Genomic DNA, 99407 nt, shown 5'->3' on the forward strand with positions numbered 1-99407 from the left:
AAACATCAAGTTTTTGCTGTGCTTCACCCTGTACGTTAATATCACCAGCAGCTCCAGTAATATCAACCAATCCAGCTTTTCTAATTTCGTGATTAACTACTTTAGCAGCTAAACGAATAGAGTTTATTAAACGAGATAATTCACCAGAAGAATATTTAAAATCCTTTTGTTTACTGATGATAAACTCACCAAGAGTCATGTGCTTATTGTCCATGTTAAATGTTTGTGTTGCGCGTACAAAGATGCCAACTTTTTTACGTTCTTACAATTATTTAGTATTTTAAAATTTTCAACAAAAAAAAATGATATGTTTTAATTTTTTATTTGTTTTAACAGAATATTTTAAGAGAAGTATCTTTACCCAAAAATTAAGAAATGAGTTTTATTATTAGAGCAGGAGAACAAAAAGACGCACAAGCTATTTTAGATTTAATTGTTGAGTTAGCTGTTTTTGAAAAGGAACCAAATGCGGTTGAGGTTACGGTTGAAGACATCATTAAAGATGGTTTTTTAGATACACCAAAGTTTAAAACCTTTGTAGCAGAAGAGGATAATAAGATTATAGGGATGGCATTGTTTTATGAACGCTATTCTACATGGAAAGGAAAGGCAATTCACCTAGAAGATTTGATGGTAACACAATCTAAAAGAGGAATTGGAGCAGGAAAAGCATTGTATACATCGGTACTTAACTACGCCTATGAAAATGGGTGTAAAAGAGTAGCTTGGGAGGTGTTAGATTGGAATACAGGAGCTATTGATTTTTATAAAAGTACAGGAGCAACTGTATACGACGGGTGGAGAGTATGCCATATGAACGAACAAAACTTACAACAATTTTGTAATGAGAATATTTAAGTTTGGAGGAGCATCAGTAAAAGATGCAAGTGGAGTAAAAAATGTTGCACAGGTATTGCAGCATGAAGGAACAGAAAATACACTAGTAGTAATTTCTGCCATGGGAAAAATGACCAATGCTTTTGAACGTGTTGTGGATGGTTATTTTTATAAAAAAGAAGATTTTAATGAGGCTTTACGTTTTGTAGAGAACTTCCATCAACAGATGATAGACGACCTGTTTTCTCCAAAACATGAGGTATATAATAAGGTGAATCATTTATTTGGTGAGTTGAGTGGATTCATGGCTCGAAATACATCCAAAGATTACAATTATGTATACGATCAAATGGTAGGTTTTGGCGAGTTATTATCCACTACCATTGTAAGCGCTTATTTGTCTGAAATAGGAGTGAAAAATCAATGGTTAGATGTAAGAGAATTCATTAAAACCGATGGTAATTATCGCGATGCAAAGATTAATTGGGAGCAAACAGAACGACAAATTCAAGAAAAAGTAGATGTTTCTCAATTAAATATTACTCAAGGATTTTTAGGAGGTTTTGGAGAAGAAACCACTACTCTAGGAAGAGAAGGATCCGACTATACAGCAGGGATTTTTGCGTATTGTTTAAATGCTGATAGTGTTACGATATGGAAAGATGTACAGGGAGTACTAAATGCTGACCCTAGAGTATTTTCTGAAACAGCTTTACTGCAAGAGATTTCGTATACCGAAGCTATAGAAATGGCATTTTATGGAGCCTCTGTAATTCACCCAAAAACAATTCAGCCATTAGAGCAAAAGAATATTCCATTATATGTACGTTCATTTGAAGATGTAACGAAGTCTGGAACATGTGTTGGGAGAGGAAAGAAAATAACACCTGAAGTTCCATGTTTCATTGTAAAGAAAAACCAGATTTTAGTAGCTATTTCGGCTAAAGATTTTTCTTTTATGGTTGAAGATAATATTAGTGATGTATTTAAAAAGCTACACGATTATAAACTTAAAGTAAATTTAATACAAAACTCAGCCATTAGTTTTTCGGTTTGTGTAGAAGATAAGTATAATAATTTTGAAGACTTTTACAACGATTTAAAAGGAGCATATAAGATTAGAGCATACAAGAATGCTACGTTATTTACTATCCGTCATTTTAATGATGAAGCCATAGAAACTATCAGAAAACGAGGTAAATCAATCATTCGTCAAATTAATACTGAAACAGCACAATTAGTGATTCAAGAAAACACGAAAAGCTAGCAAAAAATGAATTATATTTGCAGTTATGTCAATTGATAACTGTGTATGGGATTAGTAACACCTAAAGAAGTTGCAAAAGCAATAGGGGCTGATAAGTTTGGAGTTTTCGGAACGTTTTCAGGTTGGTTGCTGATGAAAGTTTTGAGAATTTCTACTGCCAATGAAATTTATAATAAGCACAAGCATAAAAAGGATTTACCTTTTTTAAATGGTTTGCTTGATGAGTTTCAGATTGAGTTTGAAATTCCTGAAGAAGATTTAAAACGTATTCCTAAAGAAGGTCCGTTTATTACTATTTCTAATCATCCATTAGGAGGAATAGATGGTATTTTATTATTAAAACTCTTATTAGAGCACAGAACCGATTATAAAATAATCGCTAATTTCTTATTACATAGAATAGAGCCTTTAAAGCCCTATGTAATGCCTGTAAATCCTTTTGAAAATCATAAGGACGCAAAATCGAGTGTTGTAGGTATTAAAAGTGCATTATCGCATTTACGAGAAGGAAATCCTTTAGGGCTTTTTCCTGCAGGAGAAGTTTCAACCTATAGAGATGGTAAATTAGTGGTAGATAAAGAATGGGAGCAAGGAGCTGTACGCTTGATTAAAAAAGCGAAGGTACCAGTAATTCCTATTTATTTCCATGCAAAAAATAGTCAGCTATTTTATACGTTATCTAAAATTAGTGATACGCTTAGAACAGCAAAACTTCCATCTGAATTATTATCTCAAAAACATAGAGTTATTAAGGTGAGAATTGGTAAACCAATTTCAGTAAAAGACCAAGATGCTTATGCTGAAATTCCAGAGTTTTATCAGTTTTTACGAAGAAAAACATATATGTTGGCAAATCCGTATGAGAAAGCTGCTCAAAAAATATTGTCAACACAAAACCTTAAAATTCCGAAAAAAGTCAAAAACATTACCTCACAAAAATCTCCAGATTTATTTGTAAAGGAGGTAAATGCTTTGAGAGAAAAGGGAAGTAGATTGTTGGAAAGTAAGAATTATGAAGTGTTTTTTGCTACCGCAAAGGAAATTCCAAATATTCTACATGAGGTTGGACGTTTACGTGAAATTACCTTTAGAGAGGTTGGAGAAGGAACCAATAAACCAATTGATTTAGATAGGTTTGATAAATATTATCACCATTTATTTTTGTGGGATAATGACCAAAAGAAGTTGGTTGGAGCTTATAGAATGGGCTTAGGAAAAGATATTTTTAAAAAACACGGAATAAATGGTTTTTATATTCAAACCTTGTTTAGAATAGAACCAGAATTATATCCTATGATGGAGAAAACCATCGAAATGGGACGCGCTTTTATTATTAAAGAATATCAACAAAAACCAATGCCTCTTTTCTTACTATGGAAAGGAATTGTACATGTTACGTTACGTTACCCTGAGCATAAATATTTAATGGGGGGAGTAAGTATAAGTAATCAGTTTTCAGAATTCTCAAAATCATTGATGATTGAGTTTATGAAGTCGCATTACTATGATCCATATGTGGCACAGTATATTCATCCTAAGAAAGAATTTAAGGTAAAGTTAAAAGATGCCGATAAAGATTTTGTTTTTGATGCTACTGAAGCAGATATGCAAAAGTTTGATAAGATTATCGATGAATTAGAACCAGGAGAATTACGTATTCCAGTACTGATTAAGAAATACGTAAAACAGAATGCACGATTAGTAGCATTTAACGTAGATCCGAAGTTTAATAATGCAATAGACGGATTAATGTACATCAAAGTAGCAGATATACCAGAAAGTACCGTAAAACCAGTTATGGAAGAATTTCAGGCAGAGTTAGAAAGACGTGCTGCTGAAAATTTAAATAAATAACCGAAGAAAATAAAGGTTTAATAAAAAAGCATCGTACTAAGTACGATGCTTTTTTTTATGTAGTTATGAAAAATGTTTAGGTTATTTAAATAACCTAAATAAATCATTTCCGTTAGCAAATAATAATAAAGCTATTAATAAGATAAATCCTGTAATTTGCGCATATTCTAAGAATTTATCACCAGGTTTTTTACCTGTTATCATTTCCCATAGAGTAAACATTACGTGACCACCATCTAAGGCTGGAATTGGTAATAAATTCATAAATCCTAACATGATAGATAAAAAAGCAGTAATGTTCCAAAATGTTTGCCAGCTAAATTCTGAAGGGAAAATACTTCCAATAGAGATGAATCCACCTAAACCTTTATAAGCACCTGTACTAGGGTTAAAAATCTTTTTCATTTGCTTAATATAGTTGGTTAAGGTTGTCCAAGCTTTATTAGCACCTGCAGGAATAGCTTCTCCAAAAGAATAGCTTTTTTCTGCTAAACTATAGTATCCTAATTTTTCTAAATCTGAATAAGGTAGTTGTGTTTTGTATAAATCTAACTTTCCTTCTTCCGTTACTTTAGCGATTAAATTTTTGGAAGTCCCTTTTCTATTAACAATGATGTTTATTGATTGCCCTTTGTTTTGGTTTAATGCAGTTTCTACCTGATCAATATATTTAGTAGGTTGTCCATTTATGTGAGTGAAAATATCATTTTTTTCAAAACCTGCATTAGCATTTTGTGAATCAGCAGGAACTTGTCCAATAACAAATGGAAGCCTAGGGCTTATAAAAGGACCAACATCTTTACCTCTATCTACTAATTTTGAGATGAAATCGGTAGGAATTACTTTTTCAGTTACTGCTCCGTTTCTTTCTATGGTATAATTATGTCCATTAATAAAACCTAAAGGAAGCTCTCCAAATTTTTCAATTTTTTCACCATCAATTGTTAAAATTTTATCACCAGTTTCTAATCCCAAATCTTTTCCTAATTGATCTTGCACCCAAACACCATCCTTTAAACTTTCATTTGGTAGATATTTTTCTCCATATGCCCACATTAAACCAATGTAAATTAAAATACCTAACACAAAGTTTACAAAAACTCCACCAAGCATAATTATTAAACGTTGCCATGCTGGTTTTGAACGGAACTCCCATGGTTGAGCAGGTTGTTTCATTTGTTCGGTATCCATGCTTTCATCAATCATACCTGCAATTTTTACATAACCTCCTAAAGGAATCCAACCAATACCATATACAGTTTCTCCTATTTTTTTCTTAAACAATGAGAATTTGTAGTCAAAGAATAAATAGAATTTTTCTACGCGAGTTTTAAATAATTTTGCTGGAATAAAGTGCCCTAATTCGTGTAACACAATTAAGAGCGACAAGCTTAAAATAAATTGAGATGCTTTTATTAATATTTCCATAAAAGGTGTTTGTCTAAAATTTTAAATCTGACAAATGTACGTTTTTCAGTACAGTTCTAAAAGTTTGTATTGTAGTTGAACTTTGGATTTAACAAACTTTTTAGGATAGTACTGTACAAAGCTTGTTTTTAGTCGTATTTTTGTAGAAAATTTTAGTACTGTGGATATTAAATTCTTTAAAAAATCAAAAAGCACCTTAATTTTTCTTCTAGTTTTTTGTGCTATTGGAGTTCCTGTTTATTACCATTTAGTAAAGGTTGATAAAAAATTACCTATTTACAATCCGGCAGATATCAATCCTAAATTGGTAGATGCTTCAGTAAGAAATAAAACAAAAAATCATCATGTAGGTGTATTCACACTGATTAATCAAAATGGTGATACAATTACCAATGCTGATTATAAAGATAAAATATATATAGCCGATTTCTTTTTTACACGTTGTCAAACCATTTGTGTTGCCATGGCATATAATATGAGTGAATTACAAGATTATTATAAAAATGATAATGAAGTAATGTTTTTATCGCATTCGGTAACTCCTGTGATGGATAGTGTTTCTGTATTAAAAAAATATGCTATAGAAAAAGGTGTTATTGATGGGAAGTGGAATGTGACCACAGGTGATAAAAAGCATATTTACGATTTAGCACGTAAAAGTTATTTTGCAGTTTTAGACGAGGGAGATGGAGGTGAAAATGATTTTATCCATACTGAAAACTTTGTGTTGATTGACAAAGAGGGTCGTATTAGAGGTTCGTATGATGGAACCAAGGAAGAAAACATGCAAAAAATTATTGATGATATTAAATTGTTAAAGGCAGAATACGCAAAGTAATTATTTGCGTTTCTTTCCTTCTTCATCAAAATTCTTATTAATCTCTTGTTCAGTTTTAATAACTGCTACAGCTAATGATAATAGCATAATAGCCATAGGTTGCCAAGTAAGTTCTTTAGCTATAGAAGCCAAGATTAAAGCAGCAGCTAATGAAACAGCTGAATATTTTAAGAACTCTTTGGTGAAAAAAGTGTTGGCAAATTGCCATATAGCATCATTCTTCATTGTTTTATTAGTGCGATATCCATAAATACTATTGATTTTCTTTGGGGAGAAAAAGCGAAAAATAAGACTGAATAAAAAAAGCAATCCGTTTACTGAAAGTACGTAATAAAAAGGGTTCATGGTTTAATTTTTAATGGATTCAATTATACCTTTTAATAAGGTGTTTACATCTGCATTTTTGGTAAGTCCAGTACGAACAATTACCAAATCTTCATCTGGCAAAATAAATACATTTTGACCTTTATATCCATTAAAAGAAAACATATTTTTAGGTACATCAGGGTGTTTACCACCTTTGTTTAACCAAATTTGGGCACCGTACCTGCCATTTGAAGTTGGAGTAGGGGTTGTAGCATAGCTTACCCAATCTTTATCAAACAAATGCTCTCCGTTCCATTCACCATTATGTAGGTATAGTAATCCGAGTTTAGCCCAATCTCTTGCAGTTGCCCAAGCGTATGAAGAACCTACAAAGTGATTACTCATATCGGTTTCGACAATCATTGAGTTCATGCCAATTTTGTCAATTAAAGCGCTATACCAAAAATCGAGATATTCTTGTTGGGTGTTAAATTGCTTACGTAAAAGACCAGACAATAAATTGGTGGTTCCTGAAGAATAATTCCAAGTTTCATTTGGTTTCCCTATTAAAGGTTTGTTTACTTGAGCTTTGGTCATATCTTTTTCTAAAAATAGCATTTTGGTAACGTCGGAAATCGTGTTGTAATCCTCATTCCATTCCAATCCTGAATTCATCTGTAATAAATTGTGAATCGTAATGTTTTTACGATCATCATTTTCCCATTCAGGGAATAAATGGTTTTGTTGAACATCAATTTTACCTTGGCATTTTAAAATGCCAAATAAAGTACCCGTAATACTTTTGGTCATAGACCATCCCAATTGTTCTGATTCTTTGCTAAAACCAGTATCGTATTTTTCAGCAATAATATGGTCTTTATAAACAACTAAAATTGATCGAGTTTGATTTCTATCATTAAAAATAGTATCAATAGTTTCGTTGAGTTTTGTGTAATCTATATTTGAAAAAACACTGTCTTTCTGGTCTGCATTCCCATAAGGGAAAGGAGTAGTGTTGTCAGGGTTTGATCGTTTTGGAGTAAGCTGAGGTTTGGTGGTATCGAAATCGTTTGTGATTAAAACAGCTCCTAGTCCTTTTCTATATACAGCTTTTCTTTTTAACAATCCGAAAACTGAACCTGTAGCCGATTTTTCTTCTATGTTAATTTCATCAGAAGTGATATTAATAGGTGAAAAGTTGTTGTCGTTAGCATCTGTGAATTCTAGAGTTCTTCCTGCAAGAAATACAGAAGAAGCGGTATTTTTAGCAGAATACCCAGCCAGTATATTTAGCTTAGGATAGTTGTAAAAAATAGCAATGCCTAAAGCAATTAAAAAAAGGAAAAGTATTCTTTTAAAATTTTTCATATTAGACTGTTTTTAGCAAATGTAAGAATTTAATTATTTGATGTTTGTATTTGAAATGCAAGCCCTACCTTTGCGGTAAATTTGACTTTTATATGTTTACTGTAGATAAAATTCGAGCTGATTTTCCAATTTTAAATAGAGAAATACATGGGAAAAAATTAGTGTATTTAGATAATGGAGCAACTTCACAAACTCCGCAAGTGGTTATCGACGCTATTGTTGATTATTATACGAACTATAATGCCAACATTCATAGAGGTGTGCACACCTTAAGTCAGGAGGCTACAGATAAATATGAAGAAGCACGAATTAAAATTCAGAAGCATTTTAATGCAAAGCATTCTTATGAAATCATTTTAACTTCTGGAACTACGCACGGAATAAACATTGTGGCATCTGGATTTGCATCAATTTTACAAGAAGGTGATGAAATAATTGTTTCAGCCTTAGAACATCACTCTAACATTGTGCCTTGGCAAATGTTGTGTGAAAAAACAGGAGCAATTCTAAAGGTAATCCCGATGAATGAAGATGGTTCCTTGCAAATGGATGTGTATCGTGAATTGCTTAATTCTAAAACAAAGCTAGTTTTTTGTAATCATGTTTCAAATGCTTTAGGAACGATAAATCCTGTGAAAGAAATTATTGATGCAGCACACAAGGTTGGTGCTTATGTGTTGATTGATGGAGCACAAGCGGTACCACATATAAAACCTGATGTACAAGCGTTAGATGTTGATTTTTATGTAGCTTCTGCACATAAAATGTGTGGACCAACGGGAGTTGGTATGTTGTATGGTAAAGAAGAATTATTGCAATTATTGCCACCATATCAAGGTGGAGGAGAAATGATTGAGACGGTTACTTTTGAAAAAACAACCTATGCTGGTTTACCTCATAAGTTTGAAGCTGGAACACCAAATATTTGTGGTGGTATTGCTTTTGGTGTTGCTGTAGATTATATGAACTCGGTTGGCTTTGACAATATTCAACAACAAGAGAATGAATTGTTAGCTTATGCTACAGCGGAGTTAGAAAAAATAGAGGGATTAAAAATTTACGGAACTAGTAATAAAACCTCGGTAATATCTTTTAATTTAGAAGGAATTCATCCATATGATGTTGGGGCTATTTTAGATAAATTAGGAGTAGCAGTTCGTACAGGACATCATTGCGCACAACCTATTATGAATTTTTACTGTATTCCAGGAACAGTAAGAGCTTCATTTACTTTTTATAATACCAAAGAAGAAGTAGATGTGTTAGTAAGCGCAGTAAAAAAAGCCCAAATGATGTTAAGTTAAAATACAAAAAAATAGTTATAAAAAAAGCCTCCAATTGGAGGCTTTTTTAGTTTAATATGGTATTTTTTTTTAATCTCTCGACATAAATATCTGTAATACATACCAAAATAATAACATTAAAGAAGCAAACAAGCCTAATGCTGCTGGAATGTAATCGTCTGTAGAAAATTTATGAACTAAGTTTGAGGTTTGATATAAAATTGATCCTGCAGCCAATACACACATTCCAACTGAGAACCACAATCCTAAGTTAAAACCAAATAAAGCTCCAGCTATAATCAATCCGATAGCGATAAAAAATCCAACAGATAAACCAGCTCTGATAAAAGAAAAATCTTTTTTAGTGATAAATACTACGGATGAAATTCCAGCAAATAACCCCAAAGTAACAATCCCTGCTTGTTTAATGATTTCAAAATTATTAGTATAAACAATTGCAATATAAATCAACGGAATAAAGATGAAGGCTTCAGCAAAAATATATGCTGAATATGCTAAGTATTGTAAGTTTTTATCTGAAGTTTTTAATGCAGTACTTTCAGCATAATTAGTAATTAGCATAAAACCACCTAAAAGTAATAACCATCTATATCCTTGAGTCATAGACAAAGCAAATTCTACTATTGTAGCACTTTGTAGAAATAAATATTCAAACAATATGAATAAAAATACACCACCAGCTACATGTGTATATGTTTTTTTGTAAAAAGCAATTCTATCAGCTTCTGAGACTTGTGATACAAGAACTTTTGGGTTAAATGAATTTTCCATAATTAATTTTTAAAGTTTTGATAAAGATATATTTTTTTACAGATTTTAGGGTTGTTTTATTTGTGTGAAAAAAATGCAAAAAAAAAGAGGTTAAAATGCAGGCTTTTTATTTGTTGTTGTTAAAAATTGACGTTTTTTTAATCTATTTGTTAAAATTTAATGTTAAGAAAAAGAGGTTAAATCCTTGTTCGTAAGTGATGAATACTGAGAAATTAACTTTTTTTTAACTTTTTTTTGACATTGAAAAAAAGTTATATATTGCAAATCGTTAAAAAACCCTTCATATTGTTATTAAAACAGCAATAATTTGGCAACTTAATTAGTAAGCTAAAATAGATGTCAAAAGTTTTTTAGCAAAGTTCGTTGCCTAAGGCAATTTTTAATTAACTAATTTTTTTTAATTTTTCACAACATGAAAAGAATTTTTTTAACACTAGCTGTAGCAGCTTCTGTTTTAGTAGGATGTCAAGAAAACGCTAAAGACGAAGCATTACCAACTCAAGAAGCAATTGACATGAGCGATTTCTATGTGCAAACTGAAGAAGTTTCTCATAAAGGTGGTTCTGAGCAATGTCACTCAATGAGAGTTTTAAACCGTCAACTTAAAGAAAACCCAGGGTTGTACAAAAAAATGTATGATATTGAGTATGCAACAAGAAAAATATCTGCAGAAAAAGGGAAACCAGGAGGTGGATCAGGAAGTGGAGATGTAGATGTATTACCAATCGAAGACGGATTAGGAACTATTAACATTCCTGTGTATGTACACGTTGTTTTACCTAACTCAAACAGTGTATCAAATACACAAATTCAAGCGCAAATGAACGTGTTAAACGATGATTTTAGCACTAAAAATACAAATCAATTACCTTCAGGAGCTACTGATTTCATTAATGATGTAACTAGTACAGGAATTCAATTTACTTTAGCTGGTACTTTCAGACATGATGATTCTACATCTTCATGGGGAACTAACGATGCTGTAAAAGCTGCTTATCCTCCAATTACTCCAGAAACTCACTTAAACATTTGGGTGTGTGAAATAGGAGGAGGTATCTTAGGATATGCTCAATTCCCAGGAGGTAACTCTTCTACTGATGGTGTAGTATTATTAGCTGGAAGCTTACCAGGAGGGTCTTCTGCTCCATATAACATGGGTAGAACTGCAACTCACGAAGTTGGTCACTACTTAAACTTACGTCACATTTGGGGTGATGGAAGATGTCGTCAAGATGATTTCGTAGCTGATACTCCATCTTCTGATGCTGCAAACTACGGATGTCCATCATATCCAAGCGCTAGCTGTCAAACTCCTGACATGACTATGAACTATATGGATTATACTGATGATGCTTGTATGTACATGTTTACAGATGGTCAACGTAACAGAATGAGAGCTATTTTCGCATCAGGAGGAGCAAGATCTTCAATGATTAACTAGAAAACCAAGGTCTTTTTTAAAAGACGTTCTCAATAATTATTATAATTATTTTAAAAGCCAAGAGGTATTTATCTCTTGGCTTTTTCTTTTGTTTTAGGTGTAAATAACTAGTATACATTATGTTACTTTTATTTTAACTTTAAAATTGGTATCTTGTAGACACAAATAACTAACCTTAAAAAATTTATAATTATGAAAAAACTTTTTTTAGCACTAATAGTGATATTAGGAACTTTTATTGGTTGTCAAGAAAATTCAAAAAACGAAGCATTACCAACTCAAGAAGCAATCGATATGAGTGATTTTTATGTAAAGACAGAAGTGCAAGAAGCTAAAGGTGTTACTGAGCTGTGTCATTCAATGAGAGTTTTAAACCGCCAACTTCAAGAAACCCCAGGATTGTACAAGAAAATGTATGATGTTGAATATGCTACTAGAAAATTTTTGAATAGTAAAAAACCAAATGGAACACCAGGAGGTGGAAATGGAGGAAATAATGGAGGTGGTGATGCTGATGTGGATGTACAACCTATTGAAGATGGATTAAATATTTCAATACCTGTTTACTTTCATGTAGTATTACCAGATGCAAGTCAAGTAAGTAATTCGGATATCCAATCTCAAATCAATGTAATTAATAGCGATTTTACAAGTCCGAATACGAATCAACTTCCATCAGGAGCAACTAACTTTATTAACGATGCTACTAACACAGAAATTACCTTTACACTAGCGGGTACTTTTAGACACAATGATTCCAAATCTTCATGGGGAACTAACGATGCTATAAAAGCAGCTTACCCACCAATTACTCCAGAAACTCACTTAAACATTTGGGTGTGTAATATTGGTGGAGGTATTTTAGGATATGCTCAGTTTCCAGGAGGAAACTCTGCAACAGATGGAGTAGTTATATTATATTCTAGTTTACCAGGAGGTTCAGCAGCTCCATATAACTTAGGTAGAACCTTAACTCATGAGATAGGACACTATTTAAATTTACGTCACATTTGGGGTGATGGAAGATGTCGTCAAGACGATTTCGTGGAAGATACTCCATCTTCTGATGCTGCAAATTATGGATGTCCATCATATCCAGATGTTAGTTGTAAATCTGCTGATATGACAATGAATTATATGGACTATACTGATGATGCTTGTATGTATATGTTTACAGACGGTCAACGTAATAGAATGAGAGCCATTTTTGCCCCAGGAGGAGTTAGATCTTCAATGATTAATTAGAAAGAAAAAGTCTTTTTTTAAAGACGTTCCCGATAATTATTAGAATTATTATAAAACCGAGAGATACACATCTCTCGGTTTTTTTTACTTTTATGGAGAATAAATAATTTTTACTTTGAAAAACATCAAGTTTCCAACACCACACACTACTTTATTAATCATAGCAGGATTTGTAGCTATTTTAACTTGGATAATCCCTGCGGGGAAGTTTGATACTTTGCAGTATGAGAAGGGAACCAATACCTTTTCTTATACGCATTTAGAAGAGATAAAATCAATGCCAGCGAATCAAGAAACGTTGGAAATTTTAGGGGTTAAAATACCGTTGGAAAAATTTACCAATGGAGATATAGCGAAGCCTATTAGTGTACCGGAAACTTACACTCAATTAGATTCTAAACCTCAAGGATTTTTAGATTTTTTCAAATCTCCTATAAAAGGAATTATTCAATCATCAGATATTATCTTATTAGTATTAATTTTAGGAGGTATCATAGGAATAATGAATTATACAGGTGCTTTTGATGCAGGAATTGCATGGTTAGCAAAAGCTTTGAAAGGAAAAGAATATTGGTTGATTTTTGTAGTAACTACTTTAGTTGCTGTTGGAGGAACAACCTTTGGGTTAGCTGAAGAAACCATTGCTTTTTATCCAATTTTAATTCCCATATTCTTAGCAGCAAAGTATGATGCTATAGTGGCATTGGCGAGTATATATATAGGGTCATCTATAGGAACTATGTGTTCAACGGTAAATCCGTTTAGTGTAATTATAGCTTCGGATGCAGCAGGAATTAATTGGACAACAGGTTTTACAGGAAGATTACTTATGCTTATTGCAGGAATTATTATTTGTGTAATCTATATCTTACGTTATGCAAATAAAGTTCAAAAAGATCCTTCTAAATCTATTATTTATGATCAAAAGAAAATGATCGAAAACTTGTTTGGAAATGCTATTTCAAGTACTCATACATTAACAGGAAGGTTACGTGTTATATTGACCATTTTTGCACTGTGTTTCGTAATTATGATCTATGGTGTTTCTCGTTTAGGATGGTGGTTTGAAGAAATGACAGTAGTGTTTTTAATAGGTGCTATTTTAATAGGGTTTTTGGCAAGAATGAAAGAAGAAGACTTTGTGTATACTTTTGTTAAAGGAGCAAGTGATTTATTAGGAGTTGCCTTTATTATTGGAATAGCAAGAGGTGTTTCTGTATTAATGGATCAGGGATTAATTAGTGATACTATTTTACAACATGCAAGTGAATTTACTACAGGCATGTCTAAAGGAATTTTTACGAACGTACTGTTGTTTATTTACTCAGGGTTGTCTTTTTTTATTCCAAGTTCTTCAGGTATGGCTGTGTTAACAATGCCAATTATGTCTCCGTTAGCAGATACTGTTGGAGTAGGTAGGGAAGTGATTGTTAATGCATATCAATATGGAATGGGATTATTTGCTTTTATCAACCCTACAGGCTTAATTTTAGCATCCTTAGCAATTGTAAAAGTTGGATATGATAAGTGGTTGAGGTTTGTTATTCCGTTAGTAATTATTTTGACTGTTTTTACGATGATTGCATTAACGATACAAATATACTTTTAGAAAATGTATAGAGTATATTCCCTTATTTTTTTAGCTGTTTTATTTGGGTGTACTCCTACAAAAAAATCAACAAATATGAATACAAAAATTGTTATTGCCCATCGTGGAGCATCAGGATATTTACCTGAACATACAATGGAAGCCAAAGCCATGGCGTATGCAATGAATCCTGATTATATAGAACAAGATCTTGTGTTGAGTAAAGATGATGTTCCCATTGTTATTCATGATATTGAGTTGGATGATGTTACCGATGTTGCTGAAAAATTTCCTGAAAGAAAACGAGAAGACGGTCGTTTTTATGTAATTGATTTTACATTTGCAGAATTACAACAATTGAATGTAACTGAGCGCTTCAACCCAAAAACAGGAGCACAAGTATATCCAAACCGATTTCCGAAAGGAAAAGGAAGTTTTAAGTTACATTCTTTTCAACAAGAAATAGAATTGATTCAAGGTCTAAATCAATCAATGGGGAGAAACATTGGAATTTATCCTGAAATTAAAAATCCAGAGTTTCATCATCAACATGGAAAAGATATTGCTAAAATTACCTTGAAAATTCTTTCAGAGTATGGCTATAAAACCTCAAAAGACAACTGTATATTTCAGTGTTTTGATGCTAAAGAATTGGAGCGAGTTCGAAAAGAACTTAAATCTAATTTATTTTTAGTACAGTTAATTGAATTTCCTGAAGAAGTAGAGCAATTGCCCTATTATGCAACGTATGCTGATGGTTTAGGACCTTGGTATAAGCAGATTTTAAACAAAAAAACAGGAGACAAGTGGCAGCTTACAACCTTAGTTGAAGATGCTCATAAACTAGGATTGCAAGTGCATCCCTATACATTTAGAGCAGATCAACTAGACGAGTTTTCTTCTTTTGAAGAAATGATGCAAGTCTTGTTTTTTGAAGCGAATATTGACGGTGGCTTTACCGATTTTCCTGATAAAATGGTAACGTTTTTATCTAAGAAGTAACCTCGATTAATTTTCTTCTGTAGGCAGTAAGTAATTTCGATTTAGAAACAAATCCGTAGTACTCGTTTTTATGAACCACAGGTAAATTCCAAGCCCCACTGTCTTGAAATTTTTTCATAATATCAGTCATTTTATCTTTGCCAAGTACTATTATTTCTGGCGGATTGTGCATAACATCGGTTACTTTAATACTGTCATACAAAGTAGTGTCAAACATAATAGGTCTAATATCATCCAATAATATAATTCCTAAAAGGTGTTTGTTTTTTTTATCAACTACAGGGAAAATGTTTCTGCTCGATTTTACAACAGCTTTATGTACGATTTCTCTCAAGGTCATTTCAGGATAGAGCTTTACAAAGTTGTTTTCAATAACCTTATCAATGTCCATTAAGGTAAGTACAGCATGGTCTTTATCGTGAGTAATCAGTTCTCCTTTTCTACCTAATTCCATAGCATAAACAGAATGAGGATGAAAGTATTTAACAATACCAAAAGAGATGGCTGAAGTAAGCATTAAAGGAATAAATAATTCATACCCTCCTGTAATTTCGGCAATTAAGAAAATAGCTGTAAGAGGAGCATGTAAAACACCTGCCATTAAACCTGCCATACCTACTAATGTAAAATTACTTTCAGATATGGAAGTTTGAAATACGCCTGAGTAGTTTATGATTTTAGCAACACAATTTCCCATGATGCTTCCCATAAAAAGTGTTGGGGCAAAAATACCTCCTACACCTCCTGCACCAAATGTTAACGAACTGGCAATTACCTTAAAAAATACCAATCCTGCTAGGAGAGCTATTACAGTTAATTCGTTAGATACGTTTAGAGATAAAAAATTATTCTCAAGTGCTTTTTCAGGGTTTCCTGCTATTAGATTGTTAATTACTCCAAACCCTTCTCCATACAAAGGAGGAATAAAATAAATTAAGATACCAATAGCGATTCCTCCAAATATGATTTTTTTAATAGGGGAGTTTATGCTGTCAAAAAAACGTTGTATACGTTCATATACTTCAGTAAAATATACAGATGTAATAGCAGCGACTAAACCTAAAAATAAGTAAAAAGGAACATCGGCAACAGTAAACACATCTTCAATTCTAAAAGGTAATAAAACATCATTCCCAAAGAAAAAATATGAGGTCATAATTGCTGACAATGACGCTAGTAAAAGAGGTAGCATTGAGGCAATGGTTAAGTCTAAACTAAAGACTTCAATAGCAAAAACAATAGCAGCAATGGGAGCCTTGAAGATAGATGATAAAGCACCAGCAGAAGCACACCCAATCATTAAATTACGAGTGGTTTGGTTCATATGGAACATTCGTGCAATATTTGAACTTATTGCAGCGCCAGTAGCAACGGTAGGTCCTTCTAATCCTACAGATCCTCCAAAACCTATGGTAATTGGAGCCGTTAAAATTGAACCAACCATTTGGTATTGCTTCATAATTGCCTTTCTTTTAGATATGGCAAATAATGTTGAGGGAATACCATGGCTTACAGGTCCTCTAATTATATATTTTATAACTAAGTATACCAGTGAAAATCCAATAATAGGAAAAACAAAGTAAAATACCTCGTGATAATAGTGTACTAATTTTCCTTCAAGTGATTCTTGAATAAAATGTGTAAAGTTTTTTAAAATTAAAGCACCTAAGCCAGAGGTAAATCCAACTAGAACACTTAGTATGTATATAAATCTTCTATTAGAAATATGTTTATATCTCCAGATAAGAAATTTCTTTAAAACTTTATTTGATGATGGCATAACAACAGTTTGTAGCTAATTTTTTATACTCGTTGTTTTTACTTACAAAAGTATTTTAAATATAAATCTTAGCCATAAGATATTTATCAAAACTTAAATAATTAATCGAACTCCACCTAAGTCTTCTACTTTATAAGGAAATTTATCACTTGGCGATCCTATAAACATAAAATTAATAGGTATGTTCCACTCTTCTGAAAGCTTTTTAATTAATTGTGGACTAAATTTTCCTTCAATAATTTGAAAATCGATTTTAATTTCTGGATACTCTCTGTCTAAAAAACTAATTTCATCAGGTAAGTTTATAGGGACGGTTCCGTCTTTATCAAGCGCTAATACAATTTTTATTTTTCGAGTGTGTTCATTTTTAATAATATATAGCATTACTTTGTTAAGTGTAGCAATATTGTCTCCTTTGGTAAAAAACACAAATTCTTGATCGTTTATCCTGTTTACAGTTTGTGTAATTTGTTTATCCATATTCAAAACCAACCTTCTTACAGGGTTGAATATGGCATAAATTACTCGAAGTACAAGTTTTAGTAAAACAGTACGATTTAGCATAATGATAATAAAAATAATGGTTGGAATAAAGTAGTCTAGAAATACTACAATATTACTTGGTAAATTATCTTTAGGATCCATCAATATATTACCTGCTAAAGCACTCAATACGGCAACAATAGCTAAAAAAACTGATAGCCAAGTTGCTTTTTCAGGTCTTGGAAGCTTATTTCGCCTAATTTTTAAAAGGATATTTCCTATAGCAAATAATGCCATTACTGATAAAAACGAAATCGTATATACACCTGCTAATAAACCAACATTTCCATTGGTTATTAATAGTACAGAAACCGCTAGTATAAAGAATAAAATAATGATTCTGTAAGAACTTCCTTTCTTGTTCTTTTTCAAAAAGAACTGTGGCATTATTCTATCTAGCGTCATACGTTCCAATAGACCAGTAACTCCAACAAAACTCGTTAAAACAGCTCCGCTTAATACTAGGAAGGCGTCTATTGCGATAATAGCAGCGACCCATTCTCCTCCAACAAAATCACCCATTTGAACTAATAAGGTGTTTTGGTAATCTGCACTTTGTAAAACAGGAATTGCAAATAGAGCTAAGGCAAAAACAGCCATTAAAGGGTTAATAATGCTTACAATTATCCACATATTTCTTAGTGTTTTAGGAAACACACCTCTTTGCTGTTCTTCAACAAAATTAGCCGAACTTTCAAATCCAGACACTCCTAGCATAGAGGCAGCAAAACCAAAGAAAATAGCATATAGAATTCCATTTTCAGACTGATGATGCCAGTTTGTAAAAAGAATATCTATACCACTTTGTGATAAATAGAAAATAATAAAAAAGGTTAATACTATCAATGACAATAAATGGAAAATAAAAATACCAACCGCTACTTTAGCCGATTCGGTAATACCACCTATAGTTAACAATGCGAAAAATAATAGAAGTCCTATCGTTGCCATAATAATAGGCATTGAAGGAATTAAATGGTGCAAATAATGAATGGCTTCATTGGCAGAAATTACAGCGGTTGCCATATAAGAGAGTATGGTAAGTGTTGCTGCAAAGGAGGCCATTAGTTTACTGGTGGTATTTAACAGGGCATTATAAGCACCTCCATTTAGCGGCATTGCGCCAACTACTTCTCCATATATTTTTCTGAATAAAAACAGTACTACTGATACTATTAAAAGAGTTATCCATGCGTACTGACCTGCAAAGGCAATAGCTAAAGCGGATACATATAATACTGAAGAACTAATATCATTACCACAAATGGCGGTTGATTCTAGTTCATTAAGCTTTTTAGAAACGGGATGTTTCATGATTTAATACTGATTAGTTTTTGTGTAGTTTAACCTTTTTCAAGAAGTGTAACGATTTGTACATTAAAGGTAATAAAAAACCCTGCATAATTTGCAGGGTTTGTATTTTAAGCTTTAACATCTAATTTGATGCTTAATTCTTGTAATTGTTCATCGTCTATAGTTGCAGGTGCATCGATCATTACATCTCGACCTGAATTGTTTTTAGGGAAGGCAATAAAATCACGAATGGTTTCTTGTCCACCTAAAATAGCTACCAAGCGATCTAACCCGAAAGCTAATCCTCCGTGAGGTGGGGCTCCGTATTCGAAAGCATCCATTAAGAATCCAAACTGAGCTTTTGCTTCTTCTTCAGTAAATCCTAGGTGTTTAAACATGATTGCTTGAGTTTCTTTATCGTGAATTCTGATAGAACCTCCACCAATTTCATTTCCGTTTAATACTAAATCGTATGCATTTGCTTTTACATCACCTGGATTGGTATCTAACAATTCTAATTGCCCTGGTTTAGGAGAGGTAAATGGATGATGCATTGCGTGGTAGTGCCCTGTTTCTTCATCTAGTTCTAATAAAGGGAAGTCAATTACCCATAAAGGAGCAAATTCGTTTGGTTTACGTAAACCTAAACGCTCTGCCATTTCCATACGTAAAGCACTTAATTGCGCACGAACTTTGTTTGTTTTTCCTGAAAGAATACAGATTAAATCTCCTGCTTTAGCACCAGTAGCTTCTGCCCATTTTGCTAAATCGTCTTGGTCGTAGAATTTATCTACCGATGATTTAAAGCTCCCATCTTCGTTACATTTTACATACACCATTCCTAAAGCTCCTACTTGCGGACGCCTTACCCAATCGATTAATTTATCAATTTCTTTACGAGTGTATGAGTTTCCTCCTGGTACAGCTATACCAACTACTAACTCGGCATCGTTAAAAACTTTGAAGTCTTTGTGTTGTGCTACTTCGTTTAACTCGCCAAATTCCATTCCGAAACGAATATCTGGTTTGTCATTACCGTACTTACGCATCGCTTCATCAAAAGTAATACGTGGGAATTTCTCTACTTCTACTCCGTTGATTTCTTTCAATAAATGACGTGTCATTCCTTCAAAAATCTCTAAAATATCTTCTTGCTCAACAAACGCCATTTCACAGTCTATCTGTGTAAACTCTGGTTGACGGTCGGCACGTAAATCTTCATCTCTAAAACACTTTACAATCTGGAAGTATTTATCCATACCTCCTACCATTAACAACTGTTTAAAGGTTTGTGGTGATTGTGGTAAGGCATAAAATTGACCAGCATTCATACGAGAAGGTACTAAGAAATCACGCGCTCCTTCTGGAGTAGATTTGATTAAATACGGAGTTTCAACATCAATAAATCCTTTGTCAGATAAATATTTGCGAACTTCCATCGATACTTTATGACGGAAAATTAAACTGTTTTTTACCGGATTACGACGGATGTCTAAATAGCGATATTTCATACGAATATCTTCACCACCGTCAGTTTCATCTTCAATAGTAAAAGGTGGTAATTTGGCCTCGTTTAAAATTTCTAAGTTCGATACTAAAACTTCTACATCACCTGTTGGAATGTTTACGTTTTTAGATTGACGTTCAATTACGGTACCTGTAACTTGTACTACAAACTCACGCCCTAAAGTTTTTGCTTTCTCCATTAAGTCTTTAGAAGTACGCTCTTCGTCAAAAATTAACTGTGTAATTCCGTAACGATCACGTAAATCTACCCAAATCATAAAACCTTTATCACGTGATTTTTGTACCCATCCAGAAAGGGTTACTTCAGTATTGATGTGCGATGCTCTTAACTCGCCACAAGTATGCGTTCTGTACATTTCTTGAAATTTTAGCTGCGCAAAATTACGGATAATTGTTAGGATGTGAAAAATTACTATACGGAACTATTGATATTTTTATTTGTAGTAAAAAATAATATCTTCGAGAAAAAAATAGATGCAATTAAATATAAGAAACCTTGAGGAGATAGATATCCCTAAAGAGCTATTAACTCCAGAGTATGTAATTCTTGATGGAGGAAAAGAGAAAACTTTTTTAAAAAGAATATCAGACAATACAAATTTGTTTTCTGGCGAAATTGAAATAAATCGATTGAATTTTTTTATTGGAGCAAATAATTCAGGAAAAAGTAGATTTATGAGAGGCTTTTTAAAACTAAGAACTTATGATTGCCACATATCTGATAAAGCTTCTTATATTGATTTAATAGAAGAAATTAATAGCTTAAAACTAGAGTTTTCTAGGAATTATGAGAATAATGGGAATTTAAGTAAAAATGCTTTTGAAGAAGAAATAAAAGAAGTTGTAAAAAAAGACTATAAAATTATAGAGAATTTTAGTCAAAGTAATAGTAATGATATAGGAGAGAGGATAAAGCTTTTAGAGAAAAAAAATGAATATGTGAAAGATAACATACTTAAAGAGAATGTTGAAAAGAGTATAGAAAAAATAAAAAGACTTCATAAAGAGTTAAATTTTTCTTTGAAGAATAATTTTAAAGTAAAAACTTACATCCCAGTTTTAAGAGCTTTAATAGGATCACAACATATTAAAACAGATTCATTTGATTATATAGTTTCTAAATATTATTTTGATGGACAAGAAAACAAGAATATTTACACAGGGTTAACTTTTTTTGATAAGTATAAAGAGACCCAAAATTCAAGAAATCATAGAGATTTAAGAAAATTTGAAGATTTTTTAAGCGATACTTTTTTTGAGGGGGAAAGAATTGAGATTATTCCTGATGTAAGTACAGGTTTAATACATATTGATTTTGATAGACAAAATTACAGAGGAATGAATGAAATAGGTGAAGGGATACAATCATTGATTTTATTACTTTTTCCAATTTTTACAGCTGTAAAAAAACAAAGCTTTTATATAGAAGAGCCAGAAACAAATTTGCATCCCGCCTTTCAAAGAATATTTATAGAGACACTTTTAACTAACAAATTTATTTTAGATAAAAACTTAACTTTCTTCTTTACCACACATTCAAATCATTTTTTAGATCTCACTTTGCGAAGTGATGAGGTTTCTTTTTTTCAATTTGAAAAAATCGAAAAAAATAAGCACTTTATAAAAGTTAATGTTAAACCAAGTAGACAAATGTTAGATGTTTTAGGTGTAAATAATACTTCCGTTTTTTTAGCAAATACATCTCTTTGGGTAGAAGGCCCTACTGATAGGAAATATTTGTCAAAGTTTTTAAAAGTTTACTGTGATTATAATGATGAAAAATCCCATTTAAAAGAAGATATTGATTTTGCCTTTTTTGAATATGGAGGTAATTTAATAACTCATTACCTTTTTAATGAGGAAGAAAAATTTGATGATGAAGAGGTTAAGGAAAAGATAAACTCTTTTGCTTTGTCAAATAAGATATACCTTATAGCAGATAGTGATAACGCGAAAGAGGGGGGAGAAAAATTTAGGAGAAGAAAAATATTGGAAGAACTATCTAGTGAGAAAGGGAATTTTAAATATCAAAATACTATTGTTAAGGAAATAGAAAATTTACTTCCCGTAAAAATTCTTCATGATTTTATACCTGAGCTATTGACGGATGAAATAAGTATAAAGAAGGCTAAGAAAATTAATTTTAAAAGAAGTGATTACAAAGGATTAGGGTTAGGAGAGTTTTATAAAACACAATTTTTAAATGCAGGAATTCCAGAAGAGAATATTAAGAAGTTTAAATCAGAATCAGGTACTTTAAGAAACGAGTATAAAAACAAATTAGCAAGTTTTGTAGTGGGGTCAAATTATAAATATTCCGATTTGATTAAAGACAATGAAGAGCTTGATAATTTAGTTGGAACTCTATTTGATTTTATTAAAAGCTAGGTTACTAAAAATTATTAGTTGTTAATTTCTGAAAATATGTTTTTAAAATTTCAATAAAGTTTACAGTTTTTGTAACATATTAAAAAAGTTGTTGTCATTAAGAAAGCAAAATTGACAAGTACAAGAAGACATAAAAAGTGTACGTTTAAAGCCATAAATTTCTTTATGCTAAAAAGCATTAAATGTTGTTAGTGAGTTAACTTGCTTTTTATATCTTAAAATAAATACCCCAAAGTCACCTTAAAGATTAAAGGAACTCTTTATAAAATAATTAGAGCTTTATTAGTTGTTATTTTTTTTGTAAATTATAGGGTAATTTGATGATTATGAAGAATTCGGCTATGCTTTTGGTATTGTTTACCACTGTGTTTTTATTTGTGCTAACTGCTTTGGCCTTTACTAATATAGGTTTTAGGTGGATGTTTATACTTACAGTTATCGGTCAGTTACTAGTAGTGTTAATGGTTTACAAAGTACTACGAGATAAATATACCACCGATAAAACTTTTGAAGATTTTTATGAAGATTACCCAATAGGGAGAGAGTAAAACGATATTCAAAGAAGTAGCAACTGCCTCTTAAAATTCATTCATTTTTAGTTCCTGAAAACATCTAGTGGTTTTTCTAAGTTTCAATAGAATTTACAGTTTTTTGTAACATACTAAATTAGTTATCGTCATTTAAAAGTAAAATTGACCAACACCGAAAAATATAAAAAGTGTACATTTAAACACGTAAAAAACAGTTATGGATAAAAAAAACTATTTGCTATTACCTATCCTGTTATTATTTCTAAGTTGTAAAAATGAAAAAGCAGCTCCTGTTTTAAACTCTTCTAACTATTTTGATATTTTAAATGAAGAGTTTACAGGTGATTTAGCTTATGAAACAACTTCTTTTGTAGAAAAATATTGGCGTGTAGTTGGTAATACAGGCTTTAATAAAAGTGTATACAAAATTGCAGAAGAATTAGAAAAAGCAGGTTTTGTCAAAGAAGATAGTGCTACGGGTAGTGATATTTTAACCTATAGAATAGAAAAAAGACCCTTAAAAAATCCTACTTGGGAATCTGTGAATGCTTCCGTAAAAATAGTTGGAGAAGATATTCCTCTTTTACAGCATAGTACGAATAGAAATATGATTGCTTTAAATTCTTATAGTACACCTAAAGAAGGTGTGACAGCTGAAGTAGTATATGTTAAAGACTTAAAAAAACTGAAAGACATAGATATTAAAGGGAAAATTGTTTTTGCTGAAACAGATCCTCACAGAATATTTAATCAAGCTATTGTAAAAAGCGGTGCTTTAGGGCTTATTACGTATAGCAATCCTAACTATTTACAGCCTCAAAAAAATAATACGTCTATTCAATTTAGATCTATCCCATTAAATGAAGAGGTAAAATCCTGGGCAATTGCCATGTCTTATAAGGCTAAAGAAGAATTAAAAGTAACATTGTTAAAAGGAAAAGTATCTTTAGATGTCAATATTGAAACTAATATCTACCCATCAGAGGAATTGACAATTGTTGCCGATATTAAAGGAAATAAGTATCCTAAAGAGCGTCTGGTTTTTAGCGCTCATATACAAGAACCTGGAGCAAACGACAATGCTACAGGTGTTGGAGTTGCTTTAGAAATGGCTACACTTACTGCTGAGCTTATCAAAAACAACATATTTGTACCTAATAGAACTTTAACCTTTTTATGGGGAGATGAAATTATTTCAACAAACAGATATGTAAAAGAAGATAGCATAAGAGCAAAGGATATTAAATGGGGAATTTCTTTAGATATGGTTGGAGAAGATACCCAAAAAACGGGCGGGACTTTTTTAATTGAAAAAATGCCTGATCCTAGTGCTATTTGGACAAGAGGTAATGATAAACACACAGAATGGGGAGGGCAAAAAATGAAGTTGGAAGAAATGACTCCGCACTATTTGAATGATTTTTTAATTGATAAATTTAAAGAACAAGGAAAAAGAACAAACTGGGTGGTTAATACAAATCCGTTTGAAGGAGGAAGTGACCACGTACCTTTTTTGAAAAGAAACATTCCAAGTGTTTTATTCTGGCATTTTACCGATCAGTTTTATCACACCGATAATGATCGAATCGATAAAGTTTCAAAAGCAACTCTTAAAAACGTAGGAGTAGCCTCATTGGCTTCAGCTTATACTTTATTAAATGGAAATGATGCTACTGCGAAATCAATATTAGAAAATATAGAAAAGGCTGGTATATCGAGATTAAAAGAAGAAGAAAAACAGAGTGAAATTGCATTACAAAAAGGAGACTCCATATCAACTCAAATATCTATTATTTCAGCTTGGAAAGACTGGTATATAGACTCTTCTAAAACGACTTTTGATATGGTAAAAGATTCAACAAGTCATCAAGAATATGTAAAAGAAACATCTAAAAAAATAGACTCTTTATCTTCTAAGATAATTAACAAGCTATCTAAGATTCAAATGAATTAGTTTTTAATTTATGAAAATACTTTGTGGCTTCTTTTTTTACTTTGGGAGCTAAAATCAGCGTTGACAAAACAGTCGGAATTGCCATTAAAGCATAGGCACTATCAATTAGATTAATAACAAAGTCTAATTTGATGATTGAGGCAATTACAATGGTAAGGATGTAGATATAGTTGTAGTTCTTTCCTATTTTGGTATTAGTTAAAAAACTCAAACAACTAAATCCGTAAAAAGAGTAGGTAAATAGGGTTGAAAAAGCAAATATCAATACACAAATGGTTAAAATCACACTTCCTGAATTGTAAGGAAGCACCGCATCGAAAGCAGCCAATGTCATTGAAATTCCATTGCCCTGAAAATCTTTCCATACTCCTGAAGCTAAAATTGCTAAAGCAGTTAGAGAACATACTAATAGGGTATCAATAGCAGGACCTAACATAGCAACTAATCCTTCTCGAATAGGTTCTTTAGTTTTTGCTGTTCCGTGCATCATAGGAGCGGTACCCAAACCAGCTTCATTAGAAAAGGCAGCTCGTTTTACTCCTGTAATTATCAAAACACCTAAGGTACCTCCTAAAACTGATTTTCCTGAAAAAGCATCTTCAAAAATTAAAGAAAAGATACCAGGGACATTTTCTATTCTTAAAATTAAAATAGTACCTACTGTAACTAAATAAACTACGACCATTAATGGTACTAATTTACCTGCAACGCTACCAATTCGTTTGATTCCTCCAAAAATAACTAGGGCTACAATAATTGCAATGGTAATTCCTAATAGCAGTTTAGCTACAAAATCATTCTCTTTTTGTACCTGAAAAACATCTATTAAAGTTTGAGTTAGTTGGTTTGCTTGAAAAGCGGGGAGTGTTCCTATTAATCCAGCTGAAGCAAAAAACACAGCTAAAGGTTTCCATTGTTTTCCTAAACCTTCTGTAATTACATACATTGGACCTCCTTTTACATTTCCGTTCTCATCTTTTCCACGATACATTACTGATAAACTACAGGTGAAAAACTTGGTAGCCATTCCTACAAAAGCACTTACCCACATCCAAAAAATAGCCCCAGGACCACCCGTTGCGATAGCTATTGCAACTCCACTAATATTTCCCATTCCTACCGTAGCAGCTATGGCAGATGATAAGGCTTCGTAATGTGATAAATCTCCAGGAGAGTCTGCTTTGTCGTATTTTCCTCTTAAAATAGCCACAGCATGACCAATGTATCTGAACGGAACTAACCCTGAATAGATAAACAAGTATAATCCGCCACCAATAAGTAATATTAATAAAGGAATTCCCCATACCCAAGAAGAAAACTGCGCAACTAAGTCTTGAATGCTTAAAAACATGAAATAGGATTTTTAACGAAAATACTAAAAGTGTGCATAAAAAAAGAACGATAGCTGTGAATTAACAACTATCGCTCTTTTGTGAATTTTATGTGGTTCGTCTTTTATTTACAAACAATTCCTCTTTTTCCTAAGAACTCAATATCTCTTAAAAAACCTTCTTGAATAGTTTCTGCTTGAAAAATAAAAGTTTTATCATACAAAGTATTTCCTTCAAAAAAGGTTACTTGAAAACGATTATCTAAAGCAAACAATTTAGGTTGCATCAATTCAAATTTCTGATAGCTATTAGCAGGAAGTTTATCTATTTTTCTTCGAAAAACAGAAGTTGTTTTGGAGTCAGAAAAGCCCTGTGAAACAATCACTACCATTTCTAAATCGACATCTTTTCTATTTAGAATGTACACATTCCAATCTTCTTTATTGTCAAATTCATTGGTTTCTAAAACCACTGCAATTTCTACGCCAGTTACTTTAGGAATTTCAATATCTTTTCTCATTGAAAACTTTTTAAAATGGAAAGACGAAAGTTTAACGCTTTCGTCTTTTATTTTTTGAATTTATCTTTAAAATTAAATTACCGATTTAAATTGTTCTAAGAAACGTTTGTCATTTTCGTAGAACATACGGATATCTGGAATTTGGTATAACAACATAGCTATACGTTCAATCCCCATTCCGAAGGCATATCCACTATATTTTGTTGGGTCAATATTACAGTTCTTTAAAACGTTAGGATCTACCATTCCACATCCCATAATTTCTAACCAACCCGTTCCTTTGGTTATTCTGTAATCAGTTTCTGTTTCCAGTCCCCAGTAAATATCAACTTCGGCACTAGGCTCAGTAAATGGGAAGTACGATGGACGTAAGCGTATTTTAGATTTTCCGAACATTTCCTTAGTAAAGTATAATAAGGTTTGTTTTAAATCGGCAAAAGAAACATCAGTATCAATGTATAATCCTTCTACTTGGTGAAAAATACAGTGTGCACGTGCTGAAATATCTTCGTTTCTAAACACACGTCCAGGAGAAATTGTACGAATCGGAGGTTCGTTGTTTTCCATATAACGTACTTGTACCGATGAGGTATGTGTTCTTAGTAAGGTATCAGGATTTTTCTCAATAAAGAAAGTATCTTGCATATCACGTGCTGGGTGATATTCTGGTAAGTTTAAAGCAGTAAAGTTGTGCCAATCATCTTCAATTTCTGGTCCTTCAGATACTGTAAAACCAATTCGGTTAAAAACCTCTATGATTTGATTTTTTACTAAAGAAATTGGATGACGAGAGCCTAAGTTGATAGGTTCAGATGGACGAGTTAAATCGCCATAAACACCTTTATCTTCAGTAGCGCTTTCTAAAGCATCGTTTAACTCAGTAACTTTTTTTTCGGCAGATTTCTTCAAATTGTTTAATGCTTGCCCAAAATCCTTACGAAGCTCAGCATCAACATTTTTAAATTCAGCAAACAAATCTTTTAACAAACCTTTGCTTCCTAAATATTTTATTCTGAAAGCTTCTACTTCCTCTTTAGAGGTTGCTTTAAAAGCTTGCACATCTCCAATTAGTTCTTTTACCTTATCTAACATAATCTTTCCAAAAGTTAAGCCGCAAATTTACGTTTTTTTGCGGAAAAAAAAGAGCTTTTAAAAGTGTTTGCCTAAACCGTGTTAAAATACACAAAATAAAGAGCTAAATAGAAATTAACGAATTGTAAAATAATTATATTTGCATGGTAAAATTGTTTAAAATTTATAATAACAGAACAACTAAGTTTTATGGAATCTAAAATAAATGCATTTATGGATTACGTGAAAGGACGTAATGCATATGAACCAGAGTTTTTGCAAGCTGTACATGAAGTAGCAGAAACAGTAATTCCGTTTATAGAAAACAATCCAAAATATCAAGGAAAAAAATTACTTGAGCGTATGGTTGAACCTGAGCGTACTATTATGTTTAGAGTGCCTTGGGTTGATGACAACGGAGAAACTCAAGTTAACAGAGGGTATAGAGTAGAGTTTAACTCTGCTATTGGTCCTTACAAAGGAGGTTTACGTTTTCACCCATCAGTGAACTTATCTATTTTAAAGTTCTTAGGGTTTGAGCAAGTATTTAAAAACTCTTTAACAACTTTACCAATGGGTGGAGGTAAAGGAGGTTCTGACTTTGATCCTAAAGGAAAATCTGACCGTGAAGTTATGGCTTTTTGTCAATCATTTATGACTGAATTAGCACGTCATATTGGTCCTGATACTGATGTTCCTGCTGGAGACATAGGTGTTGGAGGTCGTGAAATTGGTTATATGTTTGGTCAGTACAAACGTTTGCGTAATGAATTTACTGGAGTATTAACTGGTAAGGGTGCTACTTGGGGAGGTTCATTAATCCGTCCAGAAGCTACTGGTTATGGAGATGTATACTTTGCTGAGAACATGTTAAAAACTAAAGGTGATTCTTTCAAAGGGAAAACTGTAGTTGTTTCAGGTTCTGGTAACGTAGCGCAATATGCTGCTGAGAAAGCAACAGAATTAGGAGGTAAAGTAGTTACGTTATCTGATTCTTCAGGATACATTTATGACGAAGCAGGTATAGATGCTGAAAAATTAGCATTTGTAATGGAGTTAAAGAATGTTAAGCGTGGAAGAATTAGCGAGTATGTTGAAAAGTATCCATCAGCTAAATTCTTTGCAGGTGAAAGACCATGGAGCGTTAAATGTGATGTAGCTTTACCATGTGCAACTCAAAACGAGTTAAACGGTGAGGAAGCTAAAGTATTAGTTGAAAATGGATGTGTTTGTGTTGCTGAAGGAGCAAACATGCCGTCTACTCCAGAGGCTATTGAAGTATTTCAAAAAGCTAAGATTTTATTCTCTCCAGGAAAAGCGTCTAACGCAGGTGGTGTTGCTACTTCTGGTTTAGAAATGTCTCAAAACTCTTTACGTTTATCTTGGACACGTGAAGAAGTAGATGCTAAATTACATTCAATTATGAACAATATTCACGAAGCTTGTGTAAAATATGGTACACAAGAAGATGGATATGTTGATTATGTTAAAGGAGCAAATATTGCAGGTTTCGTAAAAGTTGCTGATGCAATGCTAGACCAAGGTGTAGTATAGTAATCAAACTATATAATATAATAAAAACCTCATAGAAGCTCTCTATGAGGTTTTTTTGTTGGGGAATTAATACTGAGTTTAATTTTGCTTTTTAATAGTTAAAGGCATTTTATAGATACTATTATTTAGTTCTAAATTTTTGTCAATAGTTTTATGGTTTAGTTTACTTTTGATGTAATTATGTATTTTTAAAGTATCACAATCGATATCTAAGATTATAATCTCACCGTTTTTAGTTATTAAAAGTTCTACAGTGGTTTTTACATCTTTGTCAAGAACAAAATTTGGTTTACCTAGAAGTTGTACAATTTTTGTTCTAATTTGTTCTTTTTCTGGATTATCATTTGTAGAAAATACAGAAGTGCTCATTAAAGTAACGAATGCTAATACAAATAACTTTTTCATTTTTTAGGGTTTAAGGTTTATAAAGATTTATTGATAAATTTTATATTGTAAAAGTATTGTAAAAGAGTGTGTTAAGTGTGTTTTTGTTGGTTAATAAAGTATTGTGTTTAAGTAAATTGAGTTTTGATTTTATACGTGTTTTACTTCAGGTTAACATTGAAGAATTTATTTCTTTTTATTGCTTTTTTTTGAAAAGTTTTTAAGAATTAAACTTGATTTTGTAGAACTTATAAATTTATCTCTTTAAATAGTGCCCAATTTGTTAATTCAGAAGGTTAGTTTTATGTTATCGACTTCTTATGTTTTAGAAAATACTTTTCATAGATTATTTTAAAAATGTAGTATAAAAAATCCTGAGAACTTCTCAGGATTTATAGTATTGAAAATAATCGATTTTATTCAACTGTAACCGACTTTGCTAAGTTTCTTGGTTGATCTACATTTTTACCTAACATAACAGCTATGTGGTATGATAATAACTGGAATGGTATAGTAGTTAATAAAGGAGTAAATGCTTCTTCAGTATCAGGAATTTCAATCACATGATCAGCAATTTCTTTTACTATTTCATCACCTTCTGTAACAACTGCGACAATTTTACCACTTCTTGATTTTATTTCTTGGATATTACTAACTACCTTTTCGTAATGTCCTCTACTTGTTGCGATTACAAAAACAGGCATATTTTCATCAATCAAAGCAATAGGTCCGTGCTTCATCTCAGCTGCAGGATATCCTTCTGCATGTATATATGAAATCTCTTTTAATTTTAAAGCTCCTTCTAATGCTACAGGAAAGTTAAATCCTCTACCTAGATATAGACAGTTTTTAGCATCTTTATATACGGCAGCTATTTCTTTAACTTGCTCATTAATTTGCAATAATTTCTCAATTTGTGCAGGAATTTGCTGCATTGTTTGTAAATAAGTATTTACTGCAGATGTTGATAAAGTTCCTTTAGCCTGAGCAAGTTTTAAGGCAATTAAAGAAAGTATTGTAATTTGAGTAGTAAAAGCTTTAGTAGATGCTACTCCAATTTCAGGTCCAGCATGTGTATAAGCTCCAGCATGCGTTTCCCTTGCAATTGAAGATCCTACAACATTACAAATACCAAACACAAAGGCTCCTTTTGATTTAGCTAATTTAATAGCCGCTAATGTATCTGCGGTTTCTCCTGATTGAGAAATGGCTATAACAACATCTTTAGGAGTAATTATTGGGTTACGATATCTAAACTCCGAAGCATATTCAACTTCAACAGGGATACGTGCCATATCTTCAAAAAGATATTCACCAACCAATCCTGCATGCCAAGAGGTACCACAAGCGACAATAATAATTCTATCTGCATTTAAAAACTTAGAGATATTATCATCAACACCGGCCATTCTAATTACGCCTTCATTTGCTAGCATTCTACCTCTATAGGTGTCTATAATTGCTTTAGGCTGTTCGTATATTTCTTTCAGCATAAAGTGATCGTATCCACCTTTTTCTATCTGTTCTAGATTTAGTTGTAGTTTTTGAATATTGGCATCAATTTCTTTATCGTTTTCAATCTTACGAACTTTAATACCTTTATCTTTCTTAATAATGGCAAGTTCACCATCTTCAAGATAAATTGCATCTTTTGTGTATTCTATAAAAGGAGAAGCATCAGAAGCCACAAAAAACTCTTCATTATTTTTTCCGATTCCAATAGCTATAGGGCTCCCTAATCTAGCTACTACTATTTCATCGGGTTTGGTTTTGTCAAAAACGGCAATAGCGTAAGCTCCAATTACATTTGTTAATGCTAACTGAACAGCTTTGCCTAATTTACAACCTTCGGTCTTTTTTATTTCTTCAATAAGATTTACTAAAACCTCTGTGTCGGTATCACTTATAAATTGATAACCACGAGAGATTAGTTCCTTCTTAATAGTGTCATAATTCTCAATAATTCCATTGTGAACAATCACTAAATCTCCCGATTGAGAAAAATGAGGGTGTGAATTGACATCGTTAGGAACACCATGAGTAGCCCATCGAGTATGGCCAATTCCTATTTTACCTTTTTTTCGCTCTTCTTCCTTGTTAATTATTACTTCTAAGTCAGAAACTTTTCCTTTGGTTTTTGATAAATGCATAGTCTCTCCATCATACATCATGATACCAGCGCTATCATAGCCTCTATATTCTAAACGTTTTAAACCATTAATTACGATTGGATAAGCATCTCTATGTCCAATATATCCTGTTATTCCACACATAACTTTCTTACTTCTCTTTTGAATATGATATTTTTAAAACTGCTCTTTTAGCTCCATTAGCTGATTCATCCCCATCTAACAAGATAACTGATCTAGGGTTCCAATTGTATGTTTTAATACTAGTTTTTAACGTGTTGTTAATTACCGGATTATCTGTAGGATTATACACTTTTAGAACCAATGGGTCAGTAGTAAAGTCTTCTTCTCCATTTAATAGTTTAGAAATATAATCAGTAATTCTAAAGGTGTATTTTTCAGGAGCATCATCATCGGTTTTTTGTAATAGGCCTCCATATGTTGAAGGGTTGTTATATGCATCTGAAAGTTGAGTTGGAGAAGTTCCTCCAGTTCCATTATCTTTATTTTGGTATAAAAATAGTTGTTGAGGAAGAAGGTTAGCCTCCGTGCTTATGGTTTGATTAACATAAAAAGTTAATAAAGCATCATTAATTAACCAATTGTTACTTCTTAGCTCTTGGAGTTTAGTGTTATCTATAATTGTAACTTCTGCCAAGCTACCAGCAGTACCTTGAATAACAAAATTATTTGCAGGAGCTGGTGAACTAGCCGGAGTCATTTTATAATGGCTATTCTTTATTCCTGATAATGGAAAAGAATATTTTTTGTTTATAGTATCAGTTACTGTTGTACCGTTCATTATAGATTTTGTGTAATAAAAATCTAAAGAAGGAGCAGGTGATGAGGCAAGGTTAAAAGGAACTAAAACACCATCGTTACCAGTGGATTCAATAATTAAACCTCTAAAATAATTGTTAAATTCATCTTTTGAAGAAAACTCAGTACTTTCAAACTTATCCCAAAATAGACTTTTCATTTTGTTAACATCTAATGGGATCGCTAAAAAAGGAATAGCTATTGTATCGTTACTGACAATTTTAGTTACTCTAATAGTATCTTTATATGTGTTAGAAGGATTTATTCTATCAACCCTATCATAATCATAATAAGTATGAGTTGTTTTTGGGGTAAAAGTAAAATTTGATACCTCATTTAAGTCTTGAATATCTTCATAATCAGAGTCAGAGAAAAAAGTATTCTTTTTAGATGGATCACTGGGGTTTAATATATTAAGGTAGGTATTATTTTGTTTTACAACAACAGAGGTTCCAACACTAGTATTTCCTAAAATCGAGTCTAACTTAAAACTTGTGACCCCATCTGTAGTTCCAGTAGAAGTTGCAGGATATGGAAGTTTTAAGATAACCTTTTCTAAGGTTAGAATAGTATCAATCCCTGCTGTATTTTTTAATTCAGAAACGTACCCAACCTGCGAGATAATTGAAGCTTCAATTTTTTTCGCATTCGGATTGTTATATACTCCTAACCAATATTCGCTAATGCTAGCATTGATATTATCGGCTTGAACATTTTCAATATTTATAGGGTTTATTTCAACATCTAATAAGATTTCTCCTGTTTCAAATTTTGTATTATTAACTACATTTGTACCAATATCACTAAAGTCTTTTTCACATGATATAATAGCTGCAAAACATAACAGACTAATACCTAGTACACCAATTTTTCTAATCATTCTTTTGTATTATTCGCTTAATTCTAAAACGTTTTCTTTGTAAAATTCTAAGTATGCTTCAGTTAAAGTTTCTTCTGACTGAAAATCTAAGACTTTAGTATTGCTTTCTTCAATAAAATCTTCTATTTCTTTTGGTAAAACTTCACTACCTTTTATAACAGCATCTGAATTTTCAATAGCGCTCTTTAAAATGTTAGTATGACTTGGCGTTTCGATTGTTGCAGCTTTTGATTCTTCAATTTTATCAAAACGAACTTTATTTGCCATCTCTTTATTTAAATCTTCAATGTCACTATTGTAAAGCGAAGTTACAATCTTACTTTCAGCAAACAATGGTTCTTCTTTATAAAATTCTCTTAAATATAGAGGTAGCATTGAGGCCATCCACCCATGAACATGGATAATGTCTGGAGCCCAATTTAGTTTTTTAACTGTTTCAACTACACCCTTAGCGAAGAAAATCATACGCTCATCATTGTCGTCAAATAGTTTGTCATCTTCGTCAGAGTATACAGCTTTACGCTTAAAATACTCATCATTATCAATAAAGTACACTTGCATTCTTTCTTTAGGAATAGAAGCAACTTTAATTATTAAAGGCATGTCCATGTCGTTAATAATTAAGTTCATACCTGATAAACGAATTACTTCATGTAATTGATGCCTTCGCTCATTAATCACACCGAAACGAGGCATGAAAATACGAGTTTGAATTCCTTTAGAATGTGCATTTTTAGCAACATTAAATGCAGTAGACGATAATTCTGTTTCGGGTAAATATGGTATTACCTCAGACGAAACATATAAAATTCTCTTATCCTTCATTAAATCGGTCTCTTTTATTGAAGGTGCAAAAATACGAAATATAATGCAAAAATCGTGTTAAATTGCTAATTTTGCATGCATTTCAATAAATAAACAATGAAAATTTTTACGCAAAAATCCGAATTAAAAGCGTTTTTATCTCCTTTAAAAAAAGAAAAAAAATCTGTCGGATTTGTCCCTACTATGGGAGCTCTACATCAAGGGCATTTATCACTAATAAAAAAAGCAAAAAAGAAAAATGATGTTGTGGTAGTTAGTGTTTTTGTAAACCCTACCCAGTTTGATAATAAAGAAGATTTAGATAAATACCCTAAAACTTATGAGAGTGATGTGGTTTTGTTAGAGTCGGTTGATTGCGATGTGTTGTTTTTTCCTTCGGTAGAAGAAATTTATGCAGAAAATATAGTTTCAGAAAAGTTTGATTTTGATGGATTAGAGCATCAAATGGAAGGAAAGTTTAGAGATGGACATTTTGATGGAGTAGGTACCATTGTAAAAACCTTGTTTGAAATTGTAGAGCCCAATATTGCTTACTTTGGGAAAAAAGACTTTCAACAGCTGCAAATCATCAAAAAGTTAGTTGAAAAGTATAAGCTACCAGTAAAAATAAAGGGAAGACCTATTTTTAGAGAAGAAGATGGATTAGCAATGAGTTCTCGAAATGTACGATTAACCAAAGAACATAGGGAAGTGGCACCATTCATTTATAAAATCTTAAAAAAGGTAAAAAAGAAATTCGGAATAAAAAATGCTGAAGAATTAACAGAATGGGTGGAAAAACAGTTTAAAAAACATCCTTTATTAGAGCTTGAATATTTTACTATTGCAGATGAGCAAACGCTACAAACAGCAACAAACATTGAATCCAACAAAAAATTCCGTGCTTTTATAGCTGTTTTTGCAGGAAACATTCGTTTGATTGATAATATAGGTTTGAAAAGCAAATAAATTACAGTTTTCTAAAGTTTGTAAGATGTTAAAATCATCTAAAAACAAGATGCTAATCATTAAAAAACAACTATTTTTGCAGCATGTTAGTACAAGTAGTAAAATCTAAAATACACCGTGTTAAAGTAACTAATGCGGATTTAAACTATATAGGAAGTATCACCATTGATGAAGATTTAATGGATGCTGCTGGAATTATTGAAGGAGAACGTGTACAGATTGTGAATAACAATAATGGAGAGCGTTTAGAAACGTATGCAATTCCAGGACCAAGAAAAAGTGGTGAAATAACTTTAAATGGAGCGGCAGCTCGTAGAGTTCAAAAAGGAGATGTACTTATTTTAATTGTATATGCTTTTATGGAATTAGAAGAAGCTAAGAAATTTAAGCCACAATTAGTGTTTCCTAACGAAGAAAACAACTTGCTAGAATAGTTTGAGTACACCAGTAAAGAAAATTGCAAAAATACTATTACCTCTCATTTTGGGAGGTTTTTTAGTTTGGTATTCATTGTCAAAAATATCAATCGAAACCTTATTTCAATACTTTAAAAATGCTAACTATGAATGGATAGCATTAGGGCTATTTTTTGGTGTTTTAAGTCATTTATCACGTGCTTATCGTTGGAAGTTTTTGCTAGAGCCTATGGGGTATAAACCTGATTTTGGTAATAGCACTATGGCGGTTTTGGTAGCTTATTTGGTAAATTATGCAGTACCAAGAGCAGGAGAGGTATCGCGTGCAGCCGTAATGACGAACTATGAAAGCATTCCGTTTGAAAAAGGTTTTGGAACTATCGTTGCAGAAAGAATGGCTGATTTAATAATGATGCTGACAATTATAGCAATTACCTTATTTGTTCAATTTGATTTTATTTTTGAATTATTAACCAAAAATTTTGACCCTATTAAAATTGGAATTCTGTTAGGAGGGTTAGTTTTGGTGTTTGTAGTTTTTACAAGATTTGTAAAAACAGCAAAATCAGGAATCGGATTAAAAATCAAGAATTTTGTAGTTGGATTAATAGAAGGAGTGACCAGTATTTTCAAAATGAAACAGAAATGGGCATTCATATTTCATACAGTATTTATTTGGGTAATGTATGTGTTAATGTTTTGGGCAACGATTCCAGCAATTGAAGGATTACATGTTCCGTTAGGAGGAATCTTAATCGGTTTTATCGCTGGTGGATTTGCTATTGCAGCTACTAATGGTGGAATAGGGTTGTATCCTGTAGCTGTTGCTGGAGCCTTAGCATTATTCGGAATTGCAGAAGAACCAGCAACCGCCTTTGGTTGGATTATGTGGACAGCTCAAACTCTTATGATTATTGTCTTCGGAGGATTAGCGTTTTTGCTATTACCAATCTATAATAAAAACAAATAGTTTTCTTTTCTTTGTAGGTAAATCTTACAAATCTAATGGCAAAAACCAAAACTACTTTTTTCTGTCAAAACTGTGGTGCACAACATGCACAATGGGTAGGGCAGTGTGGCTCGTGTAAAGAATGGAACACTATTGTTGAAGAAGTGATTCAAAAAGAAGAAAAAAGAAGTTGGAAATCGCCTTCAAACATCCAAAAAAGAGTAGCAAAACCTTTACGAGTTGAAGATATTCAATTGAATCCAGAAGAGCGTTTTGGCACTAAAAATCAAGAATTAGACACAGTTTTAGGTGGAGGATTGGTGAAAGGAGCGGTGGTGTTGTTAGGTGGAGAACCAGGAATTGGGAAGTCTACTTTACTGTTGCAAATCGCTTTACAAATTCCACAAAAAGTGTTGTACGTGTCTGGTGAAGAAAGTCAGTCGCAGATAAAAATGCGTGCTGAACGTGTAGAAGGAAAAAATCCTAACTGTTTAATCCTTACAGAAACCAATACACAACAGATTTTTAAAAATATTGAAGATGTCCAGCCTGATGTTTTGGTAATAGATTCTATCCAAACCTTGCATACGGATACCATTGAAGCATCACCAGGTAGTATTTCACAAATACGTGAAACTTCAGCAGAACTTATCAAATTTGCGAAAGAAACGGCAACTCCTGTATTATTGATTGGCCATATTAATAAAGAAGGGCATATTGCAGGACCTAAAATTTTAGAACACATGGTAGATGTGGTATTACAGTTTGAAGGAGACCGAAATCATACCTACCGAATTTTACGCTCGCAAAAAAACCGTTTTGGATCTACAGCAGAATTAGGAATCTATGAAATGTTATCTGATGGGTTGAGAGAAGTATCGAATCCTTCAGAAATTTTAATCTCTAAAAAAGATGCTGATTTAAGCGGAACTGCAATTGCTTCAACATTAGAAGGAATTCGTCCGTTAATGATAGAAATTCAAGCGTTGGTTTCAACAGCGGTTTATGGAACTCCACAACGAACAACCACAGGGTACAATCTGAAACGCTTACATATGATTTTGGCAGTGTTAGAAAAGCGTGCAGGATTCAAATTAGGAGCTAAAGATGTGTTTTTAAACATCACAGGGGGAATTCAAGTAGATGATCCTGCGATAGATTTAGCAGTCGTAGCGGCGATTTTATCATCAAACCAAGATTTAGCTATCAATCCAGATGTGTGTTTTGCTGCAGAGGTTGGTTTAGCAGGTGAAATTCGTCCTGTATCTAAAATAGATCAACGTATTATTGAAGCAGAAAAATTAGGCTATAAAACTTTTGTAACTTCAAAATACAATAAAATTACTAGTAAAAATCATTCTATAAAATTGATTTTAGTGAGTAAGATTGAAGAAGCTTTTGCTACACTATTTGCTTAGATTTATTGTTGATTAGTTTTTGGTTCCTTTTTCTTTCCAAAAAGTCTATTGAAAAAACCTTTAATTCCTTTTTCCTTGTAAGGAGGACAATCGATTGAGGAAGAAATTTCTTCTGGAATGTCAAAAGGGGTTAAATATTTGTTCTTTAATTCAGAATTATTTTCTATTTCCTTAAGTATGTTAGCTACAATAGGTAATGCTAAAGAAGACCCCGAGCCATTTCCACTATTAAAGTGTATTTCATTTTTAGAAGTCCCAACCCAAGTGCCAAGAACAATGTTAGGGGTATAAGCCATAAACCAAGCATTGGTATAGTCTTGTGCGGTGCCTGTTTTACTTGCTAACGGACTTTTAATTTTATAAGTGCTTCTTATTTTAGCACCTGTACCTTGTTCAACAGCTTGTTGTAAAATAGATGTTAGGGTTTGTGTGCTTTCTTCCGTAAATACTCTTTCTGCTTTTTGTTCTTTATTTTCATAAAGAATATTTCCTTCTTTATCGGTAATTTTATGAATCATGTACAAATCATTCATTTCACCATTATTAGCAAAAGCACCATAAGCTCTTGTGGTTTCAAAAAGAGATAAATCAAGTGTTCCTAATGCAATAGATGGAGCATCATCAGTAATTTTAGGAAATTGTAATTTTTCGCAAGTGTTAGTTAGCCACTCTTTCTCTAGCTTAAAATAGAGATTTACACTAGGAATGTTCATAGATTTAATTAATGCATACCACAAAGCAACTTTACTATCTGGAGTAGTGTTATGGTCAGCATTTTGAGGTTTCCAATTATCAAACTCAGGATATATTTTTTCTTCGTTATCAAAATAGTCACAAGGTGAAAATCCATTTTCTAAAGCAGTAGTATATAAAAACGGTTTGAAAGCGGAAGCTATTTGACGATGTGATAAAACCATATCAAATGGGAGCGTTGTGAAATTATTTCCACCAACCCAACTTATTACAGCACCGTTTTTCGGATTTGTAACCAAAACAGAAGCATTCAACATTTTAGCATAATACCAAAGACTATCAATCTTGTTTCCAGTAATGGTTTTAGTACTATCCCAATCAAATAACTTCAAAGTTCTATCTTGTTTGTCTTTAGCTGTAAACTGTTGTTTTTTTAACCACCTATTTTTTAAACTATTTGAAGCTAGTTCTTTGTCTAACTGTTTTTGTTTGATAACGAGTTGTTCTTTTGCAGCTTTTTCGGCAATTTTCTGGATAGTATGATTTAGCGTTGTGTAGATTTTTAAACCATCTGTTTCTAAGTTATACGTACTGTTTATAGAATCATTAATCGTTTTTATGAGTTCAGTAGCTTTTTTCTTTACCTGATGTGTAAAATACCCCGCGGTTACATTTAAGTCGAGATTGTTATAGTTAAGTGCAATGGGTAGTTTTTGTAAACTATCGGTAGTTTGTTTGTTTAAATACGCTTCGTTGTTCATTAATTGAAGAACCGTATTGCGGCGTTTTTTAGCATTCTCTGGATTTAACCTCGGATTGTAATATGTATTAGCCTTTAACATACCCACAAGCACAGCAGCTTCTTCAATTTTTAATTCATTGACAGATTTATTAAAAAATCGATTGGCAGCAGATTCTACTCCAAAATTATTTTCACCGAAAGGAACCGAATTCAAATACAGCAATAAGATTTCATCTTTTGTGTATAAATTTTCCATTCGACTCGCTATGATAAGTTCCTTGATTTTGTTTATGGGCATACTTAAAAAACCATGATACTGTCTACCATAGAGGTTTTTAATTAATTGTTGCGTAATGGTACTTCCCCCACCGCCAGATGCATCTCTTAGTAAAATACTCCTAAAAAAAACGCGAGCATAACTTTGACCATCGTAACCATTATGAGAATAGAATCGCTTGTCCTCTGTAGCAATGAGTGCTTCTTTTAAATGATTGGGTATCTGTTCTAATTTGACATTTGTTCGGTTTTCTGCAAATACTTTTCCGATAATAACATCGTCTGATGAATAGATTAAAGAAGCTTCTTCGTTAATGATAGATGTTAATTCTTCTTTGTTAGGTAATTTACCAAACACTTCAAAATACACTAAAGAAAATAACAGTATTACAGAAAGAACCCCAAAAAGAATTAATCCTGTTGTGTATTTCAACAAAAGCCGTAAACTTTTTTTCTCTTTAAGTTGAAGCTGTATTTTGTTAATTATTTTCATCATACTATGAAAACGGATTCTGATTGGTGAAATTGTGAAAGTACCTGTAGTGCTATAATTTATCAATTAATCCTTTAAAGAGTGTAATCATTTTCGGTTCAGTTTTACCAGCAATTTCAATAATTTCACTAATATCTACAGGGTGTAAATTTTTAGGGTCACATTCGTCGGTTAATACCGAAACTGCAGCACAGGGAATGTTGAGTTGTTTGGCTACAATGACTTCAGGAACGGTACTCATTCCTACAGCATCAACTTCTAATATTTGCAACATTCGGTATTCAGCTCTAGTTTCTAATTGAGGTCCTACAACACTAGCATAAACACCTTCTTTTAAATCGATATTGTTTGTTTGGGCAATTTCTTTCAATTTAGCATTCAATTTTTTAGAATACGGTTCTAGCATGTCGGCGAAAATATTTCCGAATTGGTTAGCTCCTTTAAATGCTAAAGGAGAACTTCCTTGTAAGTTTAGATGGTCATCAATTAGCATGATATCTCCTTTTTTATAAGAAAGATTGATGGCACCAGCGGCATTTGAAACCAATAAAGTGTTAATTCCTAAAGCGTGCATGGTTCTAATTCCGTAGGTTACTTCCCATAAGTTGTAGCCTTCGTACATATGAAAACGACCAGACATTACCAGTACTTTTTTTCCAGATAAGATTCCGTAAATCAATTTTCCTGAATGAAATTCTACTGTAGCTTGAGGGAAATGTGGAATTTCTGCATATGCTACTTCTTGTTCAATAGCAATTTCATTAACTAATTTGCCTAATCCTGTTCCTAAAACAATTCCAATTTCTGGATTTGTAATGCCTTTATTTTGAAGAAATTCTTTAGTTTCTTGCAATTGTTGTTTTTTCATTGATGTATTGAAGTAATCTTGTTTAAAGATCGATTACAAATGTACATTAACTTTCTTAAAATTGTAGAAGGCTTGTTTTGCTAAGGTTTATAGAGTAATGAAAGGAGATAAAAACAAAAAAGCCTTAACAAATTTGTTAAGGCTTTAGTACAGAAGGCGGGACTTGAACCCGCACGAGCATTACGGCTCATTGGATTTTAAGTCCAACGTGTCTACCAATTCCACCACTTCTGCGTTTATATTGTTAAATGACTACTTTTAAAAATAAGCCTCACTAATAAAAGTGAGGCTTAGTACTGAAGGCGGGACTTGAACCCGCACGAGCATTACGGCTCATTGGATTTTAAGTCCAACGTGTCTACCAATTCCACCACTTCAGCATACTCTCTTTAAAAAAGGCTTGAGCGAAAGACGGGATTTGAACCCGCGACCCTCACCTTGGCAAGGTGATGCTCTACCCCTGAGCTACTTTCGCGTAGTCATTTATTATTTTAATGAACGTGCATTGCTGTGAATGCGGGTGCAAATATAACACCATTTTTTTAATTACAAAGCAGTTTTTTATTTTTTTCATTTTTTTTCAAATTTTAATTCCAGTAAAAATTTATGGTGGTTCAATAAGAATAAAATATCTTTGCAAAAATTTTTTAAAAATAGAAGTGAATTCCGTTTCATCTGTACATAAAAAGACCTCGATTAAGACAGTTATTAAAGACTTTAAACAATTAACGAAAGTAGGATTATCTGTTAGTGTGGTTTTTACTTCTATAACAGGATACTTATTAGGAGCCGATACTATTAATTATACTACAGTTTTATTATTAGCTTTAGGAGGGTATTTAATGGTAGGTGCTTCAAATGCATTTAATCAGGTAATTGAAAAAGATATAGACGCGGTGATGCAACGAACAAAAAATCGCCCGTTACCTTCAGGAAGGATGTCAAATACGACAGCTTTAATAATTGCAACACTATTTACTATTGGAGGAATTGCTATTTTATATGCAATTGATCCTAAGTGTGCATTGTTTGGGGCAATTTCTATCTTTTTATATACGAGCGCTTATACACCGTTAAAAGCAGTAACACCCTTGGCTGTTTTTGTAGGAGCCATTCCTGGTGCTATTCCTTTTATGTTAGGTTGGGTAGCAGCAACAGGCAAGTTTGGTATTGAAGCTGGATTTTTATTTATGATTCAGTTTTTTTGGCAGTTTCCACACTTTTGGGCAATAGGTTGGTTACAGTTTGAAGAATATAATAAAGCAGGGTTGCATATGTTACCCATGGATAAAAAAGACAAAGGGGCAGTGGTGCAAATTATTTTTTATACCTGCATTATGATTTTGATGTCAATAGCGCCTGTATTAAAAGTAACTGGTAATTTTTATATACATCCATTAACAGCGGTTATTATATTACTATTAGGAGTATTGATGTTGTATTACGGAATACTATTATACAAAACAGAAAAGAACACAGATGCGCGTAAACTAATGTTAGCAAGTGTTTTTTATATTACAATTGTACCCATAATATATGTGGTTGATAAATTTTTACATTAATGAGTGAACAAAATATACAAGAGGAGTTAAAAGTAGCCAAACGTAAATCGGCAAAACCAATGTTATGGATTGCCATGATTAGTATGGTTATGTTTTTTGCAGGACTTACAAGTGCTTATGTAGTAAGTATGAATCGTGAAGATTGGATTACGTTCGATTTACCTCAAGCGTTCTATGTGAGCACAGTGTTAATTGTTTTAAGTAGCGTTGCACTGTTTTTTTCACAAAAATTATTAAAGAAAGATAATTTACAAGGCTCATTTATCCTATTGTTGCTTACCTTAGTACTAGGGTTGGGCTTTGTGTTGTATCAATATATAGGGTTTAATGAGTTGAAAGATGCAGGGTTGTATTTTACAGGACCAGAGAGTACTGTGTCTACATCTTTTATAATAGGAATAACTTTTATGCACGTTTTACACCTTTTAGCAGGAGTAATTGTGTTATTGGTTGTTATTTATAATCATTTTAAAAAGAAATATTCATCAGCCGATATGCTTGGGTTTGAACTGGGTGCAATCTTCTGGCATTTCGTAGATGTATTGTGGATTTATCTATTTTTCTTTTTCTATTTTATTAGATGATGAAAAATGCGTAATTTTGGCGCACTGATTTAACAAAAATTAACAAAAAGAGATTTATGGGAGCAAATATTGCTGTAAATTCTGACAAAAAAGAAGCCTGGGGCGGAGGTGGCGCTAAGCCATTTGGAGCTAGTTATGGTAAAATGATGATGTGGTTTTTCATCTTATCAGATGCATTAACTTTTTCTGGCTTTTTAGCGGCGTATGGTTTAACACGTTTTAAATTTATTGACTCTTGGCCAATTGCCGATGAGGTATTTACACACTTTCCAGGGTTACACGGTGTACACGCACCAATGTATTATGTAGCATTAATGACATTTATTTTAATTGTATCATCAGTAACTATGGTGTTAGCGGTAGATGCAGGTCATAAAATGCAACAAAAAAAGGTTGCTTGGTATATGTTTGCAACTATTATTTTCGGTATTATTTTCGTTGGATCACAAGCATGGGAGTGGAAAAATTTTATTGGAGGTTCTTATGGAGCTGTAAAAACTACTGATAATCATATCTTACAATTTGTTAAAGATGGTCATCAAATAGCTTTAGCAGATTTTGTGCATAATGAAAGAAAAGACGGTAGAGTTGAGCACCAAAGAGAAAATGGATTATGGTTCGAAAAAGAAGGAACTATTTCTCAATACTCAGTAGCACAAGTTCAAGAAGCATTTAAAAACGATCCTTCTTTATTAATCAGAACAGAGCAATTAAGTCCTGATACTAAGAAAAAAACAATCTTATCAAGAGAAGAAAGTTTAGCTCAATTAGCAAAAGCTAAAATGGTAGTTGAAGGGGCAAACTTACATGTAAACGAATATGGGAACCCAATTTTTGCAGATTTCTTCTTCTTTATTACTGGTTTCCACGGTTTCCACGTATTTTCAGGAATCGTAATCAATATTATCATTTTCTTTAATGTTGTGTTAGGTACGTACGAGCGTAGAGGACACTACGAAATGGTAGAAAAAGTAGGTTTATATTGGCACTTTGTAGATTTAGTTTGGGTATTTGTATTTACCTTCTTCTACTTAGTATAATCAAAAAACAATAGTAAAAATGGGTCACGCACACGAATCAAATACAAAAAGAATTTGGATTGTTTTAGCAATCTTAACAATAGTAACAACGGTAGAGGTTGCTTTAGGTATTATAAGACCAGGAGTATTAGTTTTTAATGACTTTTTAGGAACTCATATATTAAACTGGATATTTATTATCTTAACCTTAGTTAAAGCATATTATATAGCTTGGTCTTTTATGCACTTAGAAGGCGAGAAAACTTGGTTTAGACGCTCAGTTGTTTGGACAGCAGTATTCTTAATTTGCTATTTAGTAACCTTAGTGTTAATAGAAGGTGGTTACTTATACGATACACTATCACCATTAGTAAAATGGTAGTAATATTAAAATAAAGAAAAGAGGTGGTGTTAAACCACCTCTTTTTGTATTCAACTTATAATAAAATGAGTATACCAAAAAAATATATTGTATTGTTCGCACTATTTATAGTGCCATTGTTGTTTTATATATTTTTGTCATTAGGAATTAATAATTTTGCAAAATTACCAGTACTCACCAAAAATGTAATTAACGTTTCTTCAATTAGTAACGAGCATCAATTTGATAATAGAATAACAATTGTTACTTTTTTAGGAACTAAAGTAGGAGAAGTTAAAGGAGAGTTGTTTAATCTTAATGAAAAAATATACAAGCCTTTTTATGGATTTAAAGATTTTCAACTTATTGTAATTGCTCCAAATGAAGTAGAAGCGGATGTACAAAAGCTTCAAAAAGAAATAGGAGCTTATACTAATATGGTGAAATGGAGTTTTGTTTTTGCTGATGAGCAAGAAATAACCATGTTATATAATAGCTTCAATACAAACCAGTCATTAGATACTAATTTGCACTCATCAAAAGCCTTCATAATTGACAAAGATGTTAACTTAAGAGGACGAACAGATGACGAAGATAGTGCAGATGGTAAATTATTTGGATACGATATGCAATCTGTAGCAAATCTTAACAATAAAATGAAAGATGATGTAAAAGTTGTATTAGCAGAGTATCGTTTGGCATTAAAAAAGAATAACGCTGATAGAGAAATTTAGAATAGTTGAATTATGAAAAAACAAAATTATTCATACGTAGGTATTTCATTTATAGTATTACTTTTTGGTATTTATGCTATTCCTAAAATTATAGCACATTTTCAAACTGCTAATTTGCATAAGTTTAATAAAGTTCCTGTCTTTGAGTTTGTAGATCAAAATGGAAAAACCATAACTAATAAAGATTATGAAGACAAAGTGTATGTGGTTGAATTCTTTTTTGCTACTTGCCCTACAATTTGCCCATTAATGAATAAGCAGATGGTAGAGATTCAAAATGAATTTATGGGGAATCCAAATTTTGGAATAGCTTCGTTCTCTATTACCCCAGATATTGATACTCCAACTCAGCTAAAAGAATATGCTAAAGATAATGGAATTAATCATAAAAACTGGCATTTATTGACAGGTAAGTCTGAAGATGTGGTATATGATTTATCAAATAACGGATTCAAATTATATGTTGGTAAAGGAGAGGTAAGTCATGGAGGATTTGAGCATTCAGGGTTATTTGCCTTGGTAGATAAAGATGGATACATCCGTTCTCGTTATGACGAACATGGCAATCCAATTATGTATTACCGTGCATTAGATGAACATAATTTCGGGAATCAAATTCAAGAATTAAAAGAAGATATTAAGTTATTATTGAAAGAATAATCAATGAGTACAGACGAGAAAAAATATAAAAAGTTTATTACGATTGTATCTATTGTTATACCTATAGCAGTAGCTGCTTTATTTGGAATAAGAATCCCTAATGTAGAACCATTGTCTTTTTTACCTCCAATATATGCAAGTATAAATGGATTAACAGCGGTTTTATTAGTAGCTTCGGTTATATCAATTAAAAATGGTAAAAGAAAATTACACGAACAGCTAAATACAACAGCAATTGTATGTTCAGCATTGTTTTTGGTAATGTATGTTGCATATCATATGACATCTGATTCTACTAAGTTTGGAGGAGAAGGAATAATTAAATATGTGTATTTATTTATTTTAATAACGCATATTTTATTGTCTATTGTAATTATCCCATTTGTGTTAATTACATTTATGAGAGCAAGGTTAGGAAATTTTCCTGAGCATAAAAAAATAGCTAAAATTACATTTCCTTTATGGTTATATGTAGCGGTGACAGGAGTAGTTGTGTATTTAATGATATCGCCTTATTATGCGTAAAAAGTTTTTATTATATCTGTTATTTATCGGTTTTTCATCAAAAGCTTCAGCACAATGTGCTATGTGTAAGGCTGTAGTTGAAGGAGGTAATGAAACTATCGCTGAAGGGGTGAACAATGGAATTACTTATTTAATGGTGTTTCCTTATATTTTAGTAGGAGTACTATTCTATTTTATCTATCGCCACAAAAAGAAAGCAAATAGTTAAAATCTACAAATAGAAATATTTTTTTGTAACATATAGTATTTTTATTCGTCATATAAGCGCAGTTACAAATAATTAGCTGTTTTATACAGTGTTTGTTAAACTGTTAATGGTTTTTCTAATTAACAGAAAAGCAATATATTTCGTTTTTGAAATATCAATTAGCTAATAATTTTAAACAAAAAAATATTCATCTTTTGAAGACAAAAATTGCATTATTTACGGCTATACTTACTTCTGTAGCTGTTTTTTCTCAAAAACAATGGACCCTTAAAGAGTGTGTAGATTACGCTATAAAAAATAATATTACAGTTAAACAAAATCGTTTAAATGTACAACTAGCAGAAAAAGATGCTGAAATTGCCAAAGGGAACTTTTTACCAGACTTAAGTGCTTCAGGTAACAGTTCTTTAAACTTTGGTTCTTCGATAGGGCAAAATGGAACAAGGGTTTCTGCAGACAACTTTAGATTAAGTGGTAGTTTAAGATCGTCTACTACATTATTTAATGGTTTTAGAAATTTAAATACTTATAAACAAGCCAAATTAGGAATTAAAGGAAGCGAATTAGATTTAGAGGTAATTGAGAATGACATAACACTTAATGTTGTTAATACCTACCTAAATGTTTTGTTTGCTAAAGAAAATTTAAATGTAGCAGAAGTACAAGCAGAAATTAGTAAAAAACAAATAGAAAGAGCCAAGGCTCAGTTTGAAGGCGGAGCAATACCTAAAGGAGATTTATTGAATGTTCAATCTACAGCAGCTACTGATGCACAAAACGTAATAACACAACAAAATAATTTAGATTTATCTCTATTAAGTTTATCTCAATTATTACAAGTTTCATCTGAAAACTTTGATGTAGCTAAGATTGAGGTTGATACGCCATCAGTATCATTATTATATAACAGTTCAGATGTTGTTTTCAATAAAGCGATGACTACTAGAGCAGAAATAGCAAAGGCAGAGGTAAGTGTTGAAAATGCCGATTTTGGTATAAAGATAGCGAAAGGAGCCTATTTACCTACATTGTCTTTTGATGCTAGTGCAGGAAGTTCATACCAACATTTTTTTAACGATGCTTTTTCAAACACATATCTTTTCAAACAGATAAAAGATAATATGGGATACGGTTTAGGTTTATCTCTTAACATTCCTATATTTAATCGTTTTCAAACAAAAAATAGAGTAGCCAAATCGATGATTAATAAAGAGCAATCTGAATTGGCATTGGAAAATGAAAAATTAAAATTACAGCAAACTATCGAGCAAGCTTTTTTAGATGCTAAAGCAGCAGCTAAAGCTTTTGAAGCAGCTCAAATATCTTTAGAAGCACAACAAGAAGCCTTCAAAAATGCACAAGTAAGCTATGATTATGGGTCTATGACTCAGTTTGATTTTGACCAAGTACGCAATCGTTTGGTGAATGCAGAAGGAGCCATGATTAGAGCAAAGTACGATTATGTATTTAAAACAAAAGTATTGAAATTTTACTACGGAGAATCAGTAGTAGATTAATCAAAAAGAAATATTTATTGTTGGAAGAACCTCGTTAGACTTTTTGCTAATGGGGTTTTTCTTTATGAGAATAGAGAAATGGTTAAACACTTTTATAAAACTTTATATAAAATGTATCTTTGCCAAAAATAAATTTCAGTTTGGCAACAATCTTAAATATAGAAACAGCAACAAAAAACTGCTCGGTTAGTTTAGCTAAAGATGGAAAAACTTTAGCGATACAAGAATTGAATGACGGTAATTATTCTCATGCAGAAAAGTTACATCCATTTATTCAAAAAGTACTTGAAGAAGCAAATGTTTCAAATAATCAGATTGATGCAGTTGCTGTAAGTAAAGGTCCAGGGTCTTATACTGGTTTGCGTATAGGTGTTTCAGCAGCCAAAGGGTTGTGCTTTTCTTTTGATAAGCCATTAATTTCAATTGAAACTTTACAATCATTAGCGCATCAACTTACTGCTGAGGAAGGTGTAATTGTACCGATGTTAGATGCTCGCCGTATGGAAGTGTATTCGGCTGTGTATGACACAAACTATAAACAAGTAAGAGAAATTAAAGCTGAAATTATTGATGAAAATTCATTTCAAGAATATTTACAAAAAGGGAAAGTGTATTTTTTAGGGGATGGAGCTGAGAAATGTAAAGAAATAATTACGCATGAGAATGCAGTGTTTTTAGATGCTAAATATCCATCGGCAAAAGAAATGTCACAATTAAGTTTTGATAAATACAAAAAAAACGACATCGAAGATGTCGCTTATTTTGAACCTTTTTACTTAAAAGATTTTGTGGTAACGCCTGAAAAAAAACGTTAACCTTGTTTTTGTATTTCCACAGAATGAGGATAAGGGATTTCAATTCCAGCTTTGTCTAAAGCTAATTTTATATTTTCTGTAGTTTTAAAATAAACGTCCCAGTAATCTGTAGTGTTAGCCCAAGGTCTAACAGCAAAGTTTACTGAACTATCAGCCAATTCAGATACGTTAACTGTAGGGGCTGGTTCTTTTAATACTTTTGGATTTGAAGTTAAAACTTCCATTAATACTTCTTTTGTTTGTTTAATGTCTGCATCATAAGAAACGCCAAAAGTTAAGTCTACACGTAACTTTCCTTCTGCAGTATAATTGATGATGTTTCCATTAGATAAAGCTCCGTTAGGTATAATGGCTAATTTGTTTCCTGGAGTATTTACATGGGTAGTAAAAATTTGTATTTCTTTTACAACCCCAGTTACTCCTTGGGCTTCTATAAGATCTCCAATTTTAAAAGGTTTAAAAACCATAATTAAAGCCCCACCAGCAAAGTTTGATAATGAACCTTGAAGGGCCAAACCAACGGCTAATCCAGCAGCACCAATTATGGCGGCAAAAGAGGTGGTAGCAACACCAAGCTTTGAAATAACTGTAACAAATAGTAAAGCTTTTAAAGACCAGCTAAACAAGTCTCCTAAAAATTTTTGCAGCGTAACATCTAATCCCTGTTTTTGCATTACCTTTTTTGAAGCTCTAACGATAAAACGAATAGCCAATAAACCAACAATTAAAATGGCTAATGCGGTTAAAACTTTTGGAGCATAATCGATGGTGAGTTCTTTTAATTTTTCAATGTACTGTTCCATAATTGGTATGGTAGTTTAAGTTATTAATAAATGATTTATAGCAGTAGTTTGTTTGTTGTTAAAGCATCATGCTAATGAATGCTACTATAGCTGGTATAGACTGGATGACAAAAATACGAGGTTTTTTTGTGGAATAAGCACCGTAAAGTCCAGCTACAAAAACACAACTAATAAAAAAGATGGCTACATCAGTTTTTTGAGATACTATTGCCCAAATTAAACCTGCGACAATAAAACCGTTGTATAAACCTTGGTTTGCGGCAAGAACTTTAGTTTCTTCGGCAAACTCTTTTGATTTTAATCCAAAAGTCTTGATACCTTTAGGTTTTACCCATAAAAACATTTCTAAAACAACTATATAAATATGGATTAATGCTATTAAGCCTAAAAAAAAGTAATGTGTATTATTCATAGAATTATTTGTTAGTTTACAAAAATATACGGTTTTGATAATTATCAAAACCGTAAGAAGTAATTAGTTAGTTAACTTCAAAAGTTACTTTTAGATTTACTCTAAACTCTGTAATCTCATCATCGTTTACCACAACACTTTGTGATTGCACAAATGCAGATTTGATTCCTTTTATAGATTTTGAAGCTTGTTTAATTGCTTTTCTCGTAGCATCTTCCCAATTTTTCTCAGAATTTGCTAAGATTTCAATAACTTTCATTACAGCCATAATGTATTTTTTAAGGTTAATGTTATGTAAATTTAGATCAATGTTATGTAAACATAAACTATTTAAAAGTAGTTTTTTCTTTATAATCAGTTATTTATGTGTTTTAATGTTAATTTAATGTTATCTAAATGTTTCAAATATGTAAAATTTTATTATATTTGTAGAGTCAGGTATTAACTTTAAAAAATTTTAGATATGAAGAAATTAATAATAGCTGCTTGTATTTTGTCAGTATCATTATTACAAGCTCAAGAAGTAGAGCCAAAGTTTGAAAAAGCTGGAGACTTAGTGAAAGCGACTTACTTTTACAAAGACGGAAAAATTAAAGAGCAAGGTTTCTTCAAGAATAAAAAATTAGAAGGCACCTGGACTTCTTTTGATGAAAAAGGAAATAAAACTGCCATAGGTCATTATGAAGCTGGAAAGAAAGTAGGGAAATGGTTTATGTGGAAAGAAGACGGTTTAAAAGAAATCGACTTTAAAGATAATGCTATAGCAAGTGTACAAACTTGGAAAGAAGAAACTAAAATGGCTATTAAGTAAGTTAGTATTTGAACTAAGATATATAATGAAACCGAGTAAATTTTTACTCGGTTTTTTATTTTCTTCCAAAATCAGCGGGAATTTCTCCCCAAGCCTTAGTTTCCCATTTTAAAAGAGGGTTTTTATAAGAGTTTTGTTGTAGCCAGTTTTCTGCACGTTTAATTAAGTCTAGAATTTCTTTATTAGAACTGTCAAAAACAATATTCGTTCTGCATTGTTTTTGTTTAACCCATCCCATAGCTATTTTTGAGTCAGAATAAATAGGGTATAAGTCCATTTTTTTGCTTTTCAATAAGGCAATACCATGAACTAAAGCTAAAAACTCACCTATGTTATTGGTTCCATTTTTAAAAGGTCCCATTTTAAAAATTTCTTTTTTGCTATGAGTTAAAACACCTCTGTATTCCATCAATCCTGGATTTCCTGAACAAGCAGCATCAACCGAAATGCTTTCTAAAATAGGAGTTCCATATTTAGCCTTTTCTGTAGCTGATAAGGTAGGTTTTTTGGTGTCTTTACCTTTGTATTCGTTATAACTTTTGCTAAAAGCAATTTCAGCCTCTTTTTTATCAGCAAAAGCTTTGTATTGAGCTCCAGTAAAACCGTCAATTTGTTTTTTACATGCATCCCAAGATGAAAAAACACCTGTTTTTTTACCTTTCCAAACGACGTAGTATTTTTTCTTTTTACTCATTTTGTAAAATAACCTCTTCAATTACCTTCGGAAAGTGCTCATATTCTAATTTATGAACTTTCTGAGCAATGGTTTCAGGAGTGTCTTCAGAAGAAATTGAAGTTTTTGCTTGAAAAATAATAGCCCCTTCATCGTAATTCTCATTCACATAGTGAATAGTGATTCCTGTTTCAGGCTCTTTATTTTCTTTTACAGCCTTGTGTACATGCATCCCATACATCCCTTTTCCTCCATATTTTGGTAATAGTGCAGGGTGGATATTGATAATTTTATTAGGGAAAGCTTCTATGATTTTTGCCGGAACTCGCCATAAAAACCCCGCTAAAACGACAAAATCTGCTTCTACCTGTAAAAAATTAAGTACTGTATCGTCTTTTGTAAAGCTTTCTTTGTCGAATAAAGAAGCATCTACACCTAATTTTTCACAACGATCAAAAACTTTAGCTTTTTCATTGTTAGACAGCACATGAGTAACAATTGCAGTTTGAGTTGATTGAAAGTATTTAATAATGTTTTCTGCGTTACTGCCTGACCCAGAGGCTAAAATCACGATGCGTTTCATGTTAAATTTCAGTAGTTATGTTACTACAAAAAAAAGAATAATTATTAACAATGATGGTATTTGTAGTAAAATATTCAGGTATTTTTTTTAATTTAGACATCACATTTTTGAGCAAAAGTTAGAATTAATAACTAAGATTTGTATTTTTGCCACGATTTTAAATTTTAAAACAAACAAATTATGTCAGACATTGCATCAAGAGTAAAAGCAATTATCGTAGACAAATTAGGAGTAGACGATAACGAAGTAACTAACGAAGCAAGCTTCACAAACGATTTAGGAGCAGATTCTTTAGATACGGTTGAGTTAATCATGGAATTCGAAAAAGAATTTGATATTCAAATTCCAGATGATCAAGCAGAAAACATTGGTACTGTAGGTCAAGCGATTAGCTATATTGAAGACGCAAAAAAATAAGATTATATGCAATTAAAACGAGTTGTAGTAACTGGACTTGGCGCATTAACGCCAATAGGAAACAATAAAGAAGAGTATTGGAATAGCTTAGTTAACGGAGTTAGCGGAGCAGCACCTATAACGTATTTTGATGCTGCCAAGTTCAAGACTCGTTTCGCATGTGAACTTAAAAACTTCGACGCGACTGAATTCATTAATAGAAAAGAAGCGCGTAAAATGGATAGATTTACTCAATATGCAATGGTTGCTTCTGATGAGGCTATAGCTGATGCAAAGTTAAATTTAGACGAAGTTAACAAGTTAAGAGTAGGTGTTATTTGGGGAGCCGGTATTGGAGGTTTAGAAACATTTCAAGACGAAGTACTGAACTATGCTAAAGGTGATGGTACTCCAAAATTTAACCCATTCTTTATTCCAAAGATGATTGCAGATATTGCACCAGGAAACATTTCTATTAAGAATGGATTCATGGGACCTAACTATACTACGGTATCTGCTTGTGCATCATCTGCAAATGCAATGATTGACGCATTAAATTATATCAGACTAGGTCATTGTGATGTAGTTGTAACTGGAGGTAGTGAAGCCGCTGTTACAATTGCTGGTATGGGAGGTTTTAATGCAATGCATGCTTTGTCTACTAGAAACGAGAGCCCAGAAACAGCTTCAAGACCTTTTGATGCTGAACGTGATGGTTTCGTTTTAGGGGAAGGAGCAGGAGCTATTGTATTAGAAGAATACGAACATGCCAAAGCTCGAGGAGCAAAAATTTATGCTGAAGTTATTGGTGGAGGGTTGTCTTCTGATGCCTACCACATGACAGCACCTCATCCTGATGGAATAGGTGTAATTGCAGTAATGAAGAACTGTCTTGAAAATGCTGGAATAAAACCAGAAGACGTAGACCATATCAACACTCACGGTACTTCAACCCCCCTAGGAGATGTTGCAGAATTAAAAGCGATCTCTGAAGTTTTTGGAGATCATGCTAAAAACATTAATATCAATTCAACAAAGTCCATGACAGGACATTTGTTAGGTGCTGCTGGTGCTATTGAAGCGATTGCTTCTTTATTAGCCATGGAGCATGGTATTGTTCCCCCAACGATTAATCACACCAATGTTGATGAAAACATCAATCCAGAGTTAAATTTAACATTAAATAAAGCTCAAAAAAGAGAGATTAAGGTTGCGATGAGTAATACATTTGGTTTTGGTGGTCATAATGCTTGTGTAGCCTTTAGAAAACTAGATTAATTTTTTATGAATTTTTTTCGTAGAATCGTCAAACCCCAAAATATAGAAGACGAAGCTTTCTACTACGAATTAAAAGAATTACTTAATTTTAAACCAATTAAGTTATCTTATTATGAAAAAGCATTTACGCATAGATCTTTAAAGCTGACCGATAGTAAAGGGAATCCTGTTAACTATGAGCGACTAGAGTTTTTGGGTGATGCTATTTTAGGTACAGTAATTGCATCGTATTTGTTTAAAAAAGTACCCGATGGAGACGAAGGGTATTTAACTCAAATGCGTTCAAAGATCGTAAGTAGAGAACATTTGAATAGCTTAGGGAAAGATCTTGATTTAGTTCGATTCATAAAAAGCAACATTTCAAAAGAGCATGTTAGTAGTAACATCCATGGTAATATATTTGAAGCCTTAATTGGTGCTATTTATCTAGACAGAGGATATAACTATTGCCACCAGTTTATCTACGAACAAGTAATAATGCCGTATGTTGATATTGAAAGACTAGAAGGAAAAATATCTAGTTATAAAGGTTTTGTTATAGAATGGTGCCAAAAAAAGAAGAAGAAGTATAAATTTGAATCGTATGAAGATTCAGGAAATCAAAGCAAAAAATACTTCAGTGTACGTGTTAGTATAGATGGTAATATTATAGCAAAAGGAAGATCTACTTCAAAAAAGAAAGCAGAGGAAATTGCAGCCAAAAGAGTGTACTATGCTATGCAAAATCAAATGTCAGATTCTTAACACTTAGACTTAAACGTTTTCACAAATTTTACATGCTATTTTAGATACATTCATTAATTTAGCAAAAAGCAAATTATTGTTTTTATGCCAGTTTATGAGTTGAATATTGATGAGTTTTCTAACGATGATTATACATTGATAGGTATTCATACCATTCTGAATGAATACAAGTTAGCATATTTATTAAATCAATATTTGCAGGTTAAGTTCAATAGAACGAATTACGATTTAGATTTTGTTCAAAGAAATAACAAATCTTCATTTGCCGTGTATGAGTATAGAAATATGAAACTATGTCAAAAGTGGTTTTTAATTTCTAATGTATATAAATCAATTCGTAAAGAAGTATCTATAAGTCTTTTTGAGCAAAGTGATTCTATAAGTCACTTGATACCAGAGAAAAAAAAGGTTGATTTTTTTTTGAAACTAGAAGGCGGATTTGATTATGAATCAATTGTAAAAACTATTGAAAAAATCAATCAAATCCCACAAATTATAACCTCATATCAAATAGAGGTAAACACATTAAAGTCGAAAGACTTCTTAATTTTTTAAATTATATGCCACACAACAAGAAAACAAAAATTGTAGCAACATTAGGACCAGCAACTAGTACAAAAGAAATTTTAGCTGATATGGCAGCTGCTGGAGTAAATGTTTTTAGAATTAACTTTTCACATGCAGATTACGATGTAGTAAGAGAACGTATTCAACAAATACGAGAAATTAATGAAGAAAGAGGGTATAATGTAGCCATTTTAGCAGATTTGCAAGGCCCAAAGCTTAGAGTAGGGGTAATGGAAGAAGGAGTTGAGTTAAAGGCAGGAGACACCTTTATTTTTACTACTGAGAAATGTGAAGGAACGCAAGAAAAGGCTTTTATGACTTATCAGCAGTTTCCTAAAGATGTGAAAGTAGGAGAGAAGATTTTGGTTGATGATGGAAAGCTGATGTTTGAAGTAATTGCTACAGATAAAGATACAGAAGTTGTTACCAAAGTAGTAGTTGGAGGTGTTTTAAAATCAAAAAAAGGAGTTAATTTACCTAATACCAAGATTTCGCTACCAGCGTTAACTGAAAAAGACAAAAAAGATGTTGTTTTCGCTTTAGAGCAAGAAGTTGATTGGATAGCACTTTCGTTTGTTAGAACACCTGAAGATTTACGTATTTTACGAGATTTGATTAAACAAAAATCTCGCTATAGAGTTCCTGTGATAGCAAAAATTGAAAAACCAGAAGCTGTTGAAAATATAGATGCGCTAATTCCTTATTGTGATGGATTAATGGTAGCACGTGGTGATTTAGGAGTTGAAGTACCAATGCAAGATGTACCTTTAATCCAAAAAAGTCTAGTGTTAAGAGCTAAACAAGCTAGAATTCCTGTGATTATTGCAACACAGATGATGGAAACGATGATAGAAAATCCAGTACCAACAAGAGCAGAGGTAAATGACGTAGCCAATTCTATTATGGATGGAGCTGATGCTGTAATGCTTTCAGGAGAAACTTCGGTAGGGAAACACCCAGTAAGAGTAATACAAAAAATGACCGAAATTATTGGAAGTGTTGAGTTTTCAGATTTGATTAAAGTTCCTCAAGAACCACCTCATATCAGAACGAATAGATTTATCACAAAATCGGTATGTCATCACGCAGCCCAAATGGCTGACGATATTAATGCTGCAGCGATATCAACACTAACAAACAGTGGATACACAGCGTTTCAAATTTCAGCTTGGAGACCTAAATCTCATGTGTTAGCATTCTCTTCAGAAAAAAGAATTTTAGGAAAATTGAATTTATTATGGGGAGTTAGAGCTTATTTCTATAATAGAGAATTAAGTACTGATGACACTATTGAAGATATTAATGAAATTGCTAAGGAGAAAGGATTTGTAAAATCAGGAGATTTTATGATTAACTTATCTTCAATGCCTGTTGAAGCAAAAGGAATGGTAAATACCTTACGTGTTTCTCATATCGATTAAAATAAAATATATTGAAGTAAAAAGCTCAACGTTAACGTTGAGCTTTTTTGTTTTATAATTGAAGTTTTCTAGTGCAAATAATAGCATCATTAATAACAAATGGCATTGGCATCATTACTTCACTTCTAGGTTTTATAGTAAACTTAGGGTTTGATAATAAATCATTTGATATTTCATTTAAAATGATGTCTGGTTTTATGTTTTTATCAATAGTAAAAGAAAGAGTCAAGGCTTTGTCTGTATTAGCCATTTGATACACTAATAGCGTTCCTTTTTCGGTGCTAAAAGCATTACCAGAATCGTACAAAACCCCGTTAATTGTAAAATCATCCAATTTTATTTTAGTGTTAGCAACTAACTCATACCTGTCAATCTTTCTAGTAGGTGTAATGGTAAGTGATACATGTCTGTGGCTATCAATTATAGTATCTTGATTAATTGTTATGTTTGAGATGTTTATGTTTTTATTTTCTGCTTTTGTATAGTAATTAAAGGGAGTGTTGTATTTGCTATTTCCTGCAATTAAACCTGTGCCTCCTTGAGGAGAGTCTTCATTAAAAAACTGTTTGGTATAACCATCTAAAGTTTTATTATGACTAGCCCAATAAGAAGTGTTTGTATCTGAATTTTGAATAAAAACTAAACTGTTAGGTTTTCTTTTATCTATCGAAAAACCGCTGTTAAAAGTTGCGATGATGAAGAAAACTAGAGAGACTAATCCAGCTAAAGTTTGCCAACCATTTTTTTGTTTTTCTTGGTAAAAAATAGGTAGTGCAAAGCCAAAAAGTAATACTAAAAGAATAGCAGAGATAAATAATGTTTTCAACCCCAATGCTACAGGAAATAACTCCACCATAGGAGCAATGATATATATTGTTGGAATTGATATAATAGCAAATAAAGTAGCTTTAGATTCCTTTCTAATATTCATAAAAAGTTGAATAGCTAAAATAAATAATGCTATATATACTGGAATAATTAAAAAGCCTGCACCAGGTAAATTTATATATATAATATAGTTTAAAAGTAATCCAAAAGTGATAGGAGCTATTAATAAATCGGTTGTTTTAGCCTCTTTTAAGTTGTTGTAAATTTTAAAAATAAGCCAGAGGTTTAAAAATACGAAGGCAACAATATACTGATAACCATTATAGGTAAATCCATGTAACATGTCAGTATATTGAGGGTGTATAATTAATAACAATCGCCATAAACTATACGATATTCCTATACAAATTACTAATGAAATGATGTATGGAATAAATCCTTTAAGCAGTCCAATAATTGTTAACTTTTTTCGATAAATTCCTACAAGAATTAAAGTTATAAATAGTAAAAAAGCAATAATTAACATTGGTAAAACCCAAGAAAAAGGATAGTTTAAAAGCTTCATGAAGGGGAAATTCACGTAAATATAATCTACATTACTATTCAAGTTAGTAAGGTCTGCGTTTGCGAAATAATTTAAAGTAGTTGTTAAATAATCTGCTTGATGTAATAGGGTTTCCCTATTCAATCTTTCATATGAATCTTGTTCGGTATGATAATCAAAATGATCATCAATAAATGCAAAATTAAATCCATTGATGTTCCCTTTTTCTCTAAAAACCGTTAAATCAGTATCATTAGGGAGCTTTTTGTATACTCCATACATTAATGAGTTAGCAGCAGGATAATTAGGATTTGCATTTAAAAATTCAGTTAACAGCTTTTTGTTTTTACCGTTGGTTTCCATCAACATGTAGCTTGAGCCTCCGCTACCACGAGCTTCAAAATTTAAAACTAACCCAACGTCTTTAGCCCAAGGATGATTTTCTGCAAATGCTTGTGCACCCAACAGCCCTAATTCTTCAGCATCTGAAAAAAGGATTATAATGTCATTTTTTGGAATTTTATTAGCAGCTAAGTAAGCTCTGATACCTTCTAGAATAGTTACCACTCCAGAACCTGCGTCACTTGCACCTAACGAAGAGTGTGGATTGGAATCGTAATGTGTTAAAAGCAGTAAAGCTTTACTATTTTCAGTTCCTTTAATTCTAGCTAGGATATTTTCTGTCGTGGTAGCAGCTCTCCATTTTTTATTAATAGCAGTTTGATATTGAATTTCTGGTTCTATCCCTAATTTTTTTAATTCTTCTACAAGGTAGTTTTGAACTTCTGTATGCTCAGTAGAACCTGTATAATGTGGCTTTTGAGAAATGTTTTTTAGATGATATAGTGCATTATCTATAGAAAAATCTGTGGTTTTAATCTTCGTTTTAGGAGATGATACACTAGGTGTTATGTCTTTAAAGCTCCAATAAACTGTTAAAATGATAACAATTACTGCGAGGTAATTTCTTGATGTCTTCATAGTTTAATTTTATCCCATATAAAAATAGGTAATTTTATTCTTTAATTTATAAAATGTATAATCGATTAAAATTCAGTATATTTAATAGCAAATTTTATTATTATGGCTATTAAAAGTTTTCAAGGGAAGAGGTCAAATACACCTCAAGAAGAGAAGGTGCCAATTTTGGTGTCAGATTATATGACCAAGAAGTTAATTACATTTAAAGAAGAGCAACCGATTGAAGAAGTTATAAACATATTGATTAATAATAAAATATCAGGAGGCCCAGTTGTGAATGATAAAAATGAATTGGTAGGTATTATTTCTGAAGGAGATTGTATAAAACAGATTTCAGAAAGTAGATATTATAATTTGCCAATGGAAAATAGTACTGTAGGTAGAGCTATGGTTAAAGAAGTAGAAACGATTGATGGAAATATGAACATCTTAGATGCAGCTAATAAGTTTTTACAATCTCGTAGAAGACGTTTTCCTATTGTAGAAAACGGGAAATTAGTTGGTCAAATTAGCCAAAAAGATGTATTAATTGCAGCAATGAAGCTAAAAGGGAATACATGGAATAGTTAATCTTGTTTAACTAATAAAAACATTTCATTTTCCAACTCTAAATATCCTTGATCATATACGTAAAAATAGGAGTTCCCTGTTTTTGTGGTGTAGAGAGATGTGATGAATTTAAAGTCGAAACCTCTATCAAATAGTTTTCGACGTGTTACTTTAGTTTTACCAGAAATGTTTAACTCGGAAAGAATTTTATAGTTTTTTCGTAAACGATTATTAGTATTTCGTATAAGGTTTTTACTTTCTTTATTAACTTTATTATTAAAGGCGTTTCGGCAGTAATCGGAACAGAATTTTTTATCAATTCTTCCGATTACCTTTTCACCACACTCCAAACAATTTTTATTTTCCATAAGCTGATTTTTTAAGTTTGTACCAGTTAACATCTACTCCTTTATAACCAAATTCATTTACAAATTGTAAGCCTATCTTTTGTAGAACTTTGTTAGAACCAATATTCTCTACATCAGCGGCACCATAAATAATATCATAATTCATTTCTTTAAAGCCGAAGTCTAAACAAGCAAAAGCTGATTCAGAAGCGTATCCTTTACCCCAAAAACGCGGAATTAAACGATAACCAATATCTAAAAAATCAGTAAATCCATTTAATTCTTCTTCTTCTCCTGTATTGAGTTTCAATCCTGACCATCCTATGAATTCTCCTGATTCTTTTTCAAAAGCAGCAAATCTTCCTATACCTCTTTCTTTATACTGTTCTTCAAAAAATGTTATGATATTTTCTGCTTGTTTATAGGTAGTAATTGGATTGTTTCCTAAATATTTGTGAACTTCAGCGTTTGAGTCTAACTCAAATATTCCCTCAGTTTCACTTTCTCTGAACTCTCTTAAAATTAAGCGCTCGGTTTCTAAATAAAATTTCATATCGTTAGTTTATCTTAAGTTTCATCATAATGTCAGTTTGTTCATCGTTTCCTAACCTAAAAACATGTTTGTCGAATGCAACGAATCCGTTTTTCCGGTAAAATTGTATTGCTTTGTGATTATTTTCCCAAACACCTAACCATATAAAATCTACATGTTTTTCTTTGGCAATTTTTGTTGCTTTTTCAAAGAGTACTTGTCCAACTTTCATTCCTTGAAATTCTTTCAGTACGTAAATCCGCTCTATTTCCAGAGCATTTTCATTTTGTATTTCTGTTTGAGCTTTTCCTATATTAATTTTTAAATAACCACATACCTGATTGTCGATTTCAGCAAAATAAAAATGGGAATTTAAATCATTCAATTCAGCTCTTAATCTTTTTGTTGAAAAAGAGTTTTCTAAATAATTAGTAATATTTTCAGTACTGTTTTCAGAAGAAAAAGTTTCAGAAAATGTTTGTATACTAATGTTTTGTAAGCTTTCAAGGTCGTTTATAGTAAGTTTTCTAATCTTCATTTTACAGAAATATGCAATGATTTTAAAGATAGTAAAAAATATTTAAACGATTACATTCAATTACAAACGAAAACAAATGTTTACTAACCGTTTTTAATTTGCATGTTGTTTCATCTTTGCAGTGTCAATTCGTTTGAATGACAAGGTCTTAACTGTTTAATATTAAAAAACACTATTATGAACGCATTAAAAAACAGAGTACAGTTAATTGGAAATTTAGGAAATAACCCAGAAATTATTACCCTTGAAAGTGGAAAGAAGCTAGCAAAATTTGCTATAGCAACTAATGAAACGTATAAAAATAATCAAGGAGAAAAGGTTACAGATACGCAATGGCATAACGTGGTTGCATGGAATAAAACAGCAGAAATTATTGAGAAGTACTTAGAAAAAGGTAAAGAAGTAATGATTGAAGGTAAATTGACTTCTCGTTCTTTTGAAGATAAAGAAGGGAATAAACGTTATGTAACTGAAGTAGTTTGTAATGAACTATTGATGTTAGGAAATAAATAAGTGGGTAAGTTACTGAAAAAGAGTTAAAAAAAGAATCTGATTTTTTTCAGATTCTTTTTTTAAAAGTTTAAATAGTTTTAAAAAAACACTTACTTTTGCCGCCCATTTCCATTCCCCGGAACCATATTTAATTCATAGAATACTCTATGTCTATTAATTATATAGTTGTTTATATGAGAAAGTATCTTTTAGTGGTTTTTTTGTTATCTTTTTTTAATTTTTATGCTCAGCAGGAAGTATGTGAATCTCCTGATGAATCTGTGTTGGATGTTAATAGTATAACAAAATGTACTATTGAGCCTGTAAAAAACTCAAAGAAAAAAGCTGACATGCAGATTAAAGTTAAAATTTCAGCAAGTAAAAGGTATCTAAAAAAAAGAATTGTTAAGAAGCAAAAGGTCCAAGCTATAAGCTCAGTTAGTACTTTAAATGTTAGTGATTTTTCAGCTTCAGAAGAAGTAAAAATAGAAAAAACAAAAGAGGTTAAAGAGATAGATTATAAAGATAATTTAACAAGAATTACTGAAAAATTATCAAAAGAAGAGTTATCGAAAGCACAAAAGCTTTATTACGTGGAGAAAGTACCCTCTTTTGATAAGTGTAAAAACGCAAAGAAAAAAGAAAGACTTGACTGTTTCAACTTAGAAATGGTTAAGCATATTAATAAACATTTCCGCTATCCAGGAGAAGCAGTGAGAAATCATATTGAAGGAGAAGTATGGATTCGATTTATAATCGATAGAGATGGTTATGTAACAAATATTAAAACCCTTGGTCCTGATGGAGGAGAAATCCTTAATGAAGAAGCAAGAAGGGTAGTATCTAAGCTACCACGCTTTGAACCAGGTAAAAATAAAGGGAAGCGTGTACCTGTAAAGTACGGTTTTCCAATAAACTTTTCATTAGAAGAATAAAAATCAATTAAATTTAAAATGTTAAAAAAACAATTAGTAATGATTGTTTTTACCTTAGCTGCTATAACAAGTTATGCGCAGGTAAAAATATCAGGTTCTGTATACGATGAATATTTAGAGCCATTTTACAATGCAAAAATTACAAGTGGTAAAAAATTTGCAGTTTCGGATGAAGAAGGGAACTTTACAATCGTTTTATCAAGTAATAAATTACCTCAAACGTTAATAGTTTCTGCTTTTGGTTTTAAGACAGAAGAAGTATCGGTTATATCTTTTGAAAAAAAGGTAAACGTAGTTTTAAAAGAAAACCTTTTATTAGATCAAGTAATTATTTCTGCCTCAAGGGTTCCAGAAAGAATTATTGAATCACCAGTAACGGTAGAAAGATTAGGTCTTGCTGATATAAGAAAGAACACATCTAATTCTTTTTATGATGGATTAACAAATTTAAAAGGAATTAACTCTAGAGAAGGTAGCTATGGATTCAAATCAATAAACACAAGAGGTTTTGCTGATTTTGCTAACACACGTTTTGTTCAAATGATTGACGGAATGGATACAGCAGCTCAAGCATTGAGTTATAGCACAGGGAATTTTTCGGGAGTTTCTGAATTAGATATCCAAAGTGTTGAAATTTTACCAGGAGCATCTTCAGCGTTATATGGAGCCAATGCCTATAATGGTATTATGCTTATGAATACTAAAAACCCTTTTGATCACACAGGAATAACTACTATGTTTAAAAGTGGTTATATGAGTCAAGAAGCAGGAGGAAATAATCCTTTTTATGATGTTGCCGTAAGAATGGGATACAAGTTTAATGATGTTTTTGCTGCTAAAGTTAACTTTTCATACTATGAAGCTGAAGAATGGCATGCTAATGATCTAAGAAATAAAGAGATTGATACCAATGAGTTGATAGATGGAACAATAAGTTCAACTGTTAATTATAATGGAGTGAACACCTACGGAGATGAGAGTTTTCGTGACTTAAACTTTTATGATAGTGATAATATTGCTTGGGGTACTCTTTTAAGAAGAACTGGATATACAGAAGCAGAACTAGTTAGAAATAATTTTAAATCGAAAAACGCTAGATTTTCAGGGTCTTTATATTTCAGACCTTTTAAAGACGAATCGTTAGAAATTCAACTTACTTCAAGATTATCATTACGTGATAATCTTTTTCAAGGAACAAGTAGATTAGCTCAGCGTGATTATTATATTGGACAACATAAATTAGAAGTAAAAGGGAACGATTTTTATGTAAGAGGATATTACACAGGAAATAATTCTGGTAACTCTTATGATTTAACAAGAACAGGAAGCACTTTAAACGAAGCTGTTAAATCAATGGGAGTTTATACAGATGAATTTTATGATCAAAGATATGTACAAGGGAAATCATTAGAAGAAGCAAGAGCATATGCTGATAGAGATAGGTTAGTACCAGGTACTAATGAGTTTAATAGAGAGTTTAATAGAATAACAGGTACATTAATATCTGATGGAGGAAGTAGACTTTATGAAAAAAGCTCTTACACTCATTTAGATGGTAATTATAACTTTAAAAGATTATTAAATGAATGGGCAGATGTACAAGTAGGAGCTTCTTATCGTGAGTATAATCCAAAATCTAAAGGAACACTTTTTAATGATAAAAAAGAGGAAGTTAGTATAGAAGAATTTGGTGTATACACACAAATCCAAAAGAAATTTTTTGAAGAAAGATTAAAATTAACAGGGTCTATTCGTTATGATAAGTCTGATAATTTTGAAGGAAATTACTCTCCAAGATTAGCCGTAAATTATGCTTTAGGGGAAGAGAAAAATCATGTTTTAAGAGCATCGTATCAAACAGGTTTCCGTAACCCAAGTATACAAGAACAATATATGTTTTTTGATTCTCAAGTAAAAACTAATGTAGGAGCAATTGGAGATAACTTAAGACGTATTTCTTATCCAGATAGTTACTTTATAAGATGGGATAATCAACAAAATAATTATGTTTATGACACTAGAACAGTTACAGGAGATGAGATTCTTAATAATTCATTATTAACTAGAAGTGTTTATTATGACCAAGCAACATATAATGGAGATACTTATATAGAATCTCAATATGATGAGCTAGTACCTGAAGTAGTAAAAACAATAGAGTTAGGGTACAGAAGTATGTTTCGTTTAAACAACGAAACAAATGTAGATGTAGATATAAATGCTTTTTACAGTACACATGATAACTTTGTATTTTTCCAAGATGTTACTGTACCTAATGCAGGAAAAGTGTATCCTTATGGAAATAGAAAAGCTACAGAAGCTGAGTTAGAAGAACCACAAAATAAGAATGGGTTTATTAGAGATGGTGTAGTTATACTAGACGAGGAAGCAAACCAAGCATTTAGCGCAGGATTAGTAAGAGACTTTACAATAACAACTAATAGTAACTCACAAGTAGAATCATATGGTTTTGGTTTTGGAATGCATACAAAGCTATTTAGTGATTTTGATTTTGGTCTAAACTATAACTTTATAGACTTTAAATATGAAGATAAAGATTATGGTTTATTTGAACCTAATTTTAATACACCAAAACATACAGTAAAGGCACAGTTTGGTAACGAAAACCTTTTTAATAATTTTGGTTTTGGAGTAAATGCAAGATGGCAAGATGAGTATAGATGGGTGTCGACGTTTGTTAAAGGAAATGTTGCTGAAAGAACAGTAATAGATGCACAATTAAACTATAGAATTCCGTCAATTAAATCTAGAATTAAAGTTGGAGGAACAAATTTATTTGGAAAAGAATATTACGTAGCTCCTGGATCAGGAAAAATAGGTCAGTTATATTATATCTCTTGGACAATCAATAACTAAGAAATTATAGATTATAAAAAAACAAGCTGATTACATAATCAGCTTGTTTTTTTATGTTAAAAATTTAATTTTAACAAGAAGTTTGGGGTTGAACCTAACGAATAACGAGAATACCTATTAGCACTATTATTTTCTACTCTATAATAATTATTAATACTATTTTTAGTATTGAATAAGTTCCATACTGAAACACCAATATTTACACTCATATCATCAGTTAGTTGTTTTTTGTACAGGGCAGAAGCATCTGCTCTTAAATAATTATTAAGTCTACTATTATTAGCACTTTCATAATTAATTTCATTATCAATAATTTCATTACCCGAAACAGGTTGAGAAGTTGGTTTTCCAGAAGTATAATTTAGTCCAAGCGAAATATTGAATAATTTGCTAGAATAAGTACTACCGACCGTAATAGCATGAGTAATATCAAAATTACTAGGAAATTGATATTCAACTAAATAGTCAAAAAAATATGTGTTTTGAATAAATGAATAACTTAACCAAGTATTTAGGTTTTTGAAGTTCTTTCTCAATAAAAAATCAATACCAAAAGCATCATAACTTCCTTTGTTTTTACTAAACTCATATTTGGTGGTAAAACTTTGACTTTGTGTGGTAATACCATCAATAGTTTTGTAGTATCCTGTAGCATCTATAAGCCATTGCTTCTTTTTATAAGTGAATCCTATTGAAGCCTGTTTACTTTTTAATACAGGAATGCTATCGTTGTCAGATAACTGCCATCTACGTTTTTCAATTCCTAAAAAATCATTCTGAAAATTGATAACTTGAGAGACATTTTGGTGCTTAAACTCCCCAAGAACTTCTATAGAAAGAACGTCATTAACTTTTTTATGAATACTTAATCGAGGTTCTACAAGGATTTTGTTAAACTTCTCAATATAATTAATCCGTAACCCTGGTTTTATAGTAATGTTACTATTAGAGTTTTGATATTGAGTTTGTCCAAAAACGGCATGCTCTCTAATAACATTAGAGTACAATCTTACAAACCTAGGATTATCAACATCGTTTCGATTGGTTATTTGTGTTTCAACAAAATGATAACCACCATTGTATTTCCAGCTATTTTTAGTGTAGTTACCTTTCAGTTTTACACCTGTTTCAGAAACGATGTTTTCTTGTAAAAAACGTTGATTATCTAGAATGTTTGCGTTAATAGCTTGTAAATTATAATCTGTCTCGTAAACCTGTAAGGTTGTGCTAAATTTTGGATTCCATTTTCGATGATAATTAATACCGCCAGCAATGCTTTGTTGCGACAAACTACTTTGTTTGGTCTCTGTTGAGTTATTTACAACTGCAGTTTCATCAAATGTTAAGTTGTTATCAATTAAAATAAAGTTTACTCGAATAGCATCTTTGTTGGTAGGAGTATATAACCATCGTAACGAGGTGTCGTAAAAATTAAACTCTTGATTAGAATTCGTAACGTTTTTATCGTTGTTTTCTATTTCGGTACTTTGGGTAACGCGCTTAAAGTAATTGTGATAAGTTGGAGTTTTAATCCAATCGTCAATAGATCTACGAGCGGCCACTTGAAGTGAAGACTTTTTTCCTAAAGGAGTATCAGCAAAAATGTTAGCATTGATAAAGTTCAGACTCAAACTTCCTGTGAAATCTGTTTGTAAAGTAGCTGCTGTTTTCATGTGAATAGTTCCCGAAACTCCATTAGAGTAAGAAGCATCAGTACCGTTGTTAATTACATATGCAGTTTGAGTGATTTTTGGATTGAAGCTAGAGATTAACCCGAAAAAATGTCCAGTTTGATACATTTTTATACCGTCCCATAAAATAAGGTTTTGATCGTGTGAGCCTCCTCTAATAGTGATGTTTGAAACTGTTTCATCTACACTTTGAATACCTGGTAAAGCTTGCACAGTTTGCAACACATCAGATTCAATTAATCCTGGAAGTAGGGTAAATTTTGAAAAATCGATAATAGTGTTACCATTAATAGTTTTATCAATACCTTTTACCAAATATCCATTGACAGTAATGTTAGAAATTAACTCTTGATGTTCACTTAAAAAAAGGTTTTTACAGTCTGTAGAAGACAACTCACTTGCTAATTTATCAATTGTATGATAACCTATAAACCGAATGTTTACTTTTTCAGAATTACTTCTAGTTTTAAGTTCAAAAAAGCCATGGTTGTCAGTAACGGTATAGTTATTATCTGTCTTAATAGTTGCTCCAACCAAAGGAGTTTTTGTTGTAGAATCTTTTAAGTATCCACAAATTATTACAGGAGATGAAATTCCAACTATTTGTGAATCTAAACGAGTAAATATAAAACTTGTTTGTGCTTCTAGTTTTTTAAGTTTATTACTTAAGCTAAGCTTATTAGAAATAGGAAATACATAGATGTTCTTAATTAAACTACTACTGTAGTTAAATTGGATGCTGTGTGTATTTGCAATTTGTTCTAATACCGTTTTAAGAGGCGCTTTTTTAGGTCCAGTTTGTGCTTGTATGCCAAAACAAAAAGACCAGATGAGTATTAAAAAAAAGAAGGATTTATTGTTGTTCATCCCAAATAATTACACGTTGCTTATTCTTAATTTCGTACGATAAATTAAATGGAAGAGTGATTGATTTTAAGGCTTTTTCAAGGTTATTGTTTGTAAAAGCACCTGTAAATTTTAGATCACTATTTTGTATGCTAAGTTGTGCCTTAATGCTGTATTGTTGCTCAAGTTCAGCAACAACTTGAGAAAGCAAGACATTTTCAAAAACACTCATGTTTTTCAACCATTTTGGTTGTGATAAAATTGTACTGGTCTTTTGTTCTATTCCTTTAATAATACTCAACTCTTTTCCAACAGGTAGTTTTGTAATTTTATTTTTATAGTTTACTTGTACCAATCCTTCATAACATGAAACTTTAAAAATACTGTCTCTGTCTAGTACATTAAACTCAGTACCTAAAACACTTATAATTCCGTTTTTAGTTATAACATCAAAACGCATTCCTTTTTCAACATCAAAAAAAGCTTCGCCTTTTAATTGCAAACTTCGTTGCTTTTTCCAGGTATTACTATTGTATTCAAGGTGAGAAAATTCATTTAGTTCTACTATCGAATTATCGGGAAGTGTAATGGTTTTACTCTCGGCATATTGAGTATTAAAAACATTTACTTGTTTAGTATTGAAAAAATAAAATATACCTAAACCAATAATAAATACTGCGGCAATTTTAGAAACGACTAATAGCCAATTTGTTTGGGGTGCTTTTTTAGAGGATAAACGATTGTTTAAGCTTTCAAAAGAAGGTATAGAAATATGCTTGTCAGCTTTAAATCGCTGACCTTCTTGAATAATTTCTTCAAGAAAACTAGCATCTTCTAAAGTATTAAAAGCTGCTTGTTCTTCGTTGGTTAATTCGTTACGTAACCATTTTTGTATTAAATCATCCTTCTTCATGAGTGATTGCCTATATTAATAAAACACTTTACTTAGTGAAAATCCCGATTTTTTATTTAAAATCTTCCAGTTGATCTTTTAATTTTTTAAATGCCGAATAAATTCTGTGTTCAGCAACCTTTTTTGTAACTCCTAATATTTCTCCTATCTCCTTGTGAGTTTTACCATCTATTTTATTCAACATAAAGGCAACACGTTCTTCTTCTTTTAAGTTTGATAATGCTTTTTCATACCGCTGTAAAAACTCTTTTTTTCGAAGTATAAATTCAGGTGACTCATTTGTGTAATCTTTAGGCTTTATTTCTTGATGTTTAAAAACTACTTTTTGATGCTTCACAGCATTTAACATTAAATTGTTAGCAACGGTATAAAGAAAAGATTTAACTTTTTCAGGAACTATTTTCGCACAATTTTCCCATAATTTAATAAAAGTATCCTGAACTTTATCAGTAGGATTTAAAGTGTCTCCATATTTATAGTATAAAAAATTACCTAACTCTTGAGCATATTTTTCATACAATAAAGAAAAATTCTTCTCATTACAAACGTTATCATGTAGAGGTTTTGACAAACTAAAATAGGGTTTTAAGAGTGAGAAAGGTATAAAAAAATATTTTTCTCGGGATATTAAAGAAGTTAGTTGTTTTATAATAAAAGCCGAAAGAAATCAAACTAAAACAAATAAATAACCCCAAGATTATGAAATTTTTAAAAACAACCTTAGTATTATTTAGTGTTCTACTAGTACTTTCTTCATGTAGAACCGAAGAAATTCAAATTATTAACCCTCCAATTGAAAATGAGCTTGTAGCAAACTCTACAGTAGCTAATTTGATGAAATATACTGTTACAAAAGACGGTTCTGATGATAATATTATTGATAGAGCTAGTTGTCTTAGTGTTAAATTACCAGTAACTGTTACTGTAAATTCTAAAGAAATAACGGTAAATGATAAAGATGGCTATGAAGAAATAGAAGATGTTTTTGATCTTTTTGATGATGATGTAGATTTTATAGTTATTTCGTACCCTATTGAAGTAATACTAAGTGATTATACAGTAAAAACAGTTAATTCTGATGAAGAGTTAGAAGTTTTAGCACAAAATTGTAAAGGAGAAAATGAAGATGATGATGATATTGAATGTTTAGATTTTTACTACCCGCTTACAGCTTCTGTATTCAATTCAAATCAAGAGTTAATACTTACCCTTACCATAGAGAATGATGAAGAGATGTATGAATTAATAGGGAACTTAAAAGATTATGCAGCAGTGACTATAGATTTTCCTTTTAAGGTGATTTTAAATGGAGACACATATGTGTATATTAACAATATGCAAGAATTAGAAGAGGCTATAGCAGCAGCAAAAAATAGTTGTGATGAAGATGATGACAATGATTACAATGATGATGATTGTGATGGATGTAGTATCGAAGGAGTTAAAGAGATATTTGCAAACTGTAATGAATGGATTGTAGATAAACTATACCTAGACCAAACGTATCTTACTGATGAATACAAAGATTTCGTGTTTAATTTTAAAGAAGGGGGAATAATCTTAGTAAATAAAAATGGAACTGTATATGAAGGCAGTTGGGAAGTTTCAGGAGAAGCTAACAACATGAAAATAGTTGTTAACGTTCCAGATTTTCCAGATTTTAATGCTATTTGGTATCTACATGAAGTTAAAGGAGGTTCAGGGGAAGTAAGTGTATATTTATTACTTGAAGGAAATCATCTTCGTTTTAAAAGTCAATGTTCTGTTGTAAAAGATGAATTGAGTGCTATTTTATTAGCCGAAGGTAGTGTTTGGGCAGTTGAGAACTTTAAAAATAACGGAGTTGATGAAACAGAAACTTTTACCAATTATCAGATTTATTTTTATTTAGATAATGTTGTTAAGGCGAAAAAAGATGGAGTTGTTATGGTAGGATCTTGGGAAGTATCGAGTGATGCTAGCATATTAGCTTTAAATTTTTCTGAGGTTCCTGTAAATGAATTTAATAAAGAGTGGGCAGTTGTCTCAACCTCTGAAATGCAAGTAGTTTTAGAAGCAAATGATAGAAGGTTAGTTATAAAACGCATTAATTAAAAGAATAAAATTAATTATCCTTTAGTGTCTATTTATCAATTTTTGATTGCAAAAGCCAGCTGTTTAAAGCTGGCTTTTGTTTTAAAAACTCATACTTAACTGAATACGTTTTCTTGAAGTATCCACTTCTAACACTTTTACCTGAACATGTTGGTGTAAACTTACATGTTCATTTACATCTTTAACAAACGTATCAGATAGATTGGATACATGAACTAAACCACTTTCTTTAATTCCAATATCCACAAAGCAACCAAAGTTGGTGATATTGTTTACAATTCCAGGTAGTACCATGCCTGTTCGTACATCATCTATTGTTTTAATATGCTCGTTAAAACTAAAAGCTTTGGCTTTTTCGCGAGGATCTAATCCTGGTTTTTCCAGCTCTTTTATAATATCTTGTAAAGTTGGTAATCCGTAAGATTCGGTTACATATTGCTGTAGTTTAATTTGTTTTAAAACAGAAGAGTTACCAATTAAATCATCTACCTTTTTACCAGCATCTTTGGCTATTTGTTTTACTAAAGTATAACGTTCTGGATGTACTGCAGAATCATCTAGTGGATTATCACTGTTTTTAATTCGTAGGAACCCAGCAGATTGCTCAAAGGCTTTTCCTCCTAAACGAGGAACTTTTTTAATGGCGGTTCTATTGGCAAAAGCTCCGTTTACGTTTCTGTAATTTACAATGTTTTCAGCCAATTTAGGTCCAATACCGGAAACATAACTTAACAAAGAAGCACTGGCGGTATTAATATTAACACCTACTTTGTTAACACAGTGTTCTACTACAGTATCTAGTGATTTTTTTAATTGTGTCTGGTCAACATCGTGCTGGTATTGTCCTACTCCGATTGATTTTGCTTCAATCTTCACCAATTCAGCTAAAGGATCAGCTAATCGACGTCCGATGGAAATAGCCCCACGAACAGTTACATCATAATTAGGAAACTCGTCTCGTGCAATTTTGGAAGCTGAATAAATAGAAGCACCAGCTTCACTCACGACAAATATTTCCACAGTATTTTTAAAGTACACACGTTTTACTAATTGCTCTGTTTCTCTCGAAGCAGTTCCATTACCAATAGCAATGGCTTCAATTTTATAGGCATCGGCCAAAGAGCTAAGTTTATTCATCGCCTCTTTCGACTGATGTTGAGGTGCATGCGGAAAAATAGTCTCGTTATGTAATAAATCTCCTTGAGCACTTAAACAAACTACTTTACAACCTGTTCTAAATCCTGGGTCGATAGCTAAAATTCGTTTTTCACCCAGTGGAGAACCTAATAGTAACTGTTGTAGGTTTTTAGCAAATACTTTGATGGCACTTTCATCTGCTTTTTCTTTGGCAAGAGTTAAAGCTTCATTTGACAAGGCAGGGAATAACAAACGTTTGTATGCATCGACAATAGCTAGTTCAATTTGTTCTGCACATTCGTTATGTGAACGAATAATTCTGTCTTCTATTTTTTGAAGTGCTCTTTCGTCATCAATACTGATTTTTATACGGATAAAACCTTCTTTTTCTGCACGTAAAATAGCTAATAATCGATGCGAAGGAATTCGACTTAGGTTTTCTTCCCAATCAAAATAATCTTTAAATTTTTGAGCAGCTTCGTCTTCCTTTTTGGTTTTAACGACTTTGGTTGCAATGGTCGCAAAACGCTCTAATTGATAACGAATGTTATTTCTTACATCCATTCGTTCGTTAATCCATTCAGCAATAATATGGCGAGCACCTTCTAAAGCATCGTCTATTTGCTCTACTTCGTTCGAAAGGTATTTTGAAGCGGTAAATTCCAAATCATTTACTCGCTGACTCATAATCATCTTTGCTAATGGTTCTAATCCGTTTTTACGAGCTGTTTCTGCTTTGGTTTTACGTTTCTTTTTATAAGGAAGGTATAGGTCTTCTAACGTTGTTAAATCTTCTGCTTTTTCAACCTTGTTTTTTAGTTCATCTGTTAAAACTTCTTGCTCTTCTAAAGCTTTTAAAATGGTGGACTTACGCTTTTCTAAGGTTTCAAATTGTTCTTTGAATTGAACAATTTGACCAATTTCAACTTCATCTAAGTTTCCTGTTTTTTCTTTTCGGTAACGAGCAATAAAGGGAATGGTACAATCTTCATTTAACAGTTCAATAGTATTTTGAATTGATTTTTGAGAGATTTGGGTACGGGAGGTTATATAAGAAATGAGTTGCATAGTTTAATTAAAGGTGTAAAAAGAATATTTTTTGGTTAATGGTAAATAGAATCCAAGGATGGTAGAGTTGCTAGTTTTGAATATATCAATGGCTTGAGGAACTTCTGTATTTTGTGAACTAACCTCATAAATACCATCTTTTTCGATAATTAATTTAGGTTTTATAAAGTTTGTTATTCTATCATATATATTCTCTTGAATTCTTCCAGTTTTATGATTAAAATTCTCATCAAAAAGGCAATGAATGCGAACCGATTTTGTAGTTAAATAATTAGTAAAAGAATTAAAATCAGCTTGTGAAAAATTACTAGTATCCATTAAGTTGGGAGAAAAACCTGCTAACGCCATACTTAAAATAGTTGAAATAGTGTTGATACCTTTAACTGTTTGTTTTTCGCACCCTATTACTATTTCATAATCATCTTTATTGCTTGTAACACCAATTCCTACATTGCTTTGAGACATTTTTCTTAAAAATTGTTTAGTTTGTTCGAGGCTTCTATACTCTTTAAATGCCCCTCCCTCTTGAATAATGGGAGAATTTTTAAACTTTATGGAGTCACTAGATGTAGTTATAAACTCTTTTAAAAAGCTTTTATTTTCCAAATCGTAAATAGAGAAGTTTAAAACCTCTTTTGAAGTAGTAATTTGAAAAAACAAATTATTATGGATAAAAGAATTAGATCTTTTATTCATACTACTGACATTATAAAGAGGTTTTTTTATTTTTTGAAATGAATAAGTGCCGTATTCTAAGTTTAGTGTTAAGACTTGTGTATAAAATCTGTTTTTATCTAGGGTGATGATAACATTATTTTCGTTAATGTATAATTTATTTAATCGAGAAGAAAGCTCTATGGAAGTAGGAGGAACTTGACTTCTTTTAGTTGTTGTAGAAAAACTTTTGTGAACAAACTCATTTTTATATGGGCTATCATTAATTTTTGTAAGTTCATAAACAATGTTTTTAATTTCCGAATGATTAGGCTTCGTATAATCAGTTAAGAGTTGTTTTAAAGACGTTTCTTTTGTGTCTGTTATAAAAAACTTTTCATTTTTAAAATCAAAAACAGTTGAAGTTGTTTCCTTGTTTATCGAATAATTTCGTGAGACTATATTAGATGTTTTCTCATCTAGAAAAAGTAAGTGAGCTTTATCTCCTTTGTTAACACTTTGAAGAAAGCGAAGATTTTTTGTATCAAAACTATCCTCAATTAATAGAACTTTATTAGTGTCAAAAAGGAATTTAATTATAGCAAACTTTGTTCTCTTGCTGTTGGAAAGAATGAGAGTATAGTTATCCTTTTTATCATATATTTTTCCAATAAAAACATTGTATTTATGTTTTTTGATTTCAAAAGTAAGTTGTTTTTTAAGATTAAAATTTTCATTCAATAAGTAGGCATAAATAGCTTTATTTTCAAATAAAAAAGTCGAAGTATTGCTATTATACTTATTAAATATTGAAAATGATTTTTGAATTGATTTAGAAGAATTCTTAATTTCAAAATTAAGGCTACCAACTTGTTTTTGTGAATACGTATAAATCAAATTCATCATTATCAATCCAAAAACAATTTTTTTCATGTCAATTTTATTAAATAAACTCATAAATTTCTGAGGTTTCAAATATAGTAAAAGCAGTTTTTGTTTAACAATTAAGCTTTTTATTGTTTGTCTCTATGAGAGAATTACTAAACTATAAAAACAACAATAAATTTTTATTTGAGGGTGTACAATCTATATGTTTTTAGACTACCTTTCGTAGTTAGTCTAATTTTAAATTTATTAATGCAAACAACTGTAAATGAATTGCATAAGCAACAGTATGAACGATTGATTACTGGCTTAATTTCCAACGAGTTTGGAGTTTGTGATGACTTTTTTTCTGCGGATATGGTAGCAGGACTTCGGAATAATTTGAAGCAACTTTATGAAGGAGGAATGATGTATAGAGCGGGTATTGGAAAAGACTCTGAATATACAAAAGACAAAGAGATAAGACGAGATGTTATTTGCTGGATTAACGAAAAAACTCAGGATGATTTAGAAAAGATGTTTATCCAGAAAATGAATGAATTTGCTGAGTATCTAAACAAAACATGCTACACAAGTATCAATGCTTTTGAATTTCATTATGCCTATTATGATGTGGGTAGTTTTTATAAACGTCATGTAGATCAGTTTAAGAGTGATAACGGAAGGTTGTTTTCGTTTGTAATGTACTTAAATGACGGTTGGAAGGTTGATGATGGAGGAGAGCTGGTATTGTACACCAAAGAAAAGACAGAAACCATTTTACCGATTGGAGGTAGAGTTGCTTTTTTTAAGAGTGATGTAACTGAGCATGAGGTAAAAGTAGCGTTGACAAGACCTCGCTTAAGTATCGTAGGTTGGTTAAAGAATGTGTAAAATAAGAAACCTCGCAATTTGCGAGGTTTCTTATTTTATGAATATATGTTTTAAGCTATAAACTCTCCATTGTTTACCTTTTCTGAAGGTTGCACAAAAGCTAATTTGCCATCAGGGGTATCAGTCATTAAAATCATTCCTTGGCTTTCTACTCCACGAATTTTTCTTGGTGCTAAGTTGCATAAAACGGTTACTTGTTGCCCTACGATATCTTCTGGTTTAAAGCTTTCAGCAATACCAGAAACGATTGTACGAACATCCATACCAACATCAACCTTTAGTTTTAATAACTTTTTAGCTTTCGCTACTTTTTCAGCTTCTAAAATAGTTCCGACACGCATATCCATTTTAGTGAAATCATCAAACTCAATAGTATCTTTTTGAGGCTCCACCACTTTGTTAGCAGCTTCATTCGCTTTTTTAGTTGCTTCTAATTTATCTAACTGTACTTGAATAGTGGCGTCTTCAATTTTAGCAAACAATAATTCAGCTTTATTTATTTTATGATTTTCAGTTAATAAAACGTCTTTTTCAGCTACATCATTCCAAGTAAGCGTATTATCAATGTTTAAAATTGATTTTAACTTTTCAGAAGTAAATGGTAAAAACGGTTCTGATACTACTGCTAAACCAGTTGCAATTTGTAAAGCAATATTCATAATCGTTTTTGTGCGCTCTTCATCTTCTTTAATTACTTTCCAAGGCTCTTCATCTGCTAAATATTTATTACCCAAACGCGCTAAATTCATCATTTCTTGAGAAGCCTCTCTAAAACGATAACGCTCGATAGATTTCGCAATCACATCTGGGAATTGTTTCAATTGTTCTAAAGCATTTTCATCCGCTTCTGATAATTCACCAGCAGCAGGTACTAATCCGTTATAGTATTTGTTGGTTAACACTACCACACGGTTGATAAAGTTACCGAAGATGGCAACTAACTCATTATTATTCTTTGCTTGAAAATCTTTCCAAGTAAAATCGTTGTCTTTGTTTTCAGGTGCATTAGCTGTTAAGGTATAACGTAACACATCTTGCTGATTTGGGAAATCTTCTAAATATTCGTGTAACCAAACAGCCCAGTTTTTAGAGGTAGATAATTTATTCCCTTCTAAATTTAAAAACTCGTTTGCTGGTACATTTTCAGGTAAAATAAAACCTCCGTGTGCTTTTAACATTGCAGGGAAAATAATACAGTGAAACACAATATTATCTTTACCAATAAAGTGTACTAGTTTGGTATCATCTTTTTTCCAATAGTCTTCCCAGTTTTTACCTTCACGAGCAGCCCATTCTTTGGTAGAAGAAATATACCCAATAGGCGCATCAAACCAAACATATAATACTTTTCCTTCCGCTCCTTCAACAGGAACAGGAATTCCCCAATCTAAATCGCGAGTTACGGCGCGAGGACGTAAACCGTCATCAATCCACGATTTTACTTGTCCTAATACGTTAGGTTTCCAATCGTTTTTATGTCCTTCTAAAATCCATTCACGTAAAAAAGCTTCGTGCTTATCTAATGGTAAAAACCAGTGTTTGGTTTCTTTTAAAGTAGGTACATTTCCAGTGATTGCTGATTTAGGGTTGATTAAATCAGTAGCATTATGGCTCGTTCCACATTTTTCACACTGATCACCATAACTTTCTTCATTTCCACATTTTGGACAGGTACCAATTACAAAACGATCTGCTAAAAACTGATTAGCTTCTTCATCATACAATTGTTGTGTAACCTCTTCAATAAATTCACCATCGTTGTATAATTTGGTAAAGAAATCTGAAGCTGTTTTATGATGGATTTCTGCTGAGGTACGCGAATAATTATCAAAAGAAATTCCGAAATCTTCAAACGATTTTTTAATGATTCCGTTGTATTTGTCAATAATAGCTTGTGGAGTAACACCTTCTTTTTTAGCACGCATAGGAATAGCAACCCCATGCTCATCTGAACCACAAATGTACGCCACATCTTTTCCTCTTTGGCGTAAATAACGTGCATAAATATCTCCAGGAACATATACTCCTGCCAAATGACCAATATGGATAGGTCCGTTTGTGTAAGGTAATGCCGCTGTAATTGTATATCTCTTAGGTGTATTCATGAATTTTGTGCTAAAAATTAAACTGCAAAAGTACAAAAAAGCAATTTTTAATACTGTTATAAATTGGGTACATTTACTAATTAGTACATTTAGTATCATAATATGAATACCATTATTGTTAGGAAAGCTGAAAAAGAAGAAATAGATTGGGTTAATACACAATACAAATCCATAGATTTTAAATCATCTAACTTTGAAAAAGAATATATAGTCGTAGCAGAAAAGGATGGAAAAAAATGTGGATTAGGGCGATTAGTAAAAATTGATGAACAACATGTCGAATTAGGAGGAATCTATGTTTTTGATGCCTATAGAGGATTAGGAGTTGCTGATGCGATTGTTCATTTTTTATGCAATCATAATCCGTTTCTAAATACTATAGTTTGGTGTTTACCTTTTGAAAATTTGAAAGATTTTTATGGTAAGTTTGGCTTTGATACACATACGTTAACACCACCAAAAGAAGTTGTTGAAAAACATGAATGGTGTAATACTAGTGGAATTTATTCAAAAAAGGTACTTTTACTATCTAAACCTTGTAACTCATGAGAAAAGAACTTTATTTTTTACTGCTAATTTTTATAAGTTCAATGGTTAACGCTCAAAACTCAAGCATGAAATTAATAACGCCGCCTTATCTAGAAAAAGGAGATACGATTGCTATTGTAGCTCCTGCTGGAATTTTAAAGAATAGAAAACATGTAATTGATAAAGCCAAAGAGTTAGCTGAAAGTTGGGGGTTGAAAGTGATATACGGAAAGAATATGTTCAACCAAAACGATCATTTTGCTGGTTCTGATGAAGAGCGCTGCCAAGATTTTCAAGAAGCATTAGATAATCCTACTATTAAAGCGATTTGGAGTGCGAGAGGAGGATATGGTTCTGTAAGAATTATAGATCAGTTAGATTTTACGAAGTTTAAACAGCACCCAAAGTGGGTAATAGGATATTCTGATATTACAGCATTCCACAATCATATTCATAATTTAGGAGTGGAAACTATACACGCTATGATGGGTACAAGTATGGAAGAGAAACCAGAGGAGATTGTTGAAACGATAGCTACTTTTAAAAAAGCGTTATTTGGTGAGAAGTTGGAATATCACATTCCTTCATCAAAAAAGAATAGAGTAGGAGACATATCAGGAGAATTAGTGGGAGGTAATATTGCTATTTTAGCTTCGATGTTAGGGTCGGATAGTCAAATTTCTACGGATGGAAAAATATTGTTTATTGAAGAAATAGGAGAGTATAAGTATTCGATAGATAGAATGCTACAAAGTTTGAAGCGTGCAGGATATTTTAATAAGGTGAAAGCAGTTCTGGTGGGAGATATGACAAAAATTAAGAGAAATACAACTCCTTGGGGAAGTTCGATAGAACAATTAATTTTGGAAGTTGTTCCCAAAGATATCCCTGTATTATTTAATTTCCCTGCAGGACATGAACCTGATAATAGAGCATTAATTATGGGAAGAAGGATTTCTTTAAGTATACATAAAGATAATTCTTCTACTATTGTGTTTGACTAATTTATTCTTTAGGCTTACGAGTATTTATACCAAATAAGGAATAAAGAGGACAAAAGTTTATTAAACTGGTAACCAAAAATACAATTGCTACCACTAACAGTATATTACCTATTATCCCAGTAATAATATCAAAATACGATAAGCAGGCAATAAATAAAGCAATTAAGGTTCTGATTGCCTTATCGCTATTTCCCATATTTTTTTTCATGGTAAAAGTTTTTTAATTTACTCAAATTTAAGATTTTAAATGGCAATACACAATGAACTTGGCAAAAAAGGAGAGGAATTAGCTATAGAGTATTTAACTAAACAAGGGTATTCTGTAGTTGAAAAAAATTATCGATTTTTAAAAGCTGAGGTTGATATTATAGCTATGAAAGGGAATGAATTAATAGCTATAGAAGTTAAAACTCGTTCGACAGCTTATTTTGGTAATCCACAAGATTTTGTGAACCCCAAGAAAATTAAACTTTTAGTTTCTGCAATTGATAATTATATTAATGAACATGATTTAGACGTAGAAACACGATTTGATATTATAGCTGTTCTAAAAGAAGGTGAAGCATATACAATAGAACATATTGAAGATGCATTTTTATATTTCTAAAAAATAAAAAGCTCAACAAAATTTGTTGAGCTTTTTTTAATTTATTTGGATTAAGACCTAGTTGTTTTCAAAATATTTTTGAACATCTTGAACGTGATCAGGCATCGCTATAATTCTTTTTTCTCTATCTAGTACAAAATAAGATGGTGTTCCTAGTAAATTATATTTCTTTACAGTTTCATTATCAAACTTGTATTCTGGGTGCGTTCCTACAGCATTGTGCCATTCTGGTAAGTCTTTAACAAACTCAGTCCACTCAATTTCGTCATTTTCAATACCAAATGAAACTACAGAAACCTCCTTGTGAGTTTTCATGTATTTATAAAGCTCAGGAATTTCTTTTACACAGTGAGGACAACCTGTACTCCAAAATACTAATAAGTAAGTATTTCCGTCATCTAAAGTAGATAGTTTTTGATCTTCATCATTTTCTTTCCATGAAAAATCAGGAGCAATTCTACCTACTGTTGCAAGTAAAATATCTAGCTTTTCTTTTTTGAAGTCAGCATCTTGATCTTCTGAAGGAAGGTCGTCGTAGTATTCAGAAAACATCCAGTCTACGGCAGGTCCGTTACGTTTATCAGTAAGTGTACTAATTAAGTAATAAATTACTGCTTTTTCTAATTTATCAGAAGATATTTTTTTCATTACATCAGTAATCGACTTTTTCATCAATTTCTGTTGCATTTCTTTATCTTCAGTATAGTTTAAATAGAAAACGTAGTCATTAATTTTATCAATTAAAAAAGAAGAATTAAATAAAGCTTCATTTTTGAAATCGATATATTTAAAAAAGTTATCAGATGTAGCAGCTAAATAATCTTTGATATTATCGTGAATATTATATGAGTTATAACGACGAGAAGCTTTAATGAAGTGATTTACTAGCATTCCTTCAGATTTGGTCTCGTAAGTATCTTGTACATCTTCAAGTTCTTTAACCTCATTTTTGTATGCTTTTTTAGCATCTCTTGATTCAGTTTCAATATATGCAGCCTGTGCCGAGTCTATTTTCTTTTGAATTTTATTATAAGCTTGTTTGTACTCGCTATATAATTTATTTTCTCTAGAACTTGTAAAAAGTAGGGATTGTTCTGGGAATTTAGGGTTGAAAACAAATTCAACATTTTCTTTGTTAAAGAAGAAATCAACAAATCCTGCACCAGTGTTTCTATAGGTTGCTCTGTAAGCTCCAGCTTCTGCTGTGTTTGGCAACTCAAAGCTAAATTTACCTAGTATTTGTTTTTCGCCACCAATAATTACTGTGTCATGCTTAATGGTTGTATCTTTTATATACTTTTGTTTGGCACCTTCGATTTTATAAAGAATTACCCAGTCACTTTTTTCTGGGGGAGTCATTGTACCTTTAATAGTATATTGAGCACTAACGATCGATGTAGTAAATATTAATAGAGCCAGTAATTTTTTCATCATGATATTTTAAAGGGTTATTAATAAGGTTTTAAAACTAGTCATTTACAAACTTCTTTCCAAGAAGTATACCACTTTTATTTTTTTCTAAAATTAAAACCTCTTTTCTAGTTGTTTGATATTTGTTTGTTATGAAATGTTGTGGTTTTCTAATACTTTAATTCAGGATTCAAATAAACAAAATTTTTAAAAAAAGTTTATCTCTTCAAAATAATTAATAATAGCTTCTTTCATTAATACGGTTTGTTCACCGGGTTTTAAACTTGGTAACTCTGTTATTGTTTTATAATGCGGCCAACCGTCATCATCAAAAAAGTCAAACTCATAATAACCATAAGGTTCCAATAGTTTACATATGGCGATATGCATTAAATTAACTTTTTCGTCTTTTTTGAATTTTCTATGTCCTTGCCCTAATTCTTGAACACCAATTAAATAAATAATTCCATCGATAGTTAATTCATCACCATCAGCAAACTGTTGTGATAACTGAGTTATCACAAGTTCCCATTTTTCTTTTAAGTTGGTTTTTTTGGTCATTTGTACTTTTTGAAAGAGCAAAGATATGAATGAGTTGTGTATATTTACGCGGAAGAATTAAATAACTATGAATACTTTCGATATTATTATTGCAGCCCTGTTATTGTTTGGTTTTGTACGTGGATTAATGAAAGGGTTGTTTGTTGAAGTAGCCTCTTTGGTAGCTTTGATAGCTGGAGTTTATGGAGCAATACATTTTTCTTATTTTATTGGAGATTGGTTGAAGGATAGTGTAAACTGGGAAGAAAAATATATTTCTCTAGCGGCTTTTGCAGGGACTTTTGTAGTAATAATTGTAGTGATTGCTTTACTTGGTAAAATCTTAACTAAGATAGCTGATTTTGCTTCTTTGGGAATTTTAAATAAGATTTTAGGAGGTGTTTTTGGAGCCTTAAAAATTGGCTTAATTTTAAGCGTGATTTTTATTTTCTTCGGAAAAATGAATGATACGATTCCGTTTGTGAAACAAGAAAGTTTAGATGAATCTATTTTATATAAACCCGTAAAAAAGATAGCGCCTACTATTTTTCCATCTATTATTAAAGATGTGGAAGAGGAAGATAATAAGCAAGAATCAGAAACTACTGCATAAAAAACAAAAACGGGTGAAGAAATTCACCCGTTTTTGTTTTTTTAGATAAGGATTTAATCTAAATGGTATATTTCCATAATATCTTCTAAGATATGTTCAAAATCTATATTCAAATCGACAAGATTACCTGTTTTAATATCAAATACCCAACCGTATACTTTTAATCCTCGATCTCTATAAGCTTTTTGTACAGCTGCAGTTTTAATTAAATTAACACATTGCTCTTGCACATTTAAATCAACTAATCGATCATAACGAGTTTCTTCGTCTTCAATTTTATTTAACTCTTCTTTGTGTAAACGGTATACGTCTCTTATGTAACGTAGCCAGGGATTTAACAAACCTAAATCTGCAGACTGCATAGCAGCTTTAACACCACCACAAGAATAATGTCCGCATACCACAATATGATTAACTTTTAAATGCTCAACAGCATATTCAATTACTGAAGCAGAGTTTAAATCGATAGCAGGAACCATATTCGCTATGTTTCTATGAACAAAAACTTCACCAGGTTTTAATCCCATCAAGTTTTCTACTGAGACTCTACTATCTGAACACCCGATGTACAAAAACTTTGGACTTTGACCTTCATTTAATTTTTTAAAGTAATCGGTATCCATGGATAACTTTTTCTGTACCCATTTTTTATTGTTTTCAAATATTTTTGATAAATCCATAATATAGAGTGTGTTTATTTGGTTGAGTCTTTTACATTTTGTTTAATCCAATCTAAACAATTAAGAAAAGAATCAAAAATATGTTCTTTAGAAATTAAGTCAGGTATTATGTCAATACGTTCCATCATATAACGCGGTTGTTTTAGCACATCTACTAATAAAACAGTAATTCCATTTTTTTCTAAATCAACTAATATATCCTCTAAAGTATATAAGCCAGATTGATCTATGTATTGCATTCTATCCATGCGAATAATTACATGTGAAGCAGTAGTTGGAATTTGTTTTGCTAATGCTTGAAAATCACTTGTTGAGCCAAAAAATAAAGGACCTTTAACATGTTTTATAAATACTTTTTCAGAAAATTCTTTTGGAAATTTTTTTTCATCAGCCCAAGCTTCCTCTTTCAGAGATTTAAGGTTAGAGCGTTCTGCTGTTAAATCACCGATTTTTTTCATAAACATTAGAGAAGCAATTACTAAACCTATACCGACAGCGTAAACTAAATTCCAAAAAGTTGATAAAACTAGTACAACTAACATAATAATGACTTCTGAGCTTATTTTTAATGGACCTATTTTAGTATCTTTTGGTAGGTTAGGAATAGCTTTTAAGCCTTTGTAATCCATCACGCCTATCCCTACAGTAATTAGGATACCAGCCAATACAGCAGCGGGAATTTTTGATGCAATAGGTCCTAAGCCTAATAAAATAATTAAAAGTACGATCCCTGCAATCATTCCAGATAATTTAGTTTTACCACCAGAGTTAATGTTTACTACTGTACGTATAGTAGCTCCAGCGCCAGGGATACCACCAAAAATAGCTGCAATACTATTTCCTATACCTTGACCAACTAATTCTTTATTAGGTTTGTGTTTAGTCTTAGTCATATTATCAGCCACAACAGAAGTTAATAAAGAGTCAATTGCTCCTAGTAATGCTAAAGTTAATGCTGTAAATATGTAAGGAGTAATATTGGGTAAGCTAAATTGTGAAAAAATCTTCAAATTAGGAATAGGAAAACCTCCTGGGATTTCTTCTATAGGGCGATAGTTTAGTCCAAAAGCTAAAGCAATACCGGACATGACAACCAAGGCGACTAGTGTACTTGGTATAGTTGTAGTAATTCGTTTGAATCCATAAATAATTAAGATAGTACCCAGAGCTAAAATTAACTCTAACCAATTTATATTCTTTAATGCTCGTGGTAATACTTTAAAAGTGCCTAAAACGCCTGAAGCTTCTTTTCCTGCAATAATTTTACTCTCTTTTAAAATATCTGCTTGTGAGGTAGCTTCAGCTCTTTTTACAGTTTCTTTAAAATCTTCAAGAACTAATATACCTTCTCCAGATTCTTCTTTTAAAATATTTTCTAATATTAATTCTTCTGCTTGAGGTTTAAATTGTTCGACAAACTGAGTGTCTTCTTTGGCGTAATAACCTACAGCGGGAAGAATTTGAGTAACCAAAATAATTACTCCAATGGCAGTCATAAAACCTGATACTACAGGATAAGGAATGTACCGGATATATTTACCTAAACCCAATATCCCTAATCCTACTTGAATTAAACCAGCTAGTAAAAAGACAGTTAGAATTGCTGGTAGCGCTTTGTTAATATCTCCATCTTTTGTAGCTAAAATCCCTGCTATTACCACCATGCTTACAGCTGTCATAGGTGCTGTTGGTCCGGATATTTGGGTGTTAGTACCACCAAATAAAGCAGCAAAAAAGGCAATGAAAATAGCACCATATAATCCTGCACTAGGTCCCAAACCAGAGGATACTCCAAACGCTAATGCTAAAGGTAAGGCAACAATACCAGCAGTAATACCTCCAAACAAATCACCTTTAAAGTTTGAGAATAGGTTTTTCATAAGTCAATTAATGTAAAGAAATACTAAGATAGTTATTATAGTGTAAAAAAAAAGAGAATCAAGGCTTACCTTAGATTCTCTTTAAAAATTAAAAACAACAATTCTGTTTATTCAAAGAAAGTAACAGCACCATCTGTGATATCATACATAGCACCAACAATCATAATTTCTTCATTTTTATGCATTTCGGCTAATACTTCACTTTCCTGTAAAATTCTATCGATAGTAAGTTTTACATTTTTCTCTGCAACATTGTTTACAAACTCTAAATTAGAAGAATTTCTTAGGCTTTCTTCTTTAGGTTCAGTAACAGCTTCTACTGCAGGTTTAATTTTACTTAACATGCTTGTTAAGTTTCCAAGTTCTGCATTATCACAAGCTCCTTTAACAGCTCCACAGCTTGTGTGTCCTAGAACTACAATTAACTTTGTACCAGCTAGTTTACAGGCAAATTCCATACTGCCTAAAATATCTACGTTTACAAAATTTCCAGCAATTCGAACACTAAATATATCTCCTAGCCCTTGATCAAAAACTAATTCAGCTGATACTCTAGAATCAATACAACTTAAAATAGTAGCAAAAGGAAATTGTCCGTCTCTAGTATCGTTTACTTGCTCTAATAAATTACGATTGGCTTTTAAATTATTTTGAAATCTTAAATTTCCTTCTTTTAAGTATTGCAATGACTTCTCTGGAGTCATGGTTGCTTGTGTTTCTTTAGTATGAGTCTTCATGATATTTTATAATAATCTTTAATTAAAATGTATTTTATATGTGCTTTAGTTTAAGCAGCTTTAGGTCTTAGTTTAAAAAATTGAATAAAGCTTGGAGGATTTTCTACAATACCTCGTTCTGAAATTAGTTTTATGTTAATGTTTTTTTCTTTGGCTTTGAAAGCAAAATCTTCTAGTATTTCAATAATATCATTATCCAAATATCGGGTTTTTGTAACATCTAATTCTAAATATGTGTCAGAAGGAAGTCTATCTAATTCTTTTAAAATAGCACCTTTGTTAAAGAAAGTAACTTCTTCAGCCAATGTCATTTTTATTTTGTGTAGACCGTTACTCTGATCTTCAATATGTAAAAAGTGAGAATTTTGGTAGCTTTTAATTAGAATAATTATAACTCCCACAGCTAGCCCTAATGAAATACCTGTTAGTAAATCAGTAAAAACAATACCTGCTACGGTTATAATGAAAGGAACGAATTGCTTTTTTCCTAAGCCATACATTTGTTTGAATAAACTAGGCTTTGCTAATTTATAACCTACCACTAGTAAAATTGAAGCTAGTATAGATAAAGGAATTTTATTTAACAATCGTGGGATTAAAATAACAGAGACTAATAAAAGTAAACCATGAAGAATAGCCGACATTTTGCTTTTTCCGCCTGATTGTACATTAGCAGAGCTTCTTACGATTACCTGAGTAATTGGTAAACCACCAATTAATCCAGATATAATATTACCAGTACCTTGTGCCAATAACTCCCTGTTAGTTGGTGTAACATTTTTATCAGGATCTATTTTATCCGTAGCTTCTACACAAAGTAAGGTCTCTAAACTAGCTACCAAAGCAATAGTAAAGGCAGTTATCCAAATTTCAGGATTTGTAATTGCACCAAAGTTAGGAAATGTAAATTGCTCCATAAAAGAAGCAGCGCTTTCAGGAATTGGCACACTTACCAAATGTGAAGCTTGTATTGATAGTATTTCATTTCCTTGGGTTACTATAAAAAAGATGATACCCACTACAACTGCTACTAAAGGCCCTTGAATTAAATGAAATATTTTTCCTTTTTTACTTAGAACTTTATCCCAAAGAATTAAAATGGCTAATCCAATAAAACCAATAAGCATTGAGCCTATAGTAATATGATCCATGACATGCAAAATAGCAGAAAAAGTATTTTCTCCTGACGTTTCAATAAAGCTATCCGCACCTTCTGGTTCAGCATCATATCCGAAAAAATGTGGAACTTGCTTTAAGATGATAATGATACCAATACCCGTTAACATTCCTTTGATTACAGAAGATGGGAAGTAATACCCAATAACCCCTGCTTTAAGAACTCCAAAAAGTATTTGAATAATACCTCCTAAAACAACCGCTACTAAGAAGTTTTCATAACCCCCAAGCGAGGTAATAGCAGTTAATACAATCGCCGCTAAACCAGCTGCAGGACCACTAACGCCAATTTTAGAACCACTTAAGGCTCCAACAACAATTCCTCCTACAATCCCTGCAATTACTCCAGAAAAAAGAGGTGCTCCACTTGCTAGTGCAATACCTAAACATAACGGTAATGCAACAAAAAACACGACAATACTTGCGGGTAGGTCGCTTTTGATATTTTTAAACATAATATGTGTTTTTCTATACTCCAAAAAAAGATTTAGAGTATTGATTAAAAAATGATTTTGATACTAAATAATTCGAGATTAAACAGTAAAAAACTCAGGAGGTGGAGTTAAAATCTTAGGATATTGAGAAATGTACTTCTTTGATTGAAAACGTACATTTTCCCTTTTTTGAATTTTATAATGTGTAAATGTAGTATTGTTGTTGCTTTCTTGAGGATGAATAGTCATTTCCATCCCTTTTAAGCTTTTGGTATTCTCTTCTTCCTCATTTAAACTAAGAAAAATAGTAAGATCTTGATCTTTATCTACAAACGTAACTACCGTAGGTGCTATAATAATACCTGCGAATAGGATAATAAAGAAGATGGCTATTTTAGATTTCAAATGAGTTTGTATAGATTATTGAGCGAAAATAGCTAATTTTTTACACTCCGAATGTTACAATTCCTTTAAATTTTCTGAAGGAACCCAACCTATTTTACCATCTGAAAGCTTTATTTTCTTCCAGTTATCTACCGAGTCCAGCACGTTTACCTTAGTTCCTTCGTGCAATGTGAAAACTTCACTAGAGCTAGAAGTAGGCTCATTATTTACTGAAATTTCTTCAGCAAAAATAATAGCTTCAATAGTGTTTTTAGATTGACTATACTGTGTGTAGCTTATCACAAGTGATACAGCTAATAATAAAAATGAAATTATACTTGAGGTAAAATACATTCTTTTTTTATTCGAAGCATCCGAAAAATAAAATAACAAGAACAAAATAGAAGTAATAAATGAAAGTACAATGGTAATTACACCCCAAGTATTGTAAGTGAATTTTTGTAAATAGTTTTCATTAAATTTTTGAAATATTGATTTTGGTAGCGCTTCAATTCTATCCAAGGTTAATCGTTTAGCAAGAATTAAGTTGTTCTCAGCATCTTCGTTTAATGGGTTTAATTGTAAAGCCTTTTCGTAATTATATATGGAAGGAGCAACTTTGTTTAGTTTGTAGTAGCAATTTCCTAGATTAAAATATAATTCTGACGAAATTGCATTTCCGTCTTCTATTTGTTCATACAATTTAATAGCTTCTTCATACTTACCTTCTTTGTATAAAGAGTTAGCATTAGAAAATAAATCGTTGGTATTTTGTGCTAACGTAATTGTTGACACAAATAAGAATAATAATATAGCTAGCGTTCTCATTATAATTGTCTGTCTAATTGCGTTATTACTTGTTTTGCTTTTTCATACTCCTCTTTCATTTGAACATTGGTTATCGGAGTATAGCGAGCGAAATCACAATCGTTAAGTACACTAATAAAATTATCAATAGTGCTTGAGTCAATATTTTTATCGTGTAATAAATCTGTGATTTTATCTCGGCTAATATCTGAGGTTTCTACTCCCAGTTTTGCCTTTAAATAATTGTGTAAAGCTCTTTCTAAAGCTTCATAAAAAGCTTCTTTGTTTCCTAACTGTTTTTGAGCTTCAAATAAATATTTTTTAGCAAGCTTGTCTGCTTTTCGTAATTTGTTACCTAGAATGTCACTATCGCGTTCTTCTTTCTTCTTATGGATAAATATTCCAACTGGAATCGCTAAGATTGGAAGTAATAAAAGAATATAAAACAATATAGATTTAAAGAAATCTTCTGTTTGCTTAGGTTGAAAATCAGTAGATGTTTGAATGTATCTAAAATCGCTACCAGTAACTTTTATATCTTGTTTTGAAATAGTATTTGTATTAGTAGGGATTTCTTTTCCTTCTAATACATCAACATATAAATCATCTGTTGTAATAGTTTGATATACTTTTTCTTCTGGGTTAAAGTAAGAAAAAGAAGTTTTAGGGATTTTATACTTTCCTTTAAATTGAGGAACAACAGTGTAGTTGTCGGTAACAGATCCCTTCAAACCATCAGAAGCAATACTTACATTCTCTTTTCTTTCTGGTTGGTATACTTCTAATTCTTTTGGAGTTTCAATCTTTGGAAGTTCAAATAGCTTTAAATTTCCTTTTCCTTTAACAGAAACACTTATTTCTGAAGATTCGTTAGCTTTTAACGTATTTTTACTCAGAGATACATCAAAAGAAAATTGACCTACAGCTCCTGTAAAGTCTTCAGGTTTGTTTTGTAGAGGTAAGGCTTTCGCATTGATTACTTTTTTAGCTGATGCAAATTCTTTTCTAACCTGACGAGTAATAACGTTTCCAAAAAAATCAGCTCTTCCAGTTGGTACAGCTACAATAACATCCATTTTCATAGGGTCAATTGTAAGCTTACCTGAGGTTGTAGGAATCAATAAGGCTTTGTGTAGTACAGCGTAACGATAACGTTCACCGTTGTACATACCCTCTTTTACAGGCATTCCATTACGCTTAATTTCTTGGTTCCAAAATCCGTTGTATTGAGGAGCTTCTGTAACAGCATTATCATAAATACCCACATTGTCACTAAAATATAAACGATACTCTATATAAATTCCTTCTCCAACATAAGGAGTTTCTTTGGAAACTTCAGCTACTAAATGAATATTTTGTTCAGCAATATAATTAGGGTCATTCGGGTTTTTTGGAATTTCTACGGCATCTAAAACAATTACTTTTATGGGGTTAGAAGTGAGTGTTTTTCCATCGATTTCAATACTTGCTGGAGGAATGTCAAATTCTCCTTTTCTTATAGGCTGCAATATGTATGTATACGATTGATTAAAAGAGACTTTACCATTAACCCACGATTGGCTTACAGACTGACTCGGTCCTCCAACAACTTTAAAGTTTGTAAAGTTGGGTTCTTTAAAATTATCGGCACCTTGTTTGTTAATTGAAAATTCAATGCGCAATCGTTGGTTTACACCCAATTTGTTTTTACTAACGGTAGCTGTTAATGCAGCATCTTGTGCATTAAGAGTAATTGTAATAAAACTAACTAATAACGTTATGTATACTTTCAACTTCATACTCATTTTTTCAAAAATGTCTAAAAATAATTAAGATTTTAACAACTGAAAAATTACCAGTCTTTTTCTTGTTTTACTTTTCTTCCTTTTGATTTTTGCGCATTCATTTTCTTTTGCGTCTTGTTTTCCTCATTATTTAAACTCTCTAACAACTGTTTCATTTGCTCAGGAGTCATTTTGCCTTGCTGAGGTTTAGGTTGTTGATTTTGTTTATCTTTTTGATCTTGATTAGGTTTTTGTTGATTTTTCTGATCGTCATTTTTCTGATCTTGCTTATCATCTTTTTTGTCCTTATCGTCGCCTTTTTGATCTTTATTCTTATCGTTCTGTTTGTCTTTGTCGTCTTTTTTCTGTTGATCTTGCTGATTTTTATCTTTTTGATCTTTGTTTTTATCCTTGTTGTTTTGCTGATCCTGCTGTTGTTTTTTGGCCTCTTTTTGAGCAACGGTTAAATTGTAACGGGTTTCATCATCATTAGGATTTCTACGTAAGGCATTTTTATAGGCGTCAACCGCTTGTTGATATTGTTTTTGTTCCATCATAGCATTACCAATGTTATGGTAAGCTTCTGCCTGAGCTATCTTGTCTTTTGAAGTTTTGGTAGTTACTTCGTATTGTTCAACAGCTTCTTTGTATTTTTTTTCTTGATATAAAGTATTTCCAAAGTTATAACTAGCTTTTTCATACTTACTGTCTTTACCTAGAGCTTTTCGGTATGCTATAGCGGCATCGCTGAACTTTTGTTTATTGTATAATTTATTTCCTTCTCGTAATAAAGCACGTGCTTCACGCTGTAATTTAAGCGTATCTTGTTGTGCGTTTACTACAGCAGTTAAGGTAAAAGCAAGGATTACTATTATATTTCGTAAAATTTTCATTCTATACAACATTACTACTTAATGGAATTTAAGATTCCTCATTAAATAAATCTACTTTCTTTAACCATTTGGTTTTCTTATCAAACAAAAACATATCGAGAATTAAAAACAACAACCCAATTGCAACAAACCATTGAAATTGGTCTTTATAATCTGAAAATTGTTTGGTCTCGAATTCGCTTTTTTGTGCGTTTCCAATAATTTTTTCTATGGCTTCTACTGGGTTCTCTGTTTTATTACCATCAAAATATTTTCCATTTGAGGCATCAGCAATTCCTTGTAAAACATCTGGTTTTCGTTTGGTAATTACTGTTTCTCCCATTCTATCTTTTTTATAACCAATAAGTGCGCCATTTAATTTTATAGGAATTGGACCTCCTTTTTCGGTTCCTACTCCTACGGTATATACTTTTACCCCTTCGTTGGCTATATTTTGTGCTACTTGTTTGGTTTCTTCTTGGTGATCTTCACCATCTGAAATGATAATTAAAAATCGATTGGTTTGTTCGTCATTATCGTAATAGGTGTTAGCTAGGGTTAAAGCTTCATTAATAGCAGTCCCTTGACTTGAAACCATATCTGGATCCGCATTTTGCAAAAACATTTTTGCGGCAGCATGATCGGTTGTGATTGGAAGTAGAGGATAGGCGTTACCAGCATAAATAATAATACCAACTCTGTCGCTTCCTAACTTATCGATAGTTTTTGAAATAATTTGTTTTGCTTTTTCTAGTCTGTTAGGGGCAATATCTTCTGCTAACATACTTCTTGATACATCTAAAGCAAAGACCACATCAACTCCTTCTCTTTTAACTGTTTTGAGCTTAGTTCCCATTTTAGGATTCACTAGAGAAAGAATCAAAAATGATAAACCTAAGATGAAAAAAACTAGTTTTAAAATAGATTTAAAAGTAGAAGTGTCGGGGGCTATTTTTACTAATAGTGTTGCATTGGCAAACTTTTTCTGCGTTCTTTTTTTCCACCATAAAACCAACAGAAATACAACAACTATTACTGGAATAATTGCAAAAAAATAAAAGTATATTGGTTCTTCTAGTTTGTACATCTTGCTTAAATAAAACTTTTAAATAGGGTGTTTTTTAAAGTAAATTCTATGAGTAAAAATATTCCTGCTATAAATACTAATAATCGATATTTCTCTGAGTAATTATAATATTTAAACTCTTCTATTTTGGTTTTTTCTAGTTTGTCAATTTCATCATAAATAGCTTTCAGCTTAGCATTGTTTGTTGCTCTAAAATACTGACCTTCGGTTTCGTTAGCAATATATTTTAATAAGTTTTCATCTATTTCAACAGGCTGGTTTTTGAAAGAAATTTTACCTGTTCTTGGATCTCTAGCCCATGGAAAAGGAGCCATTCCGTTTGTTCCAATTCCAATAGTATATACTTTTATTCCATTTCCTTTGGCTAACTCGGTAGCGGTTTTTGGATCTACAAAACCAGCATTGTTAACACCATCGGTCAATAAAATAATTACCTTGCTTTTAGCTTTACTTTCTTTTAAGCGATTCACTGCCGAACCTAAGCCCATTCCAATAGCTGTACCTCCTTCTAATTGTCCCCATTTAATTTCTGAAATGGTTCTTTTCACGATAGATTTATCGCTTGTAATTGGGGTTTGTGTAAAACTTTCACCTGCATAAACAACAATACCAATACGATCGTTTGGGCGTAGATTTACAAAATCGGTAGCTACTCTTTTTAAAGCTTCTAAACGGTTAGGTTGTAAATCTTTTGCCAACATACTAGCCGAAACATCAATAGCCATTACAATATCGATACCTCGGTTTGTTTTTGTTTTTTTGCTTACCGCTACATTTCTAGGACGAGCTAAAGCTACAATCAAACAACCTAATGCTAGTAATCGCAGTAAGTACAAAACAGGTTTTAGTTTAGGTAAAATAGAACCTTGTGTATTGAAACCTTGAGTGCTTGGTATTTTTAACTTAGCACTATCTTTTTTTCGAGAATAAAAACTCCAAAAAGCTAATAGTGGAATAAGTATTAGCAACCATAAAAACTCGGGACTATGAAATTCAAAATTATTCCACATTATCTTCTTCTACTTGTTTTTTAGGTTTTAAATTATCAATAATAAATTTAGCATCCTTTCTATCTTCCTCAATTTCGTAGGATAAAGGCTTTGATTTTGCAAATTTTACTAAATCTGATTCTTGTAACAATGCTTTTAACTTTTCAATAGTTTCCTTGGTTGTGTCTATTGATTTTATGTTGTTAAAATCTTTTAAAACATCAACTAATTCATCAGTAGTAATTTCTAAAGCAGGAATATGTAATTCTCTTTCTATGTAACCTCTGATGATATCCGTTAATTCACTATAATATTTTTTAATTTGGTTGTTTTGCCACAAGAGTTTTTTGTCCAACACTTCTAGTTTTTGAATAGCTTCTTCATAAGGGGCTAACAAAGGAACAGTAATTATTTCTTGTCGTTCTTTTTTCTTTTTGAAAACAAAGAAGTAGAGTAGTAGAGCAATAATAGCTAAAGCTATTACAGCCCACCAGATATATTGTTTGAAATCGTCAAATTGATACGGTTCTCCTTTAATTCCTTTAATAGGGAATTTTTTAACCTTGGTGGTATCGATAGGAACAGTAGCAACATTTACGAGCAAACTATCAGTTAAATAAACTTGATTTCTAATAAATATTTGTTGTTGAGGGATGTAAAACGCACCGCTATCAAAACCTGTTAAAATATATTTTTGAACAAGTTTGTTTTTAATTGTATCGGCTTTTAGCGAGTCTATAACTTCCAACCCTTTTAAGTTATCTAGCTTAGGAATGATGACATTTTCAGTGGCATCAACAGAAATTTTATATTGAAATTGTTCACCAATTCTAATGTTTGTAGTGTCAACTTCTGCTTTAACCTGAGGTTGTTGGGCAAAGCTAAAAGAAGCTAAAAACAAGCATATATAAAGTAGTTTGTATTTCATTATTGTTCTTATCCTTTTCGTTTAAAATAACCTAATAATTTTCGCACATAGCTTTCATCAACTCTTGTATTGATGGTTCCTGCTCCACTTTTTGTAAAAGCATTTTCAAAATAATCAACCAATCTTATAGCGTTAGCTTTATAGTGAGTTCTAACAGATTTTGAACCAGTATTAACCAGATGAGTCTTACCTGTTTCAGCATCTAACATAGAAACCATTCCTAAATTGGGGATTTCTTCATCGTGTTTATCATACACACGAATACCAGTTACATCGTGTTTGTTTCCAACAATTTTTAAGGTACGCTCATAGCCGTCATCCATAAAATCAGAAAGCATAAATACAATAGCCTTCTTCTTCATGATATTAGATAAAAATTTTAAAGCTTCACTGATATTGGTTTGTCTACTTTTTGGTTGGAATTCTATAAGCTCACGAATAATTCTTAACACGTGACTTTTCCCTTTTTTAGGAGGAATATATAGTTCAACTTGGTCTGAAAATAGAATTAGCCCTACCTTATCATTATTTTGAATGGCAGAAAAGGCTAACGTAGCAGCAATTTCGGTAATGGTGTCTTTTTTGAATTGATTTGAAGTACCAAAAAACTCAGAACCAGAAATATCAACAACCAACATCATGGTAAGTTCTCTTTCTTCCTCGAAAACTTTCACATAAGGTTCATTGTAACGCGCAGTAACATTCCAATCAATCGCTCTAATATCGTCTCCATATTGATATTGGCGTACTTCGGAGAAAGTCATACCTCTACCTTTAAAAGTAGAGTGATACTCACCTCCAAAAATATGATTAGACAGTCTACGTGTCTTTATTTCTATTTTTCGAACTTTTTTTAGTAATTCTTTTGTGTCCATTAATTTAACCAAGATTCAGGTAATGGAGGTAACTCCATATCTGTGTATTCAACGCTTTTTTCAAAAGCTAAAAAAGGCGCTTCTTGTATTGATAAATTTACATTGTTCTTTTTGCCAATTTCTTTTACAACTTCATGTATACATCTTTGTTGGCTCAAGACTAAGCTGTTCATAATTACATTTGATTCTGTTTGTAAATCAAAACAGTTTACATAGTAACTAGGTTTGTCATCTTTGTATATAACAGCTTCTGTTTTTTTTCTTTTTTTTAATTCTAAAATTTTTTTCGTTCCTTTTAATGTTTTGTACGTTGTTAATTTAAAAGTCATTGATAGCTAATTTAAGGGGATTAATATTGTAATAGTAGGTTTTGGTTAGCTATAAATGAGTATGTGTACTTTGCCTAGGGCACTTGTACCTCATTTATGATCGAATTAATAATGTCTAATGATGTGATGTTTTCAGCTTCAGCTTCATAAGTAATTCCAATTCTGTGGCGTAAAACATCGTTTACTACAGCTCTAACATCTTCAGGAATTACATAACCTCTTCGTTTAATAAATGCATAACATTTAGCGGCTCTTGCAAGAGCAATACTACCACGCGGAGAAGAACCAAAGCTAATTAATGGTTGTAATTTTTCTAAATTGTATTTTTCTGGATAACGAGTAGCAAAAATGATATCTAGAATATATTTTTCAATTTTTTCATCCATATAAACTTCATTGACTACTTCTCTAGCTTTAATAATTTGATCGATTGAAATTACAGGATTTATCTTTTGAAAACCACCATTTAAGTTTTGACGCATGATAAGTTGTTCGTCTAGTAATTTTGGATAGTCAATTACTGTTTTCAACATAAAACGATCTACTTGCGCTTCGGGAAGTGGGTATGTTCCTTCTTGTTCTACCGGGTTTTGAGTGGCCATTACTAAAAAAGGCTCATCAAGTTTAAAGGTTTCATCACCAATGGTGATTTGACGTTCTTGCATGGCTTCTAATAAAGCAGATTGTACTTTAGCAGGAGCACGGTTAATCTCATCAGCTAATACAAAGTTGGCAAAAATAGGTCCTTTTTTAATAGAAAAATCATTTTCTTTTACGTTGTATATCATCGTACCTACAACATCAGCTGGAAGTAAGTCTGGAGTGAACTGAATACGACTAAAGCTTCCGTCTACCGCTTTTGAAAGGGTGTTGATAGCAAGAGTTTTAGCTAGTCCAGGTACACCTTCGAGTAAGATATGTCCATTTCCTAAAAGTCCAATTAGCAATCGTTCAATCATGTGCTTTTGACCAACAATTACTTTGTTCATTTCTGTAGTTAATAAGTCTACAAAAGCACTTTCTCTTTCTATTTTTTCATTGATGGCTCTTACATCTATATCCATAGTAATTGAAATAAATTAGATTTTTATGAAACAAAGCTACAATATTAAGAAATTAAAGCTTGTTAAAGGATGGTTAAAGATAAAATCATGATTTCAGTTGTTTTTATGTTGTGTTTTTTGTGAGTTAGTTTATTGTTTTTATTGTTAAATGGATAAAATATTAGTATGTTTATAGAAAATTAACTTTTTTAACATTAAAAATTTAATTAAACTAAATACTGTGTTTATGAAAAAAAAGATGAAATTTCTTGTTTGTATTTTATTGGTGTCTTTTACATCAATAAATGGACAAACAGTTAAAGGTACGGTAACAGATGAAAGTGGTGTACCACTTCCTTTTGTAAATGTTCTAGAGAAGGATACAGCTAATGGAGTAAGTACAAATGAGCAAGGTCAATTTGAGCTAAAAGTGAAGAGAATACCAGTTACGTTGGTGTTTTCTTCAGTAGGATTTACTACACTAGAAAAAACAGTTTATAAGATTGCCGATTTTACGGTAGTTTTAAAAGAAGGTAATGTTTTGGATGAAGTGGTATTAACAGGTAACAGATCTAAGCCTAGAACAATATTAGATTCTCCTGTGCCAATTGACAATATTGATGTGGCTGAGCTACAAAATAGTGGAAAGCCTACTTTTGATAGAATGTTGGTATTTAAGGTACCTTCGTTTAATGCGCAGAATCAGGCTATTTCTGATGCTACAGCTCATTATGATCCAGCTGATCTACGTGGTTTAGGACCAAGTAGAACTCTAGTTTTAATAAATGGAAAACGTAAAAACCAAAGTGCTCAGGTGTATCTAAATCGTACACCAGGAAAAGGAGAGGTTGGAGTAGATTTAAAGAGTATACCTACAGCAGCGATTGAAAGAGTGGAGGTGTTACGTGATGGGGCGTCTGCACAATATGGTTCTGATGCAATTGCTGGAGTGTTAAACATTATTTTGAAAAAGAATGTAGAGTTTTCAACTTTTTCAACTAAAGCAGGAATTACTTCAGAAAAAGATGGGTTTAATTTTTCAGCTGATTTTAATACAGCGTTCGACTTTGGGGAAGGAGGTTTTATCAATTTAACACTTGGATATTACAACCAAGAAATAACTAATAGAGCTGGTTCTCCAGGGGTTTCAGATTTACCAGCAAATCCATTGCCTAATTGGGTTGAGTGGGCACAAGAGAATCCGCGTCTCGGAATGAAAGTAGGACAACCAGAAATGGAAAAGATGGATTTATTTGTAAATATAGAGCATCCGTTAGGTGAAAAATCTACGTTGTACTCTTTTCACGGGTTTACCAAAAGAGATGGTAAAAGTTTTGCTTATTATAGAGCCCCATATTGGAGACAAGATGATGTAGGGGATACAGGATTCCTTACCCGCCCCGAAGATTTTAAAGGATATCAACCAACTTTTGAAGCTGAGATTACCGATCATATCAATGCAGGTGGTGTCAAATTCTCTTTTACAGAAGGATGGAATGCTGATGCGAGTATTACTTATGGAGCTAATGATGTTTTTTATACGGTTAATAATTCTGTAAATAGAGATTATTTAGTGGATCATACTACTTATGATACTAATACAGGAGATGTGATTATTGGAGGGACTTCTCCAAGAACGTTTAAACCTGGAGGGTATAGATTAACGAATGTTATTGGTAATTTTGATGTGTCTGGGGTAATCTCTGAACAATTAAGTACTGCAGTAGGTATTGAATATAAAGAAGAAAGCTTTAGAGCTTTTGAAGGGGATCCATTATCTTATTATAAAGGTGGATCTGATTCATTTGCAGGAATTAAACCAGATGAAGCAGGTAAGTGGTCTAGGAATAACTTTGCTGGGTATGTACAATTGGATTACGATATAAACAAAGATTTTTTATTAGGTGCTGCTGCGAGATATGAAGATTTTTCTGATGCAGGTGATAATTTTTCTTGGAAAGTGAATGGAAGGTATAAATTAGGAGAAAGAGGAGCGATTAGAGCTTCGTATAGTACTGGTTTTAGAGCGCCAACATTACATCAGTCACATATTACTTTAAGTCAATATATTATTGTTTCAGGCTCGTCAGAACCATTATTGCAAGGTACTTTAGCAAATGATAATCCAGCAGTTCAGGCTTTAGGCGTTCCACAATTAACACACGAGATTTCAAAAAATTTATCAGCAGGAGTAACCTACAAGGTTAACAAAGATTTTTCAGCTTCATTAGATATTTATCAAATAAAAGTAGATGATCGAGTTTTATTCTCTTCTCAGATTGGTTCTGATAGTGATAATACTACTACAAATCCTGTGGAGCAAATTTTAGAGGATAACAATGTGGTTGCTGTTCAGTTTTTTATCAATGCAGGAGATACCAAAACTACTGGAGGTGATTTGGTGTTAAATTATAGAAATATAGAGTTAGGTAATGGTAAATTATCAGCTAGTTTAGCAGCAAACTATAACAAAACTACTATTGACGCAATTAATACACCTGATGTATTAGCAAACAATGGATATAATATTTTTGATAGGCAAGAACAAGGATTGATAACGAACTCAAGACCAAAATCCA

Annotated in this window: 93 protein-coding genes and 3 tRNA genes (1 of these 96 cut by a window edge); 44 read left to right on the forward strand and 52 right to left on the reverse strand. The window is 31.9% G+C overall.

Going from position 1 to position 99407, the window contains the following annotated elements:
• Window positions 1-214, reverse strand: the beginning of a protein-coding gene (fbp, locus tag ACQY6M_RS09915) for a class 1 fructose-bisphosphatase (protein WP_428741564.1). Its footprint begins 821 nt before the window's first position; only the first 214 of its 1035 coding nucleotides appear in the window; the start codon lies at window positions 212-214; its stop codon lies off the left edge, out of view.
• Between the two features lie 161 nt (window positions 215-375).
• Between fbp and ACQY6M_RS09920 the strand changes: the two genes are divergently transcribed.
• From ACQY6M_RS09920 to ACQY6M_RS09930, 3 genes are read left to right on the forward strand one after another with little or no spacing between them, the layout of a single operon-like run.
• On the forward strand, window positions 376-858 hold the full coding sequence (locus ACQY6M_RS09920) for an N-acetyltransferase family protein (RefSeq protein ID WP_428741563.1): 483 nt from the start codon (window positions 376-378) through the stop codon (window positions 856-858).
• On the forward strand, window positions 845-2104 hold the full coding sequence (locus ACQY6M_RS09925; protein ID WP_428741562.1) for an aspartate kinase: 1260 nt from the start codon (window positions 845-847) through the stop codon (window positions 2102-2104). Before ACQY6M_RS09920 ends, ACQY6M_RS09925 begins: the two co-directional genes overlap by 14 nt.
• A 45-nt stretch (window positions 2105-2149) precedes the next feature.
• Window positions 2150-3958, forward strand: a complete 1809-nt coding sequence (locus tag ACQY6M_RS09930) for a GNAT family N-acyltransferase (protein ID WP_428741561.1) — start codon at window positions 2150-2152, stop codon at window positions 3956-3958.
• An 81-nt stretch (window positions 3959-4039) separates the two neighbouring features.
• Here ACQY6M_RS09930 and rseP read toward each other — a convergent pair whose 3' ends face one another.
• Window positions 4040-5386, reverse strand: coding sequence for an RIP metalloprotease RseP (rseP, locus tag ACQY6M_RS09935; protein WP_428741560.1), 1347 nt, complete (start codon window positions 5384-5386; stop codon window positions 4040-4042).
• Between the two features lie 160 nt (window positions 5387-5546).
• Between rseP and ACQY6M_RS09940 the strand changes: the two genes are divergently transcribed.
• Window positions 5547-6224, forward strand: coding sequence for an SCO family protein (locus ACQY6M_RS09940; RefSeq protein WP_428741559.1), 678 nt, complete (start codon window positions 5547-5549; stop codon window positions 6222-6224).
• On the opposite strand, the gene ACQY6M_RS09945 is transcribed toward ACQY6M_RS09940, so the two are convergent.
• Window positions 6225-6569, reverse strand: a complete 345-nt coding sequence (locus ACQY6M_RS09945; protein WP_428741558.1) for an SdpI family protein — start codon at window positions 6567-6569, stop codon at window positions 6225-6227.
• A 3-nt stretch (window positions 6570-6572) separates the two neighbouring features.
• Window positions 6573-7898, reverse strand: coding sequence for a serine hydrolase domain-containing protein (locus ACQY6M_RS09950; protein ID WP_428741557.1), 1326 nt, complete (start codon window positions 7896-7898; stop codon window positions 6573-6575).
• A 92-nt stretch (window positions 7899-7990) separates the two neighbouring features.
• Between ACQY6M_RS09950 and ACQY6M_RS09955 the strand changes: the two genes are divergently transcribed.
• Window positions 7991-9202, forward strand: a complete 1212-nt coding sequence (locus ACQY6M_RS09955) for an aminotransferase class V-fold PLP-dependent enzyme (protein ID WP_428741556.1) — start codon at window positions 7991-7993, stop codon at window positions 9200-9202.
• A gap of 69 nt (window positions 9203-9271) precedes the next feature.
• Here the strand turns inward: ACQY6M_RS09955 and ACQY6M_RS09960 are convergent, their stop codons facing one another.
• Window positions 9272-9973: a Bax inhibitor-1/YccA family protein gene (locus tag ACQY6M_RS09960; protein ID WP_428741555.1), complete on the reverse strand. Its 702-nt coding sequence runs from the start codon at window positions 9971-9973 to the stop codon at window positions 9272-9274.
• 412 nt (window positions 9974-10385) lie between these two features.
• Between ACQY6M_RS09960 and ACQY6M_RS09965 the strand changes: the two genes are divergently transcribed.
• The 4 genes from ACQY6M_RS09965 to glpQ all read left to right on the forward strand — a co-directional run bounded on the left by ACQY6M_RS09965 (window position 10386) and on the right by glpQ (window position 15249).
• The gene (locus ACQY6M_RS09965; protein WP_428741554.1) at window positions 10386-11414 is read left to right on the forward strand and encodes a zinc metalloprotease; all 1029 of its coding nucleotides are present in this window, start codon (window positions 10386-10388) and stop codon (window positions 11412-11414) included.
• Window positions 11415-11606: 192 nt separating this feature from the next.
• Window positions 11607-12659 (forward strand): zinc metalloprotease, encoded by a 1053-nt coding sequence (locus ACQY6M_RS09970; protein ID WP_428741553.1) that lies wholly within the window; start codon window positions 11607-11609, stop codon window positions 12657-12659.
• A gap of 115 nt (window positions 12660-12774) precedes the next feature.
• Entirely contained in the window at window positions 12775-14268 is a 1494-nt protein-coding gene (locus tag ACQY6M_RS09975; RefSeq protein WP_428741552.1) for a YfcC family protein, read from the forward strand.
• 3 nt (window positions 14269-14271) lie between these two features.
• Window positions 14272-15249, forward strand: a complete 978-nt coding sequence (gene glpQ, locus ACQY6M_RS09980) for a glycerophosphodiester phosphodiesterase (RefSeq protein WP_428741551.1) — start codon at window positions 14272-14274, stop codon at window positions 15247-15249.
• Here the strand turns inward: glpQ and ACQY6M_RS09985 are convergent.
• The 3 genes from ACQY6M_RS09985 to aspS form a co-directional block, all read right to left on the reverse strand.
• Window positions 15239-17029, reverse strand: a complete 1791-nt coding sequence (locus ACQY6M_RS09985) for a chloride channel protein (RefSeq protein ID WP_428741550.1) — start codon at window positions 17027-17029, stop codon at window positions 15239-15241. The two genes, glpQ and ACQY6M_RS09985, sit on opposite strands and share 11 nt — an antisense overlap.
• 93 nt (window positions 17030-17122) lie before the next feature.
• The gene (locus ACQY6M_RS09990; RefSeq protein WP_428741549.1) at window positions 17123-18886 is read right to left on the reverse strand and encodes an APC family permease; all 1764 of its coding nucleotides are present in this window, start codon (window positions 18884-18886) and stop codon (window positions 17123-17125) included.
• Window positions 18887-18993: 107 nt separating this feature from the next.
• Window positions 18994-20748, reverse strand: a complete 1755-nt coding sequence (gene aspS / locus ACQY6M_RS09995; protein WP_428741548.1) for an aspartate--tRNA ligase — start codon at window positions 20746-20748, stop codon at window positions 18994-18996.
• A 118-nt stretch (window positions 20749-20866) separates the two neighbouring features.
• Here aspS and ACQY6M_RS10000 point away from each other — a divergent pair, with 118 nt between their 5' ends.
• The 3 genes from ACQY6M_RS10000 (at window position 20867) to ACQY6M_RS10010 (ending at window position 25264) form a co-directional block, all read left to right on the forward strand.
• Window positions 20867-22780 carry an AAA family ATPase gene (locus ACQY6M_RS10000; protein ID WP_428741547.1) on the forward strand — a complete coding sequence of 638 codons (1914 nt, stop codon included), beginning with the start codon at window positions 20867-20869 and terminating at the stop codon, window positions 22778-22780.
• Window positions 22781-23106: 326 nt separating this feature from the next.
• Window positions 23107-23328, forward strand: coding sequence for a hypothetical protein (locus ACQY6M_RS10005; RefSeq protein WP_428741546.1), 222 nt, complete (start codon window positions 23107-23109; stop codon window positions 23326-23328).
• A gap of 199 nt (window positions 23329-23527) precedes the next feature.
• Entirely contained in the window at window positions 23528-25264 is a 1737-nt protein-coding gene (locus ACQY6M_RS10010; RefSeq protein WP_428741545.1) for a M28 family peptidase, read from the forward strand.
• Here ACQY6M_RS10010 and ACQY6M_RS10015 read toward each other — a convergent pair.
• From ACQY6M_RS10015 to pheS, 3 genes are all read right to left on the reverse strand, one after another.
• Entirely contained in the window at window positions 25245-26615 is a 1371-nt protein-coding gene (locus tag ACQY6M_RS10015; RefSeq protein WP_428741544.1) for an alanine/glycine:cation symporter family protein, read from the reverse strand. The genes ACQY6M_RS10010 and ACQY6M_RS10015 overlap by 20 nt on opposite strands.
• Window positions 26616-26719: 104 nt before the next feature.
• Window positions 26720-27115, reverse strand: a complete 396-nt coding sequence (locus ACQY6M_RS10020; RefSeq protein WP_428741543.1) for a hypothetical protein — start codon at window positions 27113-27115, stop codon at window positions 26720-26722.
• A 72-nt stretch (window positions 27116-27187) separates the two neighbouring features.
• Window positions 27188-28207 (reverse strand): phenylalanine--tRNA ligase subunit alpha, encoded by a 1020-nt coding sequence (pheS, locus tag ACQY6M_RS10025; RefSeq protein ID WP_428741542.1) that lies wholly within the window; start codon window positions 28205-28207, stop codon window positions 27188-27190.
• Between the two features lie 189 nt (window positions 28208-28396).
• Between pheS and gdhA the strand changes: the two genes are divergently transcribed.
• Window positions 28397-29740: an NADP-specific glutamate dehydrogenase gene (gene gdhA / locus ACQY6M_RS10030; RefSeq protein WP_428741541.1), complete on the forward strand. Its 1344-nt coding sequence runs from the start codon at window positions 28397-28399 to the stop codon at window positions 29738-29740.
• A gap of 78 nt (window positions 29741-29818) precedes the next feature.
• Here gdhA and ACQY6M_RS10035 read toward each other — a convergent pair whose 3' ends face one another.
• From ACQY6M_RS10035 to ACQY6M_RS10050, 4 genes are all read right to left on the reverse strand, one after another.
• Window positions 29819-30145, reverse strand: coding sequence for a hypothetical protein (locus ACQY6M_RS10035; protein WP_428741540.1), 327 nt, complete (start codon window positions 30143-30145; stop codon window positions 29819-29821).
• 395 nt (window positions 30146-30540) lie between these two features.
• Window positions 30541-32397 (reverse strand): glutamine--fructose-6-phosphate transaminase (isomerizing), encoded by a 1857-nt coding sequence (glmS, locus tag ACQY6M_RS10040; protein ID WP_428741539.1) that lies wholly within the window; start codon window positions 32395-32397, stop codon window positions 30541-30543.
• A 7-nt stretch (window positions 32398-32404) separates the two neighbouring features.
• Window positions 32405-33952, reverse strand: a complete 1548-nt coding sequence (locus tag ACQY6M_RS10045; RefSeq protein WP_428741538.1) for a DUF4270 family protein — start codon at window positions 33950-33952, stop codon at window positions 32405-32407.
• A 9-nt stretch (window positions 33953-33961) separates the two neighbouring features.
• Entirely contained in the window at window positions 33962-34777 is an 816-nt protein-coding gene (locus tag ACQY6M_RS10050; RefSeq protein WP_428741537.1) for a glycogen/starch synthase, read from the reverse strand.
• A 96-nt stretch (window positions 34778-34873) separates the two neighbouring features.
• On the opposite strand from ACQY6M_RS10050, the gene panC reads away from it, so the two are divergent.
• The 4 genes from panC to radA all read left to right on the forward strand — a co-directional run bounded on the left by panC (window position 34874) and on the right by radA (window position 38508).
• Window positions 34874-35725 carry a pantoate--beta-alanine ligase gene (gene panC, locus ACQY6M_RS10055; RefSeq protein ID WP_428741536.1) on the forward strand — a complete coding sequence of 284 codons (852 nt, stop codon included), beginning with the start codon at window positions 34874-34876 and terminating at the stop codon, window positions 35723-35725.
• Between the two features lie 83 nt (window positions 35726-35808).
• Window positions 35809-36159 (forward strand): aspartate 1-decarboxylase, encoded by a 351-nt coding sequence (gene panD / locus ACQY6M_RS10060; RefSeq protein WP_028891458.1) that lies wholly within the window; start codon window positions 35809-35811, stop codon window positions 36157-36159.
• A 1-nt stretch (window position 36160) separates the two neighbouring features.
• Window positions 36161-37111 (forward strand): lysylphosphatidylglycerol synthase transmembrane domain-containing protein, encoded by a 951-nt coding sequence (locus ACQY6M_RS10065; RefSeq protein ID WP_428741535.1) that lies wholly within the window; start codon window positions 36161-36163, stop codon window positions 37109-37111.
• A gap of 35 nt (window positions 37112-37146) precedes the next feature.
• On the forward strand, window positions 37147-38508 hold the full coding sequence (gene radA / locus ACQY6M_RS10070; RefSeq protein ID WP_428741534.1) for a DNA repair protein RadA: 1362 nt from the start codon (window positions 37147-37149) through the stop codon (window positions 38506-38508).
• A gap of 2 nt (window positions 38509-38510) precedes the next feature.
• Here radA and ACQY6M_RS10075 read toward each other — a convergent pair whose 3' ends face one another.
• From ACQY6M_RS10075 to ACQY6M_RS10095, 5 genes are all read right to left on the reverse strand, one after another.
• Window positions 38511-40715: a transglycosylase domain-containing protein gene (locus ACQY6M_RS10075; protein WP_428741533.1), complete on the reverse strand. Its 2205-nt coding sequence runs from the start codon at window positions 40713-40715 to the stop codon at window positions 38511-38513.
• A 49-nt stretch (window positions 40716-40764) separates the two neighbouring features.
• Window positions 40765-41580, reverse strand: coding sequence for a purine-nucleoside phosphorylase (locus ACQY6M_RS10080; protein ID WP_428741532.1), 816 nt, complete (start codon window positions 41578-41580; stop codon window positions 40765-40767).
• A 148-nt stretch (window positions 41581-41728) separates the two neighbouring features.
• A tRNA-Leu gene (locus ACQY6M_RS10085) sits at window positions 41729-41814 on the reverse strand.
• A 60-nt stretch (window positions 41815-41874) separates the two neighbouring features.
• Window positions 41875-41960: transfer RNA gene (locus ACQY6M_RS10090), tRNA-Leu, on the reverse strand.
• Between the two features lie 23 nt (window positions 41961-41983).
• Window positions 41984-42055, reverse strand: a tRNA-Gly gene (locus ACQY6M_RS10095).
• 184 nt (window positions 42056-42239) lie between these two features.
• Here ACQY6M_RS10095 and cyoE point away from each other — a divergent pair.
• The 10 genes from cyoE to tsaB all read left to right on the forward strand — a co-directional run bounded on the left by cyoE (window position 42240) and on the right by tsaB (window position 49565).
• Window positions 42240-43142: a heme o synthase gene (gene cyoE, locus ACQY6M_RS10100; RefSeq protein WP_428741531.1), complete on the forward strand. Its 903-nt coding sequence runs from the start codon at window positions 42240-42242 to the stop codon at window positions 43140-43142.
• A complete protein-coding gene (locus ACQY6M_RS10105; protein ID WP_428741530.1) occupies window positions 43142-43726 on the forward strand; it encodes a cytochrome c oxidase subunit 3 in 585 nt (194 codons plus the stop codon). Before cyoE ends, ACQY6M_RS10105 begins: the two co-directional genes overlap by 1 nt.
• Before the next feature lie 56 nt (window positions 43727-43782).
• Complete coding sequence (locus tag ACQY6M_RS10110; RefSeq protein WP_428741529.1) at window positions 43783-44766, forward strand: cytochrome c oxidase subunit 3; 984 nt, start codon at window positions 43783-43785, stop codon at window positions 44764-44766.
• Between the two features lie 19 nt (window positions 44767-44785).
• Window positions 44786-45127, forward strand: coding sequence for a cytochrome C oxidase subunit IV family protein (locus ACQY6M_RS10115; RefSeq protein WP_428741528.1), 342 nt, complete (start codon window positions 44786-44788; stop codon window positions 45125-45127).
• A 65-nt stretch (window positions 45128-45192) separates the two neighbouring features.
• A complete protein-coding gene (locus tag ACQY6M_RS10120; protein ID WP_428741527.1) occupies window positions 45193-45840 on the forward strand; it encodes a hypothetical protein in 648 nt (215 codons plus the stop codon).
• 12 nt (window positions 45841-45852) lie between these two features.
• Window positions 45853-46500 (forward strand): SCO family protein, encoded by a 648-nt coding sequence (locus ACQY6M_RS10125; RefSeq protein ID WP_428741526.1) that lies wholly within the window; start codon window positions 45853-45855, stop codon window positions 46498-46500.
• 3 nt (window positions 46501-46503) lie between these two features.
• Window positions 46504-47025 carry a DUF420 domain-containing protein gene (locus ACQY6M_RS10130; RefSeq protein WP_428741525.1) on the forward strand — a complete coding sequence of 174 codons (522 nt, stop codon included), beginning with the start codon at window positions 46504-46506 and terminating at the stop codon, window positions 47023-47025.
• The gene (locus ACQY6M_RS10135; RefSeq protein ID WP_428741524.1) at window positions 47018-47233 is read left to right on the forward strand and encodes a hypothetical protein; all 216 of its coding nucleotides are present in this window, start codon (window positions 47018-47020) and stop codon (window positions 47231-47233) included. Before ACQY6M_RS10130 ends, ACQY6M_RS10135 begins: the two co-directional genes overlap by 8 nt.
• A gap of 194 nt (window positions 47234-47427) precedes the next feature.
• Window positions 47428-48750 carry a TolC family protein gene (locus tag ACQY6M_RS10140; protein ID WP_428741523.1) on the forward strand — a complete coding sequence of 441 codons (1323 nt, stop codon included), beginning with the start codon at window positions 47428-47430 and terminating at the stop codon, window positions 48748-48750.
• 140 nt (window positions 48751-48890) lie between these two features.
• On the forward strand, window positions 48891-49565 hold the full coding sequence (gene tsaB, locus ACQY6M_RS10145) for a tRNA (adenosine(37)-N6)-threonylcarbamoyltransferase complex dimerization subunit type 1 TsaB (protein WP_428741522.1): 675 nt from the start codon (window positions 48891-48893) through the stop codon (window positions 49563-49565).
• On the opposite strand, the gene ACQY6M_RS10150 is transcribed toward tsaB, so the two are convergent.
• The 3 genes from ACQY6M_RS10150 to ACQY6M_RS10160 form a co-directional block, all read right to left on the reverse strand.
• Entirely contained in the window at window positions 49562-50368 is an 807-nt protein-coding gene (locus tag ACQY6M_RS10150; protein WP_428741521.1) for a mechanosensitive ion channel family protein, read from the reverse strand. The genes tsaB and ACQY6M_RS10150 overlap by 4 nt on opposite strands.
• A 58-nt stretch (window positions 50369-50426) precedes the next feature.
• Window positions 50427-50780 carry a DUF1304 domain-containing protein gene (locus ACQY6M_RS10155; protein WP_428741520.1) on the reverse strand — a complete coding sequence of 118 codons (354 nt, stop codon included), beginning with the start codon at window positions 50778-50780 and terminating at the stop codon, window positions 50427-50429.
• A 67-nt stretch (window positions 50781-50847) separates the two neighbouring features.
• On the reverse strand, window positions 50848-51048 hold the full coding sequence (locus ACQY6M_RS10160) for a dodecin family protein (protein ID WP_428741519.1): 201 nt from the start codon (window positions 51046-51048) through the stop codon (window positions 50848-50850).
• A 195-nt stretch (window positions 51049-51243) separates the two neighbouring features.
• Here ACQY6M_RS10160 and ACQY6M_RS10165 point away from each other — a divergent pair, with 195 nt between their 5' ends.
• Window positions 51244-51591, forward strand: a complete 348-nt coding sequence (locus ACQY6M_RS10165) for a toxin-antitoxin system YwqK family antitoxin (RefSeq protein ID WP_428741518.1) — start codon at window positions 51244-51246, stop codon at window positions 51589-51591.
• A 55-nt stretch (window positions 51592-51646) separates the two neighbouring features.
• Here ACQY6M_RS10165 and ACQY6M_RS10170 read toward each other — a convergent pair whose 3' ends face one another.
• Both ACQY6M_RS10170 and purN read right to left on the reverse strand, forming a co-directional pair.
• The gene (locus ACQY6M_RS10170; RefSeq protein ID WP_428741517.1) at window positions 51647-52285 is read right to left on the reverse strand and encodes a viroplasmin family protein; all 639 of its coding nucleotides are present in this window, start codon (window positions 52283-52285) and stop codon (window positions 51647-51649) included.
• Entirely contained in the window at window positions 52278-52847 is a 570-nt protein-coding gene (gene purN / locus ACQY6M_RS10175) for a phosphoribosylglycinamide formyltransferase (RefSeq protein WP_428741516.1), read from the reverse strand. Before purN ends, ACQY6M_RS10170 begins: the two co-directional genes overlap by 8 nt.
• A gap of 180 nt (window positions 52848-53027) precedes the next feature.
• Here purN and ACQY6M_RS10180 point away from each other — a divergent pair, with 180 nt between their 5' ends.
• The 5 genes from ACQY6M_RS10180 (at window position 53028) to pyk (ending at window position 57253) form a co-directional block, all read left to right on the forward strand.
• On the forward strand, window positions 53028-53264 hold the full coding sequence (locus ACQY6M_RS10180) for an acyl carrier protein (RefSeq protein ID WP_028891431.1): 237 nt from the start codon (window positions 53028-53030) through the stop codon (window positions 53262-53264).
• A 6-nt stretch (window positions 53265-53270) separates the two neighbouring features.
• On the forward strand, window positions 53271-54521 hold the full coding sequence (fabF, locus tag ACQY6M_RS10185) for a beta-ketoacyl-ACP synthase II (RefSeq protein ID WP_428741515.1): 1251 nt from the start codon (window positions 53271-53273) through the stop codon (window positions 54519-54521).
• 6 nt (window positions 54522-54527) lie between these two features.
• Window positions 54528-55265: a ribonuclease III gene (gene rnc / locus ACQY6M_RS10190; protein WP_428741514.1), complete on the forward strand. Its 738-nt coding sequence runs from the start codon at window positions 54528-54530 to the stop codon at window positions 55263-55265.
• A gap of 84 nt (window positions 55266-55349) precedes the next feature.
• Entirely contained in the window at window positions 55350-55820 is a 471-nt protein-coding gene (locus ACQY6M_RS10195; RefSeq protein WP_428741513.1) for an IPExxxVDY family protein, read from the forward strand.
• A gap of 5 nt (window positions 55821-55825) precedes the next feature.
• Window positions 55826-57253 (forward strand): pyruvate kinase, encoded by a 1428-nt coding sequence (gene pyk, locus ACQY6M_RS10200; RefSeq protein ID WP_428741512.1) that lies wholly within the window; start codon window positions 55826-55828, stop codon window positions 57251-57253.
• A gap of 52 nt (window positions 57254-57305) precedes the next feature.
• On the opposite strand, the gene ACQY6M_RS10205 is transcribed toward pyk, so the two are convergent.
• Window positions 57306-59606 (reverse strand): M28 family peptidase, encoded by a 2301-nt coding sequence (locus tag ACQY6M_RS10205; RefSeq protein ID WP_428741511.1) that lies wholly within the window; start codon window positions 59604-59606, stop codon window positions 57306-57308.
• 102 nt (window positions 59607-59708) lie between these two features.
• On the opposite strand from ACQY6M_RS10205, the gene ACQY6M_RS10210 reads away from it, so the two are divergent.
• A complete protein-coding gene (locus ACQY6M_RS10210) occupies window positions 59709-60176 on the forward strand; it encodes a CBS domain-containing protein (RefSeq protein WP_428741510.1) in 468 nt (155 codons plus the stop codon).
• Here ACQY6M_RS10210 and ACQY6M_RS10215 read toward each other — a convergent pair.
• From ACQY6M_RS10215 to ACQY6M_RS10225, 3 genes are read right to left on the reverse strand one after another with little or no spacing between them, the layout of a single operon-like run.
• A complete protein-coding gene (locus ACQY6M_RS10215; RefSeq protein ID WP_428741509.1) occupies window positions 60173-60523 on the reverse strand; it encodes a hypothetical protein in 351 nt (116 codons plus the stop codon). The genes ACQY6M_RS10210 and ACQY6M_RS10215 overlap by 4 nt on opposite strands.
• A complete protein-coding gene (locus tag ACQY6M_RS10220) occupies window positions 60513-61055 on the reverse strand; it encodes a GNAT family N-acetyltransferase (RefSeq protein WP_428741508.1) in 543 nt (180 codons plus the stop codon). Before ACQY6M_RS10220 ends, ACQY6M_RS10215 begins: the two co-directional genes overlap by 11 nt.
• 4 nt (window positions 61056-61059) lie before the next feature.
• Window positions 61060-61572 carry a GNAT family N-acetyltransferase gene (locus tag ACQY6M_RS10225; RefSeq protein WP_428741507.1) on the reverse strand — a complete coding sequence of 171 codons (513 nt, stop codon included), beginning with the start codon at window positions 61570-61572 and terminating at the stop codon, window positions 61060-61062.
• Between the two features lie 177 nt (window positions 61573-61749).
• Between ACQY6M_RS10225 and ACQY6M_RS10230 the strand changes: the two genes are divergently transcribed.
• From ACQY6M_RS10230 to ACQY6M_RS10240, 3 genes are all read left to right on the forward strand, one after another.
• The gene (locus ACQY6M_RS10230; RefSeq protein ID WP_408034523.1) at window positions 61750-62085 is read left to right on the forward strand and encodes a single-stranded DNA-binding protein; all 336 of its coding nucleotides are present in this window, start codon (window positions 61750-61752) and stop codon (window positions 62083-62085) included.
• 146 nt (window positions 62086-62231) lie between these two features.
• Entirely contained in the window at window positions 62232-62999 is a 768-nt protein-coding gene (locus tag ACQY6M_RS10235; protein WP_428741506.1) for an energy transducer TonB, read from the forward strand.
• Between the two features lie 18 nt (window positions 63000-63017).
• Entirely contained in the window at window positions 63018-65876 is a 2859-nt protein-coding gene (locus ACQY6M_RS10240; protein WP_428741505.1) for a TonB-dependent receptor domain-containing protein, read from the forward strand.
• Window positions 65877-65932: 56 nt separating this feature from the next.
• Here the strand turns inward: ACQY6M_RS10240 and ACQY6M_RS10245 are convergent, their stop codons facing one another.
• Genes ACQY6M_RS10245 through ACQY6M_RS10255 form a run of 3 tightly spaced genes read right to left on the reverse strand, consistent with a single transcriptional unit; the run spans window position 65933 to window position 69897 of the window.
• Window positions 65933-68434, reverse strand: a complete 2502-nt coding sequence (locus ACQY6M_RS10245) for a TonB-dependent receptor (protein ID WP_428741504.1) — start codon at window positions 68432-68434, stop codon at window positions 65933-65935.
• Window positions 68421-69326 (reverse strand): FecR family protein, encoded by a 906-nt coding sequence (locus tag ACQY6M_RS10250; protein WP_428741503.1) that lies wholly within the window; start codon window positions 69324-69326, stop codon window positions 68421-68423. The genes ACQY6M_RS10245 and ACQY6M_RS10250 overlap by 14 nt, the downstream gene beginning before the upstream one ends.
• A 52-nt stretch (window positions 69327-69378) precedes the next feature.
• Window positions 69379-69897, reverse strand: coding sequence for an RNA polymerase sigma factor (locus tag ACQY6M_RS10255; RefSeq protein WP_428741502.1), 519 nt, complete (start codon window positions 69895-69897; stop codon window positions 69379-69381).
• A gap of 128 nt (window positions 69898-70025) precedes the next feature.
• On the opposite strand from ACQY6M_RS10255, the gene ACQY6M_RS10260 reads away from it, so the two are divergent.
• Window positions 70026-71420 carry a hypothetical protein gene (locus tag ACQY6M_RS10260; protein WP_428741501.1) on the forward strand — a complete coding sequence of 465 codons (1395 nt, stop codon included), beginning with the start codon at window positions 70026-70028 and terminating at the stop codon, window positions 71418-71420.
• An 81-nt stretch (window positions 71421-71501) separates the two neighbouring features.
• Here ACQY6M_RS10260 and ACQY6M_RS10265 read toward each other — a convergent pair whose 3' ends face one another.
• Both ACQY6M_RS10265 and ACQY6M_RS10270 read right to left on the reverse strand, forming a co-directional pair.
• Window positions 71502-73625, reverse strand: coding sequence for a Tex family protein (locus tag ACQY6M_RS10265; protein WP_428741500.1), 2124 nt, complete (start codon window positions 73623-73625; stop codon window positions 71502-71504).
• A gap of 3 nt (window positions 73626-73628) precedes the next feature.
• Window positions 73629-75212, reverse strand: coding sequence for a hypothetical protein (locus ACQY6M_RS10270; RefSeq protein ID WP_428741499.1), 1584 nt, complete (start codon window positions 75210-75212; stop codon window positions 73629-73631).
• Window positions 75213-75416: 204 nt separating this feature from the next.
• Here ACQY6M_RS10270 and ACQY6M_RS10275 point away from each other — a divergent pair, with 204 nt between their 5' ends.
• On the forward strand, window positions 75417-76037 hold the full coding sequence (locus ACQY6M_RS10275) for a 2OG-Fe(II) oxygenase (RefSeq protein ID WP_428741498.1): 621 nt from the start codon (window positions 75417-75419) through the stop codon (window positions 76035-76037).
• A gap of 50 nt (window positions 76038-76087) precedes the next feature.
• Here ACQY6M_RS10275 and metG read toward each other — a convergent pair whose 3' ends face one another.
• Window positions 76088-78142 (reverse strand): methionine--tRNA ligase, encoded by a 2055-nt coding sequence (gene metG / locus ACQY6M_RS10280; RefSeq protein WP_428741497.1) that lies wholly within the window; start codon window positions 78140-78142, stop codon window positions 76088-76090.
• A 102-nt stretch (window positions 78143-78244) separates the two neighbouring features.
• Between metG and ACQY6M_RS10285 the strand changes: the two genes are divergently transcribed.
• On the forward strand, window positions 78245-78691 hold the full coding sequence (locus tag ACQY6M_RS10285) for a GNAT family N-acetyltransferase (RefSeq protein WP_428741496.1): 447 nt from the start codon (window positions 78245-78247) through the stop codon (window positions 78689-78691).
• Between the two features lie 65 nt (window positions 78692-78756).
• Window positions 78757-79674, forward strand: a complete 918-nt coding sequence (locus tag ACQY6M_RS10290) for a S66 peptidase family protein (RefSeq protein ID WP_428741495.1) — start codon at window positions 78757-78759, stop codon at window positions 79672-79674.
• A gap of 1 nt (window position 79675) precedes the next feature.
• On the opposite strand, the gene ACQY6M_RS10295 is transcribed toward ACQY6M_RS10290, so the two are convergent.
• Complete coding sequence (locus tag ACQY6M_RS10295) at window positions 79676-79882, reverse strand: YgaP family membrane protein (RefSeq protein ID WP_428741494.1); 207 nt, start codon at window positions 79880-79882, stop codon at window positions 79676-79678.
• A gap of 39 nt (window positions 79883-79921) precedes the next feature.
• Here ACQY6M_RS10295 and ACQY6M_RS10300 point away from each other — a divergent pair, with 39 nt between their 5' ends.
• Complete coding sequence (locus ACQY6M_RS10300; protein ID WP_428741493.1) at window positions 79922-80281, forward strand: YraN family protein; 360 nt, start codon at window positions 79922-79924, stop codon at window positions 80279-80281.
• Window positions 80282-80338: 57 nt separating this feature from the next.
• Here the strand turns inward: ACQY6M_RS10300 and ACQY6M_RS10305 are convergent, their stop codons facing one another.
• Together ACQY6M_RS10305 and ACQY6M_RS10310 are read right to left on the reverse strand one after the other, a co-directional pair.
• Window positions 80339-81715, reverse strand: a complete 1377-nt coding sequence (locus tag ACQY6M_RS10305; RefSeq protein ID WP_428741492.1) for a TlpA family protein disulfide reductase — start codon at window positions 81713-81715, stop codon at window positions 80339-80341.
• Between the two features lie 183 nt (window positions 81716-81898).
• Entirely contained in the window at window positions 81899-82252 is a 354-nt protein-coding gene (locus ACQY6M_RS10310; RefSeq protein ID WP_428741491.1) for a hypothetical protein, read from the reverse strand.
• A 67-nt stretch (window positions 82253-82319) separates the two neighbouring features.
• Between ACQY6M_RS10310 and ACQY6M_RS10315 the strand changes: the two genes are divergently transcribed.
• On the forward strand, window positions 82320-82844 hold the full coding sequence (locus tag ACQY6M_RS10315) for a CvpA family protein (protein ID WP_428741490.1): 525 nt from the start codon (window positions 82320-82322) through the stop codon (window positions 82842-82844).
• Window positions 82845-82897: 53 nt separating this feature from the next.
• Here the strand turns inward: ACQY6M_RS10315 and ACQY6M_RS10320 are convergent, their stop codons facing one another.
• The 14 genes from ACQY6M_RS10320 to ACQY6M_RS10385 form a co-directional block, all read right to left on the reverse strand.
• Window positions 82898-83524: a carbonic anhydrase gene (locus ACQY6M_RS10320; RefSeq protein ID WP_428741489.1), complete on the reverse strand. Its 627-nt coding sequence runs from the start codon at window positions 83522-83524 to the stop codon at window positions 82898-82900.
• Between the two features lie 14 nt (window positions 83525-83538).
• A complete protein-coding gene (locus ACQY6M_RS10325; protein ID WP_428741488.1) occupies window positions 83539-85404 on the reverse strand; it encodes a SulP family inorganic anion transporter in 1866 nt (621 codons plus the stop codon).
• A gap of 107 nt (window positions 85405-85511) precedes the next feature.
• On the reverse strand, window positions 85512-86141 hold the full coding sequence (locus tag ACQY6M_RS10330; protein WP_428741487.1) for a carbonic anhydrase family protein: 630 nt from the start codon (window positions 86139-86141) through the stop codon (window positions 85512-85514).
• Window positions 86142-86191: 50 nt separating this feature from the next.
• Window positions 86192-87772, reverse strand: coding sequence for a SulP family inorganic anion transporter (locus ACQY6M_RS10335; RefSeq protein WP_428741486.1), 1581 nt, complete (start codon window positions 87770-87772; stop codon window positions 86192-86194).
• Window positions 87773-87850: 78 nt separating this feature from the next.
• Complete coding sequence (locus tag ACQY6M_RS10340) at window positions 87851-88156, reverse strand: hypothetical protein (protein WP_428741485.1); 306 nt, start codon at window positions 88154-88156, stop codon at window positions 87851-87853.
• Window positions 88157-88210: 54 nt separating this feature from the next.
• Entirely contained in the window at window positions 88211-88963 is a 753-nt protein-coding gene (locus ACQY6M_RS10345) for a tetratricopeptide repeat protein (protein WP_428741484.1), read from the reverse strand.
• Window positions 88963-90720 (reverse strand): BatD family protein, encoded by a 1758-nt coding sequence (locus ACQY6M_RS10350; RefSeq protein WP_428741483.1) that lies wholly within the window; start codon window positions 90718-90720, stop codon window positions 88963-88965. The genes ACQY6M_RS10345 and ACQY6M_RS10350 overlap by 1 nt, the downstream gene beginning before the upstream one ends.
• A 53-nt stretch (window positions 90721-90773) precedes the next feature.
• A complete protein-coding gene (locus ACQY6M_RS10355; protein WP_428741482.1) occupies window positions 90774-91598 on the reverse strand; it encodes a tetratricopeptide repeat protein in 825 nt (274 codons plus the stop codon).
• Window positions 91599-91626: 28 nt separating this feature from the next.
• Window positions 91627-92664 (reverse strand): VWA domain-containing protein, encoded by a 1038-nt coding sequence (locus ACQY6M_RS10360; RefSeq protein WP_428741481.1) that lies wholly within the window; start codon window positions 92662-92664, stop codon window positions 91627-91629.
• A 5-nt stretch (window positions 92665-92669) separates the two neighbouring features.
• Complete coding sequence (locus ACQY6M_RS10365; protein ID WP_428741480.1) at window positions 92670-93674, reverse strand: vWA domain-containing protein; 1005 nt, start codon at window positions 93672-93674, stop codon at window positions 92670-92672.
• Window positions 93664-94581 (reverse strand): hypothetical protein, encoded by a 918-nt coding sequence (locus tag ACQY6M_RS10370; protein WP_428741479.1) that lies wholly within the window; start codon window positions 94579-94581, stop codon window positions 93664-93666. Before ACQY6M_RS10370 ends, ACQY6M_RS10365 begins: the two co-directional genes overlap by 11 nt.
• An 8-nt stretch (window positions 94582-94589) precedes the next feature.
• On the reverse strand, window positions 94590-95456 hold the full coding sequence (locus ACQY6M_RS10375; RefSeq protein WP_428741478.1) for a DUF58 domain-containing protein: 867 nt from the start codon (window positions 95454-95456) through the stop codon (window positions 94590-94592).
• Entirely contained in the window at window positions 95456-95785 is a 330-nt protein-coding gene (locus tag ACQY6M_RS10380) for a hypothetical protein (protein WP_428741477.1), read from the reverse strand. Before ACQY6M_RS10380 ends, ACQY6M_RS10375 begins: the two co-directional genes overlap by 1 nt.
• A 74-nt stretch (window positions 95786-95859) precedes the next feature.
• Window positions 95860-96849: an AAA family ATPase gene (locus ACQY6M_RS10385; RefSeq protein ID WP_428741476.1), complete on the reverse strand. Its 990-nt coding sequence runs from the start codon at window positions 96847-96849 to the stop codon at window positions 95860-95862.
• A 238-nt stretch (window positions 96850-97087) separates the two neighbouring features.
• Here ACQY6M_RS10385 and ACQY6M_RS10390 point away from each other — a divergent pair.
• Window positions 97088-99407 (forward strand): TonB-dependent receptor (locus ACQY6M_RS10390; RefSeq protein WP_428744951.1); only part of this gene is annotated, 2320 nt, incomplete at its 3' end.

Origin of the sequence: Tenacibaculum sp. (assembly GCF_050290165.1) — a bacterium.
In the GTDB taxonomy this organism is placed as follows: domain Bacteria; phylum Bacteroidota; class Bacteroidia; order Flavobacteriales; family Flavobacteriaceae; genus Polaribacter.

Bases quoted from the DNA above. Each gene is read 5' to 3' on its own strand.
- ACQY6M_RS10130 (WP_428741525.1), top strand. From the start codon at position 46,504: ATGAGTACAGACGAGAAAAAATATAAAAAGTTTATTACGATTGTATCT.
- rnc (WP_428741514.1), top strand. From the start codon at position 54,528: ATGAATTTTTTTCGTAGAATCGTCAAACCCCAAAATATAGAAGACGAA.
- ACQY6M_RS10260 (WP_428741501.1), top strand. From the start codon at position 70,026: ATGAAATTTTTAAAAACAACCTTAGTATTATTTAGTGTTCTACTAGTA.
- ACQY6M_RS10170 (WP_428741517.1), bottom strand. From the start codon at position 52,285: ATGAGTAAAAAGAAAAAATACTACGTCGTTTGGAAAGGTAAAAAAACA.
- rseP (WP_428741560.1), bottom strand. From the start codon at position 5,386: ATGGAAATATTAATAAAAGCATCTCAATTTATTTTAAGCTTGTCGCTC.
- ACQY6M_RS10290 (WP_428741495.1), top strand. From the start codon at position 78,757: ATGAAATTAATAACGCCGCCTTATCTAGAAAAAGGAGATACGATTGCT.
- ACQY6M_RS10345 (WP_428741484.1), bottom strand. From the start codon at position 88,963: ATGAGAACGCTAGCTATATTATTATTCTTATTTGTGTCAACAATTACG.
- ACQY6M_RS10230 (WP_408034523.1), top strand. From the start codon at position 61,750: ATGAACGCATTAAAAAACAGAGTACAGTTAATTGGAAATTTAGGAAAT.
- ACQY6M_RS09950 (WP_428741557.1), bottom strand. From the start codon at position 7,898: ATGAAAAATTTTAAAAGAATACTTTTCCTTTTTTTAATTGCTTTAGGC.
- glmS (WP_428741539.1), bottom strand. From the start codon at position 32,397: ATGTGTGGAATAACAGGATATATTGGACATAGAGATGCTTATCCAATC.
- ACQY6M_RS10250 (WP_428741503.1), bottom strand. From the start codon at position 69,326: ATGAAGAAGGATGATTTAATACAAAAATGGTTACGTAACGAATTAACC.
- ACQY6M_RS10035 (WP_428741540.1), bottom strand. From the start codon at position 30,145: ATGAAAAAGTTATTTGTATTAGCATTCGTTACTTTAATGAGCACTTCT.
- ACQY6M_RS09985 (WP_428741550.1), bottom strand. From the start codon at position 17,029: ATGCCATCATCAAATAAAGTTTTAAAGAAATTTCTTATCTGGAGATAT.
- ACQY6M_RS10075 (WP_428741533.1), bottom strand. From the start codon at position 40,715: ATGATGAAAATAATTAACAAAATACAGCTTCAACTTAAAGAGAAAAAA.
- ACQY6M_RS09970 (WP_428741553.1), top strand. From the start codon at position 11,607: ATGAAAAAACTTTTTTTAGCACTAATAGTGATATTAGGAACTTTTATT.
- ACQY6M_RS10370 (WP_428741479.1), bottom strand. From the start codon at position 94,581: ATGAAATACAAACTACTTTATATATGCTTGTTTTTAGCTTCTTTTAGC.
- ACQY6M_RS10330 (WP_428741487.1), bottom strand. From the start codon at position 86,141: ATGAAGACTCATACTAAAGAAACACAAGCAACCATGACTCCAGAGAAG.
- ACQY6M_RS10135 (WP_428741524.1), top strand. From the start codon at position 47,018: ATGCGTAAAAAGTTTTTATTATATCTGTTATTTATCGGTTTTTCATCA.
- ACQY6M_RS10220 (WP_428741508.1), bottom strand. From the start codon at position 61,055: ATGAAATTTTATTTAGAAACCGAGCGCTTAATTTTAAGAGAGTTCAGA.
- panD (WP_028891458.1), top strand. From the start codon at position 35,809: ATGTTAGTACAAGTAGTAAAATCTAAAATACACCGTGTTAAAGTAACT.
- ACQY6M_RS10325 (WP_428741488.1), bottom strand. From the start codon at position 85,404: ATGAAAAACCTATTCTCAAACTTTAAAGGTGATTTGTTTGGAGGTATT.
- ACQY6M_RS10180 (WP_028891431.1), top strand. From the start codon at position 53,028: ATGTCAGACATTGCATCAAGAGTAAAAGCAATTATCGTAGACAAATTA.
- ACQY6M_RS10315 (WP_428741490.1), top strand. From the start codon at position 82,320: ATGAATACTTTCGATATTATTATTGCAGCCCTGTTATTGTTTGGTTTT.
- ACQY6M_RS10350 (WP_428741483.1), bottom strand. From the start codon at position 90,720: ATGAAGTTGAAAGTATACATAACGTTATTAGTTAGTTTTATTACAATT.
- ACQY6M_RS10335 (WP_428741486.1), bottom strand. From the start codon at position 87,772: ATGTTTAAAAATATCAAAAGCGACCTACCCGCAAGTATTGTCGTGTTT.
- ACQY6M_RS09960 (WP_428741555.1), bottom strand. From the start codon at position 9,973: ATGGAAAATTCATTTAACCCAAAAGTTCTTGTATCACAAGTCTCAGAA.
- ACQY6M_RS10385 (WP_428741476.1), bottom strand. From the start codon at position 96,849: ATGGATATAGATGTAAGAGCCATCAATGAAAAAATAGAAAGAGAAAGT.
- ACQY6M_RS10010 (WP_428741545.1), top strand. From the start codon at position 23,528: ATGGATAAAAAAAACTATTTGCTATTACCTATCCTGTTATTATTTCTA.
- ACQY6M_RS10165 (WP_428741518.1), top strand. From the start codon at position 51,244: ATGAAGAAATTAATAATAGCTGCTTGTATTTTGTCAGTATCATTATTA.
- ACQY6M_RS10310 (WP_428741491.1), bottom strand. From the start codon at position 82,252: ATGACCAAAAAAACCAACTTAAAAGAAAAATGGGAACTTGTGATAACT.
- ACQY6M_RS10285 (WP_428741496.1), top strand. From the start codon at position 78,245: ATGAATACCATTATTGTTAGGAAAGCTGAAAAAGAAGAAATAGATTGG.
- ACQY6M_RS10295 (WP_428741494.1), bottom strand. From the start codon at position 79,882: ATGAAAAAAAATATGGGAAATAGCGATAAGGCAATCAGAACCTTAATT.
- ACQY6M_RS10375 (WP_428741478.1), bottom strand. From the start codon at position 95,456: ATGGACACAAAAGAATTACTAAAAAAAGTTCGAAAAATAGAAATAAAG.
- ACQY6M_RS10120 (WP_428741527.1), top strand. From the start codon at position 45,193: ATGAGTATACCAAAAAAATATATTGTATTGTTCGCACTATTTATAGTG.
- ACQY6M_RS10195 (WP_428741513.1), top strand. From the start codon at position 55,350: ATGCCAGTTTATGAGTTGAATATTGATGAGTTTTCTAACGATGATTAT.
- ACQY6M_RS10050 (WP_428741537.1), bottom strand. From the start codon at position 34,777: ATGAAGGATAAGAGAATTTTATATGTTTCGTCTGAGGTAATACCATAT.
- ACQY6M_RS10365 (WP_428741480.1), bottom strand. From the start codon at position 93,674: ATGTGGAATAATTTTGAATTTCATAGTCCCGAGTTTTTATGGTTGCTA.
- ACQY6M_RS09945 (WP_428741558.1), bottom strand. From the start codon at position 6,569: ATGAACCCTTTTTATTACGTACTTTCAGTAAACGGATTGCTTTTTTTA.
- pyk (WP_428741512.1), top strand. From the start codon at position 55,826: ATGCCACACAACAAGAAAACAAAAATTGTAGCAACATTAGGACCAGCA.
- ACQY6M_RS10150 (WP_428741521.1), bottom strand. From the start codon at position 50,368: ATGGAACAGTACATTGAAAAATTAAAAGAACTCACCATCGATTATGCT.
- ACQY6M_RS10160 (WP_428741519.1), bottom strand. From the start codon at position 51,048: ATGGCTGTAATGAAAGTTATTGAAATCTTAGCAAATTCTGAGAAAAAT.
- panC (WP_428741536.1), top strand. From the start codon at position 34,874: ATGAAAATTTTTACGCAAAAATCCGAATTAAAAGCGTTTTTATCTCCT.
- ACQY6M_RS09965 (WP_428741554.1), top strand. From the start codon at position 10,386: ATGAAAAGAATTTTTTTAACACTAGCTGTAGCAGCTTCTGTTTTAGTA.
- ACQY6M_RS10320 (WP_428741489.1), bottom strand. From the start codon at position 83,524: ATGGATTTATCAAAAATATTTGAAAACAATAAAAAATGGGTACAGAAA.
- ACQY6M_RS10305 (WP_428741492.1), bottom strand. From the start codon at position 81,715: ATGATGAAAAAATTACTGGCTCTATTAATATTTACTACATCGATCGTT.
- ACQY6M_RS10045 (WP_428741538.1), bottom strand. From the start codon at position 33,952: ATGATTAGAAAAATTGGTGTACTAGGTATTAGTCTGTTATGTTTTGCA.
- ACQY6M_RS10215 (WP_428741509.1), bottom strand. From the start codon at position 60,523: ATGGAAAATAAAAATTGTTTGGAGTGTGGTGAAAAGGTAATCGGAAGA.
- ACQY6M_RS10265 (WP_428741500.1), bottom strand. From the start codon at position 73,625: ATGCAACTCATTTCTTATATAACCTCCCGTACCCAAATCTCTCAAAAA.
- ACQY6M_RS10240 (WP_428741505.1), top strand. From the start codon at position 63,018: ATGTTAAAAAAACAATTAGTAATGATTGTTTTTACCTTAGCTGCTATA.
- ACQY6M_RS09955 (WP_428741556.1), top strand. From the start codon at position 7,991: ATGTTTACTGTAGATAAAATTCGAGCTGATTTTCCAATTTTAAATAGA.
- ACQY6M_RS09930 (WP_428741561.1), top strand. From the start codon at position 2,150: ATGGGATTAGTAACACCTAAAGAAGTTGCAAAAGCAATAGGGGCTGAT.
- ACQY6M_RS10235 (WP_428741506.1), top strand. From the start codon at position 62,232: ATGTCTATTAATTATATAGTTGTTTATATGAGAAAGTATCTTTTAGTG.
- ACQY6M_RS10080 (WP_428741532.1), bottom strand. From the start codon at position 41,580: ATGAAAAAACAACAATTGCAAGAAACTAAAGAATTTCTTCAAAATAAA.
- aspS (WP_428741548.1), bottom strand. From the start codon at position 20,748: ATGTACAGAACGCATACTTGTGGCGAGTTAAGAGCATCGCACATCAAT.
- ACQY6M_RS10125 (WP_428741526.1), top strand. From the start codon at position 45,853: ATGAAAAAACAAAATTATTCATACGTAGGTATTTCATTTATAGTATTA.
- ACQY6M_RS10105 (WP_428741530.1), top strand. From the start codon at position 43,142: ATGAGTGAACAAAATATACAAGAGGAGTTAAAAGTAGCCAAACGTAAA.
- glpQ (WP_428741551.1), top strand. From the start codon at position 14,272: ATGTATAGAGTATATTCCCTTATTTTTTTAGCTGTTTTATTTGGGTGT.
- pheS (WP_428741542.1), bottom strand. From the start codon at position 28,207: ATGTTAGATAAGGTAAAAGAACTAATTGGAGATGTGCAAGCTTTTAAA.
- ACQY6M_RS10270 (WP_428741499.1), bottom strand. From the start codon at position 75,212: ATGAAAAAAATTGTTTTTGGATTGATAATGATGAATTTGATTTATACG.
- ACQY6M_RS10245 (WP_428741504.1), bottom strand. From the start codon at position 68,434: ATGAACAACAATAAATCCTTCTTTTTTTTAATACTCATCTGGTCTTTT.
- ACQY6M_RS10020 (WP_428741543.1), bottom strand. From the start codon at position 27,115: ATGAGAAAAGATATTGAAATTCCTAAAGTAACTGGCGTAGAAATTGCA.
- ACQY6M_RS09925 (WP_428741562.1), top strand. From the start codon at position 845: ATGAGAATATTTAAGTTTGGAGGAGCATCAGTAAAAGATGCAAGTGGA.
- ACQY6M_RS10225 (WP_428741507.1), bottom strand. From the start codon at position 61,572: ATGAAGATTAGAAAACTTACTATAAACGACCTTGAAAGCTTACAAAAC.
- ACQY6M_RS10015 (WP_428741544.1), bottom strand. From the start codon at position 26,615: ATGTTTTTAAGCATTCAAGACTTAGTTGCGCAGTTTTCTTCTTGGGTA.
- ACQY6M_RS10300 (WP_428741493.1), top strand. From the start codon at position 79,922: ATGGCAATACACAATGAACTTGGCAAAAAAGGAGAGGAATTAGCTATA.
- ACQY6M_RS10205 (WP_428741511.1), bottom strand. From the start codon at position 59,606: ATGAAGACATCAAGAAATTACCTCGCAGTAATTGTTATCATTTTAACA.
- ACQY6M_RS10005 (WP_428741546.1), top strand. From the start codon at position 23,107: ATGAAGAATTCGGCTATGCTTTTGGTATTGTTTACCACTGTGTTTTTA.
- fabF (WP_428741515.1), top strand. From the start codon at position 53,271: ATGCAATTAAAACGAGTTGTAGTAACTGGACTTGGCGCATTAACGCCA.
- ACQY6M_RS10115 (WP_428741528.1), top strand. From the start codon at position 44,786: ATGGGTCACGCACACGAATCAAATACAAAAAGAATTTGGATTGTTTTA.
- ACQY6M_RS10155 (WP_428741520.1), bottom strand. From the start codon at position 50,780: ATGAATAATACACATTACTTTTTTTTAGGCTTAATAGCATTAATCCAT.
- ACQY6M_RS10110 (WP_428741529.1), top strand. From the start codon at position 43,783: ATGGGAGCAAATATTGCTGTAAATTCTGACAAAAAAGAAGCCTGGGGC.
- metG (WP_428741497.1), bottom strand. From the start codon at position 78,142: ATGAATACACCTAAGAGATATACAATTACAGCGGCATTACCTTACACA.
- ACQY6M_RS09990 (WP_428741549.1), bottom strand. From the start codon at position 18,886: ATGAAACATCCCGTTTCTAAAAAGCTTAATGAACTAGAATCAACCGCC.
- ACQY6M_RS10210 (WP_428741510.1), top strand. From the start codon at position 59,709: ATGGCTATTAAAAGTTTTCAAGGGAAGAGGTCAAATACACCTCAAGAA.
- ACQY6M_RS10275 (WP_428741498.1), top strand. From the start codon at position 75,417: ATGCAAACAACTGTAAATGAATTGCATAAGCAACAGTATGAACGATTG.
- ACQY6M_RS09920 (WP_428741563.1), top strand. From the start codon at position 376: ATGAGTTTTATTATTAGAGCAGGAGAACAAAAAGACGCACAAGCTATT.
- purN (WP_428741516.1), bottom strand. From the start codon at position 52,847: ATGAAACGCATCGTGATTTTAGCCTCTGGGTCAGGCAGTAACGCAGAA.
- ACQY6M_RS10000 (WP_428741547.1), top strand. From the start codon at position 20,867: ATGCAATTAAATATAAGAAACCTTGAGGAGATAGATATCCCTAAAGAG.
- ACQY6M_RS10360 (WP_428741481.1), bottom strand. From the start codon at position 92,664: ATGTACAAACTAGAAGAACCAATATACTTTTATTTTTTTGCAATTATT.
- ACQY6M_RS10380 (WP_428741477.1), bottom strand. From the start codon at position 95,785: ATGACTTTTAAATTAACAACGTACAAAACATTAAAAGGAACGAAAAAA.
- gdhA (WP_428741541.1), top strand. From the start codon at position 28,397: ATGGAATCTAAAATAAATGCATTTATGGATTACGTGAAAGGACGTAAT.
- ACQY6M_RS10355 (WP_428741482.1), bottom strand. From the start codon at position 91,598: ATGAAAATTTTACGAAATATAATAGTAATCCTTGCTTTTACCTTAACT.
- radA (WP_428741534.1), top strand. From the start codon at position 37,147: ATGGCAAAAACCAAAACTACTTTTTTCTGTCAAAACTGTGGTGCACAA.